This window comes from Paracoccus sp. 22332, from assembly GCF_052045125.1.
GTDB classification, from domain to species: Bacteria; Pseudomonadota; Alphaproteobacteria; order Rhodobacterales; family Rhodobacteraceae; genus Paracoccus; species Paracoccus haematequi_A.
In genome coordinates this window covers 55,825-167,561 of sequence record NZ_JBQEOI010000001.1, presented here as the reverse complement: position 1 = coordinate 167,561, position 111,737 = coordinate 55,825, and the positions used below count along the sequence as shown (strand labels likewise).

At 67.1% G+C, this 111,737-nt stretch carries 106 protein-coding genes (1 of these 106 running past the window's edge); 43 read left to right on the top strand and 63 right to left on the bottom strand.

Features of this window, described 5'->3' with window-relative positions; translation table 11 throughout:
- Positions 1-11 precede the first annotated feature (11 nt).
- From gfa to hrcA, 3 genes are all read right to left on the bottom strand, one after another.
- On the bottom strand, positions 12-596 hold the full coding sequence (gfa, locus tag ACTJI6_RS00780; RefSeq protein WP_440796979.1) for an S-(hydroxymethyl)glutathione synthase: 585 nt from the start codon (positions 594-596) through the stop codon (positions 12-14).
- A gap of 89 nt (positions 597-685) precedes the next feature.
- Positions 686-1,216, bottom strand: coding sequence for a nucleotide exchange factor GrpE (locus ACTJI6_RS00775; RefSeq protein ID WP_440796977.1), 531 nt, complete (start codon positions 1,214-1,216; stop codon positions 686-688).
- Between the two features lie 5 nt (positions 1,217-1,221).
- Complete coding sequence (gene hrcA / locus ACTJI6_RS00770) at positions 1,222-2,277, bottom strand: heat-inducible transcriptional repressor HrcA (protein ID WP_126153432.1); 1,056 nt, start codon at positions 2,275-2,277, stop codon at positions 1,222-1,224.
- 70 nt (positions 2,278-2,347) lie between these two features.
- Here hrcA and rph point away from each other — a divergent pair, with 70 nt between their 5' ends.
- From rph to ACTJI6_RS00740, 6 genes are read left to right on the top strand one after another with little or no spacing between them, the layout of a single operon-like run.
- A complete protein-coding gene (gene rph / locus ACTJI6_RS00765) occupies positions 2,348-3,061 on the top strand; it encodes a ribonuclease PH (protein ID WP_440796975.1) in 714 nt (237 codons plus the stop codon).
- Positions 3,058-3,666 (top strand): non-canonical purine NTP pyrophosphatase, encoded by a 609-nt coding sequence (locus ACTJI6_RS00760; RefSeq protein ID WP_440796973.1) that lies wholly within the window; start codon positions 3,058-3,060, stop codon positions 3,664-3,666. Before rph ends, ACTJI6_RS00760 begins: the two co-directional genes overlap by 4 nt.
- Positions 3,659-4,033: a RidA family protein gene (locus tag ACTJI6_RS00755; protein WP_440796971.1), complete on the top strand. Its 375-nt coding sequence runs from the start codon at positions 3,659-3,661 to the stop codon at positions 4,031-4,033. Before ACTJI6_RS00760 ends, ACTJI6_RS00755 begins: the two co-directional genes overlap by 8 nt.
- Entirely contained in the window at positions 4,030-5,214 is a 1,185-nt protein-coding gene (gene hemW, locus ACTJI6_RS00750; protein WP_440796969.1) for a radical SAM family heme chaperone HemW, read from the top strand. Before ACTJI6_RS00755 ends, hemW begins: the two co-directional genes overlap by 4 nt.
- 1 nt (position 5,215) lies before the next feature.
- Positions 5,216-5,569: a YbaN family protein gene (locus ACTJI6_RS00745; RefSeq protein WP_440796967.1), complete on the top strand. Its 354-nt coding sequence runs from the start codon at positions 5,216-5,218 to the stop codon at positions 5,567-5,569.
- A gap of 2 nt (positions 5,570-5,571) precedes the next feature.
- The gene (locus ACTJI6_RS00740; RefSeq protein WP_440796965.1) at positions 5,572-6,135 is read left to right on the top strand and encodes a DNA-3-methyladenine glycosylase; all 564 of its coding nucleotides are present in this window, start codon (positions 5,572-5,574) and stop codon (positions 6,133-6,135) included.
- On the opposite strand, the gene lhpI is transcribed toward ACTJI6_RS00740, so the two are convergent.
- The 9 genes from lhpI to ACTJI6_RS00695 all read right to left on the bottom strand — a co-directional run bounded on the left by lhpI (position 6,132) and on the right by ACTJI6_RS00695 (position 14,207).
- Positions 6,132-7,802 (bottom strand): cis-3-hydroxy-L-proline dehydratase, encoded by a 1,671-nt coding sequence (lhpI, locus tag ACTJI6_RS00735; RefSeq protein WP_440796963.1) that lies wholly within the window; start codon positions 7,800-7,802, stop codon positions 6,132-6,134. The two genes, ACTJI6_RS00740 and lhpI, sit on opposite strands and share 4 nt — an antisense overlap.
- Before the next feature lie 4 nt (positions 7,803-7,806).
- Entirely contained in the window at positions 7,807-8,847 is a 1,041-nt protein-coding gene (locus tag ACTJI6_RS00730) for a proline racemase family protein (RefSeq protein WP_440796961.1), read from the bottom strand.
- A 9-nt stretch (positions 8,848-8,856) separates the two neighbouring features.
- A complete protein-coding gene (locus tag ACTJI6_RS00725; protein ID WP_440796959.1) occupies positions 8,857-9,048 on the bottom strand; it encodes a tautomerase family protein in 192 nt (63 codons plus the stop codon).
- A gap of 9 nt (positions 9,049-9,057) precedes the next feature.
- The gene (locus ACTJI6_RS00720; RefSeq protein ID WP_440796957.1) at positions 9,058-10,062 is read right to left on the bottom strand and encodes a 4-hydroxyproline epimerase; all 1,005 of its coding nucleotides are present in this window, start codon (positions 10,060-10,062) and stop codon (positions 9,058-9,060) included.
- Positions 10,063-10,069: 7 nt separating this feature from the next.
- Complete coding sequence (locus ACTJI6_RS00715; RefSeq protein ID WP_440796955.1) at positions 10,070-11,287, bottom strand: NAD(P)/FAD-dependent oxidoreductase; 1,218 nt, start codon at positions 11,285-11,287, stop codon at positions 10,070-10,072.
- Position 11,288: 1 nt separating this feature from the next.
- Positions 11,289-12,011, bottom strand: coding sequence for an amino acid ABC transporter ATP-binding protein (locus ACTJI6_RS00710; protein ID WP_440796953.1), 723 nt, complete (start codon positions 12,009-12,011; stop codon positions 11,289-11,291).
- Positions 12,004-12,657, bottom strand: a complete 654-nt coding sequence (locus ACTJI6_RS00705; RefSeq protein ID WP_440796951.1) for an amino acid ABC transporter permease — start codon at positions 12,655-12,657, stop codon at positions 12,004-12,006. The genes ACTJI6_RS00710 and ACTJI6_RS00705 overlap by 8 nt, the downstream gene beginning before the upstream one ends.
- Positions 12,658-12,670: 13 nt before the next feature.
- Positions 12,671-13,336, bottom strand: coding sequence for an amino acid ABC transporter permease (locus ACTJI6_RS00700; RefSeq protein ID WP_126153445.1), 666 nt, complete (start codon positions 13,334-13,336; stop codon positions 12,671-12,673).
- 61 nt (positions 13,337-13,397) lie between these two features.
- Positions 13,398-14,207 (bottom strand): ABC transporter substrate-binding protein, encoded by an 810-nt coding sequence (locus tag ACTJI6_RS00695; RefSeq protein WP_440796949.1) that lies wholly within the window; start codon positions 14,205-14,207, stop codon positions 13,398-13,400.
- A 243-nt stretch (positions 14,208-14,450) separates the two neighbouring features.
- Between ACTJI6_RS00695 and ACTJI6_RS00690 the strand changes: the two genes are divergently transcribed.
- The gene (locus ACTJI6_RS00690) at positions 14,451-15,479 is read left to right on the top strand and encodes an Ldh family oxidoreductase (RefSeq protein ID WP_440796947.1); all 1,029 of its coding nucleotides are present in this window, start codon (positions 14,451-14,453) and stop codon (positions 15,477-15,479) included.
- 37 nt (positions 15,480-15,516) lie between these two features.
- On the opposite strand, the gene ACTJI6_RS00685 is transcribed toward ACTJI6_RS00690, so the two are convergent.
- Positions 15,517-16,479 (bottom strand): dihydrodipicolinate synthase family protein, encoded by a 963-nt coding sequence (locus ACTJI6_RS00685; RefSeq protein WP_440796945.1) that lies wholly within the window; start codon positions 16,477-16,479, stop codon positions 15,517-15,519.
- A gap of 96 nt (positions 16,480-16,575) precedes the next feature.
- Complete coding sequence (locus ACTJI6_RS00680; RefSeq protein ID WP_126153449.1) at positions 16,576-17,274, bottom strand: GntR family transcriptional regulator; 699 nt, start codon at positions 17,272-17,274, stop codon at positions 16,576-16,578.
- Between the two features lie 225 nt (positions 17,275-17,499).
- On the opposite strand from ACTJI6_RS00680, the gene ACTJI6_RS00675 reads away from it, so the two are divergent.
- A complete protein-coding gene (locus ACTJI6_RS00675; protein ID WP_440796943.1) occupies positions 17,500-17,700 on the top strand; it encodes a hypothetical protein in 201 nt (66 codons plus the stop codon).
- A gap of 78 nt (positions 17,701-17,778) precedes the next feature.
- Here ACTJI6_RS00675 and ACTJI6_RS00670 read toward each other — a convergent pair whose 3' ends face one another.
- The gene (locus tag ACTJI6_RS00670) at positions 17,779-17,937 is read right to left on the bottom strand and encodes a hypothetical protein (protein WP_440796941.1); all 159 of its coding nucleotides are present in this window, start codon (positions 17,935-17,937) and stop codon (positions 17,779-17,781) included.
- A gap of 9 nt (positions 17,938-17,946) precedes the next feature.
- Entirely contained in the window at positions 17,947-18,210 is a 264-nt protein-coding gene (locus ACTJI6_RS00665; RefSeq protein WP_440796939.1) for a hypothetical protein, read from the bottom strand.
- Between the two features lie 108 nt (positions 18,211-18,318).
- Here ACTJI6_RS00665 and ACTJI6_RS00660 point away from each other — a divergent pair, with 108 nt between their 5' ends.
- The 6 genes from ACTJI6_RS00660 (at position 18,319) to ACTJI6_RS00635 (ending at position 24,435) form a co-directional block, all read left to right on the top strand.
- A complete protein-coding gene (locus ACTJI6_RS00660; RefSeq protein WP_440796937.1) occupies positions 18,319-19,230 on the top strand; it encodes a phosphatase PAP2 family protein in 912 nt (303 codons plus the stop codon).
- A gap of 109 nt (positions 19,231-19,339) precedes the next feature.
- A complete protein-coding gene (locus ACTJI6_RS00655; protein ID WP_440796935.1) occupies positions 19,340-19,864 on the top strand; it encodes a 2Fe-2S iron-sulfur cluster-binding protein in 525 nt (174 codons plus the stop codon).
- Complete coding sequence (locus ACTJI6_RS00650; RefSeq protein WP_440796933.1) at positions 19,861-20,829, top strand: FAD binding domain-containing protein; 969 nt, start codon at positions 19,861-19,863, stop codon at positions 20,827-20,829. The genes ACTJI6_RS00655 and ACTJI6_RS00650 overlap by 4 nt, the downstream gene beginning before the upstream one ends.
- Complete coding sequence (locus ACTJI6_RS00645) at positions 20,826-22,997, top strand: xanthine dehydrogenase family protein molybdopterin-binding subunit (RefSeq protein ID WP_440796931.1); 2,172 nt, start codon at positions 20,826-20,828, stop codon at positions 22,995-22,997. Before ACTJI6_RS00650 ends, ACTJI6_RS00645 begins: the two co-directional genes overlap by 4 nt.
- 35 nt (positions 22,998-23,032) lie before the next feature.
- The gene (locus ACTJI6_RS00640; protein ID WP_440796929.1) at positions 23,033-23,920 is read left to right on the top strand and encodes an XdhC family protein; all 888 of its coding nucleotides are present in this window, start codon (positions 23,033-23,035) and stop codon (positions 23,918-23,920) included.
- The gene (locus ACTJI6_RS00635) at positions 23,917-24,435 is read left to right on the top strand and encodes a nucleotidyltransferase family protein (protein ID WP_440796927.1); all 519 of its coding nucleotides are present in this window, start codon (positions 23,917-23,919) and stop codon (positions 24,433-24,435) included. The genes ACTJI6_RS00640 and ACTJI6_RS00635 overlap by 4 nt, the downstream gene beginning before the upstream one ends.
- Positions 24,436-24,452: 17 nt before the next feature.
- On the opposite strand, the gene ACTJI6_RS00630 is transcribed toward ACTJI6_RS00635, so the two are convergent.
- From ACTJI6_RS00630 to ACTJI6_RS00600, 7 genes are all read right to left on the bottom strand, one after another.
- Positions 24,453-25,343, bottom strand: coding sequence for a ParB/RepB/Spo0J family partition protein (locus tag ACTJI6_RS00630; protein ID WP_440796925.1), 891 nt, complete (start codon positions 25,341-25,343; stop codon positions 24,453-24,455).
- A complete protein-coding gene (locus ACTJI6_RS00625; RefSeq protein WP_440796923.1) occupies positions 25,343-26,125 on the bottom strand; it encodes a ParA family protein in 783 nt (260 codons plus the stop codon). The genes ACTJI6_RS00630 and ACTJI6_RS00625 overlap by 1 nt, the downstream gene beginning before the upstream one ends.
- Positions 26,115-26,708, bottom strand: coding sequence for a 16S rRNA (guanine(527)-N(7))-methyltransferase RsmG (rsmG, locus tag ACTJI6_RS00620; RefSeq protein ID WP_440796921.1), 594 nt, complete (start codon positions 26,706-26,708; stop codon positions 26,115-26,117). The genes ACTJI6_RS00625 and rsmG overlap by 11 nt, the downstream gene beginning before the upstream one ends.
- Positions 26,705-28,564 (bottom strand): tRNA uridine-5-carboxymethylaminomethyl(34) synthesis enzyme MnmG, encoded by a 1,860-nt coding sequence (mnmG, locus tag ACTJI6_RS00615; RefSeq protein WP_440796919.1) that lies wholly within the window; start codon positions 28,562-28,564, stop codon positions 26,705-26,707. Before mnmG ends, rsmG begins: the two co-directional genes overlap by 4 nt.
- Positions 28,565-28,573: 9 nt before the next feature.
- On the bottom strand, positions 28,574-29,839 hold the full coding sequence (gene mnmE, locus ACTJI6_RS00610) for a tRNA uridine-5-carboxymethylaminomethyl(34) synthesis GTPase MnmE (RefSeq protein WP_440796917.1): 1,266 nt from the start codon (positions 29,837-29,839) through the stop codon (positions 28,574-28,576).
- A gap of 10 nt (positions 29,840-29,849) precedes the next feature.
- Entirely contained in the window at positions 29,850-31,121 is a 1,272-nt protein-coding gene (gene rho, locus ACTJI6_RS00605) for a transcription termination factor Rho (protein WP_126153462.1), read from the bottom strand.
- A 127-nt stretch (positions 31,122-31,248) separates the two neighbouring features.
- Positions 31,249-31,692 carry a CopD family protein gene (locus tag ACTJI6_RS00600; protein ID WP_440796914.1) on the bottom strand — a complete coding sequence of 148 codons (444 nt, stop codon included), beginning with the start codon at positions 31,690-31,692 and terminating at the stop codon, positions 31,249-31,251.
- Positions 31,693-32,156: 464 nt separating this feature from the next.
- On the opposite strand from ACTJI6_RS00600, the gene ACTJI6_RS00595 reads away from it, so the two are divergent.
- The 4 genes from ACTJI6_RS00595 to ACTJI6_RS00580 are packed head-to-tail and all read left to right on the top strand — an operon-like array spanning position 32,157 to position 35,225.
- A complete protein-coding gene (locus tag ACTJI6_RS00595; protein WP_440796912.1) occupies positions 32,157-33,008 on the top strand; it encodes a shikimate dehydrogenase in 852 nt (283 codons plus the stop codon).
- Positions 33,005-33,592 carry a dephospho-CoA kinase gene (coaE, locus tag ACTJI6_RS00590; protein ID WP_440796910.1) on the top strand — a complete coding sequence of 196 codons (588 nt, stop codon included), beginning with the start codon at positions 33,005-33,007 and terminating at the stop codon, positions 33,590-33,592. The genes ACTJI6_RS00595 and coaE overlap by 4 nt, the downstream gene beginning before the upstream one ends.
- A complete protein-coding gene (gene dnaQ, locus ACTJI6_RS00585; RefSeq protein ID WP_440796908.1) occupies positions 33,585-34,286 on the top strand; it encodes a DNA polymerase III subunit epsilon in 702 nt (233 codons plus the stop codon). Before coaE ends, dnaQ begins: the two co-directional genes overlap by 8 nt.
- Positions 34,287-34,343: 57 nt before the next feature.
- Positions 34,344-35,225 carry a YihY/virulence factor BrkB family protein gene (locus tag ACTJI6_RS00580; RefSeq protein WP_126153467.1) on the top strand — a complete coding sequence of 294 codons (882 nt, stop codon included), beginning with the start codon at positions 34,344-34,346 and terminating at the stop codon, positions 35,223-35,225.
- 30 nt (positions 35,226-35,255) lie between these two features.
- Here ACTJI6_RS00580 and ACTJI6_RS00575 read toward each other — a convergent pair whose 3' ends face one another.
- Positions 35,256-36,062 (bottom strand): response regulator, encoded by an 807-nt coding sequence (locus ACTJI6_RS00575; protein WP_126153468.1) that lies wholly within the window; start codon positions 36,060-36,062, stop codon positions 35,256-35,258.
- 97 nt (positions 36,063-36,159) lie between these two features.
- On the opposite strand from ACTJI6_RS00575, the gene ACTJI6_RS00570 reads away from it, so the two are divergent.
- From ACTJI6_RS00570 to ACTJI6_RS00540, 7 genes are read left to right on the top strand one after another with little or no spacing between them, the layout of a single operon-like run.
- Entirely contained in the window at positions 36,160-36,306 is a 147-nt protein-coding gene (locus tag ACTJI6_RS00570) for a NepR family anti-sigma factor (RefSeq protein ID WP_440796906.1), read from the top strand.
- Positions 36,307-36,350: 44 nt separating this feature from the next.
- Positions 36,351-36,917 (top strand): RNA polymerase sigma factor, encoded by a 567-nt coding sequence (locus ACTJI6_RS00565; protein WP_440796904.1) that lies wholly within the window; start codon positions 36,351-36,353, stop codon positions 36,915-36,917.
- Between the two features lie 9 nt (positions 36,918-36,926).
- On the top strand, positions 36,927-38,708 hold the full coding sequence (locus ACTJI6_RS00560) for a histidine kinase dimerization/phosphoacceptor domain -containing protein (RefSeq protein ID WP_440796902.1): 1,782 nt from the start codon (positions 36,927-36,929) through the stop codon (positions 38,706-38,708).
- 39 nt (positions 38,709-38,747) lie between these two features.
- Positions 38,748-39,428, top strand: a complete 681-nt coding sequence (locus ACTJI6_RS00555) for a paraquat-inducible protein A (RefSeq protein WP_440797322.1) — start codon at positions 38,748-38,750, stop codon at positions 39,426-39,428.
- Positions 39,425-40,093 (top strand): paraquat-inducible protein A, encoded by a 669-nt coding sequence (locus tag ACTJI6_RS00550; RefSeq protein ID WP_440796900.1) that lies wholly within the window; start codon positions 39,425-39,427, stop codon positions 40,091-40,093. The genes ACTJI6_RS00555 and ACTJI6_RS00550 overlap by 4 nt, the downstream gene beginning before the upstream one ends.
- A gap of 7 nt (positions 40,094-40,100) precedes the next feature.
- Positions 40,101-42,140 (top strand): PqiB family protein, encoded by a 2,040-nt coding sequence (locus ACTJI6_RS00545; protein ID WP_440796898.1) that lies wholly within the window; start codon positions 40,101-40,103, stop codon positions 42,138-42,140.
- 1 nt (position 42,141) lies between these two features.
- On the top strand, positions 42,142-42,774 hold the full coding sequence (locus ACTJI6_RS00540; protein ID WP_440796896.1) for a PqiC family protein: 633 nt from the start codon (positions 42,142-42,144) through the stop codon (positions 42,772-42,774).
- Positions 42,775-42,848: 74 nt separating this feature from the next.
- Here ACTJI6_RS00540 and ACTJI6_RS00535 read toward each other — a convergent pair whose 3' ends face one another.
- From ACTJI6_RS00535 to ACTJI6_RS00520, 4 genes are all read right to left on the bottom strand, one after another.
- The gene (locus tag ACTJI6_RS00535) at positions 42,849-43,313 is read right to left on the bottom strand and encodes a hypothetical protein (RefSeq protein ID WP_440796894.1); all 465 of its coding nucleotides are present in this window, start codon (positions 43,311-43,313) and stop codon (positions 42,849-42,851) included.
- Positions 43,314-43,464: 151 nt separating this feature from the next.
- The gene (locus tag ACTJI6_RS00530) at positions 43,465-45,219 is read right to left on the bottom strand and encodes a hypothetical protein (RefSeq protein ID WP_440796892.1); all 1,755 of its coding nucleotides are present in this window, start codon (positions 45,217-45,219) and stop codon (positions 43,465-43,467) included.
- The gene (locus ACTJI6_RS00525; protein ID WP_440796890.1) at positions 45,216-45,440 is read right to left on the bottom strand and encodes a hypothetical protein; all 225 of its coding nucleotides are present in this window, start codon (positions 45,438-45,440) and stop codon (positions 45,216-45,218) included. Before ACTJI6_RS00525 ends, ACTJI6_RS00530 begins: the two co-directional genes overlap by 4 nt.
- Complete coding sequence (locus ACTJI6_RS00520; RefSeq protein ID WP_440796888.1) at positions 45,431-46,498, bottom strand: phosphatase PAP2 family protein; 1,068 nt, start codon at positions 46,496-46,498, stop codon at positions 45,431-45,433. The genes ACTJI6_RS00525 and ACTJI6_RS00520 overlap by 10 nt, the downstream gene beginning before the upstream one ends.
- Before the next feature lie 97 nt (positions 46,499-46,595).
- Here ACTJI6_RS00520 and ACTJI6_RS00515 point away from each other — a divergent pair, with 97 nt between their 5' ends.
- Positions 46,596-48,137: an SARP family transcriptional regulator gene (locus ACTJI6_RS00515; RefSeq protein ID WP_440796886.1), complete on the top strand. Its 1,542-nt coding sequence runs from the start codon at positions 46,596-46,598 to the stop codon at positions 48,135-48,137.
- Here the strand turns inward: ACTJI6_RS00515 and ACTJI6_RS00510 are convergent.
- From ACTJI6_RS00510 to ACTJI6_RS00495, 4 genes are all read right to left on the bottom strand, one after another.
- Positions 48,134-49,204, bottom strand: a complete 1,071-nt coding sequence (locus ACTJI6_RS00510) for an endonuclease/exonuclease/phosphatase family protein (RefSeq protein WP_440796884.1) — start codon at positions 49,202-49,204, stop codon at positions 48,134-48,136. The two genes, ACTJI6_RS00515 and ACTJI6_RS00510, sit on opposite strands and share 4 nt — an antisense overlap.
- Before the next feature lie 46 nt (positions 49,205-49,250).
- Positions 49,251-50,030: an inositol monophosphatase family protein gene (locus ACTJI6_RS00505; protein ID WP_440796882.1), complete on the bottom strand. Its 780-nt coding sequence runs from the start codon at positions 50,028-50,030 to the stop codon at positions 49,251-49,253.
- Complete coding sequence (locus tag ACTJI6_RS00500) at positions 50,017-51,366, bottom strand: TldD/PmbA family protein (RefSeq protein ID WP_440796880.1); 1,350 nt, start codon at positions 51,364-51,366, stop codon at positions 50,017-50,019. The genes ACTJI6_RS00505 and ACTJI6_RS00500 overlap by 14 nt, the downstream gene beginning before the upstream one ends.
- 76 nt (positions 51,367-51,442) lie before the next feature.
- Positions 51,443-53,059, bottom strand: a complete 1,617-nt coding sequence (locus tag ACTJI6_RS00495) for a DUF2125 domain-containing protein (RefSeq protein ID WP_440796878.1) — start codon at positions 53,057-53,059, stop codon at positions 51,443-51,445.
- A 75-nt stretch (positions 53,060-53,134) separates the two neighbouring features.
- On the opposite strand from ACTJI6_RS00495, the gene ACTJI6_RS00490 reads away from it, so the two are divergent.
- On the top strand, positions 53,135-53,755 hold the full coding sequence (locus tag ACTJI6_RS00490) for an enoyl-CoA hydratase/isomerase family protein (protein WP_440796876.1): 621 nt from the start codon (positions 53,135-53,137) through the stop codon (positions 53,753-53,755).
- On the opposite strand, the gene ACTJI6_RS00485 is transcribed toward ACTJI6_RS00490, so the two are convergent.
- Positions 53,746-54,087 carry a DUF2853 family protein gene (locus tag ACTJI6_RS00485; protein WP_126153483.1) on the bottom strand — a complete coding sequence of 114 codons (342 nt, stop codon included), beginning with the start codon at positions 54,085-54,087 and terminating at the stop codon, positions 53,746-53,748. The two genes, ACTJI6_RS00490 and ACTJI6_RS00485, sit on opposite strands and share 10 nt — an antisense overlap.
- Before the next feature lie 250 nt (positions 54,088-54,337).
- Here ACTJI6_RS00485 and ACTJI6_RS00480 point away from each other — a divergent pair, with 250 nt between their 5' ends.
- The 3 genes from ACTJI6_RS00480 to ACTJI6_RS00470 are packed head-to-tail and all read left to right on the top strand — an operon-like array spanning position 54,338 to position 56,513.
- Positions 54,338-55,105, top strand: coding sequence for an amino acid ABC transporter substrate-binding protein (locus ACTJI6_RS00480; protein ID WP_440796874.1), 768 nt, complete (start codon positions 54,338-54,340; stop codon positions 55,103-55,105).
- Complete coding sequence (locus ACTJI6_RS00475; RefSeq protein ID WP_440796872.1) at positions 55,102-55,776, top strand: amino acid ABC transporter permease; 675 nt, start codon at positions 55,102-55,104, stop codon at positions 55,774-55,776. Before ACTJI6_RS00480 ends, ACTJI6_RS00475 begins: the two co-directional genes overlap by 4 nt.
- The gene (locus tag ACTJI6_RS00470) at positions 55,773-56,513 is read left to right on the top strand and encodes an amino acid ABC transporter ATP-binding protein (protein WP_440796870.1); all 741 of its coding nucleotides are present in this window, start codon (positions 55,773-55,775) and stop codon (positions 56,511-56,513) included. The genes ACTJI6_RS00475 and ACTJI6_RS00470 overlap by 4 nt, the downstream gene beginning before the upstream one ends.
- On the opposite strand, the gene ACTJI6_RS00465 is transcribed toward ACTJI6_RS00470, so the two are convergent.
- On the bottom strand, positions 56,510-56,941 hold the full coding sequence (locus tag ACTJI6_RS00465; RefSeq protein ID WP_440796868.1) for a hypothetical protein: 432 nt from the start codon (positions 56,939-56,941) through the stop codon (positions 56,510-56,512). The genes ACTJI6_RS00470 and ACTJI6_RS00465 overlap by 4 nt on opposite strands.
- Before the next feature lie 156 nt (positions 56,942-57,097).
- Between ACTJI6_RS00465 and ACTJI6_RS00460 the strand changes: the two genes are divergently transcribed.
- The 5 genes from ACTJI6_RS00460 (at position 57,098) to ACTJI6_RS00440 (ending at position 66,429) form a co-directional block, all read left to right on the top strand.
- Positions 57,098-58,024: a glucokinase gene (locus ACTJI6_RS00460; protein WP_126153488.1), complete on the top strand. Its 927-nt coding sequence runs from the start codon at positions 57,098-57,100 to the stop codon at positions 58,022-58,024.
- A 116-nt stretch (positions 58,025-58,140) separates the two neighbouring features.
- Complete coding sequence (locus ACTJI6_RS00455; protein ID WP_440796865.1) at positions 58,141-59,997, top strand: autotransporter assembly complex protein TamA; 1,857 nt, start codon at positions 58,141-58,143, stop codon at positions 59,995-59,997.
- Positions 59,997-64,499 (top strand): translocation/assembly module TamB domain-containing protein, encoded by a 4,503-nt coding sequence (locus tag ACTJI6_RS00450; RefSeq protein WP_440796864.1) that lies wholly within the window; start codon positions 59,997-59,999, stop codon positions 64,497-64,499. Before ACTJI6_RS00455 ends, ACTJI6_RS00450 begins: the two co-directional genes overlap by 1 nt.
- Before the next feature lie 125 nt (positions 64,500-64,624).
- Entirely contained in the window at positions 64,625-65,884 is a 1,260-nt protein-coding gene (locus tag ACTJI6_RS00445) for a CAP domain-containing protein (RefSeq protein ID WP_440796862.1), read from the top strand.
- 245 nt (positions 65,885-66,129) lie between these two features.
- Positions 66,130-66,429 (top strand): DUF2218 domain-containing protein, encoded by a 300-nt coding sequence (locus ACTJI6_RS00440; protein ID WP_440796860.1) that lies wholly within the window; start codon positions 66,130-66,132, stop codon positions 66,427-66,429.
- A gap of 38 nt (positions 66,430-66,467) precedes the next feature.
- Here the strand turns inward: ACTJI6_RS00440 and cysN are convergent, their stop codons facing one another.
- The 3 genes from cysN to ACTJI6_RS00425 form a co-directional block, all read right to left on the bottom strand.
- Positions 66,468-68,381 (bottom strand): sulfate adenylyltransferase subunit CysN, encoded by a 1,914-nt coding sequence (cysN, locus tag ACTJI6_RS00435; protein ID WP_440796858.1) that lies wholly within the window; start codon positions 68,379-68,381, stop codon positions 66,468-66,470.
- On the bottom strand, positions 68,381-69,310 hold the full coding sequence (gene cysD / locus ACTJI6_RS00430; RefSeq protein ID WP_440796856.1) for a sulfate adenylyltransferase subunit CysD: 930 nt from the start codon (positions 69,308-69,310) through the stop codon (positions 68,381-68,383). Before cysD ends, cysN begins: the two co-directional genes overlap by 1 nt.
- A 118-nt stretch (positions 69,311-69,428) precedes the next feature.
- On the bottom strand, positions 69,429-70,679 hold the full coding sequence (locus ACTJI6_RS00425) for an Hsp70 family protein (protein WP_440796854.1): 1,251 nt from the start codon (positions 70,677-70,679) through the stop codon (positions 69,429-69,431).
- Positions 70,680-70,828: 149 nt separating this feature from the next.
- Here ACTJI6_RS00425 and ACTJI6_RS00420 point away from each other — a divergent pair, with 149 nt between their 5' ends.
- Both ACTJI6_RS00420 and nhaA read left to right on the top strand, forming a co-directional pair.
- A complete protein-coding gene (locus ACTJI6_RS00420; protein ID WP_126153496.1) occupies positions 70,829-71,962 on the top strand; it encodes an AI-2E family transporter in 1,134 nt (377 codons plus the stop codon).
- Between the two features lie 113 nt (positions 71,963-72,075).
- On the top strand, positions 72,076-73,263 hold the full coding sequence (nhaA, locus tag ACTJI6_RS00415) for a Na+/H+ antiporter NhaA (protein WP_440796851.1): 1,188 nt from the start codon (positions 72,076-72,078) through the stop codon (positions 73,261-73,263).
- A gap of 95 nt (positions 73,264-73,358) precedes the next feature.
- Here nhaA and ACTJI6_RS00410 read toward each other — a convergent pair whose 3' ends face one another.
- From ACTJI6_RS00410 to ACTJI6_RS00390, 5 genes are all read right to left on the bottom strand, one after another.
- Positions 73,359-75,134, bottom strand: a complete 1,776-nt coding sequence (locus tag ACTJI6_RS00410; protein WP_440796849.1) for an SLC13 family permease — start codon at positions 75,132-75,134, stop codon at positions 73,359-73,361.
- Between the two features lie 120 nt (positions 75,135-75,254).
- Complete coding sequence (locus tag ACTJI6_RS00405) at positions 75,255-76,064, bottom strand: ABC transporter ATP-binding protein (RefSeq protein WP_126153499.1); 810 nt, start codon at positions 76,062-76,064, stop codon at positions 75,255-75,257.
- Entirely contained in the window at positions 76,061-77,089 is a 1,029-nt protein-coding gene (locus tag ACTJI6_RS00400; RefSeq protein ID WP_440796847.1) for a FecCD family ABC transporter permease, read from the bottom strand. Before ACTJI6_RS00400 ends, ACTJI6_RS00405 begins: the two co-directional genes overlap by 4 nt.
- Positions 77,086-78,126 (bottom strand): FecCD family ABC transporter permease, encoded by a 1,041-nt coding sequence (locus ACTJI6_RS00395; RefSeq protein WP_440796845.1) that lies wholly within the window; start codon positions 78,124-78,126, stop codon positions 77,086-77,088. The genes ACTJI6_RS00400 and ACTJI6_RS00395 overlap by 4 nt, the downstream gene beginning before the upstream one ends.
- Entirely contained in the window at positions 78,123-79,091 is a 969-nt protein-coding gene (locus tag ACTJI6_RS00390; RefSeq protein ID WP_440796843.1) for an iron-siderophore ABC transporter substrate-binding protein, read from the bottom strand. The genes ACTJI6_RS00395 and ACTJI6_RS00390 overlap by 4 nt, the downstream gene beginning before the upstream one ends.
- Before the next feature lie 307 nt (positions 79,092-79,398).
- Between ACTJI6_RS00390 and ACTJI6_RS00385 the strand changes: the two genes are divergently transcribed.
- Entirely contained in the window at positions 79,399-81,519 is a 2,121-nt protein-coding gene (locus ACTJI6_RS00385) for a TonB-dependent siderophore receptor (protein ID WP_440796841.1), read from the top strand.
- Positions 81,520-81,525: 6 nt separating this feature from the next.
- On the opposite strand, the gene ACTJI6_RS00380 is transcribed toward ACTJI6_RS00385, so the two are convergent.
- Entirely contained in the window at positions 81,526-82,419 is an 894-nt protein-coding gene (locus tag ACTJI6_RS00380; RefSeq protein WP_440796839.1) for a helix-turn-helix domain-containing protein, read from the bottom strand.
- Positions 82,420-82,497: 78 nt separating this feature from the next.
- Here ACTJI6_RS00380 and ACTJI6_RS00375 point away from each other — a divergent pair, with 78 nt between their 5' ends.
- Positions 82,498-83,469 (top strand): siderophore-interacting protein, encoded by a 972-nt coding sequence (locus ACTJI6_RS00375; protein ID WP_440796837.1) that lies wholly within the window; start codon positions 82,498-82,500, stop codon positions 83,467-83,469.
- Between the two features lie 33 nt (positions 83,470-83,502).
- Here ACTJI6_RS00375 and ACTJI6_RS00370 read toward each other — a convergent pair whose 3' ends face one another.
- The 9 genes from ACTJI6_RS00370 to ACTJI6_RS00330 form a co-directional block, all read right to left on the bottom strand.
- Complete coding sequence (locus ACTJI6_RS00370; RefSeq protein ID WP_440796835.1) at positions 83,503-83,994, bottom strand: hypothetical protein; 492 nt, start codon at positions 83,992-83,994, stop codon at positions 83,503-83,505.
- A gap of 150 nt (positions 83,995-84,144) precedes the next feature.
- Entirely contained in the window at positions 84,145-85,845 is a 1,701-nt protein-coding gene (locus ACTJI6_RS00365) for an ABC transporter ATP-binding protein (protein ID WP_440796833.1), read from the bottom strand.
- A 10-nt stretch (positions 85,846-85,855) separates the two neighbouring features.
- Positions 85,856-86,626 (bottom strand): ABC transporter ATP-binding protein, encoded by a 771-nt coding sequence (locus tag ACTJI6_RS00360; RefSeq protein ID WP_440796831.1) that lies wholly within the window; start codon positions 86,624-86,626, stop codon positions 85,856-85,858.
- A complete protein-coding gene (gene fhuB / locus ACTJI6_RS00355) occupies positions 86,623-88,587 on the bottom strand; it encodes a Fe(3+)-hydroxamate ABC transporter permease FhuB (protein ID WP_440796829.1) in 1,965 nt (654 codons plus the stop codon). The genes ACTJI6_RS00360 and fhuB overlap by 4 nt, the downstream gene beginning before the upstream one ends.
- Positions 88,584-89,492 (bottom strand): ABC transporter substrate-binding protein, encoded by a 909-nt coding sequence (locus ACTJI6_RS00350; RefSeq protein WP_440797320.1) that lies wholly within the window; start codon positions 89,490-89,492, stop codon positions 88,584-88,586. Before ACTJI6_RS00350 ends, fhuB begins: the two co-directional genes overlap by 4 nt.
- The gene (locus tag ACTJI6_RS00345; protein ID WP_440796827.1) at positions 89,489-91,579 is read right to left on the bottom strand and encodes a TonB-dependent siderophore receptor; all 2,091 of its coding nucleotides are present in this window, start codon (positions 91,577-91,579) and stop codon (positions 89,489-89,491) included. The genes ACTJI6_RS00350 and ACTJI6_RS00345 overlap by 4 nt, the downstream gene beginning before the upstream one ends.
- A gap of 121 nt (positions 91,580-91,700) precedes the next feature.
- Complete coding sequence (gene glcF, locus ACTJI6_RS00340) at positions 91,701-92,996, bottom strand: glycolate oxidase subunit GlcF (RefSeq protein WP_440796825.1); 1,296 nt, start codon at positions 92,994-92,996, stop codon at positions 91,701-91,703.
- Between the two features lies 1 nt (position 92,997).
- The gene (locus ACTJI6_RS00335) at positions 92,998-94,092 is read right to left on the bottom strand and encodes an FAD-binding protein (RefSeq protein ID WP_440796823.1); all 1,095 of its coding nucleotides are present in this window, start codon (positions 94,090-94,092) and stop codon (positions 92,998-93,000) included.
- A complete protein-coding gene (locus tag ACTJI6_RS00330; RefSeq protein WP_440797318.1) occupies positions 94,089-95,525 on the bottom strand; it encodes an FAD-linked oxidase C-terminal domain-containing protein in 1,437 nt (478 codons plus the stop codon). Before ACTJI6_RS00330 ends, ACTJI6_RS00335 begins: the two co-directional genes overlap by 4 nt.
- Positions 95,526-95,627: 102 nt before the next feature.
- Here ACTJI6_RS00330 and ACTJI6_RS00325 point away from each other — a divergent pair, with 102 nt between their 5' ends.
- The 3 genes from ACTJI6_RS00325 to ACTJI6_RS00315 all read left to right on the top strand — a co-directional run bounded on the left by ACTJI6_RS00325 (position 95,628) and on the right by ACTJI6_RS00315 (position 98,603).
- Positions 95,628-96,410, top strand: a complete 783-nt coding sequence (locus tag ACTJI6_RS00325; protein WP_440796821.1) for an FCD domain-containing protein — start codon at positions 95,628-95,630, stop codon at positions 96,408-96,410.
- Positions 96,407-97,666, top strand: coding sequence for a glycerate kinase type-2 family protein (locus tag ACTJI6_RS00320; RefSeq protein WP_440796819.1), 1,260 nt, complete (start codon positions 96,407-96,409; stop codon positions 97,664-97,666). The genes ACTJI6_RS00325 and ACTJI6_RS00320 overlap by 4 nt, the downstream gene beginning before the upstream one ends.
- A gap of 265 nt (positions 97,667-97,931) precedes the next feature.
- A complete protein-coding gene (locus tag ACTJI6_RS00315) occupies positions 97,932-98,603 on the top strand; it encodes a Crp/Fnr family transcriptional regulator (RefSeq protein ID WP_440796817.1) in 672 nt (223 codons plus the stop codon).
- Here ACTJI6_RS00315 and ACTJI6_RS00310 read toward each other — a convergent pair whose 3' ends face one another.
- The 7 genes from ACTJI6_RS00310 to ACTJI6_RS00280 are packed head-to-tail and all read right to left on the bottom strand — an operon-like array spanning position 98,604 to position 106,514.
- Complete coding sequence (locus tag ACTJI6_RS00310) at positions 98,604-99,779, bottom strand: phenylacetate--CoA ligase family protein (RefSeq protein WP_440796815.1); 1,176 nt, start codon at positions 99,777-99,779, stop codon at positions 98,604-98,606.
- 10 nt (positions 99,780-99,789) lie between these two features.
- Positions 99,790-100,578: an ABC transporter ATP-binding protein gene (locus ACTJI6_RS00305; RefSeq protein WP_126153517.1), complete on the bottom strand. Its 789-nt coding sequence runs from the start codon at positions 100,576-100,578 to the stop codon at positions 99,790-99,792.
- A 4-nt stretch (positions 100,579-100,582) separates the two neighbouring features.
- Positions 100,583-101,812 (bottom strand): ABC transporter substrate-binding protein, encoded by a 1,230-nt coding sequence (locus ACTJI6_RS00300; protein ID WP_440796813.1) that lies wholly within the window; start codon positions 101,810-101,812, stop codon positions 100,583-100,585.
- Between the two features lie 39 nt (positions 101,813-101,851).
- On the bottom strand, positions 101,852-102,925 hold the full coding sequence (locus ACTJI6_RS00295; RefSeq protein ID WP_440796811.1) for a branched-chain amino acid ABC transporter permease: 1,074 nt from the start codon (positions 102,923-102,925) through the stop codon (positions 101,852-101,854).
- A gap of 4 nt (positions 102,926-102,929) precedes the next feature.
- On the bottom strand, positions 102,930-103,808 hold the full coding sequence (locus ACTJI6_RS00290; RefSeq protein ID WP_126153520.1) for a branched-chain amino acid ABC transporter permease: 879 nt from the start codon (positions 103,806-103,808) through the stop codon (positions 102,930-102,932).
- The gene (locus ACTJI6_RS00285; protein WP_440796809.1) at positions 103,808-105,757 is read right to left on the bottom strand and encodes an AMP-dependent synthetase/ligase; all 1,950 of its coding nucleotides are present in this window, start codon (positions 105,755-105,757) and stop codon (positions 103,808-103,810) included. The genes ACTJI6_RS00290 and ACTJI6_RS00285 overlap by 1 nt, the downstream gene beginning before the upstream one ends.
- Complete coding sequence (locus ACTJI6_RS00280) at positions 105,747-106,514, bottom strand: ABC transporter ATP-binding protein (RefSeq protein WP_440796807.1); 768 nt, start codon at positions 106,512-106,514, stop codon at positions 105,747-105,749. The genes ACTJI6_RS00285 and ACTJI6_RS00280 overlap by 11 nt, the downstream gene beginning before the upstream one ends.
- Positions 106,515-106,679: 165 nt before the next feature.
- On the opposite strand from ACTJI6_RS00280, the gene ACTJI6_RS00275 reads away from it, so the two are divergent.
- Entirely contained in the window at positions 106,680-107,600 is a 921-nt protein-coding gene (locus tag ACTJI6_RS00275; RefSeq protein WP_126153523.1) for a LysR family transcriptional regulator, read from the top strand.
- Here ACTJI6_RS00275 and ACTJI6_RS00270 read toward each other — a convergent pair.
- From ACTJI6_RS00270 to ACTJI6_RS00255, 4 genes are all read right to left on the bottom strand, one after another.
- Positions 107,581-109,374 carry a peroxidase family protein gene (locus ACTJI6_RS00270; protein ID WP_440796805.1) on the bottom strand — a complete coding sequence of 598 codons (1,794 nt, stop codon included), beginning with the start codon at positions 109,372-109,374 and terminating at the stop codon, positions 107,581-107,583. The genes ACTJI6_RS00275 and ACTJI6_RS00270 overlap by 20 nt on opposite strands.
- A gap of 252 nt (positions 109,375-109,626) precedes the next feature.
- The gene (locus tag ACTJI6_RS00265; protein WP_440796803.1) at positions 109,627-110,409 is read right to left on the bottom strand and encodes an SDR family NAD(P)-dependent oxidoreductase; all 783 of its coding nucleotides are present in this window, start codon (positions 110,407-110,409) and stop codon (positions 109,627-109,629) included.
- Positions 110,406-111,215 (bottom strand): PCC domain-containing protein, encoded by an 810-nt coding sequence (locus ACTJI6_RS00260; RefSeq protein ID WP_440796801.1) that lies wholly within the window; start codon positions 111,213-111,215, stop codon positions 110,406-110,408. The genes ACTJI6_RS00265 and ACTJI6_RS00260 overlap by 4 nt, the downstream gene beginning before the upstream one ends.
- A 10-nt stretch (positions 111,216-111,225) precedes the next feature.
- A protein-coding gene (locus tag ACTJI6_RS00255) for an acyl-CoA synthetase (RefSeq protein WP_440796799.1) crosses the window boundary here: on the bottom strand, positions 111,226-111,737 show its end. 1,078 nt of this gene lie beyond the right edge of the window; only the last 512 of its 1,590 coding nucleotides appear in the window; its start codon lies off the right edge, out of view; the stop codon is at positions 111,226-111,228.

The following is a 111,737-nucleotide window of genomic DNA, read 5'->3' as shown; positions in this document are numbered from 1 at the left end:
CGCTTGGGCCGTCAAGCCGCCAGCTTGCCGGACCGCTTGGCGACATGGGTCGCGATGGCGTCCATCAAGGGCGGCGACAGCGCGTCATAGGGTTCCAGCCCCAGTTCGCGCAGCCGCGCCCGGATGCCGTCCATCCGCGACGGATCGACGCCGGATTCGATGACCGAGGATACGAAGGCCGCGAATTCCGGGGCCGACCAGCCATCCTCGGACGACAGTTCGGTATGGACGAAATCCAGGCCATAGAACGGATGGTCCTTGTTCTCGATCCGGCCGTACATGTGGACGCCGCAGTCCCGGCAGGCGTAACGCTGGATGGGCGCGTCCTTGTTGACGATCTGCAACTTGTCGCCGTTCTCCAGAACCTCGACCGCGTCGCGCGACACGACGGCGACCTGGCTGAAGATCGCCCCTTCGGGCTTCCAGCATTTCGTGCAGCCGCAGACATGATTATGCGCGGTCTGTGCGCCGACCCGGACCTTGACCGGGTTCGTCGCGCATTTGCAGGTCAGGATCCCGCCCGAAAAACTGGCATTGCCTTGCTTGATGCCGTTGTCCACGGCGGGGTGAATCTTCACCCCCTCAGTACTGGCCATGGTCCTTCCCTCCCGATGAACCGAACGTCTCGTCAACGTCGCGCCATCGGGAGCTTTCGGCAAGTCAGCGGAAGGTTGTAGCAAACCCCTCAGCTGGCAGGGGTCGAGGATACGCCGACCTTGGCCGGGCGCAGCAGCCGGTCATGCAGGCGGAAACCGTTGTCCATGACCTGGATGATCTCGCCCTGAACGGTGCCGGGGACGGCAGCCTCGAACATCGCCTCGTGTTCCAGCGGGTCGAACTTGTCGCCCGGCTTGGGGGTGATCACGGCGATGCCGTGCTTGGCGAAGACGTTCGACAGCTCGCGCAGGGTCAACTCCACCCCCTCGATCAGGGCGGCGGCGGCGGCGCGCTGTTCCTCGCCCGCAGCGTCCAGCGCGCGGGTCAGCGCGTCATGGACCGGCAGCAGATCGCGGGCCAGACGCGAGCCGCCATATTGCTCGGCGTCGCGGCGGTCCTTTTCGGCGCGCTTGCGCGAGTTTTCGGCATCCGCCAAAGCGCGCATGAACTTGTCGCGGTATTCGTCGCGCTCGGCGGTCAGGGCCGCGATCTCGTCCGCCGGCTCGGCCAGCGGATCCGCCAGGATGTCGTCACTGGGCTGTTCGTTCTGCTCGTTCATCACTCTCATCCTTTCCGGCCGGACAGGGCCCGCCCGACCAGCTGCGCGGTATAGTCGACGATCGGCACGATGCGGCCGTAATTCAGCCGCGTCGGTCCGATGACGCCCACCGCGCCTACAATCTTCCGGTCGGCATTCATATAGGGCGAAACCACCAGAGCGGAACCCGAAAGCGAAAAAAGCTTGTTTTCCGATCCGATGAAGATCCGCACCCCTTCGCCCTTCTCGGCCAGTTCCAGGAATTCCACGATGTCGCGCTTGCGTTCCAGGTCGTCGAACAGCACCCGGATCCGGTCCAGATCCGCGACCTCCTGGTCCAGAAGGTTGGCGCGGCCGCGCACGATCAGGCGCGGGTCGGACGATTCGGTGTCCCACAAGGCAAGCCCCGACTGCACCAGTTCGGCGGCCAGCACGTCCAGTTCCTGACGCCGCGCCGCGATCTCGCGGCCGATCTGGCCGCGCAGTTCGGACAGGGTCTTTCCCTCGGCCATGGCATTGAGGAAATTTCCCGCCTCGCGCATGGACGAGGGCGTCTGCCCCGCAGGCGGCGTGAACAGGCGGTTTTCCACATGCCCATCGGCGAAGACCAGCACCACAAGCGCGCGGTCGGGGCCAAGGCTGACGAATTCGATATGGCGGATCGGCGCCTCGTGCCGGGGCATCAGCACCAGGGACGCGCCGCGCGTGATCGAGGACAGCACCGTGCTGACCCGGTCCATCAGCACGCCGGTATCGGGATCGTCGTTGCCCAGCGTCTGGTCGATGGCGGCGCGGTCTGTGGCATTGACGGTGTCGACCTCCATCATGCCGTCCACGAACAGCCGCAGACCCTGTTGCGAGGGCATCCGCCCGGCCGAGACATGCGGGCTGTCCAGCAGCCCCATATATTCCAGATCCTGCATGACGTTCCTGACCGTCGCCGCGCTGAGCTTCTCGGTCAGGGCGCGCGTCAGGGTCCGCGATCCCACGGGTTCGCCGGTTTCCAGATAGGTCTCGACCACGCGGCGGAAGATCTCGCGCGATCGGTCGTTCAGATCCTGCAAAGGCGTCTTCTGGTCCATGTCCCTCGCGGGGTTGCGTGAAGGGCCGCCGGGGCGGTATGGGGCAGCGATCTTCGCGAAAGGAATGACCATGCGCCCGTCTGGCCGGAATCTAAGCCAAATGCGTCCGATTTCAATCCAAACCGGCGTGATGGCCCATGCCGAAGGGTCGTGCCTGATCCGCGTCGGCAACACCCATGTGCTGTGCACCGCCTCGTTGGAGGAAACGCCGCCGCGCTTCCTGAAAGGCACCGGCCTGGGCTGGGTGACGGCGGAATACGGGATGCTGCCGCGCGCCACCAACACCCGCAACCGGCGCGAGGCCGCGGCGGGCAAGCAGACCGGCCGCACCCAGGAAATCCAGCGCCTGATCGGCCGCAGCCTGCGCGCGGGCGTGGATCGCAGCGCGCTTGGCGAACGCCAGATCACCATCGACTGCGACGTGATCCAAGCCGACGGCGGCACCCGCTGCGCGGCGATCACCGGCGGCTGGGTGGCGCTGCGGCTGGCGGTGAACAAGCTGCTGAAGGCGGGTGCGATCTCCAGCGACCCGATCCTGGATCACGTCGCCGCCGTGTCCTGCGGCATCTATGCGGGCCAGCCCGTGCTGGATCTGGACTATGCCGAGGACAGCGAGGCGGGCACCGACGGCAATTTCGTCCTGACCGGCGCGGGCCGGCTGATCGAGGTGCAGATGTCTGCGGAAGGCGCGACGTTCAGCCGCGACCAGATGGGGCAGCTGCTGGATCTGGCCGAGGCGGGCATGACCGACCTGGTCGCCGCCCAGAAGGCCGCCCTGGCATGAGGGCCTTCACGGACAAGCGCCTGCTGGTCGCCACCCATAACGCGGGCAAGCTGGACGAGATGCGCGCCCTGCTGGCCCCTTACGGGGTCGAGGTCGTCGGCGCCGCCGAAGCCGGTCTGGCGGAACCCGCCGAAACCGAGACCACCTTCGTCGGCAATGCCCGCATCAAGGCCCGCGCGGCGGTTGAAGCCACAGGCCTGCCCGCGCTGTCCGACGACAGCGGCATCTGCGTCGATGCCCTGGACGGCGCTCCGGGCGTCCACACCGCCGACTGGGCGGAAACCGGCCAGGGCCGCGATTTCCGCATGGCCATGCAGCGCACCTGGGACGAGCTGGAATCGCGGAACGCCCCCATCCCGCGCCGCGCGCAATTCCGCTGCACGCTGGTGCTGATGTGGCCCGACGGCCATGATGAGGTGTTCGAGGGCGTCCTGCCCGGCCAGGTCGTCTGGCCCCCGCGCGGGGTTGAAGGGCACGGCTATGACCCCATCTTCATGCCGGACGGTTATGACGTGACCCTGGGCGAGATGCCGCCCGCGATGAAGAACAGCCTCAGCCACCGGGCGCGGGCGGTAGAGCAGATGATAAGGGGCAGCTTTGCATAGGATCTCGACCGGATCGCCCTTCGAGGCCGCGATGGGCTACAGCCGCGCGGTGGTCAAGGGCGACTGGTGCTTCGTGTCGGGCGTGACCGGATACGACTACGCCACGATGGCGATGCCCGACGATCCCGCCCAGCAGGCGCGCAACTGCTTTGCCACCATCTTTTCCGTGCTGGACGAAGCGGGCTTCGCCCCCACCGACATCGTGCGCGTGCAATACACCGTCACCGACGCCGCCCTGGTCGAGACGATCATCCCCGTCCTGGGCGAGGCCCTGGGCGAAATCCGCCCCGCCGCGACCATGATCGTCGCGGGCCTGATCCGCCCGGAGATGAAGATCGAGATCGAAGTGACGGCGTTTCGCGGATGATGCTGCCGGGGGCCGACAGCTTTGTGGCAGAGGACTGGCGGGCGGGGGGCTTCGGCCTGTATGTCCACTGGCCGTTCTGCCAGGCGAAATGCCCCTATTGCGACTTCAACAGCCATGTCGTGCCCGCCGTGGACCAGACCCGGTGGGCCGCCGCGCTGTCGTCGGAAATCGCCCGGCTTGGCGCGGAACTGCCGGGCCGCCACTTGGGCAGCATCTTCTTCGGCGGCGGCACGCCCTCGCTGATGCTGCCCGAAACAGTCGATGCCGTCCTGCGCGCCGCCCGCGCCGCCTGGGGGTTCGCCAACGACATCGAGATCACGCTGGAAGCCAACCCCACCAGCGTCGAACGCACCCGCTTCCAGGGCTTTGCCGATACGGGCGTGAACCGCCTGTCCATGGGCATCCAGGCGCTGAACGACGCCGACCTGCGCCGCTTGGGCCGGATGCATTCGGTCGCCGAGGCCCGCGCGGCCTTCGACGTGGCGCGGTCCTGCTTCGGCCGGGTCAGCTTCGACCTGATCTATGCCCGGCAGGGCCAGACCCGCGACGCCTGGCGTGCGGAACTGGGCCAGGCGCTGTCCATGGCGGTCGATCACCTGTCGCTGTATCAACTGACCATCGAGCCCGGCACCGCCTTCGGCGCGCGCGCTGCGGCGGGCAAGCTGCGCGACCTGCCCGACGACGACCTGGCCGCCGACCTGTATCTGGAAACCCAGGACATCTGCGAAGCGGCGGGGATGGCGGGATACGAGACCTCGAATCACGCCCGCCCCGGTTCGGAAAGCCGCCACAACCTGGTCTATTGGCGCCAGGGCGACTGGGCTGCGGTCGGGCCGGGCGCGCACGGGCGCATCACCCTGCCGCAGGGCCGCTTCGCGACCGAGGCGCATCGCGCCCCCGGCGCCTGGCTTCACGCCGTCGAGACCCAGGGAACGGGGGAATCCCTGCGAGAGTTGGTGCCGATGGATGAACAGGCCACGGAATACCTGCTGATGTCGCTGCGATTGTCCGAGGGCCTGGATCTGGCCCGCCATGCCCGGCTTGCGGGCGCACCGCTGGACCCCGCGACCATCGGCCGCCTGAGCGATCTGGGCATGGTTTCGACGCAGGGCGGCCGGTTGCGCGCCACCCGCGACGGGCGCCCCCTGCTGAACGCCATCCTGCGCGAACTGGCGACCTGAGATGCGGCGGCTGTGGTATGTCCTCGGCTTGATCGCCCTGGCCCTGGGCATCGTCGGCATCGCCCTGCCGGTCCTGCCCACGGTGCCCTTCCTGCTGCTGGCGGCGGCGGCCTTCGCGCGCAGCAGCCCGCGCCTGGAACGGCGGATCCTGGATCACCCGACCTATGGCCCGCCGGTCCGGGCCTGGCGCGAACGCGGCGCGATCAGCCGGCTGGCCAAGATCTGGGCGACGCTGGCGATGGTCGGCGGCGTCGGCTTCAGCCTGGTCGCCGGGATGCCGATCTGGGTGGTGACGATGCAGGCGATGATCTGCACCGCCATTGCCGCCTTCGTGATCACCCGCCCCGAGGCGTGATCATGACCGGCCCGCTTGCCGACCGGATCCTTGGCCTGGGTGCGGTCGATCTGGCCCGCCGCCTGATCGGCGCCACCCTTCTGGTGCGCGGCGCGGGCGGCACCATCATCGAAACCGAGGCTTACGGCCGCGACGACCCCGCATCCCACAGCTTTCGCGGCCCGACGCCGCGCAACGCCTCGATGTTCGGACCGGCGGGACATGCCTATGTCTATCGCTCCTACGGCATCCACCTGTGCCTGAACGTGGTCGCCCGTCCGGGCGAGGCCGTCCTGATCCGCGCCCTGGCCCCCGCCACGGGGATCGCGGCGATGACGGCGCGGCGGAACAGCCCCTTGCTGTGCAACGGGCCGGGGCGGCTGACCCAGGCGCTTGGCATCCGGGCCGAGGACGACGGCAGGGCCTTTGCGGGATCTGATTTCACCATCGCCCTGCCCCCGGACCCGGCCGATCTGCTGGTCGGTCCGCGCATCGGCATCAGCCGCGCGCAGGATCTGCCCTGGCGTTTCGGCCTGGCCGGAGTGCGCGGCCACAGCCGCCCCTTCCCGCCGCAGCCCCGGTCCTAGGCCAGCCAGTCCGGCAGGGCGTCGCTGGCGCGGCCCGTCAGGGCGGCCTGAATACAGCCATCCAGGCTGCCGAACCGGACTGCGCAGCCCGACAGGCCGGGGCCGTAATGGGCGTATTTGCCGGAATTGGTCATCAGCGTCCGGGTCTGGTCCGGGAAAACCGGGCGGGAGATCGAACACCAGCACAGGTCGGGAAGAACCTGGACGCCCGACTGTTCCAGGGCGGCCAGCGTGCCCTCGGCGCGCGCCTGGGCGATGGTGTCCCGCCCCGCCGTCAGGATCGTGGGCACCGCAACCCGCCGGCCCCCCAGCCCCAGGGCCAGGGCGCGGCATTCGCCCAGCGAGGCATGGGGACTGCCCAGGGCCACCAGGTCGATCCGGGACGGACCATCGTTCAGCAGCCGCCAGCCGTCGCGCATGTCGTCCAAGGTGATGCGGCAGTGGTCGGCATCCGGGGCGACATGACCCGACTCGGGCGTCACGCCATCGACATGCAGCATCGGCGCGGCCGAGGTGGTGCCGAAGGCCGCGCACAGCGCCTTCAGCGCCTCGGTGCCGGGCCGGGCGGCGGCCAGCCCGCGCAACAACGGGATGCGGTCGGGCGACAGCCGCCCGGCCAGCCACCCCAGCAAAGGCCAGAACGCGTCGTCCGCCCCGGCGGGCGGGGCCAGGTCGATGATCCGCCGCGCCCGGCGGTGCCGGTCCAGATAGACGCCGGCCAGCGGCGCACGGCCGGTCATGGCGATGCACAGGTCCAGGAAATCGGGATGCTTGGCGGTGCGCGCGCCCAGCACGCTGTTGGCAAAGATCACCGCGTTCGATTCCGCCCAGGCGACCGCCTCTCCCGCCGCAGGGGCGCTGTCCAGAAGATAAGGCGAGCAGGTGAAGGTCGGTCGGCAGCCCATCGCCACATAGGCATCGGCCAGCCGTTGCGCCGGGCGGCCGAAATCGGGCGGCACGCCCTGCGCCCGCCAGTTGGCATGATCGACCGAGATCGCGTTCATGGTGGTCGGCACCCGGACCCGCGCGCCCAGCGACGCCATCCGTTCGGCGAAGGTCAGGTTCGCCGGGCTGGCATAGATGCAGCCGTCGATATGGGCCTGGGTCACGTCCACCAGCCGTTCGGCCCCCTGCTGGGCGGCCATCGCGCAGACGATCCGCATGGCCAGCGCGGTCGCGGTGCCGTCGGCGCCCTCTAGCATCGCGCGGTCGTCGGGCGTCAGATCCAGCAGGGCCGTTGCGGGCGGTCGGACCGGGATCGCCAGATCCCCGGCGACGATGCCGTCCGCGCCGATCCGCGCCCAATCCCGGCCCGCCAGCGCCGCGAAATCGGCGGGCGCCAGGCGCAGCACCGGCAGGGAATGGCCGAACATTTCGGCCGCGATCAGGGCGCCGAGGGTCACGACATCCTCGGGCTGGGAAAACACCAGCGCCGCCGGGCCGCGCCCGGACAGGACCAGATCCAGCAGGACGCCCGATCCGGTGCAGGAACCGCGCGTCGAGGGCATCATCAGAACCGCCCCGGTGACGGCGCGGCCATGCAGCGGGTGATGCATGTCGATCACCGTCCCGGTGGCCGGATCAACCCCGCCCCAGAAGCTGAGCGGCTCGTCGCTGGCCAGGACCGGCCCTTCCGCGACGCCCGGCAGGATCGACAGACCGGCCATCGCGTTATTGCTTCAGCGTCGGCGTCACGCCCCAGGTGTCGGACAGCATGTATCCGGTCTGCCAGGGATCCTCGGGGTCCAGGTAATAGCTGTGCTGCCCGGTGATCCAGGCCCGGCCGGTGATCTGCGGGATGATCTTGGTCCGCCCGCCGTTTTCCCGCACCTCCAGGATCTGGCCGGTGAAGCGCGATCCGATTATGGATTCGTGGATCAGCACATCGCCCCGGCCCATCAGCCCGCGCGCCTGCAACACCGCCATCCGGGCCGAGGTGCCCGTGCCCGTGGGCGAGCGGTCCGACCGGCCGGGCGAGACGATGCAGGTATTGCGCGCGACATTGCCCGGCCCGTTGAACGGCATGGCGAATTGCACGATGGACACGCCGCGCACGTTCGGGAAGTCGGGATGGACCACGTCGAACTGTTCGCGCGCGGCCATGCGGATCTTTTCGCCCAGAACCGCCAGGTCGCGCGCCTCGTCCGGGACGATCTGGAAGCCCAGGGCCTGCGCATCGACGATGCCGAAGAACATCCCGCCATAGGCGATGTCCAGCGGAATGGTGCCGTGGCCCGGAACCTCCAGCGCGCCGTCCAGGACGGCGGCGAAGGCGGGGGCGTTGCGGAAGGTGACCGACCGGCACTTGCCGCCTTCGCATTCGGCCGTGACCTCGATCACGCCGCCGGGCATGTCCAGTTTGAAGCGGGTGACGGGTTCGATCATCGGCACCATGCCGGTTTCCAGCAGCACCGTCGCCACGCAGATCGTGTTCGACCCGGACATCGGGACGTATTCGGTCGGCTCCATGATGATCGCGCCGGCCGCGCAGCCGGGGGTGATGGCGGGAACGATCAGGTTGACATGGCGCGCCACGGACCCCCGCGGCTCGCAGATCAACAGGCGGCGGATATGGTCGTGGTCGCGTTCCATCGCGATCATCCGTTCCATCATCGTGGCGCCTGCGGGCGGCAGCACGCCGCCGACGATCACGTCGCCGATTTCACCTTCGGCATGGCAGCCGATCACGTTGATCGAGAGGCGGGATCGCATCGTGCTGTCCTAGTCCTTGGGCGCGGCATGGGAACGCCCTGCGACGAACCAGTCCTGCGGCGCGGTTTCCTGGAAGATGATCGTGGTCGCGGCGGGGCTGATCCCGGCGGTCTCGTGCAGCAGGCGGGTGATGCCTTCGGCGATCTGCTGCCTGGCCTCGGCGCTGCGGCCGGGAAACATTTCGATACGGATCAGAGGCATGGGGTTTCCTTACTTGACGACAAAGCCATGGGCGAAGGGATCGCGTTCGGCGTCGATGAAGATCGTGTTCAGCCCGGTCTGGCGCGCCCATCCGGCGATGGACGGGATGATGGCATCGCGGCCCGCCACGGTGGTCGCGGCCTCGACCCGGCCCTTGAAGATGGAACCGATGATCGATTCGTGGTGGAATTCGTCGCCCACCGCCAGCTTGCCCCTGGCCGCAAGCTGCGCCATCCGGGCCGAGGTGCCGGTGCCACAGGGGCTGCGGTCGATAGCCTTGTCGCCATAGAAGACCGCGTTGCGGGCATGGGCGCCGGGAACCGTGGGGGCGCCGGTCCACTGGATATGGCTCAGCCCGTTGATCGCCGGGTGTTCGGGATGGACGAATTCGTATTTCGCATTCAGCGCCGCGCGCAGCTTCGGCGACCAGCCGATCAACTCGCCCGCCGTATGGTCGGCCATGTCGCGGAAATTCCTCTGCGGCTCGACGATGGCATAGAAGTTGCCGCCATAGGCCACGTCCACGACGATCTCGCCCAGTCCCTCGACCTGCGCCGTCAGCCCCTCGGCGTAAAGGAAGCCGGGGACGTTGGTCAGGCGCACTTCCTCGACATAACGGCCCTCCTGCCGGTATTCGATGTCGACCTTGCCCGCCGGGGTCTCGATCGATAGGCGGCCGGGGGTGCGGGGCGTGATGAGGCCGTTCTCGATCCCCATGGTGATGGTGCCGATGGTGCCGTGGCCGCACATCGGCAGGCAGCCCGAGGTCTCGATATACAGCACCGCCACGTCGCAATCGGGGCGCGTCGGAGGATAGAGGATGGACCCCGACATCATGTCGTGGCCGCGCGGTTCGAACATCAGGGCGGTGCGGATCCAGTCGAAGTCGCGCAGGAAATGCGCGCGCTTTTCCAGCATGTCGGCGCCCTCCAGCCTGGGCGCGCCGCCCGCGACAAGGCGCACCGGGTTGCCGCAGGTATGGCCGTCGATGCAGGGGAAGATGTATTGGGTCATGGCTTTCTCAGAAACGAGCCGGGGAAAAGGGCGCGAGGTCGATGGCGGGCGTGGCCCCGGCCACGAGGTCGGCGACGATCCGGGCGGTGCCCGCCGATTGCGTCAGGCCCAGATGGCCGTGGCCGAAGGCGCAGGTGACGTTCGGATGGCCGGGCAGCGGGCCGAGGGCGGGCAGGCTGTCGGGCAAGGACGGCCGGAACCCCATCCATTGGGTGCCGCCCGTGGTGCGCAGGCCGGGCAGGAAGGCCGCCGCCTTGTCCAGCATCGCCTGCGACCGCTTGAAGTTCGGGGGCAGGTCCAGCCCGCCCAATTCCACCGCGCCGCCGACCCGGATGCCCGAGGACAGTTTCGAGACGACAAAGCCATGCCCGCCGAAGGTCACCTGCGTGCGCAGGTCGAAGGCGTCGCCCGGCAGGGTGGTGTTATAGCCGCGCTCGGTCTCAAGCGGGATCCGAACGCCCAGCGTCCGCGCCAGCCGGTGAGAATGCGCCCCCGCCGCCAGCACAACCCGGCCCGTCAGCGCGCCGTCGGCGGTGACGACGCCAGTGTCGGTCAGGCCCGTCGCCTCGGCGATGGTGATGGTGCCGCCACCGGCGCGGAAACGGTCGGCCAGGGCCAGAACGTAATCGCGGGGATCGGCGATGGAATACCAGCCGGGGGTAAAGGTGCCGTGCGTGAAGCGCGGCGACAGGCCCGGCTGGATCTGCGCCATCTCATCCGAGGTCATGTGTCGGAAGTCGATGCCGTGATCGGCGCGGGCCCGCCAGCCAGGCAGGGATGCGTTGAATTCGGCCTGGCTTTCATAGACCTGAAGGTTGCCTTCCTTGCGCAGCATGGGGGCGGTGCCGGTGGCCGCCAGGAAGGGCTCCAGTTCCGTTTTGGACAGGTCCATCAGCGCGGTCTGCGCGGCGGTCGAGGCGGCGACGTTCGCCACGGAACAGGCCCGCCAGAAACGCCACATCCAGGGCGCGATCCGCAGCGCATAGGCGGGCGGCACCGACAGCGGCCCCAGCGGATCCAGCAGCCATTTCGGCGCTTTCTTCATGATGCCGGGCGAGGCCAGCGGCAGGATGTCGGTGAAGGCAAAGGCCCCGGCATTGCCCGCCGATGCCCCCGCCGCCGGGCCTTCACGGTCCAGCACGGTCACGGACAGTCCCCGCGCCTGAAGCGCCAAGGCCGACGACAGGCCGACGACGCCCGCGCCGATGACGATCACCTCTGCCATGTCAGTGTGTCGCCGACAGAAACTTCTGCAACTCGGGGTCTTTGGGGTTCCCGAACAACTGTTCCGGCGGGGCGATTTCCGCCATCACGCCCTTGTGGAAAAAGGCCACGCGGTCGGATACCTCGCGCGCGAATTTCATCTCATGCGTGACGCAGATCATCGTCATGCCTTCGCCCGCCAGCATCCGCAGCGTGTCCAGAACCTCGCCCACCAATTGCGGATCAAGCGCCGAGGTCACCTCGTCGAACAGCATGTAGTCGGGCGACATGGCCAGGGCGCGGGCGATCGCCATGCGCTGCTGCTGGCCCCCCGACAGCCGGCCGGGATAGACCTTCAGCTTGTCGCCCAGGCCCACATGGTTCAACTGCTTGACTGCCTCGGCCTCGGCCTCGGCCTTGGATCGTTTCAGCACCTTGCGTTGCGCCAGCGTCACGTTTTCCAGCACCGTGAGATGCGGGAAGGCGTTGAACTGCTGGAAGACGATCCCGATCTTGCGCCGCAGCTTGTTCAGGTCGGTGCCCTTGGCGTGAACCTCGGTCCCGTCGACCAGGATGCGGCCGGAGTCGATGGGTTCAAGCCCGTTGATGCAGGTCAAGAGCGTGGACTTGCCCGAACCGGACCCGCCGATGATGGTCACCACCTCGCCCTTCTGGACGGTCAGGTCGATGCCCTTCAGGACTTCCAGCGATCCGAAGGATTTGCGGACGTTCTCGATCTCAATCATTGGACCACCGTTTTTCCAGATAGCCGCCGAACCGGGCCAGCGGGAACGAGATGACAAAGTAGAAGGCACCGCAGATCAGCAGCAGCAGCAGCGGTTCCTGCAAGCGGGTGATGAGGATCTGGGTGGATTTCAGCAGTTCGGTGACCTGCACGACATAGACCAGGGCCGAATCCTTCATCACGCCGAGCGCAAGCCCGATCCACGACGGCAGCGCGACGCGCGTGGCCAGCGGCAGCACGATCTCGCGCATGTCCTGCCCCCAGGTCATGCCCAGCGACCGTGCGGCGCGCCGCGTGGTCGCGGGCACCGCCTCGATGCCGCCGCGCACGATTTCCGAACAGAAGGCGGCGGTGTACATCGACAGCACGATGCAGGCGACGGCAAAGCCCGAGATGCGGATTTGCAGGATCGTGCCGATGAAGGCATTGGCCAGCACAAGCTGGATCAGCAGCGGGATCGAGCGGAAGATGTCCAGCACGAAGGTCAGAGGCGCGGCCCAGATGGCCCCCACCTGATAGCGGAAGACCCCGAAGAGGATGCCCAGGATCGTGCCCGCAAGCACCGAGATCAGGGTGACGATGATGGTTACGCCGGCGCCTTTGGCAAGAAAGACGAAATCGGCGGCGGTCAGTGCGGTATCGAACATGACGGCGCCCCCCTCAATACCGGAACAGGCGGGAAGCGACCAGCCGCGCCCCCAGCGTGATCACCTTGGTGATCAGATAAAAGATCACGGCGGCGACGGCGAACAGTTCGAACGTGCGGAAGGTCAGCGCGTTCAGATCCTGCGTCACTCCGTAAAGATCGCTGTTCATCCCCACGGTCACCCCAAGCGATGTCATCAGGATCGCCCAGACCATCTGGTTCGTCATCGGCAGGAAGGAAATGCGCAGCATCTGCGGCAGCACGATATAGCGGAACGCCCCCGCGGCGCCGAAGCCCAGCGACCGGCCTGCGCGGGTCTGGGTGTCAGGAATGGCCTTCAGGGCACCGCGGAAGTTTTCGGTCAGGTAGCCCGCGTTGTTGAAGGTGATCCCCAGCAGGATCGAGGCGAAGGGCGACAGGTGGATGCCGAAGCTGCCCAGCCCGAAATGCGCCATGTAGATCTGGAACAGCGCGGGCGTGTTGCGGGCGATCTCGACCCAGGTCTTGGCAATGGCGGACAGCGCCCGGTTGCCCGACAGCCGGAACATGGTCAGCACGACCGCCAGCAGGATTCCAATCGCCATCGACAGGATGGCGATCTGCATGGTGACGATCGCGCCATCAAGCATCTGGGGAAGCCGCGCAAGCGCCTGCTTCCATTGGAACGTGTAATTGAACATGGTACCCGCCCGTATCGGAACGCATCAGGGCGGTGCAATGACCGCACCGCCCTGTCTGGTTTCAGCGATAAACGCCGGGAATGGCCAGGTTGGCCGGTTCGCCCTCGCCGACCCATTTCTTGTACAGTTCGGCATAGCGGCCGGTGCGGACCTGCTGGTTCACGAACAGGTTCAGATAGTTGATCAGGCCGTATTCGTTGCGCATCGTGAACAGCGCGACATAATCGGGCACCATCGGCGCCTTGTCGACGACCCGGATGCCGGGGAAGTTGCCGGATTTCACGTTCGCATTGGCGACCTCGACCGTCGAGACGGTGGCGTCAAGCTGGCCCTGGCTCAGCGCCAGGAACACGTCGGCCTGGGTCTGATAGGGGCGGAAGCTGCCTTCGCCCCATTCGTTAACCTGCTTTTCCAGCCAGATCGCCTCATAGGTGCCCGCCGTCGCGCCGACGGTCTTGCCCTTCATGTCCTCCCACGTCGTCATCTCGACCTTGTCATTGGCGACCACGGCGTTCTCGAAGGCGTAATAGGGGATCGACATGCCGACGGTCTTGGCCCGTTCCAGCGTGTCCGAGGTCGAGGCGACGCCCACATCCACCCGGCCCGACATCAACGCGGGGATGCGTTCCGGGAAGGGGGTTTCGACGATTTCCGCCGTGACACCCAGGGCGGCGGCCAGGTCGTTGCAGTAATCCACGTCGAAGCCGATGGGGTTGTTGGATTCGTCGCGCATTCCCATCGGCGGGAAGTCCAGCACCACCGCGCAGCGCAGCGTCCCCGAAGCGATGATGTCGTCCAGCTTGTCCGCAAAGGCGGGGGCGGACATCGCGCAGGCGGCCATCAGGCCGGCGGCCAGTTTTGTCTTGATCATGGTCTTCTCCTGTCGGTTGATCTTTCGCCGGTCTTTTGACCGATTCCTTTCCGCCACTATTCTTGCATTTTGGTTCCAAGGCAAAATAAAAATACAAGTTGTATACGTTCGGGATTTTATGTCGCGGGGGGCCGTTCTGGCGCAGGATCCTGTCGCGAAGGGCGGGTCTGGCACCCCTGTTGTATCGCTGCATATTTCTTGTATACACAAGTTCAACCGCAGATCACCTGAAAAGGACGGCAGATGGCCCAAGCTTTGACATTCGATGACCTGCAACGGCGCGTGGAACAGGTCTTCGCGCGCGCAGGCCTTGCCCCTCATCAAGGCGCATCGCTGGCCCGCGTGATCGCAGCGGGCGAGCGGGACGGCTGCAAATCGCATGGCATCTATCGGATCGAGGGCGTGCTGCGGACCCTCAAGGCCGGAAAGGTCAGCGGCACCGCCCTGCCCCGCCTGCTGCCCACGGACGGCGCCATCGTCCGGGTCGATGCGGCGGGCGGGTTTTCCAATGCCGCCTTTGACCTGGGCCTGCCCCATCTTGCGGATCGCGCGCGCGATCTGGGTCTTGCCGCGCTTGTCATCAACGACTGCACGCATTTCGCGGCCCTTTGGCCCGAGGTCGAGGCCCTGACGGGGCAGGGCCTGGCCGGTCTGGTGATGTGCCCCAGCTATGCCACGGTGGCGCCCGCCGGGGGCAACCGGCCGTTGCTGGGCACCAACCCCCTGGCCTTTGGCTGGCCCCGGCCGGGGCGCGATCCCTATGTCTTCGACTTTGCAACCTCGGTCGCCGCGCGGGGCGAGATCGAACTGCACCGCCGCGCCGGAAAGTCCCTGCCCGAAGGCTGGGCCATCGACGCGGACGGTCAGCCCACCACCGATCCCGACGCGGCCCTGGGGGGTGCGATGCTGCCCTTCGGCGGGCACAAGGGGTCGGCCATCAGCACCATGATCGAATTGCTGGCGGGTGTGATGATCGGCGACCTGACCAGCCCCGAGGTGCTGGATTTCCTGGGAACCACGACGCTGGCGCCGTTCCACGGCGAGCTGATCCTGGCCCTGTCGCCCGAAAAATTCGCCGCCGGTCGGTCGGGCGATCCCTTCGCGCGCGCCGAGCAGCTGTTCGAGGCGATCCAGGGCCAGGGCGCGCGCCTGCCGTCGCAGCGCCGCTATGCCGCCCGCGCCAAGGCCATGGCCCAGGGCATCGCGCTGACCCCGGCCGAGACGGCGCAGTTGGACCGCTTCCTGGCGCTTGGCCTGGATGCGGTCGCCTGAACGAACAAGCCCCCCGGTTTCGGGGGGCTTGGCCGGATCAGGGCTTGCAGGTCTGGACGGCGCCGGGAAGCTTGCTCCATTCCCCGTACCAAGTCTTGAACTGGGCCAGCTGGCGTTCGGCCCAGCCCTTCTGGCTGGGCGTCAGCTCGTCCGTCTCGTTGAAATGCAGCGCGTATTCGGCGTCGCCTTGCAGCACCATCATGTGCTTGTAATACAGGACCAGATCCGTGCCCTCGTCCCAGGACGACAGGACCTCCAGCGCCTCGCCCATTTCCTGCGCGCGGGTCCGGGCGTCCAGATCGCCCTCTGCCGCGGCCTTGGCAAGCGCCACGAAATGCAGGATTTCGCGCGGGATCACGTTGCCGATGCCGGTGATGGTGCCGGTGGCGCCGCATTTGACATAGCCGTGATAGACGCCGGTATCGACGCCCGCCATCAGGATCACGTCGTCATCGGCACTGGTGATGTGTTCGGCGGCATAGGTCATCGCCTTGGCGCCGCCGAATTCCTTGAAACCCAGCAGGTTCGGATGTTCGGCCCGAAGGGCGAAGAACAGATCCGCCTTTGTCTCGAACCCGTAATAGGGGCTGTTATAGATCACCGCCGGAAGGTCGGGCGCCGCCGACAGGATCGCCTTGAAATGGTGGCGCTGCGCCACGGGCGACAGTCCGCGCGACAGCACCCGCGGGATCACCATCAGCCCCGCCGCGCCGACCTTCTGGGCGTGCGCCGCATGAGCCACGGCCGATTTCGAATTGACCGCGCCGGTCCCGACGATCACCGGGATGCCCGCGCCGACCAGCCGTTCCACCCCCTCCATCCGCTGCGCGTCGGTCAGCAGCGGCCAGTCGCCCATGGATCCGCAATAGACCACCGCCGACATGCCCGCCGCGATCAGTTCCTGCGCCTTGCGGACAAGCGCGTCGTAATCGGGGCTGCGATCGGCGGCGCAGGGGGTCATCAGGGCGGGAATGACGCCGGTGAAAATCTGGGTGTTCATCGCGAGGATCCTTGTGGAACGGCATGGAGTTGCGGATTCGATGCCCCACATTCTAGTCTCTGCATTTTGTTTGTCGACAAGAATCCGGCGGCTGATTTATAAAGCGACCGTCTGTCGTTCGTCGCGCGCCAGGAAATGCTGGATCTGGCGAATGATCTGGTCGGCATGGGTTTTGGCCAGCTGGTCGCACAGATCCACGTCGCGGACCTTGATGGCGTCGATGATAGCCTCGTGTTCGCCGACGATCTCGGGCGGAAGGCGGTCGTTGAAGGACTGGTAATACAGCCGCAGCAGGCGCCGGCCTTCGTCCAGGATGCGCAGGAACAGGCTGGTGTAATAGGGATTGCGGCCGGCCTCGGCGATGGCGGCGTGGAAATCCCGGTTCGACGCGATCATTCCCAGGGCGTCCTGAGCAGAGACGGCGGCGTCGAACCGCGCCTGGTGTTCGCGGATCGCCTCGAGGTCGGCGGGCTGGTGATAGGTCGCGGCCAGCCGCGTGGTGACGCGATACATCAGCGTCATGGCGTCGAAAAAGGTGTGCAGGTTCAGGAAGTCGATATTGGCGACCATGGTCGAGCGGTTGGGCAGCGTTTCCACCAGCCCTTCGCCCGACAGCCGCACCAGGGCCTCGCGGATCGGGGTGCGGGACATGCCGAAGCGTTCGGCAAGCTGCACCTCGTCGATGGGACTGCCGGGCAGAAGGACCAGATCCAGGATCTCGTCGCGAAGCTGGTCATAGACCAGCTTGACCCCGGATCCGCGCTTGCGTTCTGGAAAGCCGCCGGCTTCTGTCATCAATCCGGTCTCCGATGCGCGAGGGGAATTGTCGACAGTATAAATACACTCGGGACATTTCCAGATCAATCGCGATGGCGGCCGTTATCCCATTGTCTTCGCCATCCCCCTGTCGCGATCGATGTCGTCCTGAGTGGCGATCAGGGTATGTTCTCCAGCGTCGCAATCGGGAACGGACGCGCCCAGCTGGGGGTTGACCCCTGCACCCTTGGAAAGGAGCAGACCATGGCAGACAAATTCGATCCCAAGGCGGAAAACGAAAAATACGCCATCAAGCAGGCGGCGCAACAGGCCAAGATGGGCCATGCGGATTTGAACCCCAAGCAGATCCATCCGTCTCATGAACCGAATGCGGGCGGCCAGAACCGCGAGGCGGGCGACCGCAAGGCCCGGCATAACGACCGCGCCACGAACGGCGGCGAATAAGCCCCCTTGGCCTTGCGGGCCTTCACAGAGCCAGTCCGGGCAGGGTCGGTCGCCTGACCGCGCTGCCCGGATGTCGTTCTATCGGCCCTGATCCTTGTCCTGTTTTTCTTTCCGGTCCTCGCGCCGGTCCGAGGCCTTCAGATCCGGGCGCGGATCGAAATCGGGATCGGCATTGGTCGTGTCGACCTTCTTCTCGATGATCCGCTGTTGCTGGTCGTGGGTCTTATTGCCGACCATGACGGCCTCCTATGTGCTGGGGGGTTTGCGGCGGTCTTGCGCTTCCTGGGCATCGTCGCCTTGGCGGTTTGCCACATGATCGTGATGCTGTTCGGTTTCGACATGGCGGGAATCCAGGCCCCGCTGGTCCGAATGGCGGGATTTGTCGCGGTTCGACAGAACCTCGTTTTCCGACAGCTCGTCCGAGTCGGCCGGGGACATGCCGCCGCTGCCGTCCCCCTTGCCTTGGTCCTGCTGGCCCGCGCCGAATTTCTTGCTGCTTGCATTGGCCATCGCCGATCCTCCTGTTCGTCACTGATGGTCGCAGGGGAAAACCGGGACGCGCGGCGATTTGTTCCGCACCCGGCGGGAACCGCCCCCCAGGCGCGCCGTTACCAAGCCATGTCACAGCGCACCCATCCCGCCGCCCATCCCGCCCCCCAGACCGAAGGGTTGGAGCGGATGGATGTCGAGGCCGCCGCCCTGGCCGCCCGTCATCGCCACCACCCTCTGGTCAAGACCCTTGGCGCGGCCAGCGAACTGGCCGACCAGATCCCGCTGGGCACGGTCTGCGGCGCGATGATCGCGGGCGGGCTGGCCGCCGGGCGCCCCGATGTGGCCCGGACCGGGTTGCGGATGATGGTGGCGCATGTGCTGGCCAATGCCGTCAAGCGGCAGATCAAGAACCGCCTGCGCCGCATCCGCCCCGAAGAGGTCGTGAAGGACCGCGACTATACCTTCGAGCCGGGAGAGACCCAGGGCGGGCACGACACCTCGTTCCCGTCGGGCCATACGGCGGGCGCAGTGGCGGTGGCGGCCATCGTGGCCCGCGACATGCCGTCCCTGGCACTGCCCGCCTGGGCCGCCGCGGCGCTGATGTCGGGCGTGCAGATCCCGCGCGCCAGGCATTACCCGGCGGATGTCGCGGCCGGTGCGGCGCTTGGCCTGACGGCCGCGCGGCTGGTCGATCTGCTGTTGCCCCCAAACCCCCTATCGCAGGAGAATCCCATGTCGGACAGTGCCACCAAGACCGTCGTCGCCCTTTTCCAGACGCGCGAGGCCGCGGATTACGCCATCGAACATCTGGTCCAGCAGCACGGATTGAACCGCGCCGACATCTTTGCCGAGGCGCAGGGCGACGACAACACGGCAGGCACCCGCCCGTCCGGCGGCGATGCCGCCAAGGGCGATACCCCGTCCGATCCGGCCCTGCGCGGCGGCATCAGGCTGTCGGCCGATGTGGCAGCGGACAAGGCGGACCTGGTCCGAAACGCTTTCGAGGAAATGGGCGGCCAGGACATCGCCGCGCGTTAGGACGCTCTCTCTGCCTGCCGGAAAGCTGCGGACGCGTGGAACGTCCGGCCCGGCTGGCGGTTGAGACCCTGCCACCAGCCAGCAATCCATGCCAGCCTCCGGGGGATTCATGCAGATCACACTTCACCTGAACGGCGCGACCCATGACCTTGACGTGGACGCGCGCACCACGCTTCTGGATGCGCTGCGCCATCACCTGGGGCTGACCGGCACCAAGAAGGGCTGCGACCACGGCCAATGCGGCGCCTGCACGGTGCTGATCGACGGCCGCCGGGTCAATTCCTGCCTGACCCTGGCCTGCATGGCCGAAGACGCGCAGATCACCACCATCGAGGGCCTTGGCAACCCCGACCGCCTGTCCCCGCTGCAACAGCAGTTCCTGGACCATGACGGTTTCCAATGCGGCTATTGCACGCCGGGCCAGATCTGTTCGGCGACCGGAATGCTTGAGGAGATCGCGGCGGGTTGGCCCAGCCACGCCTCGGCCAGTCTGGAGGGGCCGTTCGCGCTGTCCCACGCGGAAATCGCCGAACGGATGAGCGGCAATCTGTGCCGCTGCGCCGCCTATACCCATATCGTCGCGGCCATCCGCCAGGCGGCCGGCGCGGACGACCGGCACGAGGACGCGGCATGAGGGAATTCACCTATCTTCGCGCAGCGTCCCTGGCCGACCTGCCCGCAAGCGCCACGATCATCGCGGGCGGCACCAACCTGCTGGATCTGATGAAACACGAGGTGATGGCCCCCGATGCCCTGGTCGACATCACCCGCCTGGATCTGAACCGGGTCGAATCCGATGGCGACGGTCTGCGCATCGGCGCGCTTGTCAGAAACAGCGACCTGGCCGCGCATCCGGTCATCCGGCGCGATTATCCGGTGCTGTCGCGAGCGCTGCTGGCAGGCGCCAGCGGACAGTTGCGCAACATGGCCACGACCGGCGGCAACCTGATGCAGCGCACCCGCTGCCCGTATTTCTATGACCGCCGCATGGCCTGCAACAAGCGCGACCCCGGCGCGGGCTGCGCGGCCATCGGCGGGGTGACGCGCAACCATGCGATCCTTGGCGCGTCGGACCACTGCATCGCCACCTATCCGGGCGACATGGCGGTGGCCCTGCGCGCCCTGGATGCGGTGGTGAATATCGACGGCCCCGCCCCCCGGCAGGTGCCGCTGGCCGATTTCCACCTGCTGCCCGGCGACACCCCCGAAATCGAGACCGTGCTGCGGCCGGGCGAGATCATCACCGGCGTCACCCTGCCCGCCCCGGTCGGCGGTCAGCACCGCTATCGCAAGGTGCGCGACCGCGCATCCTATGCCTTTGCCCTGGTCTCGGTCGCGGCGGTGGTCGGCCTGGAAGATGGCCGGATCTCTCAGGCTGCGCTGGCCTTCGGCGGGGTGGCCGCGAAGCCCTGGCGTGACCCGGAAGTCGAAGCGGTGCTGGCGGGCCAGGAACCCTCGGACGCGCTGTTCGCCGAAGCGGCAGAGATCCTGCTGCGCCCGGCGAAAGCCTGGGGCGAGAACCAGTTCAAGATCCCCCTGCTGCGGCGCAGCCTGATCGCCACCCTGCGCGACGCGACCGGAATGGAGGCCAAGCCATGACACGGCACCTGCGGGTCGATGGCCCGAACCATGACGACCGCCTGGACCATATGGCGCAAGGCGTGCTGGGCCAGCCCCTCAACCGGCTGGAGGGGCCGCTGAAGGTCACCGGCCGCGCGACCTATGCCGCCGAGGCGCGGCCCCGCAACATGGCCTATGGGGTACTGGTCCAGGCCGAGATTCCAGCGGGCAAGGTGCTGGAGATCGACGACGCGCCCGGCGCCCTGGCGGTGATCCAGGACAAGCGGATGATCCATTACGCCGCCCAAGGTCAGGCCGAAAAGGCGCCGCCCTCGGGGCCGGAACGGGTCGAATACATGGGCCAGGCCATCGCCCTGGTCGTGGCCGAGACCTTCGAAGCCGCGCGCCATGCCGCCCAGAACATCGCCATCCGCTATGCGCCGGAAACCGTGCCGGTCATCCCGGAATCGGTGACGCCCGAACTGCCGCCGAAGAAGCAGTCGGCCACGGGCGATCTGGATCAGGCGATGCGCGACGCCGCCGTGACGGTCGATCAGGTCTGGCATACACCGTCGCAGATGTCGGCGGCCATGGAACCCCATGCCGCCATCGCGGAATGGGACGGGGGGCATGTCACCGTCCGGGCCGGGCTGCAAATGCTGTCGTCGAACCGCAAGCAGATGGCGGACGCCTTGGGCATCCGCGAAAGCAAGGTGCGGCTGCTGGCACCCTATGTCGGCGGCGGTTTCGGATCCAAGCTGGGGATCAATGCCGAGGCGGTGGCGGCCGCCATCGCCGCACGAGAGCTGAACCGGCCGGTGATGGTGGCGATGACCCGTCAGCAGGTCTTCGACCTGGCGCATCGCCGGTCGGAAACCCGCCAGCGGGTCCGGCTGGCTTGCGATGCAAACGGGGTGCTGTCGGGCATCGGCCATGACGTCCTGGTGTCGAACCTGCCGGGCAGCGAATTCTCCGAACCCGTGACCCAGGCCACGCCCTTCACCTATCAGGCGGCGCATCGCCAGATCGTCCATGCCGTCGCCCGCATCCATCGCGGCTGCGCCGGATCCGTGCGCGCGCCGGGCGAGGCGGTCGGCGTCACCATCTTCGAATGCGCCATGGACGAACTGGCCGAGGCCGCCGGGATCGACCCGGTGGAACTGCGTCTGCGCAACATCCCCGATGCCGAGCCGGTGACGGATCGTCCCTTTTCCAGCCACAAGCTGGCCGAGGCGCTGCGCGATGGCGCCCAACGCTTCGGCTGGTCGGCCCGCAAGCCCGCCGGGCAGCGCATCGAGGGGGAATGGTTCATCGGCATGGGCATGGCGGCGGCGGTGCGCGTCAACATGCTGGTCGAATCCCGCGCGCGCGTCACCTTGCACCAGGACGGCCGAGCCATCGTCGAGACCGACATGACCGATATCGGCACAGGCACCTATACGATCCTGGGGCAGCTTGCCGCCGAAATGCTAGGCCTTCCCGCTGACCGGGTCGAGGTCCGGCTGGGCGACACCGACTTTCCGCCCGCCGCAGGTTCGGGCGGATCCTTCGGCGCGGCCTCCAGCGGCAATTCGGTCTATCTCGCCTGCGAGGAAATCCGCAGCCAGATCGCCAAGGCCATGCGCTGCGACGAAACCGACCTGACGCTGCACGACGGAATGGCCCGCGCCGGGAACGTGTCGCGGCCGCTGTCCGAACTGATCGACGGCCAGATCACCGCCGAAGGGCATTTGCAGCCCGGCAAGACGGAAAAGACCCACCGTCAGGCGACCTGGGGCAGCCATTGGGCCGAGGTTGCCGTGAACCGCTGGACCGGAGAGGTCCGCGTCCGCCGGATGATGGGCGTCTTTGCTTGCGGACGTGTGCTGAACGAAAAGACCGCCCGGTCGCAATGCCTGGGCGGCATGAGCTTCGGCATCGGCATCGCCCTGACCGAGGCGATGGAACACGACCCCCGCGACGGCCATGTTGTCAGCCGCGACCTTGCGGAATACCATATCCCCTGCCATGCCGATGTCCCGGAGCTTGAGGTGCATTTCCTGCCCGAACGCGATGCCTATGTCGGCCCGCTGCAAGCCAAGGGACTGGGCGAACTGGGCATTTGCGGCGCGGGCGCGGCGGTGCTGAACGCTATCCACAACGCCTGCGGGGTGCGCGTCCGGCAGCTTCCGGCGACGCCGGACAAGATCATCGCCGGATTGGACTGATGCAGGCCGGGGCCTTTCCTGCCCCGTCGGGGGACATGCCCGACGATCCGCTGGGGGCGGCCTTGGCCTGCGACAATCCGGTCCTGGCGATCATCACCGGCATCACCGGCCCGTCCTATCGCCCTTTGGGCGAGATGATGGCCTTTTGCGGGGACCGGCAGGTCGGAACGCTCAGTTCCGGCTGCATCGAAACGGATCTGGCGCGCCATGCCCGGATGGCCTTGGCGAATGGGCCTGTTCGCTTGCGCTATGGGGAAGGCTCGCCCTGGTTCGACCTGCGCCTGCCCTGCGGCGGCGGGCTGGACGTGACCCTGATTCCCCGCCCCTGCCCGGCCCTGCTGGCCGAGATCGCGGCGGCGCGGGCGGCGCGCCAGCATGTCGCGCTTTGCGTCACCCCGGACCTGCGCCTGATCCGCTGCGATCCGGGGCCGACCGGCGCGACGCCGGAAGGGTTCCGCATCGCGCTGCCGCCCCCGCCCCGCTTTCTGATCTTCGGCCAAGGCCCCGAGGCCGCCATCTTCGCGGATCTGGTGCGGGTGGCTGGCTATCCTCATCTGGTCCTCGCGCCCGACCGCGAAGCCTTGTCGCGGGCCGAGGCGCGGGGGTCGCCGATCCGTCTGCTGCCCTGGCCCGCCCTGCCAGCCGACCTGAACATCGACGACCGCAGCGCCGTGGTCCTGTTCTTCCACGACCACGACTGGGAACCGCCAATCCTGGCCCGCGCCCTGGAATCGCCCGCCTTCTATATCGGCGCTCAGGGGTCGCGTCGCGCGCGCGATACGCGCCTGGAAAGCCTGCGCCAACTGGGCGTGACAAGGGACCTGGACCGCCTGCACGGCCCGATCGGCCTGATCGAATCAGCCCGCGATCCGCGCGTCCTGGCCGTCTCGGTCCTGGCCGAAGTTCTGGAACGGGCGTCGTGACCACGATCGTCCTGCTGGCGGCCGGCGCATCCCGGCGGTTCGGGTCCACCTGCAAGCTGCAAACGCCTTATCGAGGCAAACCTCTGATCCGTCATGCAGCCCAGGCAGTCCTGGCAACTGGATTGCCCGCCCTGGCCGTGACTGCCGACCCCGCGGTGGAAAACCTGCTGCCCGAATTCCGAATCATCCGCAGCATCGGACCGCAATCGCAGTCCCTGCGCGCCGGACTGGGGGCGGTGGATGATGACCGCGCCTTGGTGGTGCTGGGCGATATGCCACATGTCGATGCGGCGTTGCTGCTGCGTCTCGCCGCCGCACCCGCCCCGGCAGCGGCAAGCGACGGCGACCGCATCACCCCGCCCGCAAGTCTGCCGCGATCCATGTTCGCGGACATCGCGCTGCTATCGGGTGACCAAGGCGCGGGGGCGGTGCTGCGGACACGACCGGACCTGCACCGCGTCCGCGTCGATACCTGGCTGCTTCGCGATGTCGATAGGCCAGATGATTTATATTAGATAACAATAGGTTGTGACTATCGTCCCAGGATCTGACACAGACGGTCGAGGTCTTCAAGGTTTCGATAGCCGATGCTGACGACCCCTGCCCCATTCGATGCATGGTTGATCGTCACGGACATCTTCAACTGGGCCGAAAGGTCGGCTTCCAAGGCGCGCGTGTCGGCATCCTTGTCCGCTTTCCGCGCTGTTTGGGACTTTTCACCATTGGTAGTGGTTTTTGCCTTCTGGCGCACAAGATCTTCCGTCTCGCGGACGGACAAACCATTGTCGATCACCCGACGAGCCAAGGCCAGGGGATTATCCGCCGTGATCAGGGCGCGCGCATGGCCAGCCGTAAGCTTTCCATCCTTCACATAATCCTGGATCTGGTCGGGCAAGGTCAGCAGACGCAGCAGGTTGGCGATGTGGCTGCGGCTTTTGTTCAACGCCTCGGCCAGTTTTTCCTGGGTATGGCCGAATTTGTCCATCAACTGCCGGAAGGATGCGGCTTCCTCGATGGCATTCAGATCCGCGCGCTGAATGTTCTCGATGATCGCGACTTCCAGAACCTCGGTATCCGACAGGTCGCGGATGATGACCGGCAGTTCGTGCAATTGCGCCATCTGCGCGGCGCGCCAGCGGCGTTCGCCAGCGACGATCTGGTACAGCCCATCATCTTTGGGATGGCTGCGCACGATCAGCGGCTGCAAGACACCCCGCTGCCGCAGCGAATCCGCCAGTTCCTGCAAGGCGGCAGGATCAAAATGGCGTCGGGGCTGGTCGGGATTGGCAGTGATCTGTTCGATGGGGACCATGGTGCGGTCCTTCACCGGCTTTGCATCCGCCGGTCCGTCCAGATCCAGATCGGCCATCAGCGCCGACAAGCCGCGCCCCAGACCGCGCTTGGCAAGTTTACTGTCGGACATCAGGCTTCCTCCTTGACCAGTTTCAGACGCGCGGCGAACTCGGCCGCGAATTGACGATAGGCTGCGCTGCCCTTGGATGCGGGATCGTAGAGCAGGACCGGCTGCGCAAAGGACGGCGCTTCCGAAACACGCACATTGCGGGGAATGACGGTCGCAAAGACCAGATCGCCCAAGGTGGCACGGGCATCCGCCTCGACCTGCTGGGACAGGTTGTTGCGGTAATCGGACATGGTCAGCAAAACGCCATTCACCCGCAGGTTCGGATTGCCGCTTTGCCGGACATGCTTGACAGTCGACAGCAGCTGGGACAGGCCTTCCAGCGCGTAGAATTCGGCTTGCAACGGCACCAGAACGGCATCGGCCGCCACCATCGCATTGACTGTCAGCAGCCCCAAGGCCGGAGGGCAGTCTATCAGGACGATGCTGTCGGCCTCTGCCTGGTCCAGTTTCCGCCGCAGCAAGCGCGTGCGGTCCTTGACCTGCGACAATTCCACATCGGCCGAGGACAGATCCGAGGTCGCGGGTACGATGGAGAGGTTGGCAATATCGGTTTCCACACTGCACTCGGCCAAGGAGTCCTGGCCCGCCAACAGGTCATAGACGGTCTTTTCCCGCTGCTCGACATTAATCCCCAAGCCGGTCGAGGCATTCCCCTGCGGATCCAGGTCGACCAAGATGACCCGATGCCCCTGCATGGCCAAGGCCGCGCCCAGATTGATAGCCGTGGTGGTCTTTCCTACCCCGCCCTTCTGATTTGCAATGGCGACGACGCTATGCGCCATGTTTGACCCCGCTAACTTCCAATATCGCCGCACCGTCCTGTGTGCGACTGGGATGGGCGACATAATCGAAGCTCCAGGTCCGGTTGGCCTCTTCGATTTCGGTCTTCCACTGCCGTCCTTTCATCAGAAAGGCTGTCCCAGACGGCGCAAGGTGCAGGTTCAGATATGCCATAAGCTGCGGAAGGGGAGCAAGGGCGCGGGCACTGACATAGGCGGCATTCAGCGGAGGAATAGCTTCGATCCTTTGCGCCAGAACCGTGACGCGGGGCAAGCCGGCCTGCCGAATGACGGTGCGCAAGAAGGCCGCCTTACGCTGATCGCTTTCGACCAGAGTAAACGCGACCTTCGTATCGGCTTTTGCAATGGCCATCACCATGCCGGGCAATCCGCCGCCGCTTCCCAGATCAACCCAGGATCCCTCTGTAGCTTGGGCAAGATCGGTAAGCTGCAGGGCATCGGCTATATGCCGGTTCTGCAAATCCGTCAGAGTCGAGGGAGCGACCAGGTTTATGCGCGGATTCCACTGTTGAAGCAAGGAACAATAGATTTCCAGCCGCTCTGTTGTTTCACGTGAAACACTCATGCGCGGCGTTTGCCGGTCATTCGTGTGACGGTAAGCAACAACGTCAGCGCAGCAGGTGTCATTCCCTCGATTTTGGCAGCCGCCGCCAAGGTTGCCGGCTGGGCGGCCATCAGCTTGTCGGTCAATTCCCCTGACAAACCGGATAACTGACCGTAATCGAAATCCAGAGGCAGAGAGATCGCTTCATCGTTTCGGAGCATTTCTGCATCTCGAGCCTGACGTTCAGTATACTGATGATAGAGCGCGTCATTCCTGATCTGCTGCAATGTCTCTGCTCTGATGCTGCTCAAGGCAGGATACAAATCCATCAACTGTGCGAGCGGGATATCAGTCTGCCCAAGCAGGCCGAAAATCGTCCGCGATTGACCGTCCTGCCGTACCGCAATGCCCGCCTTGTTCAAAGCACTGGGACTGTAGCTTGCGGCTTCCAATTCCTGCCGTGCCGCGACATACCGGCCCTGTCGTTCTTCGAAAGCCACACCTCTCTCGGCGCCGACGCAGCCCAGCCTCAGGCCCAAAGGAGTCAATCGTTGATCGGCATTGTCTGCCCGCAAGGTCAGGCGAAACTCTGCCCGAGAGGTGAACATGCGATACGGCTCGGTCACTCCGCGCGTTGTAAGATCGTCGATCATGACTCCGATATAGCTGTCGGTCCGGCTGAAAATGACCTGATCACGATCAAGCGCCGCCAGCGCTGCGTTCAGACCCGCGACCAAGCCTTGCGCCGCCGCCTCTTCGTACCCGGTGGTGCCGTTGATTTGGCCCGCAAGATAAAGCCCGCTGACGTTCCTCAGACCCAGCGTCTGCCTCAAGGCGCGCGGATCGACATAATCGTATTCGACGGCATATCCGGGTTGAAGGATAGCGGCGTTTTCCAGCCCTTTGATCGATCTAACGTATTCCAGTTGGACCTCGGCCGGAAGCGAAGTGGAGATTCCGTTGGCATAAACGGTGCAATCGTTCAAGCCTTCCGGCTCCAGAAAGATCTGGTGCGATTCCTTATCCGCGAAACGCACCACCTTGTCTTCGATCGATGGACAATAGCGCGGCCCGCGTCCCGAGATATGTCCGCCATACATTGCGGAACGGGACAAGTTACGGCGAATGATATCGTGAGTGGTGGAATTTGTATGCGTGATGCCGCAGCTCACCTGCGGCGCTTCAACGTGACGGCTCAGATACGAAAACAGCGTCGGTTTATCATCTCCGGGCTGAGCTTCCAGGATATCCCAGTTGATCGTCCGACCGTCCAGTCGCGGCGGCGTTCCCGTCTTCAACCGTCCCAAGGGAAGATCATAACGCAACAGCGAATCTGCAAGACGGTTGGATGCCTGATCCCCCAAACGTCCCGCTGCACGGCTAACGTCTCCGATATGGATAACGCCGTTTAGAAAGGTTCCGGTCGTCAAGACCACGGCAGCCGACGACACAACTGCCCCGTCAGCCAGTTCGACCCCTGTTACATCGTGGTCAGTTCCGATCAGCGACGCCACTTCCGAAAATAGAAGCGTCAAATTATCCTGCTTCGACAAGGTCCTGAAGGCCGCGTCCCGGTACAAGGCACGATCCATCTGTGCGCGAGGCCCTTGGACAGCCGGACCTTTCTTGCGGTTCAAAAGGCGGAACTGGATACCCGCCTGATCCGCAATTCGTCCCATCAGGCCGTCCAAAGCATCCACTTCCCGGACCAAGTGCCCCTTGCCCAACCCCCCAATAGCGGGATTGCAAGACAAGGTTCCGATGTCTTCCCACCTCATGGTCACAAGCGCGGTTCGAGCACCCAGACGCGCCGCGGCCGAGGCAGCTTCGATTCCCGCATGGCCGGCGCCCACCACGATCACGTCGTATTGTTTCACGTGAAACACCTATTTCCCGATACAAAACGAAGAGAAGATGACATCCAGATAATCTTCCGCGCCGATTCTGCCAAGCAAACGATCCAGTGAACTGGCCGCACGACGGATCGCCTCGGCCAGCAGTTCCGCTGGCAGGCCATCCACTTCGCTTGCAGATTCCCGCGCTTCGATCAAGGCGCCAAGCTGCCGTTGATGACTTACCAGGCCGGCATCCGCGGTTCGGACAGACAGGACGGTAAACAAATTCTCCAGCAAGCTGTCGATCCCTTCCCCCGTCACCGAGGACACGGATAAATCAGAGGATCTCTCACCCAGATCCACCTTGCTGACCACTTTCAGATCGCCGTGCTGCCACAGGGACTCGTCCACTTCCCCTGTCGGCGAAAGATGGATCCTCAGATCCGCTGCCGCTGCACGTCCGCGGGCACGATCTATCCCCAAGCTCTCGATCCTGTCCTGAGCATTCCGCAGTCCGGCCGTGTCCAGCAACGTCACAGCCAGTCCCCGCAAATCCAGACGCAGTTCGATGATATCGCGTGTGGTTCCCGCGATGTCCGAAACCAAAGCCACCTCTCGGCGCGCAATGCGGTTGATGAGGCTGGATTTTCCTGCGTTCGGCGGACCTATGACCGCGACTTCGAAACCACTGCGGATCCGTTCCGCCGCAACATATCCGTTGATCTGCTCGTCCAGTTCCTGCCGGAATTCCGCCAGCAGATCGAAAACTTCCTCTGGAACGGTTTCTGGAACATCCTCATCGGCGAAATCCACGCTGCTTTCCACCAGGGCACCTGCCCGGATCAGCAGGGAACGCCAACCATCCGCCTTTCGCGCCAATTCTCCATTGCTCAGTCGCAACGCCATGCGGCGTTGCGATTCGGTTTCAGCGGCCAGAAGATCGCCCAGACCTTCGACTTCGGACAGATCCATCTTGCCGTTCAGGAAAGCGCGGCGCGTGAATTCCCCGGCTTCGGCCAAACGCAGGCCCTGAGATGTCAGGATCTGGCCCAAGCGACGAACAATGACCGGCGCGCCGTGCAGATGAATCTCGGCCACGTCTTCGCCCGTGAAGCTGTGTCCTGCCTCGAACCAGATCACCAAGGCCCGATCCAGAACGTCGTCGCCGTCCCGAATATCGCGAAGATAGGCTTGGCGGGCCAAGGGAAGGACACCGGCCAGCCGTTCAGCTGCCAAGCGCGCACCATCACCGCTGATGCGAATAATGGAAACGCCACCCCGCCCAGGCGGGGTGGCTTCGGCAAAGATCAGATCCATAGCGGCCCCGTCAGGCGTTCATCGAATCGAAGAATTCCGAATTGGACTTGGTCTGCTTCAGCTTCGAGATCAGGAACTCGATGGCGTCGGTCGTGCCCATCGGGTTCAGGATCCGGCGCAGCAGATAGGTTTTTTGCAAGTCTTTGGAATCGACCAGTAATTCTTCCTTCCGCGTACCGGATTTCAGGATATCCATGGCCGGGAAGACACGCTTGTCGGCCACCTTGCGGTCCAGCACGATCTCGCTGTTGCCGGTGCCCTTGAATTCCTCGAAGATCACCTCGTCCATGCGCGAGCCCGTGTCGATCAGCGCAGTCGCGATGATGGTCAGCGATCCGCCTTCCTCGATATTACGCGCGGCACCGAAGAAACGTTTGGGCCGCTGCAAGGCATTCGCATCGACGCCGCCGGTCAGAACCTTGCCAGAGCTGGGGACAACCGTGTTGAATGCTCTACCAAGTCTTGTGATTGAATCTAGAAGAATCACAACATCTCGTTTATGCTCGACCAAGCGCTTGGCTTTCTCGATGACCATTTCGGACACCGCAACGTGACGGCTGGCCGGTTCGTCGAAGGTCGAGGACACGACCTCACCCTTGACCGAGCGCTGCATGTCGGTGACTTCCTCGGGGCGTTCGTCGATCAGCAGCACGATCAGATAGCATTCGGGATGGTTGCGTTCGATCGAATGGGCGATGTTCTGCAGCAGCACCGTCTTGCCGGTGCGCGGCGGCGCCACGATCAGAGACCGCTGGCCCTTGCCGATCGGCGCCACCAGGTCGATGATCCGGGCCGAGCGATCCTTCAGGGTCGGATCCTCGATCTCCATCTTCAGCCGCTCGTTCGGATACAGCGGCGTCAGGTTGTCGAAGGCCACCTTGTGACGGGCCTTTTCAGGATCTTCAAAATTGATCCGCTCGACCTTGGTCAGGGCGAAGTAACGCTCGTTCTCGCCAGGCGCGCGAATCACGCCTTCCACCGTATCGCCGGTGCGCAGGGAATGCTGGCGGATCATGTCGGGGCTGACATAGATGTCGTCGGGACCGGGCAGATAGTTCGCAGCGGTCGACCGCAGGAAGCCGAAACCGTCCTGAACCACCTCCAGCACGCCGTCGCCGCCGATGTCGAAGCCTTCCTCGGCATGCTCCTTGAGGATCGAGAACATCATCTCGCCCTTGCGCATGGTCGAAGCGTTCTCGATCTCCCATTCCTCGGCCAACGACAGCAGTTCGGCCGGGCTTTTGGCCTTGAGTTCGGACAGGTTCAGACGTTCTTCGGACATGATGGCACCGCAATCGCCCGCGGCAGCGCCGCACGGCTGGTCAGGATATGAATCGGGAATCCCCGTGCCGGACGGCCGGGCTTGCGCGTCACATAGACAGCGGAGGCACCAAAGTCAATCGCGGCGGTCAGAACTTGACGATCACCGACAGTACGATCCCCACCATCAGCAGCGTCGGAACCTCGTTCATCATGCGATAGCGCCGTCCGGGCTGGCCCCGCCCCGCCAACAGGACGCGCCGTTGCCCGGCACACCACATATGAAACCAGGTCATGCCCAGCACGCAGGCCGCCTTGGTCCAGGGCCAGACCATCGACCAGTCGACGATGCCCGGCGTCAGCACCAGCGCCAGACCGCTGATCCAGGTGGCGATCATCGCCGGGTTCATGATCAGTCGCAGCAGCTTCTGTTCCATGATGATGAAGCTGTCGGCGGGTTCGGGCGCCTGACCGCGTTCGGCGTGATAGACGAACAGACGGGGCAGATAGAACAGACCCGCCATCCAGGAAATCACCGCCATGACGTGAAACGCCTTGGCATAGGGATAGATCACCGAAAGCCCGTCCAGCATCGTCGTTCTTCTTCTTAAATAGAAAAGAAAGATAAAGGATGATGTTGATGTAGGCCCTGTGGACAGCGGGATAAAGCGGAAATCCCGCGATTCGTCCCCGGATCCTCGGGATGTGGATAATTCCGGGAAGATCACGGCAAAAATTAAAATTAAGACCTTTTTTCAGTGATGTACCATGTGGATAAATCTGTGGAGACTGCGGTCGCGGCGGCGTTCTCCACAGATCCGGGGCCGCGGGAGGGGAAGTTATGCACCTGGGGACGCGTGGCCCGCGTTCGCCGGATGTTCCCGCCCGGATTTCGTCCCGGTCCCAAGCGTGCCGTCCTGCCCCCATGATTCGACCCGATTCCCCCCGAATCTTATCCACAGGCAGGATGGCCACACTGCGCATCCCCTTGCGACAGGATGCTTTTTTTCGCGGGCATAGCGGCCTAGGCTGGACGGCAAGCCAAGGGATGCCTGCCATGACCGACGATCAGCCCAGCCGACCCGCCCATGTCCCGCTTGCCGGAGTGATCGGGATGCCCATTGTCCATTCCCGGTCGCCGCGCCTGCACGGCCATTGGCTGCGCCGTTACGGGATCGCGGGGCATTATATCCCCATGCCGGTGATGCCCGAACACCTGGCCGAGGTTCTGCGCGCCCTGCCCCGCCTGGGTTTCGTCGGCATCAACGTGACGATCCCGCACAAGGAAGCCGTGCTGACCCTGGCCGATGCCGTGACCGACCGGGCGGCGCTGATCGGGGCGGCGAACACGCTGATCTTCCGCCCCGGCGGCAAGATCCATGCCGACAATACCGACGGCTATGGCTTCATCGCCAACCTGCGCCAGAACGCGCCCGACTGGCAGCCCGATGCCGGGCCTGCTGCGGTCATCGGTGCGGGGGGCGCGGCTCGGGCGGTGGTCGCCTCGCTTCTGGACAGCGGCGTCAGGGAATTGCGCATCACCAACCGCACCCGGATCCGCTCTGAACAGATCAAGGCGGAATTCGGCGCGCGGCTGGTCGTCTATGACTGGGCGCAGGCGGGCAACATGCTGGAAGGCGCGGCCACCGTGGTCAACGCGACCTCACTGGGGATGGACGGGAAGCAGCCGCTGCGCGTACCGCTGGACGCGCTGTCGCCGGATGCCCTGGTCACCGATCTGGTCTATACGCCGCTGATGACGCCCTTCCTGCTGGACGCCCAGGCGCGCGGCTGCCGGGTGGTGGACGGGCTGGGGATGCTGCTGCACCAGGCGGCGCCGGGTTTCGAACGCTGGTTCGGCCGCCGCCCCGAGGTTGACGAGGAAACCCGCAGGATCGTGCTGGAATGACCTTCCGCTTGGGCCTGACCGGCAGCATCGGCATGGGCAAATCCGCCACGGCGCAGATCTTCCGCGACCTGGGCCATCCGGTCTGGGACGCCGACCAGGCGGTGCATCGCCTGTATGCGCCGGGCGGTGCGGCTGTCGGGCCGGTCGCGGCGGCCTTTCCGCCGGCGCTGCGGGACGGCGGCATCGACCGCGAGGCGCTGAAAGCCGTGATCGCGGACGACCCGGCGGCCCTCGACCGGCTGTCGGCCATCGTCCATCCCATCGCCGCAGCCGATCGCGAGGCGTATATCGCCCGTCACGCCGACGCGCCGCTGGTCGTTCTGGATATTCCGTTGCTTTACGAAAACGGCTATCAGGCTCTGATGGACGGCGTGGCGGTGGTCTCGACTGATGCCGACACGCAGCGGCGGCGGGTGCTGGCGCGGCCGGGCATGACGGACGATCTGCTGGCCCTGATCCTGTCGCGGCAGATGCCGGATGCGGACAAGCGGGCGCGGGCCGACTGGATCATCCCGACCGACAGCCCCCAGGCCGCGCGCCGTGCCGTCGACCATATCGTGAAGGAGATCGCCGCCCGTGCGTGAGATCGTGATGGACACCGAAACGACCGGCTTCGATGCGGACAAGGACGACCGCATCGTCGAAATCGGCGGGATCGAGCTTTTCAACCACCTGCCCACCGGCCGGACCTATCACGTCTATATCAACCCCGAACGCCCCATGCCCCCCGACGCCTTCGAGGTGCATGGCCTGGGCGACGACTTCCTGCGCGACAAGCCGAAATTCGCCGAGATCGCCCAGGGCTTCGTGGATTTCATCGGCGACGATTCCCGGCTGGTCATCCATAACGCCAGCTTCGACATGAAATTCCTGAATGCCGAACTGCGCCGCCTGGGCCGCCCCACCCTGCCCTGGTCACGCGCCCTGGATACCCTGGCTTTGGCGCGGGAAAAATTCCCCGGCTCGCCGGCGTCTCTGGACGCGCTGTGCCGCCGCTTCGGGGTCGACAACTCGAACCGGCAGCGCCACGGGGCGCTTCTGGACAGTGAGCTTCTGGCCGAGGTCTATCTGGAGCTGATCGGCGGCAGGCAGCCCGATCTGGTGCTGGACCAGCCTGCGCAGCGCGGCGCAGTCGCCGGGCCGCAGGGCGCCAGCGGTCCGCGCAATCCCCGCCCCACGCCGCTGCCTTCTCGCCTGACCCCGGCCGAGGCTGCGGCCCATGCCGAATTTGTCGCACGTCTGGGGGAAAGCGCGGTCTGGGCGCGCTATGGCGGTTGACAGATCCGCCTGCCGGTGACGCCATGACCTTGGGCTGACACAAGGACGACGGTGCCGATGCTGCGAGAAATCTGGTCCTTCTGGGCGGCCGTTTTCGAACGCATGGACAAGATCCATATGGGCCTGATCGCCGCGGGCGTCGCCTTTTATGCCATGTTCGCCGTCTTTCCGGGCCTTGCCGCGATCCTGGCGCTGTGGAGCCTGTGGTTCGATCCGAACGTGATCATGACCTATATGGACGTGGCCCACGAATTCCTGCCGGACGGCGCCGCGGAACTGATCGATGCACAGGTGCTGTCGCTGACCTCGACCGGGCGCACCTCGGTCGGCTGGACCTCCTTCGTGTCCTTCATGGTCGCGACCATCGCCGCCCGCGCCGGGGTCGAGGCGGTGGTGGGCGGGCTGAACGCCGCTTATGGGGTGCGCGGCCATTCGACGATCTTCGGCTTCGTGCTGGCCTATGCGCTGACCCTGGCCATCGTCGGCATTTCGCTGGCCGGGCTGGCGACCATCGTGATCGTGCCGATCCTTCTGAATTTCCAGGTGTTCGAGCAGGTGCGCGGCTGGCTGGTCGCGGGCCTGCCCTGGGGGGCGATGTTCCTGCTGGTGGTCCTGGGAATCGGCATCCTGTATCGCTATGGTCCCAACGTGAAGACGCCGCGCACCCCGGTCTTTACCTGGGGGGCGTTCTTCGCGGCGATCCTGTGGGCGGCGGCCTCGGTCGCGTTCTCGGCCTATCTCAGCAGCTTCAACAGCTATAACCGGATCTACGGATCCATCGGCACGGTGGTCGCGCTGCTGATGTGGTTCTATCTGGCAGGGTTTTCGGTGCTGCTGGGGGCGCTGATCAATGTCGAACTGGCCCGCCGCCGCCGCGTCCGGGCCGCGCGCGAGGCGCGGGCTTCGCTGCTGGCGGATGCGAAAAAGACGGCGGAATGACCCGCCGCCCCTTGCCTGGTCGTGGGCCGGTCAGGCCGCGTCCAGCCCTTCGGTCGATGAAAAGAACATCGCCTGGCTGACGGCGGAACGGACCTGTTCCTCGGTATAGGGTTTCGAGATCAGGAAGGCCGGTTCGGGCCGTTCGCCGGTCAGCAGCCGTTCCGGGAAGGCGGTGATGAAGATCACCGGGATATCGCCCAGATCGCGCAGCAATTCGTTCACCGCGTCGATGCCCGACGATCCGTCGGCCAGCTGGATGTCGGCCAGGATCAGGTCCGGGCGCGACTGGCCCGCCAGCTCGATGGCGGCGGTATGGGTCCGGGCCACGCCCGTCACCTCGTGGCCCATGGCCTGGACGATGCCCTTCAGGTCCATGGCGATGATCATCTCGTCCTCGATCACCATGACCTTGCCGCGCAAGCTCGCGCTCATCTCGGTCAGGGCGATCTGGACCAGTTCCTCGGCCTCGGCCTGGTCGATCTGCATGACCCGGCCGATCTGGTCATAGCGCAACTCCTCGATCGTGCGCAGCAGCAGCGCCTCGCGGGAATTGGCGGTCAGGCTCCGCAGGTGATCCTGCGCCCGCGCTTCGCGCGCCGTGCGATCGGCATCGTCGATGGGCTGGCCCGAGCTTTGCCAGATCGCATGGAAGGTGCGGAACAGGCCGATGCGGATATCCTCCTCGGCGTCCAGGACGGATCGGTCCGACAGGATGGCTTCCAGGGTGGCTGCGGCATAATTGTCACCGGCGCGCTGGCTGCCTGTCAGCGCACGCGCGTATCGCCGCAGATAGGGCAGCTCGCGCCCGATGGACTGGGCAAGGTCGGCAGACGACATGTTTCAGATCCTTCGAATTTCACATATTGTGCGGAACCTGTCCTAACCCCTACAGGTTGGTCAACGTGCGCACAAGATTACCGGGACTAACAAAAGAATGACACCGAAGCGAGATGACCGTCGCAAGGCGGCAGTCGAGAAGCAGATTGACGAAAACTTGCGTCGCGCCTTCGAACAGGACACGACCGAAGAAATTCCCGACCGTTTTCTTACCCTTCTCGAACAGCTGCGCGAGCAGAAGTGACCCATTTCCAAAAGCGACGATCCGCGACGGTGGACGGTGAAAGAATGAAGACTTCCGCGACCATTGATCCGCGCGATCAGCTGGTGGACCACCTTCCCGCCCTGCGGGCCTTTGCCCTGTCGCTGACGCGGGAAGGGGCTGGCGCCGACGATCTGGTGCAGGACACCATCGTCAAGGCCTGGACCAACATGGACAAGTTCCAGGCTGGCACCAACCTGCGGGCTTGGCTGTTCACGATCCTGCGCAACACCTTCTATTCCGCGCGCCGCAAGACCAAGCGCGAGGTCAGCGACAGCGATGGCATCCACGCCGCGCGCCAGGCCACGCGCCCCGACCATGACGGGCGTCTGGCGTTGAAGGATTTCCGCGCGGCGTTCCAGCAACTGCCCGACGAACAGCGCGAGGCCCTGATCCTAGTCGGCGCCTCGGGCTTTTCCTACGAGGAAGCGGCCGATATGACCGGCGTGGCCATCGGCACCGTCAAATCGCGGGCCAATCGCGGGCGGCGCAAATTGGCCGAACTGTTGCACATGGAAAACGGCGAGGATCTGGATATGACCGATCAGGCGACCCTGGCCGTGATGGCGTCCAGCCACACCATCGCCCGCTAGGGGGCGCCGGTGCTCCGGCGGATCAGCGATCGGCTGGATTTCACGCGCAAGCTGGGGTTCCGGCTGGGCGCCCTTCTGTCGGTGGCGATCCTGCCGCTGGGCCTGATCTCACTGATCCAGAACTTCAACCTGGTGCGCGAGGCCGAACGCGGGGTGGAACTGGCCCTGCTGGGGCGCACCTCCTCGGCCGCGGCGGGGGAACGGGCTTTGCTGCAAAGCGCCCTGGGTTCGGCCGACGCGCTTGGCCCGGCAGTGCTGGAATCGCTGGACCGGCCGCAGGTCTGCGCCGACCTGATGCGGAATTTCATCGAACGCAGCGCCACCTATGTCTTTGCGGGCTTCGTGCCGCTGGACGGGATCAGCACCTGCAATTCGTCGGGCGGCGACCAGCCGGTCGATTTCACCCAGTCCGAAGGATACAAGCGGTTCATGGAAGAACCGGGAACGCTGGTCACCTCGCTTCAGTCCGGGACCGTGACCAGGCGTCCTGTGGTGCTGGTGACGCAGCCGCTGTATCGCGACCGGCAGATGCTGGGCTATATCGGCCTGTCGCTGACCACGGAACTGCTGCGGTCGACCCACAACATCACCTTCGGGACCGAAGGCGCGCGGATCGTGACCTTCAACCACCGGGGCGAAATCCTGACCTCGGACAGCGATGCCGAGACATCGACCCAGGACATCCTGCCGCAGAACATGAACCTGGTCGATCTGCTGTCGCGCACGGAAACCACCTTCAAGGCGCGCGCGGGCAACGGACAGACGCGCACCTTCACGGTGGTCCCTGCCGTTCCGGGGCTGGTCTATGCTCTGGGAAGCTGGTCGCCCCGGACCGCCAGCGTCGGCCTGTTCCAGCTGTCGCGGCTGGGCGCGGTGACGATCCCCATGGCCCTTTGGTTGGTGTCGCTGGCGGTGGCCTATTTCGCGGTCTTCCGCATGGTGCTGCGCCACATCACCGTGCTGCGATCCCAGATGCGCCGCTTTGCCATCGGCAATCGGTCCGAGCCGCCCCCCGTGCTGTCCGACGCCCCGACCGAGATCTTCGACGTCAGCCAGACCTTCCACAACATGGCCCGGATCCTGATCCGCGACGAGGAAGCGATGGAGGAGGCGGTCGCCGAAAAGACCGTTCTTCTGAAAGAGGTTCACCACCGGGTGAAGAACAACCTGCAACTGATCGCCTCGATCATCAACATGCAAAGCCGGGTGATCGACGATCCCGATGCCAAACGCGTGCTGCGGTCGGTCCAGGACCGGGTGGCGGCCCTGGCGACGATCTATCGCAACCTCTATCAGGCCGAACACCTGGACGCGGTCGAGGCCGGGCGCCTGATCTGCGACATCGTGAACCAGATGGTCAGCGCATCGGTCGAGCCGGGCAGCGATCTGCGGGTCGAGACGCATATCGAGACCCTGGTCCTGCTGCCAGACCAGGCCGTGCCGCTGTCGCTGCTGGCGACCGAGGCTTTCACGAATGCGTTGAAATATGCGGGCACGGCCCCCGGCCAGGATGCGCCCTGGGTCAGGATCAGCCTGACCTCTCCGGCGCCGGGGCGCGGGGTGCTGGAGATCGCGAATTCCATCGACCGGACCGGCAAAACGGGCGGCACCGGCCTTGGCAGCCAGCTGATCGAGGCCTTCACGACCCAGCTTGAGGGCGAGGCCACGACGGGGATAGAGGGCGACAGCTTCGTGCTGCGGCTGGAATTCGCGGTCCAGGCGGGCAATGTCGCGGCGGATGGGCGCAATGTGGTGCTGACCTCGGCGGCGCGGGCGGGCGCGCGGCATTGACCGCTTGCGCAGGCAGGGCGGGGCACTATCTTGGCAGGCATGGACGCGCGGGACCGCATTGATCTGACGACCGGCCGGGGGCTGATGGCCTGTCCGCGCTGCGATGCCTTACATGTCGAGGAAGAACTGCAACCCGGCGAAACCGCGCGCTGCATCCGCTGCGGCGGGGTGCTGGCCAAGCCGCGCGGCGGGGCGTTCACGCAACTGATCGCGCTGTCCTTCACGTCGATGGTCCTGATGATGGGGGCGGTGTTCTTTCCGTTCCTGGAAATCTCGCGGATGGGCTTCGGCAATGCGACCTCGCTGTTCGGGGTGGGCATGGCCTTCGCCGACGGGGTGCTGCTGCCGCTGGTGCTGGCGGTGATGGTGATGATCGTCGGCCTGCCGGTGCTGCGGGCCTTCCTGCTGGTCTACACGCTGACGCCGCTGGCCCAGGGCCGCGCGCCCTACCGCCATGCGGCGCGGGCCTTCCGCTGGTCGGAACTGATGCGCCCCTGGTCCATGGCCGAGATCTTCGTGATCGGCACCGCCGTCGCCCTGATCAAGGTCGCGGGGCTGGCGACCGTGCATCTGGGACCGGCCTTCTGGGCGTTCTGCGCGCTGATCCTGGTCAACGTCGCCTCGCGCGGGTTCATGTGCCAGACGACCATCTGGGACGCCATCGAGGATGCCGGCCTGCCCACCGACGGCCGGGAAATGGTCGAGGGACGCAGCGCATGAGCGAGGACGGCCACGCCGCGCCGATCCTGACCGCGCATCGCGCCGGGCTGCTGGGCTGCCGGTCCTGCGGCCGCGTCTGGCCCCAGGACCGGCAAACCTGCGACCGCTGCGGCGCGGATCTGGTGCCGCCCGACCGCCGGGGCCTGCAAAAGGTCTGGGCCTGGTGGGCCGCCGGGCTGATCATGTACGTCCCCGCCAACCTGTTTCCGATGATGCGGACCCAGACCTTCGCCGGGCTGCAAGGCAGTTCCGAAGCGACGATCCTGCAAGGCGTGGTCGAACTGATGCATTACGGCAATTACGACATCGCCATCATCGTCTTCGTCGCCTCGGTCGTGGTGCCGGTGGCCAAGTTCCTGGCGATCGCCTGGCTGGCGATGGTTGCGGGACGGCCCGCGACGGTCGAACAGGCCCATACCCGGCTGAAAATCTATGAGGTGGTGGAATTCATCGGCCGCTGGTCGATGATCGACGTGTTCGTGGTGGCGATCCTGTCGGCCCTGGTGCAACTGGGCTTCGTCGCCTCCATCCATCCGGGCCCTGCCGCGGTGTCCTTTGCGCTGTCTGTTGCCTTCACCATGCTTTCCGCGCAAAGCTTTGATCCAAGACTGATCTGGCGCGGGCTTCCGCTGCGCAGCCGGACGGCCACCGAGGGGCAGGACTGACACCGCGATGACCGACACGCCGCCGCTGAAACCGGCAAGCCCTGTGCGCAAGACCGCTGCGCGCGCCGCCCAAGCCGGGATCAATGTCATCTGGCTGGTCCCGATCGTCGCCCTGATCGTGACGCTGGGCATTGCCTGGAACGCCTATGCCGATCGGGGCGAGGTGATCGAGGTCGAATTCGCCGACGCGACCGGCGTGACGCCCGGCGAAACCGCGTTGCGCTTCCGCGAGATCACCGTGGGCCAGGTCGAATCCGTCAGCTTCACCTCGGATCTGTCGCGCGTGGTGGTCAAGATCCGCGTGGACAAGGACGTCGCCCCCTATATCGACGCCGAGGCGTCGTTCTGGATCGTCCGCCCGCAGGTCACGGCCCAGGGCGTGACGCGCCTGGACACGGTGCTGACCGGATCCTTCATCGAAGGCTATTGGGACGCGAACGTGACCGCGCCCCAAAACCATTTCGTCGGGCTGGACCGTGCGCCGCTGATCCGGGTGGATACGCCCGGCACCCAGGTCACGCTGTCGATGGAAAACGCCGACGGCATCAGCGAGGGCGCGCCGGTCCTGTATCGCGGGGTCCAGGTCGGACGGATGGAAAACCTGCGCCTGGCCGACACCGAGGATCAGGTCATCGCCGACGCCTTCATCGAGGCGCCGCATGACAAGCGGCTGACCACCTCGACCGTGTTCTGGGACACCTCGGGATTCTCGCTGTCGCTGGGGGCGTCGGGTGTGTCCTTCAACGTGAACTCGCTGTCCTCGGTCCTGCAAGGCGGCGTGGCCTTCGACACCCTTGTCAGCGGCGGCCGCCCGGTCGAGCCGGGCCATGTCTATGTCCTGCAACCCGACGAGGAGACCGCCCGAAACGACATCCTGGCCAGCGAGAGCGGCGAACCGCTGCGCATCGCCATGCTGATCGACGATTCCCTGCAAGGGCTGGCCAAGGGCGCGGATGTGCAGTTCCAGGGCCTGCGGGTGGGCCAGGTCACCGATCTGGCGGTGACGCTGGACCAGCCCGGCGGCGACATCCGGCAGGCCGTGACCCTGGCGATCTCGCCCGCGCGGCTGGGCCTGGGTGCCGAGGCCACGCCTGAAGACGCGCTGGCCTTCCTGCAACAGGCGGTGGCCGACGGGCTGCGCGCGCGTGTCGCCAGCGCGGGGTTCCTGGGCACCTCGCTGAAGGTCGAACTGGTCGAAATCCCGGATGCCGAACCGGCCAGCATCGACCTGGACGCAGAACCGAACCCGATCATCCCCTCGGTCGCGGGCGACCTGGACGATTTCAGCGCCAGCGCCCAGGGATTCATGGCCCGCATCGGCAACCTGCCGTTCGAGGAGGTCTTGCGGTCGGCCACCGACATGATGAACAGCATCACCGCCATCGCCAGTTCCGACGACACCCGCGCCATTCCCGAAGCCCTGCGACAGACGCTGGACCAGACGCGCGGCGCCGCGACCGACATCGGCACCATGGCCCGCGATCTGCGCGACAACGGCACGGCCGAAAACATCGCCCGCTTGGTCGAGGAAGCCGCCGCCGCTGCCGAGGCGGTCAAGCTGGCCGCCGCCGATGCCCCCGCGATGGTCGAGCAGATCGACGCGGCTGCGGCCGCGGTCGAGGAATTCAACTTTTCGGAAATCAGCGCCCAGGCCGAAGGTATTCTGGCCGATCTGCGCGCCATGCTGGGCAGCGAGGATGCCGAGCAACTGCCGCGCAACCTGTCCGACACGCTGGAAGCCGCATCGGGCCTGCTGAACGACCTGCGCGACGGCGATGCGGCGGGCAGCCTGAACGACGCCCTGGACAGCGCCAGCACCGCCGCCGACCAGGTGGCGCAATCCGTGCAGCGCCTGCCGCAACTGATCCAGCGGCTGGAGGCGACGGCGGCGCGGGCGGACGGGGTGCTGGCGTCTTATGGCGACCGTTCGGCCTTCAACACCGAGGCGATCAACATGCTGCGCGAACTGCGCCGCGCGACGGCGGCCTTCGGCTCGCTGGCCCGGCTGATCGAACGCAACCCCCGCGCCTTCATTCTGGGACGATGACATGACCCACCGCCTGCCGCTTGTCCTTGCCTGCCTTGGCCTTCTGGGGCTGTCCGCCTGTTCCGACCCGGAAAAGACCGCGCGCTACCTGATCGACCCGCCGCTGACGGGGGGACAGGTGCCCAACCGCCTGGGCAGCGCCGAACTGAAGGACGTGTCGCTGCCCGAATACGCCTCGGCGCAAGAGGTCGCCTTCCAGACCCAGGACGGCGCCGTGCGGTCGAACCCCGACAACCTGTGGGCCGACAACCCGCAGCGCGCCTTTACCCTGTCGCTGGCGCGGGCCATTTCGGACGTCTCGGGCGCGACGGTGATCGGCGAACCCTGGCCGCTGGCCGAACCGCCCCAGCGGGTGCTGGAGGTTCGCGTCGAAAAGGCCCTGGCCCAGGCCAACGGCGTCTATCGCCTGTCGGGGCGCTATTTCGTGGCGGACGATGCCAGCGGCGGCGCGAACCACGCCCGCAGCTTCGACATTTCCGTGCCGATGGGAACATCCAGCCCTGCGGCCTCGGCTGCGGCTGCGTCATCGGCCATCACGCTGCTGGCCCAGCAGATCGCCACCCTGTCGGGTCCGGGCCGCACCATCGCCACCACCGCGCCCGCCGATCCCTTCGCCCTTGATCCCCTGTTCTGAGGGGCAGGAAAAAAAATTGGCGGATGGTCGAAAAACCATCCGCCAAACAACCCGCAAGGGACAGGGAACACCGTTTAAACAGAGGGACTTGGCGGGTTATCCCGATCCCGGTAATCGCCGGGGCAGGATCCAGGGTCGCAGCCCGGTTCGGCGCGACCCATGACGCGCACGATGACCGGCAGCACGAACTGGTCGAAACAGGCCCGGTCGGGCGCGAAGGCACCGGGACGCCCGACGCCTCCGCAATCTTCGCAATCCTCGATGCCGCCCCAGCAATTCGGGCAGGCACCCAGGGCGCAGGCCAGCATCTCGACATGATCGACAAGAAGCCGGTTCTCCTGCTCGAGCCGCCGGAATGCGGCCCAGGTGGGGCGGTCGGCCTCGGCGAGAGGAGCGCCGAATCCTGATCGTCCCGGCACCGCCGCCATCAGGCCGTCTGGCGTCTGGACCGGCGCATTCCGCGCACCCCCCGGTCCACCGCCCAGAAGCTGAAGCGCGGCGATCACGTTGTTGAAATTCGGAATTGTGTCACCCGGCATGTCGTTCTTTCCTCCTGCTGCTGCCAAGCGAGGCGTCACCCCGTGCGACCGATGATCGGTTACAATGGAATCACTTTGGGCCGAGGCCGTGAAACCGGCGTGAATCCCGGCGGCCCTGTTGCCCGGACGGCGTGAAATGCGCAGGGGCGGATCAGAATTCGGGGAAGCGCGCCGGAAAATCGACCACCGGGGTGGGCGCGTGCCGGGCCGATTGGCTTTCGGCCAGCCGGCGGATCGCGGCGCGGCTGTCCAGCACCTTGCCCTGGGACAATTGCAGGGCCATCCATCGCGCCAGTTGCGGCGCGGCCAGCGAGGTGCCCGACGACAGGGCAAAGCTGCCGCTGTCGCGCCCGCGCACGATCATGCAGGCATTGTTTTCCGCCTGATCGACGGGCGCCAGGCAATCGCCCGGCTGCGTGTCGTTCAGCAGCGCGGTCGGCACCGTCGCCCGTTCGTCCCGCCGATAGGCCGATCCGCCCCGCAGCGGCCAGTCGCCGGTGGCATAGGTGTTGACCGTATCGGTGCGGATCGCCAGGGGACCGCCGCCGTTCTGGGCATCCGTCAGGATCGGGAATCCCCTTGCGTCCCAGTTGCGATAGGCGGGATCGTGGAACCAGCTTTGCAGCGCGCCCCGGCGAAAGCCCCGGATCACCGCGTCGCGCTGCGCGGACAGGTCGTAAAGGCCGTCGGGCGTCCCCTCGGCGATCTGGATCCGCCATTCGCCGGGCGGGGCGAACGGCTCTCTCAGGCGTTCGGGGCAGGTGGGCAGGGCGATCACCACGATGCCGTCGCGCCACCGCCCGTCGCGCAGGCGGTGCGGCGTGTAATAGGCGCGGGCCAGCGGCCTGCCGTCCGGGTCCGACAGGACCGAATATTGCCAGGGCAGGGTCAGGGCCGTCGTGGCGGGCGCCCGGCCCGGCGCGGTCAGGGTGATCTGCAAGTCGCCGCGCGGGGCGTGATCCTGGGGCGGGCCCCAGATCTCGATCGCGTTGAAGGTCGTGTCGCCGGGCGGCAGGCGCCAGCCGATCTGCTGGCCGGGCCGCAGCCGGGCGCGCAGCCGGTCCTGCCGATGGTTGCCCGAGGGCAGGACGAAGCGCACCGGCCCCAGGTCGTCCGCCTGCCGGGCAGAGACCGCGTCCATGAACCGTTCGATCAGCGTGGATCCGTCGCGCGGTCCGGCGGTCAGGCCCAGACTGATATTGATCACCACCGGCAGCCGGACCGACCCGTGTGGAAGCCCGCCCTGCCGTTCGATGAACCGGCACAGGCGGCGGGTGCGGGTGATGATGAACAGGATCCCCGTCAGGATCGGCAGCGGCGCCAAGACGCCCGAGGAATCGGCCGTGATCCGCGGCGGCAGGCAGACCGCGATCAGCGGATGGTTCCTCGCCCGGCTGTCCGCGGGGTCGAAGCCCGCCGCCAGCGTCGCCACCGCCGCGCCATGGCCGGTTTCGAACGCGCCCGACGGAATCGCCGGGCGGGCCAGATCGACCGCCCCGGTCAGGCGATAGATCGCATCCTCGCCCGACAGATCGCCGGTGGCGGCGCGGGCCAGCAGTTCCGACAACTCGGCCCCGCGCCATTCGGCGCCCGACGGCAGGTCGCCGCCCCGATCCGACCGGAACCGCGCATCCTGCAACCAGACCGACGCCGTGCGCGACAGGTTCCCCGGCAGCGTGAATCGCTGGTGGACAAAGGGGATCGCGTCGTCGATCACCCCGATGATGCAGCCGGTGCCCGGATCGGGCAGCGCCTGGGGCGACAGGAATTCCCAGGCGGGATCGTCCGGATCCGCGTTTTCCCAGTCGCGGTCCAGCGGATTGGCCGACCCTTCCGACAGCAGGCCCGCCGGATCGTCCAGGAATTCCTGGAAGGCCGACAGGATGGCCATGGCCAAGGCCATCATTCGAAGCTCTGCCGGATCAGGGCCTGCACCGCCCGTTCCATCTGTCCGGGCAGATCCGCGCCCGCGTCGGGCCTGTGATCGTCGCGGCGCGGCGCCTCACCTCGTTCCGCGCGCAGGTCATGGACATAGTGCAGATAGGGCGACATGCCGGTTCGCAGGCTGTCATAGGCGGCGCGCGGTTCGGACCAGCGGGCGGCGGGTGGATCGGACTTCAGCTCCATCGGTTCTGCCATTCCTGCCGGGCGCGGTGGCACAGCGCCTGCCACAGGGGGGCCGGGCGGGCGGCGGTCTTGTCGTCGTTGAACCGGGTCGACGGGTCGTCGCCGTTCATCATCTGGTTCAGGATCTCGGCATGGAAATCGCGCGGTTCCACCTGGTTGCTGAACAGGCTGCCGTCGAATTCCGCCGAACCCACCGTGCCGCGCAACCCTCGCGCCATCACATAGCGCCCAAGCTGGATGCCCAGCACCGCGCCTGACGCGCTGTCGGCGGGGAAATGCACGCCAGCCACGGTCCGGTTGACCGCGATGCGGCAGGCGAGGCGATAGAGCTGGTCGTCGGGTTTCACCTGCGCATCCGGGTTGGCCAGCAGCGACAGCATGGTCGCCAGCGTGAAGATCTGCGTCGCATGGCCGCTGGGCAGCGCGGGATGGGCCGGTTCGGGGATCAGCGGCTGGATGCGGTCGCTGAACTGGTTCGGCCGGGGGCAGCCAAGCGCCAGCTTGATCCGCATCACCACGGGCGTGACCAGATCCAGCCCCACCTCCAGCATCTCGGCCAGGGCCGGGTTGCGCACGGGGTCGAGGGGCAGGATGCTGGACAGGAATGGGATGAGGTGGCGCTGCTGGGCCAGAATCTCGGTCAGGCGGTCCGCGCGCAGTTCGGCATAGGAGGCCACCAGCGGCGCGGCCTGGCTGAAATCCGCAAGGCCGGGCCGGACGATCCGGGCCAAGGGCACAGGATCCCCGGTCGTGCGCCGGGACAGCGCCATGGCGCGCGCGGTCTTGCCTGGCGGGGCATCGTCTTCGGACACGAAGACCAGATCCTCCAGCAACTCCGAAAGCATGACGGCATGGCGATATTCGCGCGCCAGGCGGGGCAGGCGCGCGGCCAGGTCCAGTTCACCCGCCTGGAAGGGGTCGGGCTTGACAGTTTCCGTGCCCGAGATGGCATCCCGCGACCGCATCAGGGCGGCGGCCAGCAGCGCTTCGTCTGATGTCTGCCCTGCGGCGTTCGCGGCTTGGCCGTGCTGACCATGCTGGCCGTGTTGCAGGGGCATGACGGAACCTCGTCGACTGGGAATCGAAAACGCTGTATCTTTGCCGTAAGGGAAAGCGTAACAACGACTCCGGATTTCGCCTATAGCTTTTGTTTGCATGCAGCCGCTTACCCTTCGCCTCATGGGCCCTGTCGAACTGACCGGGCCGGGACGCGTGCCGTTGACGCCGCGCGGGATGCGGGCGCGTGGCGCCCTGGCGGTGATGGGCAGCGCGACGGCGATGCGGGTGCTGCGGGCGCGGTTGCAGGATCTGCTGTTCAGCACACGCGAACCTGAAAACGCCAATGCCAGCCTGCGCCAGGTGCTGCGGGAAATCCGCATCAGCCTGGCGGACGCGCGCGAGGCCCTGATCAGCGGGCCGGGATGGGTTGGCCTTGACGGGCAGATGGTCCGGCTGGACATGACCGCCCGGCCCGGCCCGGACGGGCAGATGCCGGAATTCGCCGCCGACCTGGACATTCCCGACCCCGAATTCGAGGACTGGCTGCGCGACGCGCGGATGCACGCGGAACAGGCGGTGACCCCCCAGGCGCCCGAACCGTCGCTGCTGCCGGTCCTGCTGACGGCCGATCCTGTCGCGGGCGACAGCGAAACCGGGGTGATCGCCGCGATGATCCTGGGCGAGGCGGCGGGCCGGGTCTGCGACCTGGTGCCGATGGTCGCCATGCCCGACCGGGCGGATCCGGGGCAATCGGCCATCGTCCTGTCGGCCGTGGCGAACCGCCTGGGCCAAGCCGTTCATGTGCTGGTCAAGCTGTCCCACCGGCCCAGCAGCCGGTTGTTCTGGTCGCACAAGTTCGTGCTGGATGGGGGCGATCTGACCACCGCCATGGGCGACTGCACCGCCCAAATCTGCGTGGGCGTCATGCGCGTGCTGGAAGCCCTGCGTACCGTCGACGCGGCGCTGGGCGTGTCCTTCGCCGATGTGTTCAGCTTCAACCAGGCGCGGCTTGAACGCGCCGAACACGCCCTGGCGGGCATGGATGACGGGGTCAACGCCTCGCTGACCATGGCGCTGCGGGCCTGGGTGCGGACCACGCAGGTCTTCGAACGCTTGGTGCCCGACCCCGAGCGAAGCATCCAGGAGGCGCAGGAATTCGCCACCAAGGCGCGCGAGGCCGATCCCTACAGCGCGACCGCCCTGGCCGTGGGTTCCGTGGTCGAAGGGTACATGAACCACGGCCAGGTCAGTTTCTGGCTGGCCCAGCAGGCGGTCCAGGCGGATGCCCGCAACCCGCTGGCGCGCTATGCCTATTCGCAGGCCCTGACCGACCTGGGCCGCCACAAGGAGGCCCACCGCGAAGCGCGGGCCGGACTGGCCGAGGCGCTGTCGGTGCTGAACCCCGCGACCTGGCAGTTGCGGATGGGCATTTCCCTGACCCGGCTGGGCCGCTTTGCCGAGGCGGAACAGCGGTTCGACGCCGTCCAGCAGTTCGCGCCGGAAAACCGCCCCTCGCTTCGGTTCCTGGCGGCGCTGCGATACCACCGGCATGACGAACCGGGCGCGCTGGCGGCGCTTCAGGCGCTGCGTCGGAACGAGCCGGGCTTTTCGCTGGATCTGATGGGCAGCGACAGCTATCCGGTCGCGACCCTGCGTCAGGGCGGGCTGCTGGGGGTCACGCGGTCGGGGCTGATCTAGGCGTCCGGGCCTTCCTGGGCCAGGATCTTCTGCGCTTCGTCGATCATCGGGTTCCAGTCGAACCGCGCCACGATGATGCCGTGGTCGTTATAGCCAAGCCGCCTGCGTTGGGCCTCGGTCGCCGTCAGGTGGTCGTTCAGCACGCGCATTTCCCGAAACGACCATGTGCGGATCGACGAATGGTCATAGAAGGAATCCGACACCATGATGTGATCCAGCGATTCCATCTGGTTCTGGTGGATATAGGTGTAATAGACGTGCCGGAAGGACCGCAGCTGTTGCAGCTTTTCGACCGTGTAAAGCCCGGTATCCGACTTGCTGCCCGCCGTGCTTTTGGCAAAGAAGCGATAGCCCGGATTTCCCGTCAGCAATTCCGTCGAGACCGAGGTGGTGGCGTCGTTCAGATCGCCCAGCACCACCACAGGCTTGTCGTTGCGGCGCATCGTGTCGTTCAGGATGGCACGAAACGCCCCTGCCTCGACCATGCGGCGGACATGGGACACGACCGTCTGCGCGATAAATCGGTGCCGGCGCAACACCGGGTTGCCGTCATCGTCCCGCAGCGTGGTCGGTCCCTTGGATTTCAGATGGGCCACGAAGACGGTGATGTCGGGCGTCCCGTCGGCCTTGTTGACCAGCACCCGCAGCAGGGGCCGGGAAAACCTGCGGATCGTGACGCTGACCGATTCTTCGGCGTCGCGGGCTTCCTTCAGGTCGATGAAGCGGGCGTCATCGGGCAGATCCGCGATCCATTCGGGCGGGCCTTGCAGCATCCCCTTGCGCACCGCAAGCGCGACCTGGATCCCCGGCGGATCGGTGGTGCGCGCCACCAGGTCATAGCGGCCGCGCAGCGCCGGGCGGTCGAAAATCTCGGCCAGGGCCTCGGCGTTCCAGCATTCCTGGAAGCCGATGATGTCGGCGTCGAGGTCGTCCAGGACGCGTTCCGAAAAGCCGATCTTGGCGTCGTACTGGGCCTGGGTCCAGCCGTCGCCGTCATAGATCGGCTGGCCGGGCAGGTTCAGGTTCAGCAGGTTGAAATTGGCGATGCTGATGTCTTTGCGGGCCATCGGAATGCCTGTCGCGGCCAAAGGGATCGCCCGATCATATCACGGATCACGCCATCCCGGCCCGCAATTCCCCATGCAGCCTTGGTCCCGCGACGACCATTCCGTCCACCATCGCGCGCGGACTGTTGAAGCGCATCGGCTGGCCGTGCCGGTCGGTGGCGACGGCGCCCGCGCGTTCCGCGATCAGGCTGCCCGCCGCGATGTCCCATTCCCAGACATGGCGCACCGACAGGGCCGCATCGAAGCGGCCCTGGGCCACCAGGCACAGCCGCCAGGCCAACGAGGGGCGGAATTCGCGCCGGAACGGCGGTGTCCGGCCATCCTTCCAGTATTCGGGATCGGTCGCGGATTTATAGGTCAGCACGCGCGCGCCGCTGATCCCCGCGTCGCTGGGCCTGATCGGCGCGCCGTTCAGCAGCGCCGGGCCGTCCGCATGGGCGGTGAAGGTCAGGTCCATCGCGGGCAGATGCACCACCGCCGCGATGATCCGGTCGCCCTCGGTCACGGCCAGCGAGTGGGCGAAGCCTTCCTGCCCTGCGATGAAGGCGCGGGTGCCGTCGATGGGATCGATGATGAAGCAGCGCTGCGCGTCCAGCCGGGCGGCATCGGCCTCGCTCTCCTCGGACAGCCAGCCGTAGTCGGGGCGCTCGCCGGTCAGCAGGGTTTGCAGCGCGTCGTTGACGGCCAGGTCGGCCTCGGTCACGGGGCCTGCGTCGCCGGGCTTGTCCCAGGCCTTGGGCTGGGCGCGCCAGAAGGACAGCGCGATGGGACCGGCGATCTGCGCCGCGCGGACCAGCAGCGCCAGGTCGTCCTCAGGCTCCGGCAACGGTCATCCCCCTGACCAGCAGGCTGGGCACCTCGGCCGCGCGCCAGGGCAGGGCGTCGTTCGCGGCGGTCAGGGTCATCAGCATCTCGCGCAGGTTTCCGGCGATGGTGCATTCGTTGACCGGATAGGCGATGCGCCCGTCTTCCACCCAGAACCCGGCGGCGCCGCGCGAATAATCCCCGGTGGTGCCGTTGATCGAGGCGCCCAGCATGGAGGTCACGATCAGCCCCGTCCCCATCCGCGCGATCAGGTCGTCCTGCGTCGCCGCGCCCGGCGTCAGGATCACGTTGCTGTTGGTGGGCGACGGCGCCGAGGACATGCCCCGCGCGGCGGAAGCGGTGCTGTCCATCCCCAGCTTGCGGGCGGTCGCCAGATCCAGCGTCCAGCCTTGCAGGACGCCGTTCTCGACGATCTTGCGGGGCCGCGTCGCCAGCCCCTCGGCATCGAAGGGACGGGACGAAGGATAGCGCGGGCGCAGCGGATCCTCGGTCAGGTCGAAGCCTTCGGGCAGCACCGGCTGGCCCAGATCGCGGCGCAGCCAGCTTGCGCCGCGCGCGACGGCCGACCCGTTCACCGCCGACAGCAGATGGCCGATCAGCGACGCGGCGACCCGTCGGTCGTAGAGGATCGGAAAGGCCCCGGTCGGCGGCTTGCGGGATCCGGCGCGGGCCAGGGTGCGTTCGGCGGCCAGGCGGCCGATCTCTTCCGGGGCGGGCAGATCCTCGGCCCAGACGCGGGATTCGCCCGCATAGTCGCGTTCCATCCCCAGCCCCTCGCCGGTGATGGCGACGGTGGAAATGGCATGGGTGGTGCGCCCGTATCCGCCTGAAAACCCGTTCGAGGCCGCCAGCCACAGGAACCGGCGGCTGAACCCGGCATTGGCGGATTCGACCTGAGAGATGCCCGGCATGTCGCGGGCCGCCGCCTCGGCCCGCAGGGCGAGGTCTTGCAGGTGGTCGGGCGACGGGTCGGGTCGGTCGTCGGCGATCTGCAGGGCGCGGGCGTCGGTGTCGCGGGCAAGCTGGTCCGGGTCCGCCAGTCCCAGCATGTCGTCCACCGGCGCCTCGCGCGCCATGGCGACGGCGCGTTCGGCCATGTCCGTGATCGTGGCCGGGCTGTGGTCCGAGGCCGAGACGCTGGCCTGCCGCCCGCCGATCAGCACGCGCAGGCCGATTTCCACGCCCTCGGCCCGGTCGGCATGTTCCAGGGCGCCGCCGCGCATGTCGATGCTGATGGATTGCCCGCTGCTGGTCAGCGCGTCGGCGGCCTCGGCCCCTGCGCGCCGCGCCGCATCGACCAGCGATTCGGCCAGCACCTGCAAATCCACGGGTGACATCGCGTCCCTCCTTGATGGCGGCGAATGACAAGGCCGGGACCGTGGCCCCGGCCGATGATGGCCCATCGGGCCTGCGTTACTTGACCTGCTGGCCGTTGGCGAAGATCGACCCGCCTTCGCGGAACTCGATCTCGGAGGTCAACTGGTCGGGCTGGCCGTCCACCGGCTTGGCGAACATCGCCAGCATCATGCGCAGCCCCATCATCTGTTCCTGCGGAACCAGGCCCATCGTGACCAGCTTGTCCATCAGCCCGTTCACGCCTTCGAAGCTGCCGTTCAGCTTGCCCACGGGTTCATTCGGATTGTCGCCGAATTCCAGCGTTCCGGCGATGTCGGCCTTGGCGCCCACCGCGTCCAGGGCGACCTTGTTGACCGTCAGCGACTTGGGCGCGAAGGGTGCCTCGGGGGCGGCATCGGCGCCGGCATCCGCGGGGGGCTGGGCCAGGGCGGGGTCGAACAGATCCTGCGACAGCACGGCCTCGCCCGACAGGTCGACGGTCAGGCTGGCCGGGTCGCGCGGCAACTGGCTGGTCGGGTCGAACAGGTTCCAGATCGCGTCGGAAAAGGTCAGCCCGTCCAGGACATAGGCGAACTTGAAGGGCTGCGCGGCATCGCCCTTGGACACCGGCAGCAGCATCTCGGCCGAGATCTGGCGGACGGCATAGCTGATCGGGAAGGGCAGGGTGTTGACGGTCATTTCCGCCTTGGCATCGGCGGACGCCGCCTTGTAGCCCAGGCCCTGGTCCGACATCCGGACGGCGATGTCGCTGGCCCCGGACCCGAAGCTGCCCTTGGCGTTCTGGTCCTGGCCGCTGTCGTCCTTGCCCGCGACCTCGAAGCTGCCTTGCAGCGTCTCATAGGTCAGGGTCGCGTCGAATGTCAGGCCTGCGGCCAGGGCCTGCGCCAGCTGGCTGCCCAGGTCGAAGGACTGGCCGGGGGTCTTGGCGGTGCCCTTGCCGGTCAGGTTGGTGACCGCCACATGGAAGTCCATGCTGCCGCTGCCCGCGCCGCCGGCGCCCTCGCCAGGGACCAGGGCGTCGATCTGCATCTCTGCCTGGGCAGCCTTCATGTCGAAGGTGCTGTCGATGCCGCCGTCCGCCGCGACATTGCGCTGCGATCCGGTCAGATCGGTCACGGTGCCAGTGACCGGGATCGTCACATCCTTCCCCGGTTCGGTCGGCAGGGTGAAATCGAAGGCCATGGTCGGATAGGTGTATTCGTACAGCATATCCTCGGGCGTGCCGGACACGACCATCTCGTTGCCGGGCAGCTTGATCGTGCCGGTCATGGTCATCTCGACCGTTTCCGCCGGGGCGGGGGCATCGGTGCCCGCATCCGGTGCATCGGCCGGGGCATCGGCGGGCGTGTCGGGTTGCGGGGCCGGGACGGTGAAGCGGCTGTCCACGGCCATGTCGCCCTCGATCACCACGCGCACCCGCGCGTCGCCGGTCTCCTGGAAGGTCATCTGCGGGATGGTGGCCGAGGTTGTGCCCGCCTCGCCTGCCATGGTGAAGACGGCATCGGTGACGGTCAGCGTGCCGCCCGCATCCTCGACATCGCCGCTGACCTGATAGCCATAGTCGGCACTGTATTTTTGCAGGTTTTCCCAGACCTGGGCCGGGGTGACATCTGCCAGGGCGGAACCTGCGCCCAGGGTCAGCGCCAGGAGGGATGTTGCAAGAGGGCGGACCATGCCTGATACCTTTCGGAAGTCGTTGCTTGCGGGATTTGTCGCACAGTGACCCGGCAACGCCAAGGGAGCAATCGCGTGATCCGTTTCGTGAACCAGGACGGCCTGGCCGTCGTCACCATCGACCGGCCCGGCAAGGCCAATTCGCTGACCGAACAGATGCTGCGGGATCTGACGGCGGCCTTCGACCAGGTTGCGGATGCGGGCTGCCGGGCCGTGGTGCTGACCGGGGCGGGCAAGGTGTTTTCCGCCGGGGCGGATCTGGACGAGGCCAAGGCGGGGCTTGCCACCTCGTCCGAATGGGAACGCCTGTCGGGCCGCATCGCCGCCCTGCCCTGCCTGACGGTCGCGGCGCTGAACGGCACGCTGGCGGGCGGCGCCTTCGGCATGGCGCTGGCCTGCGACCTGCGCATCGCCGTTCCCGATGCGCGGTTCTTCTATCCGGTGATGCGGCTGGGCTTTCTGCCGCAGCCGTCGGATCCGCCGCGCCTTGCAGCCCTGATCGGGCCTGCGCGGGCCAGGATGATCCTGATGGCGGGCGCCCGGATCGACGCGGCCGAGGCCCTGTCCTGGGGCCTGATCGACCGCATCGCCGCGCCGGACGACCTGATGGACCAGGCCCGCGCGCTGACGGCCGACGCCCTGGCCGCCGCGCCGGATCACGTCGCGGCGATCAAGGCGCTGACAGTTCAGGCATAGGCGGCTTCGCGCCCGAACTGGCGGCACAGGATGTAATACAGGACCGCGCGATACTTGTTGCGGTTCGACCGGCCGTATCGATCGATGGCCGCGTCCAGTCCCCGCGCCAGATCCGGCCCCTCGGCCAGGCCCAGCTTGCCGATCAGGAAGTTCTTGCGGATCCGGTCCAGTTCGGCGGGATCGCTGGCCGCGACGGTTTCGGCATCGTCGTTGTAGATCGATGGGCCGCAGCCGATCGTGACCTTGGTCAGCAGATCCATGTCCGGCTCTTCGCCCAGCTTGTCGCGGATGTCGGCGGCGTATTTCGCGATCAGGTCGTCACGCTTGCTCATCGTCCCTCACTCCTGCCGTTGGTGGCAGGCCGAGGATGCGACGGAAATTGACATTTATCAATTCCGTCCGCCTGGCGCGCCTGGGATCGCCGGATGCGGGCGGAACATTGTTCCCGCTGCGCCGTTTCCCGGCAACCGTTTTCCCCGCTCGCCCCCCAGGGCGGCGGCGCCGGTCCTTTTCGCGGCCCCGACGCTTGTGCAGCCTGCCTGGCCTGCGCATCTGAAAGTGATGAAGATAAAGGAGTTTTCCATGCGCAGCCTGATCCTTTCCGCCGCCCTGGGGCTGGCCACCGCCCTGCCCGCCGCCGCCGATACGATCCGCGTCGGCATGTCGGGCGGCTATTTCCCGTTCACCTTCACCCGCGCCGACGAATTGCAGGGCTTCGAGGTGGATCTGATGAACGCCGTGGGCGAGATCACGGGGGACGACATCGAATTCGTCACCATGTCCTTTTCCGGCTTGATCGGCGCGCTGGAATCGGGCCGCATCGACACGGTGGCGAACCAGATCACCATCACCCCGGAACGCGAGGCGAAGTTCGCCTTTACCCAGCCCTATGTCTATGACGGCGCGCAGGTCGTGGTGAAGGCGGGCAACGAAGACACCATCACCGGCCCCGAAAGCCTGAAGGGCAAGTCGGTCGCGGTGAACCTGGGCTCCAATTTCGAGGAATTGCTGCGCGCCCTGCCCTATGCCGACGATATCGACATCCGAACCTATGAAAGCAACATCGAACAGGACACCGCGCTTGGCCGGGTCGACGCCTTCGTGATGGACCGGGTGTCCTCGGCCCAGGTCATCAAGCAAAGCCCCCTGCCCCTGGCGCTGGCGGGCCAGCCCTTCGATGAGATTCGCAACGCCCTGCCCTTCCGCAAGGACGAGGCCGGGATCGCCCTGCGCGACAAGGTCGACGCGGCGATCACCCAGCTGAAGGAGAACGGCAGGCTGGCCGAGATCTCGGAAAAATGGCTGGATGCCGATGTGACCAAGCCCCTGGCCGACGCCGCCGCTGAATGAGGCCGCTCGACACCGCCTATATGTGGGATCTGGTCCCGGTCATCCTGGGCTATGTCCCGCTGACCCTGGGCATGGCGCTGATCGCGATGGCGGCGGCGCTGGCCCTGGCGGCGCTGCTGGCGATTGTCCGCGTGCTGCGCGTGCCGGTCGCCGACAGCATCGTGGCGGTGTTCATCAGCTTCTTTCGCGGCACGCCGCTGCTGGTGCAGCTGTTCCTGTTCTATTACGGGCTGCCGCAGCTGGTCCCGGCGCTGACGACCATCGACGGGATCACGGCGGCGGTGATCGGCCTGACGCTGCATTTCTCGGCCTATATGGCCGAAAGCATCCGCGGCGCGATCCTGGGCGTGGATCGCAGCCAGTGGGAAGCCGCCCAGTCCATCGGCATGACCCAGGGCCAGCTTCTGCGGCGGATCGTGCTGCCGCAGGCGTCCCGCGTGGCAGCGCCAACGCTGATGAACTATTTCATCGACCTGATCAAAAGCACCTCGCTGGCCTTCACCCTGGGCGTGACCGAGATGATGGGCGCGGCCCAGAAAGAGGCGGCGGGCAGTTTCCTGTATCTGGAAGCCTTCCTGGTCGTCGCCGTGATCTATTGGATCATGGTCGAGATCCTGTCGGTCGGGCAACGCTGGATGGAACGCCATCTGGGAAAGGCGGTGGCACGATGAAATGCGAAATCGACATTGCCGGGCTGGTCAAGCGGTTCGGCACGAATACAGTGCTGGACGGCATCGACCTGTGCCTGAAGCCCGGTGAACGCGTGGCGGTCATCGGCCCGTCGGGGACCGGAAAATCGACGCTGCTGCGCTGCCTTAACTGGCTGGACAGGCCCGATGCGGGGCGGATCGCCATCGGCGACCTGTCCGTGGACGCGGCGCGCGCCAGCCGCGCCGATGTGCTGGCGCTGCGGCGGCGAACGGGCTTTGTCTTCCAGAACTATGCGCTGTTCGCCAACAAGACCGCCCGGCAGAACATCATGGAAGGGCTGACCACCGTGCGCGGCTGGCCCAAGGCCAAGGCCGCCGCGCGGGCGGATGAGATCCTGGCCCAGATCGGGCTGGCCGATCGCGGCGACAGCTATCCCTCGGCCATGTCCGGGGGCCAGCAGCAGCGGGTGGGCATCGGCCGGGCGATGGCGCTGGACGCCGATCTGCTGCTGTTCGACGAACCGACAAGCGCACTGGACCCCGAATGGGTGGGTGAGGTGCTGGACCTGATCCGCAGCATCGCCGACGGCCGCCAGACCATGCTGATCGTCACGCACGAGATGCAGTTCGCGCGCGAGATCGCCGACCGGATCGTCTTCATGGATGGCGGTCGGATTGTCGAACAAGGCCCGCCCGCCCAGATTTTCGGCGATCCGCAGGACGACCGGACTCGGGCCTTCCTGCGGCGTGTGGGTTAGCGCAGGCCCGCCGTCTGGTAGTACACGTCCACATCGCGCGCCTGGTCATAGCCGATGCCCGAGGCGATAATGCAGCTTGTATCGTCGCGGCGCGGGGCGACCAAGGTCCAGGTGCCCATCTGTTCCGACGCCCACAGCTCGGTCGCGGCATGGCCGTCGCCGGGGACCGGGGCTTCGTTGAAGTCGTGGCGCAGGGTCGCGCGGATTTCGGCATTTTCGGCGCAATAGGGCTGGTCGCCCACCGCCATGTCCGAAGTCGGCAGATCCTGGGCCTGTTCCAGCAGCGTGGCGGTATCCACCCCTGCCATGGCAGGCCAGGCCTGCACCGGCTGGTCGGGACGGGTGGCGGACAGGGCGGGCATGGCCATCAAGGCCGCGACGCTGCCGGCCAGCCCAAGACGGGCGATGCGGAGTGCGATGCGGGTCATGATCAGGGCCTTTCATCCAATGTTTGCTGGGGGAAAAACACCCCGGTCCCCCCAGGGGTTCCGACATTTGCCGTGACGCGGCGTTGCGCCGCCCATCGAAACCGGGCAATCCTGTCGGGGAACAGGCGGCTGAGGCGACAGGAAGGACGGTCCCCAATGGCGATACTTCTGGGCGATGTGGGGGGCACGAATGCCCGGCTGGCCATCGCGCGGGGCGGCAGCATCGACCGGGATACGGTGACCCGCTTTCGCGGCGACGATTACGCCACCTTCGACGACGTGGTGCGCCAGTTCCTGCAAGAACAGGACCAGCCGCGCATCAGCGCCGTCTGCGTGGCGGTGGCAGGCCCGGTCAGTGGCGGCCGGGCGCGGCTGACCAATCGCGACTGGGATTTCGACCAGGATCGGCTGGCGCGGCTGACCGATGCCGATCAGGTCCGGCTGATCAACGACCTGACCGCATTGGGCTATGCCACGCCCTCGCTGGGCGGCGACGGGCTGGCGGTGCTGCGCCATGCGCCCGCCGACCGGGCGCGCAACGGACAGGCCTTGGTGGTCAACCTGGGCACCGGCTTCAACGTCTGCGCCGTGCGCAGCCTGCCCGGCGGCGCGATCACCGCGATGGAGGCCGAGGAAGGCCATACCCACCTGCCCGCCAACATCTATCTGCGGCTGCTGGATGCCGTCGGACCCGAGGCGGTCAAGGGCTTCATCTCGACCGAGGAAGCCTTCGCGGGTCGCGGGCTGTCGCGCCTGCACGCGGCGCTGACCGGCACCCCGCCGGTGCGCAGCGAACAGATCGACGCGGCCTCGGACGCGGGGGATGCGGCGGCCAATGCCACCTATGACCTGTTCGCCGACCTGGTGGGCCTGCTGTGCCGGGAACTGGCGCTGCGCTTCATGCCGCTGGAAGGGCTGTTCCTGGCGGGCAGCGTCGGCCGCAGCATCGCCGACCGGATGGATCTGTTCAACGCGTCCTTCCTGGCCCAGCCCTATATGCGCCATATTCCTGAAAACACGCCGATCTTCCTGATCCGCGACGACATGGCCGCGCTGCAAGGCTGCCTGGCCGCGCTGGCCTGAGGCGCAACAGGCGGCGGAAACCCGTCCCCTGCCCCCGCTTTCGCGGATGAATCGCTTGGATTCGCCGGGGCGTCCTGCTCTTATGGGCGCAAAGCAAGAACGCACAAGGCAGGACGATGCGGGCATATCTGCGGGCGGCATTGGTGGCATCCACGGTGATGGGCCTGGGGGGGATGGCCTGGGCGCAATCCGCGTCCTCGCCGTTTTCGGGCCTGTTCGGGGGCCGCAGCGACGAAGGTCCGGTCGACCTGCAATTCCGCGTCCAGGGGGCGGACGACCTGGACCAGCCGTTGCGCAACGCCTCGCTGATCGCGGGCGCGCTGTCCGAGGATCGCACCACCGGCCAGGACGTGCTGGCCGCCGCGCGGGGCGATTACGCGCGGATCCTGGGCAACCTGTATGACCGGGGCTATTATTCGGCGATCATCAACATCACCCTGGACGGGGTCGAGGCGGCCGAGATCGCCCCCCTGGATGCGCCGGGCATCGTCCGGCAGGTCGTCGTCAGCGTCCAGACCGGCCCCCGCTTCCGCTTTTCCCGCGCCGCCATCGCCCCGGTGGCGCCCCGGACCGACCTGCCCGACGACTATCGCCAGGGCGGGATCGCGGGCACCGGCACGATCCGTGGCGCCGCCCGCGCCGGGGTGGACGGCTGGCGCGATGTCGGCCACGCCAAGGCCGAGGTGTCGGGGCAGAACATCACCGCCGATCACATCGCCAATGTGGTGGACAGCCGCATCGGCCTGTCGCCCGGCCCCTCGGTCCGGTTCGGGCGGCTGAACATGCGCGGCTATGACCGCATGAACCCGCGCCGGCTGCACAAGATCGCCGGCCTGCCCGAGGGCGAACGCTTCGACCCCGACGATGTCGAGGATGTCAGGAAGCGCCTGCGCCGGTCGGGCGTCTTTTCCGCGATCACTCTGGAAGAGGCCGAGACGCTGAACCCCGACGGCAGCATGGACATCAACCTGACCGTGGTCGAACAGAAACCCCGCCGGATCGGCGCGGGGTTCGAAATCTCGACCACCGACGGGGCGATGCTGTCGGCCTATTGGATGCACCGCAACCTGCTGGGCGGCGGCGAACGCCTGCGCATCGACGCCAAGGTCAAGGACATCGGATCCGACACCAGCGGCAAGGACGAGGAAGTGACCCTGCGCATCGACCGTCCCGCCACGGTCACGCCGGACACCACCGCCTATGTCCTGACCAGTCTGGCCCGGATGCGAGAAGAGGATTACGACGAGGATACCGGCATCATCGGGCTGGGCTTCAACCACATCTTCAGCGACCGCTTCACCTTCGACACGGCGATCCAGTACCAGTTCTCGCGCGTCTATGACGACCTGGGCGAAACCGACTTCAAGGTTCTGGCCTTTCCGACCAGCGTGATGTGGGACGCGCGCGACAACGAAAACAATGCCAAGCGCGGCTATTACCTGCAAGGCGACGCCACCCCCTTCAAGGGCTTCGACGGCACCGACACCGGCATCCGCATCCTGGGCGAGGGCCGCGCCTTCCGGTCCCTGGGCGAGGGCGACCGCTTCACCCTGGCGGGCCGCGCCCGCATCGGCAGCGTCCTGGGCAGCGAGATCCAGAATACCCCGCGCAACTATCTGTTCTTCTCGGGCGGCGGCGGCAGCGTGCGCGGCCAGCCCTATCAGTCGCTGGGCGTCGAGGAAATCCAGGGTCCGAACGGCCCGATCAAGACCGGCGGCATGAGCGTGGCGACGCTTTCCGCCGAGCTCCGCTGGCAGGTCCGCGACAGGATCGGCGTGGTGGCCTTTGCCGATTACGGCGAGGTCTGGGCGGAAGACGGCTGGAACGGCACCAGCGAAGGGCACTCGGGGGCGGGGATCGGCGTTCGGTACAACACGCCCATCGGGCCGCTGCGTTTCGACGTTGCCGGACCGACCGGAGGAGACACCGGCGAGGGCGTGCAACTGTATCTGGGACTGGGGCAGGCGTTTTGATGAAGACCGGGGTGATGCGCAAGCTGTGGCTGATCGTCTTCGCGATCCTGTTCCCGCTGTCGGTGATGGCCCAGACCGCCGCCGAAATCTCGCAGCAGGAAAGCGACGACCGGGGTTTTCTGACCCGGCTGCTGGAACGCAACCTGTCGGGCGCGGGCCGCGAGGTGGTGATCGACGGGTTCCAGGGCGCCCTCTCGTCGCGCGCCACCTTTCGCCGGATCAGCATCGCCGATGCGGACGGCGTCTGGCTGACGCTGAACGACGGGGCGATCCAGTGGAACCGCTCGGCCCTGCTGCGCGGCCGGATCGAGATCGCCGAGATGTCGGCCCGCGAAATCCTGTTGCCGCGCCGGCCCCTGGGCGAGGAACGCGCCCCAACGGCAGAAGCGCGCGAATTCAGCGGCTTCGCCTTGCCGGAATTGCCCGTGGCCCTGAACATCGCCCAGATCCGGGCCGACAGGGTGGAACTGGGCGAACCCGTGATCGGCGTGGCCGCCGCCATCTCGATGGCCGGCGGGATGAGCCTGGCGGGCGGCGAAGGCCAGGCCAAGCTGGCCATCCAGCGGCTGGACGGGCCGCGCGGCACCTTCAACCTGGACACCGGCTTTTCCAACGTGACGCAGGTTCTGCGCGTGAACCTGACCCTGGACGAGGCCGCCGACGGGTTGCTGGTCAACCTGATCGACCTTTACGACAAGCCCTCGGTCGTGGCCGAGATCAACGGCGAAGGCCAGATCAAGGATTTCGGCGTCGACATCAAGCTGGCGACCGACGGATTGCCGCGCGTGACGGGCCGGGTCTCGGCGGCGGGCGGTCCCGATGCGTCGGGCAATCCGGGCACGAATTTCGCGCTGCAACTGGGCGGCGACGTGGCCTCGTTGCTGGCGCCGAAGAACCGGACCTTCTTCGGCAACCAGGTCCAGCTTCGCGCCGAGGGCTGGCGCGGCGACGACGGGCGGTTGCAGATCCCCACCCTGAACCTTGTCACCGAGGCCCTGTCGCTGGACGGGTCGCTGGCGGTCAATGCCCAAGGGGCGCCGCAGAACGCGAAGCTGCTGATCGCGCTTGGATCCGACGCGGGCGCGGCGCAGGTGCCGGTCCCCCTGCCCTTCGCGGGCGAGGAATCGACCGTGGAATCCGGGCGGCTTGAACTGCAATACGACGCGGTCCAGGGCCAGGGCTGGACGTTGGAGGGCCGCGTCGGCGCCCTGGATCTGGGCGAGGTGCTGTTGGGCGACCTGCGGCTGGATGGGTCCGGCGCGGTGGTGCTGGACGGCGGCAGCCTGCAATCGGTGAACGGCGGCATCCGGTTCGGATCGCGGCAGATGGTCTTTGCCGATGCGGGTCTGGCCCAGGCCGTCGGGCCCGAGATCACCGGCAGCACCGATTTCGATTTCACCCCCGGCAACGCGGTGAGGATGACGGCGCTGAATGTCAGCGGCTCCGATTACGGATTGCAGGGCATGCTGCAACTGTCGGGCCTGTCCACCGGCTTCGTGCTGTCCGGCAACATCCAGGCGCGTCATGACGATCTAAGCCGCATATCGACCCTTGCGGGGCGCGACCTGTCCGGGCAGACCGATGCCGGCGTCCTGGGCTATTACAACTTTCTGGGGCGTGACTTCGCCATCACCTCGACCGTGGCGGGGACCGATATCACCGTCGATCAGCCGCAGCTCGACCGCCTTCTGGCAGGCCGGTCCACCATCGACCTGCGCGCAAGGCGCGACCGGACCGGGATCAAGCTGACCGATCTTTCCATCAACGCCCAGCGGCTGACCGCCCAGGCCCAAGGCTATGTGAACAGCCTGTCCAGCGACGTGACGGCGACGATTTCCATGCCGTCGTTGCAGGACGCGGATCCGAATTTCTCGGGCGCGTTGCAGGCCGATGCCAAGCTGTCTGGCGCGTCGGGCGCGCGCCAGCTGACCGTCAGCGGCGAGGCCGAGGATCTGCGGATCGGCGTCGAGGCCTTGGACAACGCCCTGCAAGGCCGGACCACGCTGACCGTCCTGGCCGCCGAAAAGCCGCAAGGCTACGAGGTCGAGGTGTTCCGCATCGCCAATCCGCAACTGCGCGCCGAAGGACGCGGCAGCTTTGCCCAGGGCGCCCTGGACGCGACGCTGGATATGGCGGTGCCCGACCTGGCGGCGATCCGCAACGGCTGGACCGGCGGCTTCGACGCCATGGCCCGGCTGACCGAACGCGACGGCACCCGGTTCGTCGACATGACGGGATCGGGCCAGAACCTGTCCTTCGGCGTCCAGAACGCGGACGCCGCGCTGACCGGCACCACCCGCCTGCGCGTCCAGGCCGAGGAAAAGGACGGCACCGTCACCCTGCGCGACGTGGAACTGATCAACGACCAGATGAACGCGACCGCGCGCGGCGTCTATGGCCCCGGCGTCACGGACATCGCCGCCGATGTCGCGGTCCGGTCGCTGGCGCCCTTCGGCCCCGGCTGGCGCGGCGCCCTGGATTTGACCGGCAGCTTCCGCGAGGCGGGCGACGGCATCCGGCGGCTGGAGGTGTCGGGCACCGGGCGCGACCTGGCCTTCGGCCAGGCGCAGGTCGATGGCGCCCTTGCGGGCGAGACGCGGCTGGCGGTGACGGGGACCGAACGGAACGGCGTCCTTGCCATTGAACAGGCGCGCATCGACAACCCGCGCCTGAACGCGACGGCCAGCGGCACCGTGGGCGGCGACCAGACCGATGTGCGGGCGCAGGTGAATGCCGAGGATCTGCGGTTCCTGGGCAATGGCATCAGCGGCGCGCTGAATGCCGATGCCCAGGTGGTCCAGCAGGGCGATACCCGCCGCATCACCGCCACCGGAACCGGAACCGGCCTGTCCCTGGGCCAGCCCCGCGTCGATCCGCTGCTGCGCGGCCAGACCCGTTTCGACATCGCGGCGACGCAGGCGCCCGCCGGGATCTCGATCCAGCGGCTTGACGTGCAGAACCCGCAACTGCGGATCCAGGGCAATGGCGATACTGCAAGCGGCATGACCGTCGCCGCGCGGCTGGCCGATCTGGGCCTGGTGCAGCCCGAATTCCCCGGCCCCGCGCAGATCGACGGCACGGTGCGAGAGGAGGGCGCGAATTTCGCCCTGAACCTGACCGCCACCGCGCCGGGCAGCACGCGATTGCAGGCGGCGGGCAGCGTGGCGCGCGATTTTTCCACGATGAACCTGTCGGTCACCGGCAGCAGCGAGGCCTCGATCGCCAATACCTTCATCCGTACCCGCAGCATCGAAGGCCCGCTGTCGCTGAACCTGACCGTCAACGGCCCGCCATCGCTGCAATCGGTCAGCGGGCGCGTCCAGCTGACGAACGGCCAGATCACCGATCCCGCCGTCGGCATCCGGCTGGAGGGGGTGAACGCCACCGCCGACCTGGCGGCCGGGCGCATCGCGCTGGACGCAGGGGCCAATGTCTCGGCCGGGGGGCGGGTGCAGGTCAGCGGACCGATCGACCTGGGCGCGGGGACGCTGGATCTGGCGATCCTGCTGGACCGGGTGATCGCGCGCGACCCGAACCTGTACCAGACCGAGATCAGCGGCAATCTGCGCATGTCGGGCCGCAATGCCGACGGGCCGCTGCTGTCCGGCACCGTCGATCTGGGCGAGACGGAAATCCGCATCCCCTCTACCGGGCTGGGCGGTACGAAGGCGATCCCGGACATCCACCATGTGGGCGATACCCGGCCCGTCCGGTCCACCCGTGCCAAGGCCGGGCTGGAACCCTATCCCAGCGATGCGTCCCGAGAGGCAGGGCTGGCCGGGCCGCCCTCGACCCCGCCCTCGGCGCCGCCGCGGCTGGATCTGGTCATCAACGCGCCGAACCAGGTCTTCGTGCGCGGCCGGGGCGTGGACGCGGAACTGGGCGGGTCGCTGCGGGTGCAGGGCACCACGCGCAACGCCATCCCCATCGGCTTCCTGGAACTGATCCGGGGCCGCGTGGACCTGTTGGGCCGGCGCTTCACCCTGTCCGAAGGGCTGGTCGAACTGCAAGGCAGCCTGATCCCGGTGATCCGGCTGGTGGCCGAAACCGAACGCGACGGCATCACCACCCGCATCATCATCGACGGAGAGGTGCGCGACCCCGACATCACCTTCGAATCCTCGCCCGAACTGCCCGAGGAAGAGGTCTTGTCGCAACTGCTGTTCGGCCGGGGCCTGGACAATATCAGCCCGCTTCAGGCCGCCCAGCTTGCCAATGCCATCGCCACCCTGGCCGGGCGCGGGGGCGAGGGGATCATCGGCAACCTGCGCAACCAGGTGGGCCTGGACGATCTGGACCTGGCCACGGACGACGACGGCAATGTCCAGGTCCGCGCGGGCAAATACCTGTCCGACAACCTCTATACCGATGTCGCGGTGGGGGCTGACGGCAAAAGCAGCCTGAACCTGAACCTGGACGTGACCAATTCCCTGACGGCGCGGGGATCGGTGGGCACCGAAGGCGATAGCACCCTGGGGATCTATTTCGAACGGGATTACTGAGGGCGCATGACAAGGCCGATCCGCGGCGCCGGATCGGCGATATTCCGCATTTGATCTATTACGGGCGATCCTTCCCGGCGCGCGCGGGTTAGGTTCGGCAGACGATTTTGCCAAAAGGCGCGCCCATGTCCTATGCCAATGCGAACGAACGCTATTTCGCCAGCCTGATCAACCAGTCCCGGCAAGCGGCGGGGCTGGGGACGCTGAAGCTGGAAAAGCGGCTGAACGATTCCGCCGACGCCCACAGCCGCTGGATGCTGGAAAACGACGTGTTTTCCCATACCGGACGGGGCGGGTCGTCGCCCCGGCAGCGGATGGAAGCTGCGGAGTTCGACCTGGCGGGTCGCTGGATGACGGCGGAAAACCTCGCCTATGTCAGTATCCGGGGTGAATCCGACCTGCGCGATGAAATCCGCCAATTGCACCAGAACCTTCTGAACAGTCCGGGGCATTACGCCAATATCATGGGCAGCACGTCCTTTCTGGGCATCGGGCTTCAGGTCGGGACCATGACGGTCGGCGGCCGGGATTATCGGGTGCTGATGGCCACGCAGAACTTCGCGGATACCGACGGGCTGGTCCGCCTGGACCTGGGCACCTTCCAGCGGGTTGCGCTGCCCTCGGTCAAGGTGGCGATGCAGGCGCGGGCCGACTGGCTGGACAGCTTCAACGGCAAGGTCTTCAAGGCCGCCGCCGACGGCACGGCATCGAACGATGATTTCCGCCTGGGCGCGCGGCACGACAGCGTGTCGGCGGGGGCAGGGCATGACTGGGTGGCGGGCGGCGGCGGCAACGACCGGCTGTCGGGCGGCACGGGCAACGATCGGCTGATCGGGGATACCGGGGCCGATACCCTGAAGGGCAGCGCGGGCAACGACACGCTGCAAGGCGGCGCAGGCAATGACGCGCTGCTGGGCGAGGATGGCAACGACATGCTGCGCGGCGATGCGGGCCAGGACCGGATCTGGGGCGGGGCAGGGGCCGATCTGCTGATCGGCGGCGACGGGCTGGACACGCTGTCGGGGGACGGCGGCAACGACTGGCTGGCCGGGGACGGGCAGAACGACCGCTTGCTGGGCGGCGACGGCAACGACACCCTGCATGGCGGCGCCGGCAACGACCTGCTGAACGGCGGGGCAGGGGCCGACACCTTCCTGTTCGCGAGGGGCGGCGGAACCGATACCATCCAGGCCTATGAGCATGGGATCGACCGGCTGCTGATTCCCCGCACGCTGCTGGATGCGGATCCGGCGGCCTTCATGCGCGATCACATGACCCGGACCTCGGCCGGGGTGATGATCGACTTGGGCGGCGGCGACCGCATCATCGTCGCGGGCACAACCCTGACGGCAGCGCAGGTGGCGGATGACATCTTTGGGTATTAGCGGCTGATCACGTCCTGACCGGCCGAGGAAAATGCCCGCCAAAAATTGGCGGGCATACTCGATAAGCCATTGCAAAAACGCAATTTCACTACGGGCTTTCAACATCTGGGACGGGATGGGGTTCCTGGATGCGCCAAAGAAATTAACCTTTTGGTAAGACTTTCCCGTTCACTTTCTTGCGCATTGACAAACCGGCCTGCGGGACGCCTGTTCGGCACGGTGGCAACGAAAACGGGACAGGGCTGATGGCCGACGATCTTTCCAGCACGGGCCGCTTTGCGACCGGACAGGCGCATCGCTACATGGTCCAATTGTGCAAACATTTCGCCCACAAGATCCCGGCCGAGGTCGAAGGCGACATCGGCAGCATCCGCTTTGACCTGGGCACCGCCCGGCTGGCAGCCAGCCCGGCGGAACTGACCTGCGCGGTCTCGGGCGCAGACGCCGCTGCGGTCGCGACGCTTCAGGACATCATCGACCGCCATCTGGCGCGCTTCGCCTTTCGCGAAGGGTTCGCGAACATGGACTGGTCGCCCGCGGCGTGACGGGCGACCGTCCCTGATCGGGCGGCGAAAGCGCGGCCTCAGCCCTGGGACAGGATCGCGGCGATCACCCGGTCGGCGGCGTCTTCGGCCGACAGGGTGGCGGTGTTGACCACCAGTTCCGGGCTTTCGGGCGCTTCATAGGGGCTGTCGATGCCGGTGAAATTCTTCAACTGGCCGGACCGCGCCTTCTTGTACAGACCCTTCACATCGCGCGCCTCGGCCACCTCAAGCGGGGTGTCGACATAGACCTCGATGAACTCGCCGGATGCCATCATCTCGCGCACCATCCGCCGTTCCGACCGGAACGGAGAGATGAAGGCCGTCAGTACGATCAGCCCGGCATCCGACATCAGCTTGGCGACCTCGCCCACGCGGCGGACGTTTTCCACCCGGTCGGCGTCGGTGAAGCCCAGGTCGCGGTTCAGCCCGTGGCGCACGTTGTCGCCGTCCAGCAGGAAGGTGTGCTTGCCCATCGCGTGCAGCTTGCGTTCGACGATATTGGCGATGGTGGACTTGCCCGACCCCGACAGGCCGGTGAACCAGACCACCCGCGCCCGCTGGTTCTTCAGCGCGGCATGGGCATCGCGGTCCACATCGGTCGATTGCCAGTGGATGTTCTGCGACCGGCGCAGCGCGAAATGCAGCATCCCGGCGGCGATGGTGGCGTTGGTCATCCGGTCGATCAGGATGAAGCCGCCCAGATCGGGGTTGTCGGCATAGGCCTCGAACGGGACGGGCCGGTCGGTCGAGATATTGACGACGCCGATGGCGTTCAGGCCCAGCGTCTTGCTGGCCAAATGTTCCAGCGTGTTGACGTTCACCTCGTATTTCGGCTCGGTCACCGTCGCCGTGACGGTCTGGGTGCCGATCTTGAGCAGATAGGGACGGCCCGGCAGCATTTCCTGTTCCGCCATCCAGACCAGCGTCGCCTCGAACTGGTCGGCGACTTCGCAGGGCGCGTCGGCCTGCACGATCACGTCGCCGCGCGAGCAGTCGATCTCGTCCGCGAAGGTCAGGGTCACGGACTGGCCCGCCACGGCCTGGGGCAGGTCGCCGTCGAAGCTGGGGATCGTCTTGACCGTGGTCGTCTTGCCCGATGGCAGCACCCGGATCGCATCGCCCGGCCGCACGGTCCCCGCGCTGATCTGGCCCGCGAAACCCCGGAAATCCAGATGCGGGCGGTTCACCCATTGTACCGCCATGCGGAACGGCCGTTCCCCCATCCGGGCGTCGCTGATCGGCGCGTCCTCAAGGTGGCCCAGCAGCGTCGGTCCCTGATACCAGGGCATTTCGGGGCTTTTGGTGACGATGTTGTCGCCCTTCAGCCCGGAAATCGGGATCGGCAGGAAACTGTCCATGCCGATCTGTTTGGCGAAATGGGAATAATCCGCGACGATTTCATAGAAGCGTTCGGCCGAGTAATCGACCAGATCCATCTTGTTGACGGCCAGCACGATGTTCCTGATGCCCAGCAGATTCACCAGATAGCTGTGCCGCCGCGTCTGGGTCAGCACGCCCTGGCGCGCGTCGATCAGGATCACCGCCAGATCGGCGGTGGACGCGCCGGTCACCATGTTGCGGGTGTATTGTTCGTGCCCCGGCGTGTCGGCCACGATGAACTTGCGCTTGTCGGTGGCGAAGAAGCGATAGGCCACGTCGATGGTGATGCCCTGTTCGCGTTCTGCCGCCAGCCCGTCCACCAGAAGGGCGAAGTCGATCTCGCCGCCCTGGGTGCCCGAGACCTTGCTGTCGGCCTCAAGGCTGGCCAGCTGATCCTCGAAGATCATCTTGCTGTCGTAAAGCAGCCGCCCGATCAGCGTCGATTTGCCGTCATCGACAGATCCGCAGGTGATGAAGCGCAGCATGGTCTTGTGCTGGTGTTTCAGCAGATAGGCGTCGATGTCCTGGGCGATCAGGTCGTCGGTGACGTAAACGGGATCCTGGGCGTTCATCAGAAATACCCCTCTTGCTTCTTCTTCTCCATCGAGGCGGCCTGATCCTTGTCGATGGCGCGGCCCTGGCGTTCGGACGTGGTGGTCAACAGCATTTCCTGGATCACCTGGGGCAGGGTCTTGGCATCCGATTCCACGGCCCCGGTCAGCGGATAGCAGCCCAGCGTGCGGAACCGGACCGACCGCATCTGCGGCACCTCTCCGGGGCGCAGGGGGAAGCGGTCGTCATCGACCATGATCAGCAGCCCGTCGCGTTCCACAACCGGGCGCGGCTCGCTGAAATACAGCGGCACGATGTCGATGTTTTCCAGGTGGATGTATTGCCAGATGTCCAGTTCGGTCCAGTTCGACAGCGGGAAGACGCGGATCGATTCGTCGCGGGCCTTGCGGGTGTTGTAGAGCTTCCACAACTCGGGCCGCTGGTTCTTGGGATCCCAGCGGTGGTTCGCGGAGCGGAAGGAAAAGATCCGTTCCTTGGCGCGGGACTTTTCCTCGTCGCGCCGCGCGCCGCCGAAGGCCACATCGAAATTGTATTTCGTCAGCGCCTGCTTCAGCCCTTCGGTCTTCCACAGGTCGGTATGAAGGCTGCCATGGTCGAAGGGGTTGATGCCTTGGGCCATGGCATCGGGATTGTGGTGGACGATCAGGTCCATGCCCGCCGCCTGGGCGGCCCGGTCGCGCAGATCGTACATGGCGCGGAATTTCCAGGTCGTGTCCACATGCAGCAGCGGAAAGGGCGGGGGCGCGGGATGAAAGGCCTTTTTCGCCAGATGCAGCATGCAGGCGGAATCCTTGCCGACCGAATACAGCATCACCGGGTTTTCGGCATTCGCCACCACCTCGCGCATGATGTGGATGCTTTCGGCTTCCAGCCGCTGCAAATGCGTCAGCGTCGCCGGGGGAAGCGGGGTCGGAACCTGGCTGTTCATGGCATCAACTCTTGATCTGGCCGGGGCGGAATCGTCCGGTTCGCGGGACGCTATTCTTCAGCAGAGGTGAAGATGCAAGTTTCGGCCAGCAGAAAAACCAGTGTTTCCTGCCTGTTCGTCAAACGCCGGAATACTGTTCCAAGCCGGTCGCCAAAGCCAGACCATCGGCCACGGCGGTAAAGGCCTCGGATCGGTGCAGCCGGGCATCGGGCAGGATTCGCGCCGCCAGATTCGTGACCAGGGCCATCAGACTGGACCCGCCGACCAGCACCACGTCGCCGATCCCACCCGCAGCGACGCCCGCGCGCGACAGGGTCTCGGCGATCGCCCCGTGCAGATTCGCGTCGAATCCGTGCAGCGCATCCGCCAGCGACCGGGCGTCGATCGGCGCGGCCAGGCGCGGCTGGATGAAGCCCATGCCGATCCGGGCCTCGTCGCCCCCATTGGCGGCGATCTTGCCGCGTTCGACGGCGAAGGCCAGGTCGTGGCCCAGCTCGTCCGTCAGCACCGTCACCAGCCGCTCCATCCGTGCCGGATCCACGGCCAGCCGGGCCATCTGCTGGGCCAGCCTGCGGTTTTCCGGCGTATAGACAAAGGGGATATGTGCCCAGGACGCCAAGTCGGCATAGATCGCGTTGGGCACCGGCAACAGGCCCGGTCCCATCTCTCGGCGCAGGTGCGAACCGTGTCCCAGCAACGGCATCGCATGGCTCAGCGATACGGCGGTGTCGAAATCTGTCCCGCCCAGGCGGATGCCGTGGCTGGCCAGGATCCGCACCCGCCCGTCCTCTGCGCGATAGACCGAAAAGTCCGAGGTGCCGCCGCCGATATCCACGATCAGCCCGGTCCGGCCCGCCGCGCCCATGCCGTGGCATGCCAGGGCGGCGGCCTCGGGTTCGGGCAGGAAGGCGACGTGATCGAAGCCTGCCGCATGATAGCAGGCGCGCAGATCCGCCTGGGCCTGGGCGTCTCGGGCGGGATCGGCGTGGAAATGCACCGGACGGCCCGACAGGGCGCGGGTCTGCGGCTGGCCGGTCGCGGATTCGGCCCGCCGGCGCAGTTCGGCCAGGAAGGCTGTGATCACATCCGCAAGCGTGCGGCGCTTGCCGGCGATCAGCCGCGATTCGTGCAGCAGCGGCGTTCCCAGCACGCTTTTCAGCGCGCGCATATAGCGCCCCTCTTGCCCGCCGGTCAGGGCCTGGGCCGCCGCATCGCCGATCTGCATCGCGCCGCCGCGCGCGGGAAAGAAGACGGCGGTCGGCAGGGTGTCCGATCCCGCCTGGACCGGGACGCGCCGCACCGCCCCGCGATCCAGCACTGCCACGGCGGTGTTCGAGGTTCCGAAGTCGATGGCAAGGCTGGGCGTCATGGCTGGACCTTTCCTGCTGAAAGTCCCGGCGGGTGTCCCAAGATGGGCGATGCGGCAAGCGCCGCGGCCGAAAGACGGGTTGACGCCGCGATCAACAATGCAACAGTCAGGGAAACAAGGCGAAGCACCCGGAAGGCAGGCGCTAAGGCATGATCGACCCACAGCAGGCAACGCCCCGGCCCGACGCCCCGGCCGTCGAGGATCCGGCGACGATGCCCTTTCCGCTGATCAGCGACATATCCGCAGCCCGCTGGCTGCTGGTCTTCATCATCGCCGCCGCGATCTATTTCTTCCACGGCTTCCTGGTGCCGGTGCTGGCGGCGACGATCATCGCCTTCGCCAGCTGGCCGCTGTCGCGCAGCGTGCAGCGCGCCCTGGGGATCGACCGCACCGCCACGGCGGCGCTGTTCGTGCTGGTGATCGTGCTGTTTCTGGTCGTGCCGGTCACGATGGCGCTGCTTTATGCGTTCCGCGAATTGCAGCAGTGGATCTATTGGGTGTTCGAGGTGAACGCCAACGGCGCCGCCACGCCGCTGTGGATGGTCGACCTGCCGCAGATCGGCGACTGGATCGACGAACAGTGGATGCGCCATATCGGCAGGCCCGGCGCCATCGCGGATCTGGTGCAGCTGACCAGCGGCAACACCATCGCGTCGATCTATCGCAGCGTGCTGGCGGCGGGGAACGTGGCCTTCCATCTGGCGCTGAACCTGCTGTTCATGCTGATCGCGCTGTTCGTGTTCTATCGCGACGGCGACAAGATCGCCGGCCAGATCGACATCATCGGCGCCCGCATCCTGCCCCGCCGCTGGGAACGGCTGTCGCGGGTGGTGCCGCTGACCATCAGCGCCACCGTCACCGGCATGACCCTGATCGCCATGGGCGAGGGGGTGATCCTGGGCATCGCCTACTGGATCGCGGGCGTGCCCTCGCCGGTGACGCTGGGGGTGATCACCGGCATCATGGCGCTGATCCCCGGCGGTGCGCCGCTGTGCTTTACGCTGGTGTCGATCTATCTGGTGGCCAGCGGATCGCCCCTGGCGGGGGTGCTGCTGTTCCTGTGGGGGGCGATCGAGCTGTTCATCGTCGACAAGACCATCCGCCCCGTGCTGGTCGGCGGGCCGGTCAAGATGCCGTTCCTGCCCACGTTCTTCGGCCTGGTGGGGGGCGTCAAGACCATGGGCATCGTCGGTCTGTTCGTCGGGCCGGTGCTGATGGCGCTGCTGGTGGCGATCTGGCGCGAATGGCTGCGGGAAATCCGAACCCATCCGCAAACCCCTTGAACGCCGGGCCTTGCTGAATATGATCCGCGCATGGCGTGTGCTGCGTGCGCCCAGGGACGACCCCTGAATACGGAGACTGGTTGAACCGTTTCTGACAAAAGGGGGGCTGTTTCATGGCAGGCCGAATTCAAAACACCATCCGCAAGTTCCTGGAGAGCGGCACGTCCGGGGGGCTTTTGCTGATCGCGGCGGCGGTGCTGGCGCTGATCGTCGCCAACTCGCCCCTGGCCGAGGCGTATTTCAACGTCCTGCACGCCTATGTCGGGCCGCTGTCGGTCGCCCATTGGATCAACGACGCGCTGATGGCGCTGTTCTTCCTGATGGTCGGCCTGGAAATCAAGCGAGAGATGGTGGACGGCCACCTGTCGTCCTGGCCGCGCCGGATCCTGCCGGGTGTGGCGGCGGCGGCGGGGATGGCGGTCCCGGCGTTGATCTATCTGTTCTTCACCGCGGGCACCGGGGCGACGCATGGCTGGGCCATTCCGTCCGCCACCGACATCGCCTTCGCGCTGGGGGTGATCTCGCTTCTGGGGTCGCGGGTGCCGACCTCGCTCAAGGTGTTTCTGGCAGCGCTGGCGATCCTGGACGACCTGGGCGCGGTGGTGGTGATCGGGCTGTTCTACACCACGGGCCTGTCGCCGGTCGACCTCGGGCTGGCCGCGCTGGTGCTGGCGGCCCTGATCGGGATGAACCGCGCGGGCGTGATGCGGCTGTGGCCCTATCTGGTTCTGGGCGCGGTCCTGTGGTTCTTCGTCTGGCGGTCGGGGATCCACGCCACCATCGCGGGTGTCCTGCTGGCGTTGACCATCCCCCTGAAGCGCACCCCCGCCACGCCCGAGGCGCGTCCGTCGGAAAGCCCGCTGCACCGGCTGGAACATGCGCTGATGGCGCCGGTGGCCTTCCTGATCATCCCCGTCTTCGGCTTCGCCAATGCCGGGGTCAGCTTCGCGGGCCTGGGATCCGAGGCGCTGCTGGCCCCCGTGACGATGGGGGTCGCGGCGGGCCTGGCCCTGGGCAAGGTGGTTGGCATCTTCGGCGCGGTGGCGATCCTGGTGCGGCTGGACTGGGCCGACCTGCCCCCCGGCGCAAGCTGGATGCAGATGCTGGGAACATCGCTTCTGTGCGGGATCGGCTTCACCATGAGCCTGTTCATCTCGCTTCTGGCGTTCAGCCAGCCGCTGTTGCAGGACGAGGCCAAGATCGGCATCCTGATGGGATCGCTGGTGTCGGGTATCGCTGGCTATACCATCCTGCGCTTCGCCAAACGCGAGGCGCCGCGCCGGATGCAGTCCGCAGGCTAGGGCAGGGCGGCCGTTTCAGGCCCGACGGTCGGAACAGGGCGAAGGCGACGGCCTTCGCCAAGAAGACAGGGCGCCGACAGGATTCCCGGCCTATCCTAGACCGGCCAGACCATCAGGATCAGCGGCACCCCGGTCAGCACCACCAGCACCGACAGGGGCAGCCCCAGCCGGGGATAGTCGCTGAAGCGGTATCCGCCCGGCCCCATCACCAGGGTGTTGCACTGATGCCCGATGGGGGTCAGGAAATCGCAGCCCGCACCCACGGCGACGGCCATCAGGAAGGCTTCGGGCGCATAGCCCAGCGTGCCCGCGAAGGTCACCGCGATAGGGGCCATCACCAGCACGGTGGCCGCGTTGTTCAGGAACGGCGTTACCGCCATCGCCGCGACCATGATCAGCGCCAGGGCGCCCCAGACCGGCAGCCCGGTCGCCACGCCCGACAGCCAGGCGCCGATCAGGTCGGTGCCGCCGGTCGCCTGCAACGCCTCGCTGACGGGGATCAGCGCGCCCAGCATGACCAGCAGCGGCCATTCCACGGCCTCGTAGGCCAGTTCCGGGCTGATCGCGCCGGTCACGATCATCAGCACCGCCGCCCCGAAGAAGGCGATGGCGACCGGCAGGATCCCGGCGGCGGTCAGGCCCATCGCGGCGGCCAGGATCAGGATCGGCATCAGCTCCTTGCGCACGCTGCCGATGCGCAGGTTGCGTTCCGCCAGAGGCAGCAGGCCCAGCGACCGGATGCGGTCGGGCAGGATTTCCACCGGGCCTTGCAGCAGCAGCACGTCGCCCGCCTGAAGCCGCGTCCTGGACAACCGTTCGGTCATGCGATGGCCCGAGCGCGACACGGCCAGCAGGCTGATGCCCTGTTCGTCGAACAGCCGGATGCTGCCCGCGCTTTTGCCGATCAGGGCCGAGGTAACGGTCGTCACCGCCTCGATCACGCCGATCCGGCTGGCGGGCAGGTCCAGCTTCGAGGCGGCATCATGACCGGCCAGTTCCAGCCCGCCCTTGGCGACGGCGCGTTCCAGCCCGTCCGGCTCGCCCCGCAGCAGCAGGATGTCGCCTTCCTGGATCACCGTGTCGAACAGCACGACCTTGCGCCGCTCGCCGCCCCGGATCAGGCCGGTCACGGTGATCTCTCCGTCGGCCATGCCGATCAGCGCGCCGATGGTGCGCCCGGCGGCGGCGGATCCGTCGGGCACGGTCGCCTCGGTGTTGTAGTCGCTGATCTTCACCGCTTCGCCCAGGGACGCGGTGGCGCGGCGGTCCGTCGGCAGCAGCCGCCAGGCGAACATCAGGAACAGCACGCCCACTGCCGACAGGCCCAGGCCCACAGGTGCGAAATCGAACATGCGGAAGGGCTGGCCGGTCATGTCCTGGCGCACCTCCGACACGATGATGTTGGGGGACGTGCCGACCAGGGTGATCAACCCGCCCAGCAGCGATCCGAAGGACATCGGCATCAGATAGAGCGAGGGCGACTGCCCGGATTTCTTCGCCATCTTCAGCGCGGCGGGCATCATCATCGCAAGCGCACCGATGTTCTTGACCAGCGACGACAGCAGCGTCACGGTGCCGACCAGCACCAGAAGCTGCACCCCCATGGTGGTCAGCCGGCGCACCAGCCACCGCAGCGCGGCGTCGATGATGCCCGACCGCGACACGGCGGCGCTGACGACCAGGGCGCTGCCGACGATGATGACGATATCGTTGCCGAAGCCGGTGAAGGCTTCGTCCGGCGACACGGTGCCCGCCAGCAGGGATGCCAGCAAGGCCAGCATCGCCACCACGTCATAGCGGATCCTGCCCCAGATGAACAACGCCATCATCACGCCGACGATGGCGAAGGCAAGCATCTGCTGTACGGTCATGAAATCGCCCCCTGTTCCCCGTCCAGGCGAAGGGGATCACCGCAAAACCGGCGGGCAGGAGATTTGGTTGCCGGTCCGGGATGGGAAAGAGCGAAGATTTTTCTCTGTCCCGGCGCTGCGTCAGCCTTGGTCCGCCGCCATCCGGTGCCGCCCGATGGGCAGCATCATCGGCCGCCCCGAGGTCGGGTCGGGGATGATCCGGCTGTCCAGGCCGAAGACGGCGCGGACGGTATCGCGGGTCAGCACCTCTGGCGGGGTGCCCTGGGCATAGAGGCGGCCGTCGGCCATCGCGACCAGGCGGTCGGCATATCGCGCGGCCAGGTTCAGGTCGTGCAGGACCATCACCACGGTGGTGCCGCGCCGGTGGTTCAGGTCGGTCAGCAGGTCCAGGACCTCGACCTGGTGGCTGATGTCCAGGAAGGTCGTGGGTTCGTCCAGCAGCAGAAGGTCCGTTTCCTGCGCCAGCGCCATCGCGATCCAGACCCGCTGGCGCTGACCGCCCGACAGCTCGTCCACCGCGCGTTCGGCCAGATCCAGGGTCTTGGTGGCCTCCAGCGCGGCGGCGACGGCCTGGTCGTCGCGGGGCGACCAGCGGGACAGGATGCCGTGATGGGGATGGCGGCCCCGGCCCACCAGGTCGGCGACGGTGATCCCCTCGGGCGCGATGGGCGATTGCGGCAGCAGACCCATGACCTGCGCGACACGGCGGGGGGCCATGCGGTGGATGGCCTTGCCGTCCAGCAGCACCTGGCCCGCGCGCGGCGACAGCAGCCGCGACATGGTGCGCAGCAGCGTCGATTTCCCGCAGGCATTCGCGCCGACGATGGCGGTGATCCGGCCCGGCACCACGTCCAGATCCAGATCCCGCAGGATCAGCCGGTCGCCATAGCCCGCGGCAAGGTGCCGGACGGAAAGGGAATGGTCAGTCACAAGGATCCTCCGGCACGGTTCACGCGCACGATCAGCCAGATCAGATAGGGCGCGCCCAGGGCGCCGGTGACGACCCCCACCGGAAAGCGCGCGGGCAGCAGGAACTGGCCCACGTAATCGCCCCCCAGCACCAGCAAGGCTCCCACCAGGGCCGATGGGACCAGCACCGATCCGTTCGGCCCCAGGATCCGCGCGGCGATGGGGCCGGACAGGAAGGCCACGAAGGCCACCGGGCCGGTGACGGCGGTGGCGACGGCGATCAGGCCCACGGCCGACACGATCACCAGCATCCGCGTCAGCGCGACATTCGTGCCAAGCGCGGCGGCGGTATCGTCCCCCAGCCGCAGCGATTCCAGGTCGCGGGTGCGGCTGACCAGCAAGCCGCCGAACAGGGCCAGAGACATCAGGATCGGCAGCGCCTGGGACAGTTGCGCGCCGTTCACGCTGCCGGTCAGCCACCGCATCGCCTCTTGCAGATCCCAGGATGGCGCGCGCGTCAGGACATAGGCGATGAAGCTGTCCAGCATGGCCGAGACGCCGATGCCGACCAGGATCAGCCGCGTTCCCGCCACCCCTCCCTGCCAGGACAGGGCATAGATCAGCAGGGCGACGCCCAGCCCGGCGGCGACTGCGAAGGCCGACACCACCGGCCCGTCCAGCCCCAGGATGACGATGGCAAAGACCGCCGCCGCGCTGGCGCCCCGGCTGATGCCGATGATGTCCGGGCTGGCCAGCGGATTGCGCAGCATGATCTGGAAGGCCGCGCCGCCCAGGCCGAAGGACAGCCCGGCCAGGATCCCCATGACCGCGCGCGGCAGCCGCAGCTGGCCCACGGTGAAGGATGCGCCGGGCACGTCCTGGCCCGCCAGCACCCGCAGCACGGTGCCGGGCGGCACGAAGGACTGGCCCAGCATCAGCGTCAGGGCGAATCCCGCCAGCAGCAGGGTCAGCGCGCCCGCGACGACGGTGGCGCGCCGCCGGGTGCGGCGCCGGCGTCCGGCGGCGACCAGGTCCAGGGCGGTCATAACGCGCGGACCCTGGCGCGGCGCACGATCCAGATGAAGAAGGGCGCGCCGATGAAGGCGGTGACGATGCCCACGTCCAGCTCGGACGGCCGGGCGATCAGGCGGCCCGCGATGTCCGAGGCGATCAGCAGGCAGGCCCCCGCCAGGGCGGAAAAAGGCAGCAGCCAGCGGTGGTCGACGCCCACCAGGACGCGGCACAGATGCGGCACGATCAGGCCCACGAAGCCGATCGGCCCACAGACCGCCGTCACGGCCCCGCACATCAGGATCGCGCCCAGGGCGGCCATGGCGCGGGCAAGGGCCACACGCTCGCCCAGGCCTGCCGCCATGTCGTCGCCCAGGGCCAGCGAGTTCAGCTTGCGCGCGCTGGCCAGGCCGATCGCGAAACCCGCCGCCAGGAACGGCAGGACCGGAGTCAGGCGCGCGAATGTCGCCCCGCCGACGCCGCCCACCTGCCAGGATTGCAGGCCACCCGCAACATCGCCGCGCGACAGCATGATCGCCAGCACCAGCGACAGGAACGCGACCGAGGTGGCGACCCCCGCAAGCGCCAGCTTCAGGGGCGTCGGCCCCCCTCGGCCCAGCGATCCGATGGCATAGACGAAGACCGCCGTCGCCGCCGCGCCGCCGATCGCCACCCAGATATAGGCCTGCGCGGAGGCGATCCCGAAGAAGGCCACCGCCACCGCGACCGCCAGGGACGCGCCCAGGTTCACCCCCAGGATCCCCGGATCGGCCAGGGGGTTGCGCGTCACGCCCTGCATGATTGCCCCCGACAGGCCGAGCGCCGCCCCGGCCAGCGCGGCCAGCAGCGTGCGCGGGATCCGCGCCGCCGCCGCCGCCTGGCCGATGCTGTCCACCCGCCCCCGCAGCGCGGCGGCGATGTCGTCCCAGCCGACCTCTCGGGTGCCGATGGCCACCGACAGCGCGCATAGACCCGCAAGCAGCGCCAGCATCACCGCCAGCCAGCCCGCGCGGATGCGGTTCGACCGGGGCGCGAGGCGCGCGCGCGGCAGCGAGTTGGCGGCCGCCGTCATTCGGACTTCTGCGCGGCCTCGGCCAGCAGGGCGGCGTAATCCTCCAGCACATAAGGAAGCCCCAGCGGCGTCGGGTTGGCGGCATTGCCCAGCGGGTCGTTCCTCAGGACGACGATGGCGTCGTTGGCGACGGCGGGCATGTGCCTGAACAGCGGATCCAGCCGCATCGCCGCCAGCAGGATCGGCCCGCCATAGGTCACGACGATATCCACATCGTCGAAGGCGTCGATCCGTTCGGCGCTGATCGACCCGAAGAACTGCCCCGGCTGCGTCGCCTGAATCACGCTGCGAGGCATCGACAGGCCCAGATCCTGGAAGAACTTCACCCGCGTGTCGTTGGCGCTGTAGAAGTTGATGACGGACAGGTTGGTCGTGTCCAGATGCGTCACGAACATCGCCGTCTTGCCCTGCAGCTGAGGGTGGCGGGCGATGGCCTGGGCGATCTGCCCCTCCATCCGGGCGATCAGGGCGTCGCCCTCGGCGGCCATGCCCATGCCCGCGCTGTTCATGCGGATCATCTGCCGCCATTCGGTCGTCCAGGCGCCGTCGGGATAGGCCACGACCGGCGCGATCCGGGACAGCGTGTCGTAATCGGCCTGGGTCAGCCCGGAATAGGCGGCCAGGATCACGTCGGGCTGCGTCGCCGCCACCCTTTCGAAGTCGATGCCGTCGCCCTCGTCGAACAGCACCGGCGTCTGGGCGCCCAGTTCGGCCAGTTTCTCCTCGACCCATGGCAGCACACCGTCGCCGTCGTCATCGCCGTAATTCGCCGCAGCCATCCCCACCGGCACCACGCCCAGAGCCAGGGGAACCTCGTGGTTGCCGGAATTGACCGTCGCCACGCGCTGCGGCTTTTCCGCGATGACGGTGCTGCCGAAGGCATGGGGGATGGTGATCGGATAGTCCTGGGCCGCAGCAAGGGCGGGCAGCAGCAGGGCGGCAAGGCCGATGGCAAGACGGATCATGGGCGCGATCTCCTGTGACAGGCCAAGGCTTTTCCGCGTCGCGGCGGTCCCGTCAACCCCGGCCAAGGGCCTGTTCGCACGGGCATTAACACTTTTCCATGGATTCCGACAAAAACAGTGGGATTCTTCAAGACAGGCGCGCGCAGCCGCTCCTATAAGCCCCGCCAGCATGATCGGCGCGCCGTCCCGCCCTTTCCCTCGGGTGCCGGCGGCCCAAGGTCATTCCAGGGCCAGCCAGCCTGCGGACCCTCTCTGATCCGACGGCAGCCAGCAGCGACAACACAACATCCATGCGGGACTTCGAACCATGGCACATGACATCTCATGCGGCGCCCGCCGCACCCTGACGGCCCTGCTTCTGGGCTGCACCGCGCTGATCGCGTCCCCGGCTCTTGCCCAGGACGCGGGCACCGGGACCGAGGCGTCCCCCTATCGCCTGTCGCCGATCCTGATCAATGCGGACGGACAGTTCGACGACGACGCGAATTCCATCGTGGCCCGCGAACTGTGGGTGGGCGGCAAGGTCGCGACCAGCGTTCTGGATACCCCGGCATCGGTGTCGGTCATCACCGAAAAGGAAGTCCGCGACCGCAGGGCCACAACGCTGGAGGAGGTGCTGAGCTATTCCTCGGGCATCCATACCGATTACTACGGCACGGACGACCGCAACGAATATTTCCTGGTCCGGGGGTTCGAGGCGACGACCTATCGCGACGGCCTGACCCTGGGATCCATGCGCAGCGCCCGCGAGGAGCCCTATGCGTTCGAACGGACCGAGGTGATCCGGGGCGGAAACTCGACCCTGTTCGGCACCTCGGATCCGGGCGGCACGATCAACTTCGTCACCAAGCAGCCGCGATTCGAGCGGTTCGGCGAGGTCTATGGCTCGGTCGGATCGCCGCGCAACGCCGAATACGGCTTCGATGCGGGCGACGTGCTGAACGCCGAAGGGACGCTGGCCTATCGGCTGACCGCCAAGGTCCAGGACGGCGAACGGGATTACGATCATTCCCGGAACGACAGTCGCTTCCTGATGGGCGGGCTGTCCTGGCAGCCCGGCACCGCCACGACGCTGAGCGTGGTCGCCGATTACCTGAAGCGCGAAAACACCCCCAACAGCGGCGGCTATCCGCTGGACCGCGAATACGACCGCAGCGATTTCTTCGGAGAGCCGGATTTCAACTATCAGAATGTCGAGCGCGCCAGCATCACCGGATTGCTGGAACATGACTTCGACAACGGCCTGAACCTGCGCGCGAACCTGCGCTACAGCGACCTGAAAAGCGATTTCGGCTATGTGTATCTGTCGGACAGCCCGGCGCGGGTCGGCACGGTCGTGGATCGCTGGTATTTCGGGGGCGACAACACCGCCGAGGAACTGATCGGCAACGTCATCCTGCAATACGACCGCAGCTTCGACCGTTTCGACAGCAGCACCGTCGCCGGACTGGAATTCCGCGACGCCTCGACCAGCAGCGCGCCGTTCTATGGGCTTTACACCCCCATCGACATTGCGAACCCGGTCTATTCCGGCGCGCCCGGCACCCTGGCCGCGCCCTATGAATTGCGCGACAACGACTACAAGACCAAATCGCTGTTCGTGCAGCAGAACCTGTCCTTCGACGACCGCTTCATCGCGACCGTCGGCCTGCGCCATGACTGGCTGGACATCCAGGAAACGCTGAACGACGTGCAGACCAGCGACGATTTCTCGGAAACCTCGATCCGGGGGGCGCTGACCTACAAGGTCAACAGCGAGCTCTCGACCTATGTCAGCTATGTCGAATCTGTCGCGCCTCCGGGTGTGGGCGTCGAACCGGAACGGGGCGAGCAATACGAACTGGGCGTGAAATATCAGCCGCTGGGGACCAACGCGCTGATCTCGGCCTCGGTCTATGACCTGACCAAGAACAACGTCACCGTGGCGGTGGTCCAGCCGGACGGCAACATCACCCGCGAACTGGTTGGCGAACAGCGGGTGCGCGGCTTCGATCTGGAAGGCAAGGCCGAACTGGGCGGCAATGTCGACGTGATCGCGTCCTATTCGTATATGAAGTCCGACGTCGTGCGGTCCGGGCCGATCCGGGGCGTGGACGTGGAAGGAAACGAATTCGGCAACGTCCCCAACCACATGGCGTCGTTGTGGCTGAACTATACCCTGCCTGGCAATCAAACCCGCGGCGACATGCGCTTCGGCCTGGGCGCGCGCTATGTAGGGTCGTATTTCTTCGCGATCTCGAACGATACTGGCAAGGCCGAATCGTCGGTCACGCTGGACGCCGCCTTCAACTATCAGGTGCAGGAAAACACCAACCTGGCGGTGAACATCAGCAACCTGCTGGACGATCAGCATGTCGTCGGCAGCGGCACGGCGGATTACTATAACCCCGGCCGGGCCGTCGCCGTGACCCTGCGCCACACCTGGTAACGGGCGCTATTCCGCGATCCGCATCCGCCGCCACGCGGCGGGTGTTTCCCCCGCGACCTGCCGGAAGGCGCGCGTCAGATGCGCCTGGTCGGAAAAGCCCAGATGCGCGGCCACATCGGCCACGGTCAGGGCGCGGTCGGTCAGCAGGCGCTGCGCCTGGGCGATCCGCTGGGCCAGTTGCCATTGCAGGGGCGTCTGGCCCGTCGTCTGCTTGAAGACCGCTGCGAACCAGCTTTCCGACAGCCCGACCGCCGCCGCCATCTCGGCCACGGTCATGCGCCGGTCCTGGCGCGCGTGCAGCCGGGCCGTCAGCCTGCGCATCTGCGCAGGCGTCAGCCCGCCCGAGGCGCTGTCCTGGCCCTGTGGCGGGATGTCCAGAAGCCCGGTCGCGATGCTGCCCACCAGGTTTTCGGCAAAGACCGGATGGCGCGCGGGCTGCGACACCTCGTCCACCAGCAGACCGGCCAGGACGGACAGCGCCGGGGCGTCCTGGATCTCGACCGGGCGGCGCAGGACCGACAGCGCGTCCGACGCGCCAAGCGAAGGCGACAGGAACCGCAGCAGCCGGTCGCGGTGGATATGCAGGTCCAGATGCGCGAAATGATGCGCGCCGGTGAAGCTGGACCAGATCGGCATCCCCGCCGGGACATACAGCGCCCGCATCATCGGCCGGGCATGGGCGGCCATGCCCGCGTCGCGGTTCGAGATCAGGATGTGGTCCGACACGTCGTTCAGAAAGAACACGATGCGCGGATCGGGCGACAGGTAATAACCCGTGGCGCCTGCCTGCGCCTCGGCCTGCCAATAGACGCTGGCCACGCCGTCCAGGCCGCGCCAGCGGACCGGCGCCACGGCCCGGATGCCATCGGTCCGGCAGGTCATCCTGTGCAGGTAGCTCATCGCGGGTTCAGCGGTTTCGATATTGTTGACTGAATTTGTTCAGTATAAGAAAAGCGCATAAATGGAAAGGCCCGCGTCATGTCGCATCTGCGCACACACCGGAATTCCGGCACCATCCCCATGGCATCCGGGGCGGCTGCGGCGGCCCTGAAGGCCCGCGCCGCCGCGTGGGAGGTGCCGCTGGTGGAAACCCCTGACGGGCTGAGCCTGTTCGTCTGGGGCTGCGAATTGCGCCTGGTGCCGGGCGGCGACGAGGTCCGCGTCGAATTGACGGCGCCGGAAGCGCGCCTGATCGGCAGCCTTCAGGACAGCGCCACCGAACTGTTCACCGAGGCCGGGCTGGATGTCAGGTGGGACCGCGTCGATGCGGGCGCGCTTGCGCCGGGCCTGTCGCTGATGCGCGTGGAATCGGTGACGCAGCGGTCGCCAGGATTCATCCGCGTGCGATTGAGCGGGCCGGATGCCGGGCGCTTCGGCATCGGCAGCCTGCATTTCCGTCTGCTTCTGCCCCCTGCCGGTCGCGAAGCGGTCTGGCCCAGGGTCGGGGCCTCGGGGCGGACGGAATGGCCCACGGGGGCGGATGCGCTGCACCGTCCGGTCTATACGGTCGCTGGCCATGGCCACGAGTGGCTGGATTTCGACATCTTCCGCCACGCGGGCAGCCCGACCTGCGACTGGGCGCTGTCCGGTCCGCAGGGATCGACCGTGGGCATCATCGGTCCCGGCGGAGGCTGGTGCCCGGACGCCGCCCGGCTGCACCTGTTCGGCGACGAAACCGCGCTGCCCGCGATCGCGCGGATGCTGGAACTGGCACCGGGCGAGGTCACGGCCCATATCCGCGCGGCCTATCCCGATCTGGGGCCGCTGGCCGCCGATCCGCGCGTCACGCGCTGCGACGACCTGCTGGCTGCCCTGGCCAGGACCGATCTGGGGAAAGGCAGCCATGTCTGGTTCGCGGCCGAGGCAGGGCAGGCCCGCGAGGCCCGCCAGCACCTGATCGCGCGCGGCATCGACCGCAAGGATTTCCTGTCGGCCGCCTATTGGGGCTGACGCGGGGACGGCCTGACCGCCCCCGCGACCGGATCAGGCGCCGATCCGCCGCCGCGCCGCCAGTCCGGTGATGCCGACCGCAGCCGCCAACAGCGGCAGAGAGGCAGGCAGGGGCACCGGGGCCGGTTCGTCGTCGATGCGGACCAGGCTCATGGTGGCATCGCCCCCCAACGTCGCGATGCCCGCCGCAAAGTCCGTCCCTGCCTCGAAAAAGCCCAGGTCGAAAGACAGTCCGTTGATTGCGGTGAAGGTCACGCCATCATCCAGCAGTTCCAGCAGCTCTTCCAGGCCGGTCACCTCGGCCAGGACATAGCCTGCAAATCCCAGATAGTCGGGCAAGCCCTCGATGCTGCCCGTGCCGGAAAAGTCCAGCGTATAGCGGCCCGCCTGCTGGATCTCATAGATGATGCCGTCGAAATGTCCCAACGGGACATCCACGCTGGCGACCGTCGCGGCGTCGGCGACCGATACCAGCGTGAACGTCGTTGCAAAGGCCAAGGCCACGGCCTGCAAGGCTGATCTCATGTAAATCTCCTACGGTATGCACCTGCAGCGATGCCCAGCAGCATGATGCCACCGGCCATCGCGGCGGGATTCCGCCTAACTATGCCTTAATCGGCGAATAATTAAAGATTTTTCGTGGCCTGAAATGCAATTGCACGAAATGGTTGTCTTTCAGGCGGCCAGCCCCGCATAGATCCCGCCCCGCGCGATCAGATCGGCATGGCTGCCGATCTCGGCCACGCGGCCGCGGTCCATCACCACGATTCGGTCGGCATTGCGGATGGTGCCCAGCCGGTGCGCGATGACCAGTGTCGTGCGCCCCGCCGCCAGCGCATCCAGCGCCTGCTGGATCTCGCGTTCGGTCTGGCTGTCCAGCGCGCTTGTCGCCTCGTCCAGGATCAGGATCGGCGGGTTCTTCAGGAAGGCGCGGGCGATGGCCACGCGCTGTTTCTGACCGCCCGACAGCATCACGCCGCGTTCGCCGACCATCGTGTCCAGCCCGTCGGGCAGGTTGTCGATCATCTGCGTCAACTGCGCCTGGGAGGCGGCCTGGCGGATGTCATCGTCGCTGGCGCCCAGGCGGCCATAGGCGATGTTTTCCCGCAGCGTTCCGCCGAACAGGAACACGTCCTGGCTGACCAGCCCGATCTGGCGGCGCAGGCTGTTCAGCCGCATTCGCGCCAAGTCCAGCCCGTCCACGGTGATCCGGCCCCGCGTGGGTTCGTAAAATCGCGGCAGCAGCGCCAAGAGCGTGGTCTTGCCCGCCCCGGACGGGCCGACGAAGGCCACCGTTTCACCCGCGCGAATGGTCAGGTCGATGCCGTCCAGGATGGTCCGGCCTTCGTCATAGGCGAAGCTGACGTTTTCGAAGCGGATGTCGCCGCGCAGGGCCGGGGCCTCGACGGCATCGGGGGCGTCGGCGATCTCGGGGTCCGTGGCCAGCAGTTCCTGATAGCGGCGGAAACCGGCGATGCCGCGCGGATAGGTCTCGATCACGGCGGCGATCTTTTCCAGCGGGCGATAGAAGACGCCGACCAGCAGCAGGAAGCCGACGAAGCCGCCGGTGGTCAGCTCGCCCGACAGCACGAAGCCCGCGCCGACCACCATCACGATCACCTGGACCAGCCGCAGGCCCATGTATTGCAGCGCACTTGACGCCGCCATCACGCGATAGGCATCCAGCTTGGCCTGGCGGTAGCGGGCGTTGTCGGCGGCGAACAGATGGGTCTCGTGCGCCTCGTTGCCGAAGGCCTGCACGACGCGGACGCCGCCCAGGGCTTCCTCCAGCCGGACGTTGAAATCGCCGACGCGGGAATAGATGGCGCGCCAGGTCTGCGTCATGCGCCCGCCATAGACGATCACCAGCGCCAGCATCGCCGGCACGATCAGCGCCACGATCACCGCAAGCTGCGGGTTGACCCAGAACATCAGCGCGAAGGCCCCCACAAAGGTCATGATGGCGATGAAGGCGTCCTCGGGGCCGTGATGGGCGACCTCGCCGATTTCCTCCAGGTCGCGGGTGACGCGGGCGACCAGCTTGCCGGTCCGCGCGCGGTCGTACCACCGCCAGGACAGCCGGGTCAGATGGTCGAAGGCGCGGGCGCGCATCTCCGTCTCGATGTTGATGCCCAGCTTGTGGCCCCAATAGATCACCACCGTCAGCAGCCCGGCATTGATCGCGTAAAGCGCCAGCAGCCCCGCGGCGGCGGCGACCGTCAGCGTCCAGTTGCCCTGCGGCAGCAGGTGGTCGATGAAGGCGGTGACGGCCAGCGGAAAGGCCAGTTCCAGCAGGCCCGACAGCACCGCGCAGCCGAAATCCAGCCAGAACAGTCCCATGAAGGGGCGGTAATAGGAAAAGAACTGGCGCAGCATCGGGTTTCCCTCAGGCGGGGATGGCCACCGGGCCGCCATCCGCGCGTGTCAGCACCTGCATCGGCAGGCCATAGATCCGTTCCAGCGCATCGGACCGCATCAGGTCGGCGGGGCCGCCCTGCAAGACCAGGCGCCCGCCCTTCAGCGCGACCACGTGGTCGCAGAATCGGGCGGCCATGTTGACCTCGTGGAGCACGATCACGGCGCTGCGGCCGCTCTCATGGCACATGCGGCGGACAAGCGCCAGAACCTCGACCTGATGGGCGATGTCCAATGCGCTGATCGGCTCGTCCAGAAGCAGGGTCGCGGCCTGTTGCGCGACCATCATCGCCAGCCAGGCCCGCTGGCGTTCGCCCCCCGACAGGGTATCGACCAGCCGGTCGGAAAAATCCGTGACGCCGCATTCGGCCATCGCGCGGGCGACGGCCTGGTGGTCGCCGGGACCGAAGCGGCCAAGCGCGCCGTGCCAGGGGTATCGGCCAAGCGCCACCAGTTCGCGCACGCTCATCCCCTCGGCCGCCGGGGGATGCTGGGGCAGGAAGGCAAGACGGCGGGCGTAATCGCGGGCGCGCCAGTCGGGCAGGGCGCGGCCCTCGAAGGCGACGGCGCCGCCGCTGGGGGCGATCTGGCGGGCCAGCACCTTCAGCAGCGTGGACTTGCCCGACCCGTTATGGCCGATCAGCGCGATCATCCGGCCGGGGGGCAGGTCCAGCGTCAGGCCGTGCAGAAGGCGGCGGCCGGGCACGTCGACGGTCAGGCCGGCGATGGAAAAGAGGCTCATCGGTGCGGTCTCATCATCAGCCAGATCAGCCAGGGCGCGCCGATCAGCGACGCGAACAGGCCCAGCGGCAGTTCATAGGGAAAGCCCGCCATGCGCGCCCCGAAATCGGCCGCCAGCATCAGCCCCGCGCCGATCAGCGCCGCGCCGGTGACGTGATCGCCCGGTCGGGCAAGGCCCAGGCGGCGGGCCATGTGGGGGGCCATCAGGCCGACGAAGGACAGCGGCCCGACCAGGACCGTGGCGGCCCCCGTCGCCATCCCGGCCAAGGCGATCAGCAGCAGCCGCGCGCGGCGCAGCGGCAGGCCCAGCCCGCCCGCGATGCCGGTGCCCAGCGGCAGCACCGCCAGCCAGCGCCGCGCGGCCAGCGCCCCGGCCCACAGCACCCCCGCCACCGCCGCCAGGGCCAGCGCGCCGGGCATGGTCACGGCCGACGACGACCCCGACAGCCAGGACAGGATCTGAAAGGACCGGGTGTCGCCCACCGACATCGCCGCCGCCAGCACGGCGGATGCCAGCGCCGACACCGCGATCCCCGCCAGCAGCACCCGTTCGGCGGGCATGTCGCGGCGGCTGACGAAAGCGGCGATCAGCGCCAGCGCCACCGCGCCCCCGGCCATCGTCCCCGCCGTCAGCGCCGCCGCCGTGGGCGCGGCCAGCAGATAGACCACGCCCGCATAGCCCATCGCCGCGCCGCCCGACACGCCCAGCACCTCGGGCGAGGCGAGGGGGTTCGCGGTCAGCCGTTGCAGGATCGCGCCCGCGATCGCCAGGGCCGCCCCGGCGGAGGCCGCCGCGATCAGGCGCGGCAGGCGCATCGGCAGGAAGGCCGCGAAGCTGTCGGCGTCCAGGATCGCCCAGCCGCCGGGCACCCGGCCGATCCAGACCAGCACCAGGGCGGCGATCACCAGGGCAACAGCCAGCCCGGCCAGCAGCGGCAGGGGGCTGTCGCGGCGCGGCGCGGGGCCTTCGGCGCGTTCCGTTCCCGGCGGGGTCGATCCGCGCAGACGCGGCAGCAGCCAGATCAGCAGCGGCCCGCCGATCAGCCCGGTCAGCGCGCCGGTCGGAAAGGTCTCGCCCACACGGCCCGCCACCAGCAGCACCAGCCCGTCGCAGACCGACAGGATCAGCGCGCCGATCACCGGCGACAGGACCAGCAGGCGCGGGATCGACACCGCCCCAAGGCTCCGCGCCAGGGCGGGCGCGGCCAGACCCACGAAGGCGATCAGCCCCAGTTCGGCGGACACGGCACCGGCCAGGACCACCGCCACGCCCACCGCCAGCAGCCGCACCAGGGTCACGTTCAGGCCCAGGCCGGACGCCCCCTCGACCCCCAGCGACAGCACGCGCAGGGGGCGCGCCAGAGCGGCGGTTGCGATGGCCCCGAAGACCAGCACCGCCGCCAGCGCCCGCACCCCCGACCAGTCCTGCTGGACCAGAGACCCGCCGTTCCAGATCACCAGAGACAGCAGGTACTGCCCCTGCGCCAGCGTCATCGCGGTCGCCACGGCGCTGGCGGTCATCCCGACCAGCATCCCGGCGATCACCATCGTCACCGGCGCGAATCCCCGCCGCGCGCCGATGGCCAGCACCAGCCCGGCGGCCAGCCCCGCGCCCGCCAGCGCCACAGGCCAGCGGCCCTGATCCAGCAGGTCCGGCGCCAGCATGGTCGCCATCACCAGCGCAAGCTGCGCGCCGGCGGAAATCCCCAGCGTGGTCGGATCGGCGACCGGGTTCCTCAGCACGACTTGCAGGATCGCGCCCGACAGGCCCAGCACGGCGCCCGCCAACAGCGCGATCACCCCGCGCGGCATCAGCCCGAAGCCCAGCAGGATCTGCGGAATGTCCATCCGCGCCGGATCCAGAGGCCAGGAAGGCCAGTCCGCGAAGGGCAGCAGGTGCAGCGCCGCCGCCAGCCACAGGGCGGCGGCCAGCCCGGCGACGGGGATCAGCCGCGCGGTCATGCGATGGCCCCCGGCCCGGCCTCGAAGGCCTGGGCCAGCAGGGTGGCGAAGCGCAGCGCGGCGGGGACCGCGCCGAAGGCGTTGGTGTCGGCCAGCAGATAGGTCCGCCCCTGCGCGACCGGGGGCAGGGCGCGCCACAGGACGCTGCGCGACAGGGCGCGTCCGGCGGCGGCGGGCAGGGCGCCGATATTGACCAGCCGGGCCTCGGGCATCCGGGCCAGCCGCTCGATGGGGATGGGCGCCATGAAGCTGAAGGCCGTGCCGTCCGTCCAGGCGTTCCGCAGGCCCAGCCGCTCCAACGTGCTGCCGAACAGGCTGTCGAAACCGAAAACCCGCATGTGCCGGCCGTCGCCGATATTGATCAGCGCCACGGGCCGGTCGCGGAACGGCGCCAGCCGCCCGGCCAGCCCGTCCAGCGCGGCATCGGTCGCGGCCAAGGCCCGCGCGCCCGCCGCCGGATCGCCGATGGCATCGGCCAGCGCCGTCAGCGCGGCAAGCGCCTTGGGCAAGGGCGGCTCGCCCGGCGTGAAGAAGGGCAGCGACAGGACCGGGGCGATGGATCGCAGCCGGTCCTCGTAGCGGGTGTAAAAGGGCGAGGACAGGATCAGGTCCGGTCGGGTCAGTTGCAGCAGTTCGAAATTCGGGGCACCGCGCAGGCCCAGGTCGGTGACATCCGGCGGGATCGCGGGTTCGATCACGTCTGCGCGGAACCGCACCAGTTCGGCGGCGGCGACGGGCATGTGACCGATGGCCGCTGCGGTTTCCAGCATCGCCCAGTCGATGGCAGCCAGCCGGGGTGCAAATGATGCGGGCGGGGCGGCCCGCAAAGGCAGGCCCGCCGCCAGGAAGGCCCCGGCGGCGGTCAGGATCGCACGGCGCGAGGGCAGGGCGCCCCCGCTGGTCACCACTTGTAGGCGACCTCTGCCGTGACGGTGCGGCCTTCGCCGTAGGCACAATAGGAGAAGCCGCAGGTTCCCAGGTAGACCTCGTCTGTGAGGTTCGAGATGTTCAGCTTGGCCTCGTAATTGTCTCGGCTGTAGCTGGCGCCCAGATCGACCAGCGTCACGTCATCAAGCTTGGCGGGCAGGCCGGCAGCCGCAGGCTGGTTCGATTGGCTGTAATAGCGCGATCCGATGTAGCGGATGCCGCCACCGATCCGGAAGCCGTTCCCGAAGTCACGATCCAGCCAGAGGCTGGCAAGATGACGGGGGGCGTTGGGCATTTCCTTCCCATCGTTTACGGCGTCGCGCGGATCGCTCTGCTCGGTGCTGTTATAGGCATAGCTTGCGCGTACGTCCCAGCCATCCGCGATCTCGGCGGTTGCCTCCAGTTCCAGGCCGCGCGACTTTACCTTACCAACCTGATACCATCTGTTGTCGGCCGCATCGCGATAGGTCACGTTCTGGTTTTCCAGGTCATAGATCGCGGCGGTGATGATGCCGTTGAAGTTTTGCGGTTGATACTTGACGCCGGCTTCCCACTGCTTGCCTTCGGTAGGTTTCAGCGGGGTGCCGTCGTTCTGGGTGCTGGTGACCGGATCGAAGGAGGTCGAGTAGCTGGCATAGGGCATCATGCCATTGTCGAACAGATAAGAGACCCCCGCGCGGCCCGTGACTTCGTTATCCTTGTAAACGGTGTCGTCGCTGTAGGCGCCGGTCTGCTCGACCCAGTCATAGCGCAGGCCAAGGGTGCCGCGCCAGTTGCCATAGATCAGCTCGTCCTGGGCATAGAGACCGGCCTGACGGTAAAGCGTGGGGCCTTCCGAGACATACCAGGGTGTGCGGACGGGATCGGCATAATAGTCCGGATTGTTCAGATCCAGCGGATCGGCATTCAGCCATTCACTGCGCTGATCGGCCTCGTAGCGGCGAATGTCGGCACCGAACAGCAACTGGTGAGTCACCGAACCGGTGACCACCTCGCCCGACAGGCGGGTATCGACGCTGATCGTCTCGCTGTTTTCGCGCTGGCGGCTGGAACCGCGACCCATGATGGTGTCGGTGTCGCTGTCGTCGGGGTAGGTGCCGCGATAATCCCAATCGAACTTTTCGTAACGCAATCCCTGGCTGAGGGTCCAGCCATTCTCCATCTCGTGGCTGACCTCGACGCCGATGCTGTACATCGTCCGGTCGCTGTCGTCCCAGTCCTTCTGACCGGTGTAAAGATCGCGAAGATACTTGCCGTCCCCGGTCAGGGCCACCGTGGGCGCAACGCCTGCGGGCGAAATCGGCGCGTCCTTGGTATAATTCGCCAGGAAGTCGATTGTCGTCGCCTCATCCGGGGTCCAGCGCACCGCAGCCGCAAGATAGCCGCCCTTGTTCGTCAGATCCTCGATCTGGGTGCTTTCGTCGCGACCGATCCCGGTGAGTCGGAAGGAAAGGGTATCGTCTGCCGACCGGTTCACGTCGAAAAAGATTTTCGAGCTTTCATTGCTGTCATAGCCAAGCCCCACTTCTCCGAAATTGCCGGACTGGGCGCGCTTCTGCACCATGTTGATGATGCCCATTGGCGAGCCTGCGCCATAGAGCGACGACGACGGGCCGCGCAGAACCTCGATCTGCTGAAGGCCATAGATTTCCTGGCTGACGGCGCCGAAAAAGCGCCCTTGGCGCAGACCGTTGACATATTGCGACGCTCGGGCGCTGAAGCCACGGATGATCGGCTCGTCGAAACGGGGGTCATGGCCGTAAGGCTCGGCCAGAAAACCGGCGGTATAGCCCAGGGCCTCGCCAAGATTCTCGGCACCCTGATCCCGGATCTGCTGATTGGTGACGACCGAAACCGATTGTTGCAACTCGGCAAGCGGTGTTGCGCTTTTCGTGGTCTGCGCGCCGTTGGCGACGTAGCCCGACACGTCATCGACCGTCAGGGTGATGTCGCCCAGGACGAAGACCGAGTCGTCGGCGGCCGTGGTGGACGCATCTTGCGCCAGGGCCGGATGAGCCAACGCAAGGGCGCTGACGCTGGCGAGGATCAGGGAACGCGGGGTCATGAGGGGCCTGCCGGGAAGAGGGGTTACGTTTTTCCCCACCGTTTGCGCCATCAGCGACAGCCCGTCAAATCAAACCCGACAGAAACTCTGCGTTATTAACCTTTGCTGTGACATTTTCACGTCACGCGATCTCGCGCAGTGTCCGGGGTTTCGGCCCGCCGGTGGCCCAGTCCAGCAATTCGGCGGTATGGACGACTGGCACGGCGGTGCCCGACCCGATCTGCATCATGCAGCCGATATTGCCCGCGCTGATGACCTGCGGCTGCGTCGCCTCCAGCGTGGCAACCTTGCGGGATTTCAGATCCGCGCTGATCGCGGGCTGCATCAGGTTGTAGGTGCCGGCCGAGCCGCAGCAGATGTGGCTGTCCCTGGGTTCCAGCACGGTGAAACCCGCATCGGCCAGCAGTTCCTTGGGCGTGGCCTTGATCTGCTGGCCGTGTTGCAGCGAACAGGCGGCATGATAGCCGACGCGCAGCGGCGGGGCATGGGTGGCGTCCGACAGGCCCAGGTCGGCCATGACTTCGGTGATGTCCTTCGCAAGACCCGCCACGCGCGTGGCATCCGTCTCCAGCGGGTCGCCCGCGAACATGTGGCCGTAATCCTTGACCGTGGTGCCGCAGCCCGAGGTGTTGATGACCAGGGCGTCCAACCCCGCGCCGTCGATTTCCGCCGCCAGCGCGCGGATGTTGGCTGCGGCGAAGGCGTGGCTGTCGCCGGTGCGGCCCATGTGATGGGTCAGGGCGCCGCAGCAGCCCATGCCGCGCGGGATCACCACCTCGCAGCCGTGGCGGCGCAGCAGGCGGATGGTGGCGTCGTTGATGTCGGTGTTCAGCGCCCGCTGCGCGCAGCCCGTCAGCAGCGCCACCCGCTTGCGGCGCGGGCCTTGCGCGGCGAAAACCTGCGGGCGGTCGTTGAGGCTGGGGGGCGGGATGTCGCGCGGGGCCATGTCCAGCATGGCGCGCAACCGGGCGTCGGGCATCAGGCGGCGGAACGGGCGGCCCAGCTTCGCCCCCCGCAGCGCCAGCCGGAAGCGGCCCGGATAGGGCAGGATCTTCGCCAGCAGCCAGCGCAGCAGGCGGTCGGACAGGGGGCGGCGATAGTTCGCCTCGATATATTCGCGGGCGTGATCGACCAGGTGCATGTAGTGGACACCCGAGGGGCAGGTGGTCATGCAGGACAGGCAGGACAGGCAGCGGTCGATATGCTGGACCGTTTTCGCATCCGGCCGCCGGGCGTTTTCCAGCATGTCCTTGATCAGATAGATGCGCCCGCGCGGGCTGTCCAATTCATCGCCCAGAACCTTGTAGGTGGGGCAGGTCGCGGTGCAGAAGCCGCAATGGACGCAGGTGCGCAGGATCTCGTTGCTGCGCGCGGTCAGGGGATCGGCAAGCTGCCGGGCGGTGAAATTCGTCTGCATGTCAGGCTTCCATCAGGCCGGGATTGAGGATGCCCGCCGGGTCGAAGGCCCGCCGCAGCCCGTCCTGCAACCGCGCCACGGCGCCGCTCTGGGGAGGAAAGGCCGGGCCGGTGGCCGTGTCGCGGCGGATCAGCGTGGCATGGGGGGCCAAGGCTCGCGGATTTCCGGGACCGCGATACCAGATCAGCCCGCCGCCCCAGTCCAGCGAAGAATCCCCTCCTATCGTCCGCAGGCCCGCGCAGATCTCCGGCGCATCGGTCGGCTTGCACAGGATCCGCCACAAAGGCCCGCCGCCCGCGAAATGCGCCACGTCGCGGATCGCGTCCCAGGGGGCGTCGTCCAGCACGTCGGGGCGGTGTTCGGCCAGCAGGGCCAGCAGCCGGTCGCGGCGATAGGCAAGCTGACGCTCCAACCCCTCGATCCGCAGATAGGCCGTGCCGCCGACATGGACCGCCCCCGAGACCTCGAAGGGGGTGGACAGCGCCGCCGTGAAGATGCGCAGGGCCGTGGCCTGGGTCACGCCGGAAAAAGCCAGCGTGGCGCGGGCGGGAAGCAGCGGCAGGGTCTTCAGGACGACCTCGGTCAGCACCGCCAGGGTGCCGTGCGACCCGGCCAGCAGCTTGGACAGATCCAGCCCGGTGACGTTCTTCATCACCCGCCCGCCGTTTTTCAGCAGGCGGCCCCGGCCATCCACGAAGCGCACCCCCAGCAGGTGGTCGCGGCAGGCCCCCGCCAGCACCCGGCGCGGGCCGCTGGCATTGGCGGCGACCATGCCGCCCAGAGTCGGGGTGCTGTTGCCGCCCAGGATGCCGCGCAGATCCGGCGGCTCGAAGGCCAGCGCCTGGCCCTCGGCCTCCAGCATCGTCCTGATTTCAGGCAGGGGGGTGCCGGGACGGGCGATCAGCGTCATCTCGCCCGGCGAATAGGCCACGACGCCGGACAGGCGCGACAGCGACAGCGCCTCGCCGGGGGCGCGGTTTTCCACCCGCGTGCCGCCCCCGACGATGCGCAGGGGCGCGCGGCGAGCGTGGCAGTCGGCGATGATTTCCGCGACCTCGGCCTCGGACGCGGGAGCAAGATCCAGGGCCACGGTCATCGGGCGGCCCGATGCGCGGCGCTGGCGTCCAGCGGAAAGACCTTGGCGGGGTTCAGCATCCAGCCGGGGTCGAACACGTCCTTGACCTGCATCTGGATCGCCAGATCCTCGGGCGCATACTGGTCGCCCATCAGGTCGCGCTTTTCCACGCCCACGCCATGTTCGCCGGTCAGGCAGCCGCCGACCTGAACGCACAGGCGCAGGATGTCGGCGCCGAAGGCCTCGGCGCGGGCCAGATCGCCGGGCTTGTTGGCGTCGAACAGGATCAGCGGATGCATGTTGCCGTCGCCCGCGTGGAAGACATTCGCGACCTCCAGCCCGTGCTGGCGCGACAGCTCGCCGATCCGGCGCAGCGTATAGGGCAGCTGCCCCACCGGCACCGTGCCGTCCAGGCAGATGTAATCGCCCAGGCGCCCCATCGCGCCGAAGGCCGACTTGCGGCCCTTCCAGATCGCCAAGGCCTCGTCGGCATTGCGGCTTTCGCGGAATTCGACCGGGTTCAGCGCGTCGGCGATGGCGCGGATCCGCGTGATCTGGTCGTCGATTTCCGCCGGCGCCCCCTCGACCTCGACGATCAGGACCGCGGGGCAGTCGGGATAGCCCGCCTTGGCGAAGGCTTCCACGGCGCGCAGGCAGGGTTCGTCCATGTATTCGATGGCGACCGGCAGCACGCCCGAGCGGATGATGTTGGCCACGCATTCGCCCGCGACCTCGGGCGAATCGAAGCCGATCAGCACCGGGCGCGCCCCTTCGGGACGAGGCAGGATGCGCAGGGTCGCCTCGGTCACGACGCCAAGCTGGCCTTCCGATCCGCAGAGGATGCCCAGCAGGTCCAACCCCGCCGCGCCCGGTTCCGGCCCGCCCAGTTCGACGATTTCGCCGGTGGTCAGCACCACGGTCGCGCCCAGCAGGTTGTTGGTGGTGACGCCGTATTTCAGGCAATGCGCGCCGCCCGAGTTCATCGCGATATTGCCCGCGATGGTGCAGGCCAGTTGCGAGGACGGGTCGGGCGCATAGAAGAAGCCCAGCGGTTCCAGTTCGGCGCTGACCGACAGGTTGGTGACGCCGGTCTGGACGCGGATGAAACGGTTGGCGGTGTCGATTTCCAGCACCTCGCGCAGGCGCATGGTGCCCAGGATCACGCAATCGGCGGTCGGCAGCGCGCCGCCTGCCAGCGAGGTTCCCGCCCCGCGCGGCACCACCGGCACGCCCAGGTCGGCGCAGACGCGCATCACCGCCGCCACCTCTGCTGTCGATCGGGGCAGGGTCACGGCCAGCGGCGGGCAGCGATAGGCGGTCAGCGCATCGCATTCATAGGCGCGGGTTTCCTGGGGGTCGTCGATCACCGCGTCGGCGGGCAGGACCGCGCGCAGGGCGGCGGCGATCTGCGGCCCGCGCGCAAGGATGCGCGGATCGGGCGCCGGCATGGCGATGGTCATGGCTGTGCCTTTCTCGTTCCCCGCATCGTTGGTAAAATGATTTGACCAAGCCTGTCAATTGCGATGACATGGCGGCGACGACAAGGGATCCGCGCCATGACCGATCTGTCCATCCGCCCCGAACGCGCCGCCGAGGCCGTTGCCCGCCATATCGAGACGCTGATCCTGGAAGGGTCGCTGGCGCCCGACGACGGCCTGCTGCCGGAACGGGATCTTGCGACGCGGCTGAACGTCTCGCGCCCGACGCTGCGCGACGGGCTGAAGCTGTTGCAGGATCGCGGTCTTCTGGTGGGCGAAAAGGGCCGGGGGCTGCGTGTCGCGGCCCTGGGCCGGGGGGCGATCACCGATCCGCTGCTGACGCTGCTGGCCGACCACCCCGAGGTCGAGGACGATTACCTGGATTTCCGCGATGTGGTGGAAAGCCATGCCGCCGGTCTGGCCGCCGCGCGCGCCACCAGCCTGGACCGCGACCGCATCGCCGCCGCCCTGGACGCCATCGACACCGCCCATGCCGCCGCCGACCCGGTAGCCGAGGCTGATGCCGACGCCGCCCTGCACCAGGCGATCTACGAGGCCAGCCACAACCTGGTCCTGTTGCAGATCATGCGGGCGTTGTCGGGCAGCCTGCGCAGCAACGTGGCGCGGAACCGGGGGCGGATGTTCACCCTGCCGCAGATCCGCGACAGGCTGCGCGACCAGCACCGCGCCATCGGCGCCGCGATCCTGGCGCGCGATCCGGACACCGCCCGCGCCGCCGCCCATGCGCATCTGGCCTATGTCCGCCAAGCCGCCCGCGACCTGGCCAATGCGCAGGCGCAGCTGGAAACCGCCCGCCGCCGCCAGTCGGCCGGGGGCCTGGGCCAGCGAGGGCAGGCATGACCGATCCCCGCACCGATCCCGCCGCCTTCCTGCGCCGCCTGTTCGACCGCGCGGTGGAGGTTGCCGATCCCATGCGGTCGCTGGCCGCGCATCTGCCGCCGCGCCCTGCGGGCCGGGTCGTGGTGATCGGCGCGGGCAAGGCCAGCGCCCGCATGGCCGAGACGGTCGAGTCCGCCTGGGGCCCGTGCGAGGGGCTGGTCATCACCCGCTATGGCTATGCCCGCCCCTGCCAGGGGATTCAGATCGTCGAGGCCGCCCATCCGGTGCCCGACGCGGCGGGGGCGGAGGCGACGCTGCGGATGCTGTCGCTGCTGGAATGGCTGGACCGGGGGGATTTCGTGCTGGCGCTGATCTCGGGCGGGGCCTCGGCCTTGCTGTGCGCGCCGGTCCAGGGGGTGACGCTGGCTGAAAAGCAGGCGGTGAATGCGGCGCTGCTGGCCTCGGGCGCGCCGATCGGGCAGATGAACTTGGTGCGCAAGCATCTGTCGCGCGTCAAGGGCGGGCAACTGGCGGCGGCGGCCTTTCCGGCGCGGATGCTGGCGCTGATGATTTCCGACGTGCCGGGCGACGATCCGGCCTTCATCGGATCGGGTCCGACGGTGGGCGACCTCTCCACCCCCACGGACGCGCGGGCGGTGCTGGACCGCTGGGGGATCGCGGTCCCGGCCAGTATAAGCCGCGCCTTGCAGGGGGCCAGCGGCGTCGTCCCCCCTGGCGATCCGCGCCTGTCGCGGGTGGAAAACCGGGTCATCGCCGCCCCCGCGCAATCGTTGCAGGCCGCCGCCGATCTGGCCCGCGCGGCGGGCTGCGCGGTCGAGATCCTGGGCGATGCGCTGGAAGGCGAGGCGCGGGACATCGCCGCCGATCATGCGCGCCTAGCCCTGGACCGGCAGGCCGCGCGCAGGCCCGGCGATCCGCCCCTGGTGATTCTGTCGGGGGGCGAACTGACCGTGACGCGGCGCGGCGATGGGGTCGGTGGGCCGAACGCCGAATACTGTCTGGCCCTGGCGATGGCCTTGGACGGGGCGCCCGGCATTCACGCGCTTGCCTGCGACACCGACGGCGTGGACGGCGCGGCCGAGGTCGCGGGCGCCGTGATCGGCCCCGGCACCCTGTCGCGCGTCCCGCCGGGACAGGCCCGGCAAGCCTTGGACGACAACGACGCCCATCGCTTTTTCGCCGGGCTGGGGGCCGGGATCGTCACCGGCCCGACCCTGACGAATGTCAACGACTTCAGGGCGACCCTGATCGCCTGACCGCCATCCCCGCTTTTTTTCGTTAAACTTAGATTTGTTAACGGGAATGTCGGCTGGTTGACACTTCGGCATCGGCAAAAGGTCTATCAGTCAAAGAGCGCAGTCGTGGTGCGCTGCATATTCTGGGTTGAGTGCGAGTTAGGCTATCCCGTCGCATCGCAAGATGCGGTACCCTTTTTGGGTCGGGATAGCCATTTTCCTGTTTCATTGGTATCATGTTTGGGTCGCCGGGTGGCCTGCCCGACCGCTTATGGACCCGTTCGCGATGCTTGACCCGCACGATTACGCCCATCTGTTGCAGGCTCCGATCCTGACAGGGCTGACGCGCGAACAGAAAAGCGCGCTGCTGTCGGCCTGCACCGTGCGCGCACTGAAACCCGCGACCCCTTTTCTGCGCCAGGGCGAGCCGACTCAGGGCAGCTATTTCATCGCCTCGGGCCGGGTCGAGGTCTGCTATGTCGACAGTTCCGGCAACCAGGTGATCGTCCATATCGCCACCACCGGAGAGATGGTGGGCGAGGTCGAGGCTCTGTCGGGCAGGCCCTGCGCCGCCAGCTGCCAGACCCTGACCGATACGACCGTGCTGTTCTGCCCGACCAAGGCGCTGTACGCCCATGTCCCGCCGAAGATCCTGATCCCGAACCTGTGCACGCTGCTGCACGACCGCCTGATGCGCGAGAACCGCAACCGCATGGCGGATCATTACTACAGCGCCGAGCAGCGGATCCGGCTGTATCTGCGCCAGTTGACCAGCGATTCCGACGATTCCGTGCGGATCAGCCAGTCGCAACTGGGCGTCGTCATCGGCTGTTCGCGCCAGACGGTGAACCGGATGCTGGGCGAATTGCGCGACGCGGGCGTGATCGAGCTGGGCCGCAACTCGGTCCGGGTGCTGGACCCGGCCCGGCTGGCCGACGGCGCGCCCGCGACGGAATGATCAGCGCAGGTCGGCGATGACCCGGCCGTCATTGGGCAGGCTGCCCGGCGCCACCACCTGGACCGTGCCTTTCAGCCGGGTGATTTCCGCCAGCTTGGCTGCCAGCCTGTCGGCGGCGTCGTTGTCGTCATGCTCGGCCAGCAGGTGCATCCGGTCCTGTTCGCCCGCCCGGCTGATCTCCAGCCGCAGCCGGTGGCAGCCGGGGACGGCGCGGCCCAGGGCGGCGATCTGTTCGGGGCGCACGAACATGCCCTTGACCTTGGCGGCCTGGTCGGCGCGGCCCATCCAGCCCTTGATGCGGCGCGCGCCGGTCGCGCCCGTTATGATCGCCGACATGTCGCCGGTGGCGAAGCGCAGCAGCGGATAATCGGCGTCCAGCCGGGTCACGACGATCTCGCCCACCTCGCCGTCGGGAACGGGGTCTCCGGTGCCGGGGCGGACGATTTCCACGATCACGCCGCCGTTCAGCACCATGCCCGGCCCGCCGTCCTCGTAGGCGACGATGCCCAGGTCGGCGGTGCCATAGCATTGCCGTACCGCCACGCCGCGCCCGGCCAGTTCCGCCCGCAGGCTGTCGGGCAGGGCCGCGCCCGTGACCATGCCGATTTCAAGGCAAGTGCGGTCCACGCCCGCCTCGTCGGCCTTGTCGAGGATGATCTTCAGGAAATCCGGCACGCCGACATAGACTCGCGGGCGGTATTGGCGGATCGCCACAAGCTGGTCGGCGGTGTTGCCGGGACCGGCGGGGATGACCGGGCAGCCCAGGGCCTCGGCGCCCCCTTCAAAGATGAAGGCGGCAGGGGTCAGGTGATAGGAGAAGGTGTTCAGGATCACGTCGCCGGGCCGGACGCCCGCCGCCGTCAGGGCGGCGGCCGATCCCCACCAGTCGGCCCCGCGCCCCTCGGGGTCGAAGATCGGGCCGGGCGACACGAACATCCGCCGCAGCCCGGCGACCGGCCCGCCGGTCAGCCCGCCGAAGGGGGCATCCGCCGCCTGCCTCTGGATCAGGTCCGACTTGCGCAGCACCGGCAGCGCAGCCAGGTCGGCCAGGCTGGCCAGCGGCGCGGCGGGCAGGTCCGCCCAGGGGGCCTGGGTTTCGCGCATCCGCGCCAGTTGCGCATTCAGGCGGGCAAGCTGTTCAGCCGCGCGCGGGCCGCGGTCGGTTTCGCCAGTCATGGGGCTTTCCTCAGGCCAGCCAGCGCTTGCGCCGGCGATAGTGTTTGACGTTGCGGTAATCGGTATGCTCCGCCCCGCCCAGATAGAAGTCCTGCACGTCGGGGTTCGATTTCAGCACATCCGCCGCGCCCGACATGACGACCTGGCCCTGTTCGATCAGATAGGCGCGGCTGACGATGTCCAGCGTGGCGGCCGCGTTCTGTTCGACCAGCAGGACCGACAGCCCCTCGCGGGCGTTGATTTCCTGGATGATGCCGAAGATTTCCTGCACCAGCAGCGGCGACAGGCCCAGCGAGGGTTCGTCCAGCATGATCAGCTTGGGTTCCGTCATCAGCGCCCGGCCGATGGCCAGCATCTGCTGTTCGCCGCCCGACAGGTACCCGGCCTTGGACTTGATGCGTTCCTTCAGGCGCGGGAAATAGGCATAGACCTGATCGCGAAGCTCGTTGAACCGCGCGATGGACCGGCCGCGATAGGCGGCGACCAGGTTTTCGTCAGGCGTCAGGTGGCCGAAGATGCGGCGGCCTTCCAGCACATGCACCAGCCCCCCCGCCACCCGTTCCGGCGCGCCCAGGCTCAGGATGGACCTGTCGCCGAAGCGGATTTCGCCGCGTGTGACCAACCCGCGCTCGGGGCCAAGCAGCCCCGAGACGGATTTCAGCGTGGTGGACTTGCCCGCGCCGTTCGACCCCAGAAGGGCGACCATCTCGCCCTCGCCCACCTCCAGCGAGACGCCCTTGATGGCAAGAAACACCTTGTCATAGATGACCTCGACGTTTTCCAGGATCAGCGCGGGCATGGCGTCAGTGCCCCGCCTTGTAGTCGGCGGCCGATTTCTCGATCACCTGGCGGATCAGGTCGGGATAGGCCGCATGCCATTCGCTGACCGGCACCCATTTCTCGCCGTCCCATTCGGAGACCCGGCCTGCGCCGCCGCCCTGGTGGTCCTCGGCGGTATAGGTGACGGGCGGCATCAGGCCTTCGGCGTCATAGCCCGCGATCTTTTCGAACCCGGCCTTCAGCGTCTCGCCGGTCAGCGGCTGGCCGGTTTCCAGGCCCAGGCGCGCGGCCTCGACCGCGACGGCCATGGTCGCCACGCCGAGGTTGTAATAGCTGTTGCCGACATTCGCGGCCTCGCCCGAGCCCTTGCCCGCGTCGATGACCTTTTCCTGGATCCGCTGGATGATCGGATGGTCGGTGCCTGCCGCCGTGGCCTCGAACCGCTTCACGCCCTTCATCTGCGGACCCACATTGGCGGCGTCGGTTTCGGCCAGCCAGATCACCGAATGGATCTGTTCGGGCGCGATGCCGTTCTGGATGGCGGTGCGCACCGACACGGCCTGACCGCCGCCCGCGCCCCAGATCAGGACGTAATCGGGGCGGTAGCGCCGCACCTCGGACCAGGCGGCGGACTGTTCGTTGCCGGGGCTGGCATAGGGGAAGGCCTGGAATTCGAAACCTTCCTGTTCGGACAGGGCCTCCAGGATCGGGCCGGGTTCGCGGCCGAAGGGGCTGTCGATATGGACGATGGCGATCTTCTTGCCTTCAAGCCCGCCGGTGTTCTTCATATGCTCGATCAGGGCGGCGGCCTGCGCCCAATAGGTCGCCATCATCGGGAAGACATAGGGAAAGACCGTCCCGTCCGAGGCGTCGCCGCGCCCGTGGGCGGGGGTGATGACCACGTTCTTGTCGGCCTGCGCCTGGTCCAGGATCGCGGCGGAAACCGGCGTGGACAGGAAGTCGAACAGGATCGCGCCTTCCTCCTTGGCGCGGTTATAGGCCTCGATCCCGCGCTGCGGCTGGTTGCCGGTATCGCGGACGATGGCGGTCACCGTGTTGCCCTCGCCCAAGGTGCCTTCGGCATTCGCCAGCGCCAGGTAATCCTGCTGGCCCTGGTTATATTGGCCGGTCACGAAGGTATAGACCGCCGTGAAGTCCTGAAGCAGGCCGAACTTGACATCCTCGGCCGCCACGGGGGCGGACAGCCCCGCCACGAGGGCGGTCGTCAGCGCCAGTTTGCGCAGAAAGGTCATGTGTTTTCCTCCCATGTTGTGCGTTCCCCCTCCCAAGGGTCAGCTTCTGGCGTGGCGGAACGGCCAGACCAGGAAATACTTGCGGATATTGTCGTATATTTTCGCCAGGCCCAGCGGCTCCAGCAGCAGGAAGCCGATGATCATGGCGCCATAGATCATCAGCGGCAGGTGCGACAGGAAGTTCTGGCTGACCGGCACCCAGCCCGACGCGGCCAGGGCCGAGATGATGTTGGTCAGGAAGATCGGCGCCAGCAGCACGAAGCCCGCGCCCAGCCAGGATCCGATCACCGACCCCAAGCCGCCCACCAGCACCATGGCGACAAGCTGGATGGACACGTTGAAGCCGAACTGTTCCGGCGTCACCGCGCGATAGAAGCAGAAGGCCAGGATCGCGCCCGTCAACCCGCCCATGAAGGACGACGTGAAGAAGGCCATCAGCTTGGTCTTGAACGGATCGACCCCGATCACGGCGGCGGCGAAGTCCTTGTCGCGGATCGCCACCAGGGCGCGGCCGAAGGAGGTGCGCTTGACGTTCATGAAGAACACCGTCAGCAGCACCGCCCAGCCAAGCGCCAGCCAGTAACGCGAGGCGAGGCTGTCGATGGGCATGAACAGGAAGCTGACCGCAGGCGTGCGCAGCGTCGCGTGCGCGCCGCCGGAAATGGCGGGAATGTTCACCACCACCCAATCGACCAGATACTGCATCGCCAGGGTGGCCATCACCAGATACAGGCCCTTGACCCGCAGCGCCGCGCCGCCGAAGACCGCGCCGATCACGGCGGCGATCAGGCCCGACAGCAGCAGCGCCAGTTCGAACGGCACCCCCGCCCGGACCAGGTGGATCGAGGCATAGGCCCCGATCGCCATCACCGCGGCGAACCCGAAATGCAGCTGCCCCGCCAGCCCCATCAGCAGCGTCAGCGACAGCGCCGCCGCCGACCAGATCACCCAAGGCAGCACATAGCTGCCCAGATACAGCGGCGAGACATAGAGCGGCGCCAGCAGCGCCAGCACCAGCAGGGCGATCACCAGCCAGCGGTCGGTGGGGATCTTCCACAGCTTGCGGTCGGCCTGATAGCTGGTGTGATAGGTGCCAGAGAGGCGATAGAACATGGCGTCAGATCCTCTCGATGTCTTCTCGGCCGAAGATGCCGAAGGGGCGGACCATGATGGTCAGCAGGATGATCAGCGAGGTGACGACATCGCGCGTCGAACCGCCCGCGATGCTGTCCAGATATCCGGGGATCACGGTGCCCAGCACGCCGACCAGGATGCCGCCGACGACCACGCCGGGCACCGAATCGACGCCGCCCAGGATCACCACGGCGACGGCGGGGAACAGCAGCGTGGACAGCGTCCAGTCCACCCCCTGCGACGATCCCCACAGCGCCCCGGCGACCACGGCGGCGATGCCCGCCAGGCCCCAGGAAATGCCGATGGCGCGTTCCACGGAAATGCCCACCGCCCAGCTTGACACATGGTCGTCGCTGACCGCGCGCAGCTTGGTGCCCAGCCTTGTGCGGAAGAACAGCAGCGAGGCGCCGACCAGCAGCAGCGCGATGATGCCGCCGTAAAGCGAGGTGCGGTTGATGAACACGTCGCCGACGATGATCGGCGCGAAGCCGATGCCCAGGTCGATGGGCTTGGGCGCCGATCCCAGCACGCCCGGCACCAGGCCGCGCAGCAGGATTTCGAGGCCCAGGGTCAGCATCACCACCATGATGACCGGCTGGCCGACCATCCGGCGCAGCAGCAGCCGTTCGACCACAAGCCCGAAGCCGAACATGATCGCGGCGGCGATGGGGATGGCGATCCAGACCGACAGGCCCCAGGACATCACCAGCCAGACCGCGTAGCCTGCGGTCATCACCAGGGCGCCCTGCGCCAGGTTCGGCACGCCCGCCGATTTGTAGATCAGCACGAAGCCCAAGGCGACCAGCGAATACATCAGCCCGGTCAGCGCGCCGGAAATCAGCAGTTCCAGGAAATACGCCATCACGCGGCCCCTTTCACGTCGGACAGCCGCAGCACCCGGTCAAGCGAGCCGGTCTGGCCGTTTTCATAGGTGATCTGCGCCTTGAAGTCGATTTCGGCCGCGCCCGCGTTCATCGCCTCGATGATCGGGCCATAGCGGTCGTCGATCACGTTGCGCTTCAGCTTGCGGGTGCGCGTGACCTCTCCGTCGTCGGGGTCGAATTCCTTGTGCAGATTGACGAAGCGCGCGATGGACAGGCCGTGCGGCAGATGTGCGTTCACATCGGCGATCTGGCCCGCGATCAGGTCATAGATCCGCTGCTGCTGCGACAGTTCGGCATAGGACGTATAGGGCACGCCATGTTCCTGCGCCCATTGCCCGACCGCCTGGAAGTCGATGCAGACGATGGCCGTCAGCATGTCGCGTCCCTGGCCGATGACGGCGGCGTCCTTGATATAGGGGCTGAATTTCAGCCGGTTCTCGATATAGGTCGGGATGAAGCGGGTGCCGTCGCGCTTTTCCACCACCTCGGAGACGCGGCCCAGGACCACAAGCTGCCCGTCCGGTTCGATCTGGCCCGCGTCGCCCGTGTGCAGCCAGCCGTCGCGCAGGGCCTCGGCGCTGGCCTTGGGATTCTGGAAATAGCCGTCGAAGATATTGTCGCCGCGCAGCAGGATCTCGCCATGTTCGTCGATCTTCATGTCCACACCGGGGAAGGGGCGGCCCACCGTGGTCAGCGAGATATCCTCGGGCTTCTGGGCCACGGCCAAGGCGCAGTTTTCGGTCTGGCCATAGAACTGCCGCAGGTTCAGGCCGATGGCGCGGAACCACAGGAACACGTCCTCGCCGATGGCCTCGCCCGCCGTATAGGCGCGTTTCACGCGGCCCAGGCCAAGTTGGTCGCGGATCGGACCATAGATCAGCCATTCGCCCAGCCAATGCGTCAGCCCGCCGCCGCCGGGCTTGCCGTCCAGCCTGGCGCGTTCCACCGCCATGGCGCGGGGCATGAACCAGTCATAGAGCCGGCGTTTCAGCCCGGTGGTTTCGGCGATCCCCACCTGCACGCGGGTCAGCATGGCCGACCAGGCGCGGGGGGATGCGAAATACAGCGTCGGCGCCATTTCCCGCAGGTCGTGCAGAGCGGTCTCGTTCGCTTCGGGGATGTTGACGGTGAACCGCAGTTCCATCGCCGCGCCGACCGAAAAGATGAAGTCGCCCACCCAGGCCATCGGCAGATAGGCCATGTGGACCTCGCCCTGCTGGAAATATCCGGCGGCGGCGGCGTTGCGGACCCCCGACAGGACATGGCCGTGCTTCAGCGGAATGCCCTTTGGAGCGCCGGTGGTGCCGGACGAATGCATCAGCACCACGGTGTCGTGGATGGTCGGCCGCGCGATCAGCGCCTGGGCCAGGCCGGGATCGGCCTTCAGCCGCGCCGCACCTTCGGCCCGGATGGCGTCGAAGCCCGCCACGCCCGGCGGTTCCCGGCCCGCAAGGCCGCGCGGGTCGTCATAGATCACCAGATCAAGATGCGTCCAGCGGCCCTTGGCCTCCAGCATCTTGTCGACCTGTTCCTGGTCCTCGGCCACGGCGACGCGGATATCCTCGCGCTCCATCTGCGCGGCCAGTTCCTCGGTGGGCGCGTCGGCATAGGCCGGGGACGGGATCGCCCGCAGGCAGGCCGCGCCCAGCATCGCGAAATACAGGTTCGGGCGGTTGTCGCCGATCACCATCACCACGTCGCCCGGCTTCACGCCGCGCGCTTCCAGACCGGCGGCGAATTCGGTGACGGCGCGCAGATAATCGGCCCAGGTGTATTCCTGCCAGATGCCGTGGTCGCGTTCGCGCATGGCGACCTGGTTCGGCACCTCGGCCGCATTCTGCGCCAGCCGCGCCAGGATCGTGTCCTCGGTGCGCCAGTTCGGATGCAGCGCCTGGGCCTGGGCCATGTCCACCGGATCATGCTGCATGGCGGGGCTTTCCGATATAGGCCTCGACCACGCGGGGATCGGCGATGGCTTCGCGCGCCGGGCCTTGCGCGATTTCCTGGCCGTTGTTCAGCACCAGCACCCGGTCGCAAAGCGCGGTGACCACATCCATGTGATGTTCGATGATCAGCACCGTCAGCCCCAACGCTTCCTGCGCGTCCAGGATGAAGCGGACCATGTATTCCTTTTCCTCTTGGTTCATGCCCGCCATCGGCTCGTCCAGGACCAGCAGCTTGGGTTCGGCGCAGAGCGCGCGGGCCAGTTCGACGCGCTTTTGCAGGCCCAGGGGAATCACGTCGACATGCTCGTCCCGCGCGGGGGCCAGTTGCAGCAGGTCGATCACCTCCTCGACATGACGGCGGTGTTCGACTTCCTCCTTCTGCGCCCACCAGGGATAGAAGAAGGACGCCAGCGGGTTCGGCTTCATGAAGATGTGCCGGCCCATCAGGATGTTGTCCAGCACGCTCATCCCGTGGAACAGCGCGACGTTCTGGAAAGTGCGGGCCACGCCCATCCCGGCGATGCGGAACGGCTTCAGCCCGTTGATCCGGGTGCCGTCCAGGGTGATGCGGCCTTCCTGCGGCGGATAGAAGCCGGTGATGGCGTTGACCAGCGTGGTCTTGCCCGATCCGTTCGGCCCGACCAGGCCGAAGATCTCGCCCCGCTGCACCGCGACCGAGACGTTCTTCAGCGCGACCACGCCGCCGAACCGGCGGACGACATTGTCGCAGACAAGCATGTGATCGCCCTTCATGCGGGCAAGCGTCCGTTCAGTCCGCGCATGGCTGTCCTCCCAAACAGTCTGCTGGCCGGTCCTCTGCCGACCCGGATGGGAAAAGGCTAGCATCGGATTCGTTTTTCGGTAAACCGAAAAGAATGGCAAAGTTTTTTCGGGATTCCTGAAATGCACCCCAATCTGGTCGATCACCTGCGGGCCTTCTGCGCCATCGCCGACGGCGGCAGCCTGACGGCGGCGGCCAGGGACTTGCGGCGTCCGATCTCGTCCGTCAGCTATTCGCTGGCCCAGCTGGAAAGCCAATGCGGCTTTCCGCTGCTGGGGCGGGGCACCAACCGGGCCGAGTTGACCGAACGCGGCCGCGTGCTGCTGGCCGAGGCGCGCAGCGTCGTCGAACGCGCCCGCAGCTTCACCACCCATGCCGAATCGCTGGAGAAGGGAGAGGAAACGCGCCTGCGGGTGCTGGTCGACGTGCTGTTTCCGCGCGCGGATCTGAACGACGCGCTGCGGGCCTTTTCGGCGGATCACCCGCATGCGCGGTTCCAGTTCTTCAATTCGTCGCTGGCGACGCTGTGGGACGACCTGCGCGGCGGCGGCATCGACTTCGCCCTGACGCTCGCCGCCGCGATCCCCTCCGACATCGCCGCCCGCCACCTGGGGACCGAGACGCTGGGTCCGGTCTGCGCCGCCCATCACCGGCTGGCCGCGCTGCCGCAGCCGCTGGCGATGCGCGCCTTCGACCGGGAACGGCAGATCTATTACGTCGGATCGCCGCAGATCGACATGGAGCGCGTGGGGCGGCTGTTTTCCACCGATGTCTGGACCGTCAACGATGTGGAATCGATCAAGTCGATGGTCGCGGCAGGGCTGGGCTGGTGCTTTTCCGCCAGCCGCACCTTCGAGCCGGAAATCGCGCGCGGCGAGGTGGTGCGCCTGACCTGCGAGGACATGCAGTTCCACCCGGTCCGCACCGTGGTGGTGGCCTGGCCCGCGCATCGCCGCCCCGGCCCGCTGGGCAGGCAGATGGTGCAGGCCCTCGCCGACCAGTTCGGCCAGGGCGCCGCCGATGTCAGGCCAGAAGCCCGGTAAAGCGCAGCATCGCCTTGAGGCTGTCGATCGGCTGGGACGGCCGGAACAGGCTGGGCGACCAGCGATGCCCGTCGATCCGCGCGTTCCAGTATGAGCCGGCGTCGTTCACGACCAGCCCTGCCAGCGTGTTGGCGACCAGATGGCTGCCAAGCGCGCCCAGGTGGTTGCCGCCGACCAGCTCGGCCTCGCGCAGGACATAGAACCACAGGGGGGTGGCCGCATCCAGGCCGGGGCCGGTCAGGAAATCCCGCCCGTCCGCTACCTGCTGCGGGGTCAGGGCCGGGATCGGACGATACAGGCCGGTGGCGTTGATGGCCTGGATCAGCCCCTGGGCGGACGGGATGTTCAGCCGGTATCCGCGCCGCAGGTTGCGCATCGCCAGGCGCTTCATCACCGCCGGGGTGGCGGGCTGGTTGATCATGTCGTCCAGCGGCGGGGCCAGATGCGTGTCGATTCTGCGGGCCGAGCGCAGGGGCGTTTCGGCATGGACGAAGCGGTCCCATTCGATCACCCAGTTGCCGGGCAGGGCGGACTTGGGATCGGCCGTCAGGGGCGAGGGCATACCGCCGCTGCCGGTGAATTCGAACAGCTGCGTGAAGCTGGCGAAGGGCAGGATCTGCGCCGATCCGGCCGCCGCCGTGCCGAAGAAGCGGTTATGGTCGTAACCGCCGCGCACCATCGAATGCCCGAAGCGGAAGCCCGCGACCGAAAATTCCAGCGGCATCGGCATCCGGGCGGGATCGGCGGGCGGATTGGCGGCCAGGAATTCCGCGTAAAGCGGCGCGCCGGTGGCCAGAACCTCGTCCACCACATCGCCTGCGCAGATCGCCGGCAGGAAAGCGTTCAGGACCAGCCACTGGTAATGGAAACGGGTCAGGCGGCGGGCTTCCTCGAAGTCGTTGCCCAGATCGACCAGCCGGTTGTGCAGGCGCAGGAAGGCCACATGCAACTGCGCCACCAGCAGGTTTTCGTCGTTGCGCCCGTCGCCGATGATCGCCCGCGTGCGGATCGGGCCGCCGGCATCGACGAAGTTGGCGCGCAGATCCGCGGGCAGTGCGTCCAGTTCCGCTTGCGTCACAAGGCCCCGGTCCATCAGGAAGCCCAGTCGCAGCAGGTCGGCGGCGGGATCGGCGGGCAGGGGCGGGCGGCCATCGCCGGAATCGGCGGTCGCGCCCAGGCGCATCTTGTCGGCGAATGCGGGGTGGCGCATCAACCCCGCCAGCTTCGTGGCAAAAGCCCCCTGGCCGGGGGAATCGCCATACAGGCTGTCCAACGCCAGCGTCCCGTCGCGCAGGTTGTCCAGGCCGCTTTCGACCTGCATCCGGTCCATGGGGGCGATGTCGCCGGCGATTTCGGACAGGCCCGCGACCTCGCGGTCGGTATTGGCGGTGATGTCGTGGTCGATGAACTGGCCGAAATAGGTCAGGATCGGCGCGACCGACCCATCGGCCGGCCCCGCCGCTTCAATCGCCATGCTTTCGGCAAGCTGGTCCAGAGCCGCCAGCGTTGCCGGGCCTTCGGGCAGGCCGGGCGCGTCGCGGAACAGATAGCGAAAGGCCCCCGGCGCGGCGGACAGGGTCCGCAGGCCGCCTGCCTCGGGTCCGGGGACCGCCCCGTCCACCACGGCGGACAGGGGCTTCACATCCAGGTGTTCCATTTGGGCGGCGGGGTTTTCCAGGACCGCCGCGCCACCCGTGGGGACGGCGGCAGGGGCGGGCTGCGGAACGGCGGTGTCCTGGACGATCCGCGTTCCGTGGCTGAGCGAGAACAGCATCTTGAACTCCGGGCAATCGTGATCACAGCGGCGCGAAGGGGTCGCGCCGGACAACAGGGCCGCAATGATGCGGTTTGGCGGGACTATTCCGGCGCGATCCTGTTTCAGCCCGGAATGAAAATCCCATTCAAATAAATAACATTAATTCGGAATTGAATCCACAAATAAAGAAACGGAATATACTGAAGCATTGTTCAATATATTCCGTCTCTCTCAATAAGGAATTTCAGTCGGTTCGCGGGCGCGGGACGGTCAGACCGCGCGCTGCGTCCCGTCCTCGCGCCGCAGGGCGGGCAGGCCGACCCCGGTCGCGTCGAATCCGCCGTCTACGGCCAGGGTCTGGCCGCTGACGAAGCTGGCCTTGTCGGAACACAGGAAGACGATGGCCTCGGCGATCTCGCGCGCCTCGCCGTATCGATTGAGCGGGATGGCGTCGTAATAGGCGCTGATGATTTCCGGCGCGTGGACCGCCATCGCCAGCTTGGTGCGGACCGGGCCGGGGGCCACGCAGTTGACGCGGATACCCTGTTCGCCCAGCTCGGCCGCGAATTGCTTGGTCAGGTGGATCACGGCCGCCTTCGACGTGCCATAGGCCACCCGCAGCGTCGACGCCCGCAGCCCGGAAATCGAGGCGATGTTGACGATGGCGCCTTTGGTCTTGGCCAGTTCCGGGATGGCGGCCTGGGTGCACAGGAACACGCCGTCCAGGTTGGTGGCCATCACCTCGCGCCACTGGTCGAAATTCGTCTGGTTGGCGCGGGAAAACAGCGCCACGCCCGCGTTGTTCACCAGGGCGTCGACGCGGCCGAAACGGCTGACCACGCTGCGGATCACGCCGTCCACGCTTTGCGGGTCGGAAATGTCGGCCTCGATCGGCAGGACGTTTGCGATGTGATCACAGGCGCGGTGGAGTTCCTCGGCATCGCGGTCCACCACGGCGACGCGCCAGCCCTGCTCCAGGAAAATTTCGGTCGCGGCCAGGCCGATGCCCCGCGCGCCCCCGGTCACGATGGCAACCTTTGCGTCCTGCGTCATATGTTCGTCCTTTCGATCAGCAGTTCCAGCGTCACGCCGATCGGGTTTTCCCCGCATGTCAGCGCGCCGCGCATGATGGTGCCCGCGATGTCCACGACCTCGATCGGGACATGGGCACGGCCCTGGATCAGGGTCGCCCCGTCCAGCCGCAATTCGGTGGCGTGGCAGTCCATGCGGCTGCCATCCGCGAAACGGATATGGTCGATGCTGCCCACGCCGTGCAGGCGGGCATCGGTGATGCCGTGCCGGGCAGCCAGCGTTTCGATGGCTGTGATCACATCCTCGCCGGGCAGGATCCGGGCCAATAGGCCAGGACCATTGCCGCCGCCCTGCGGGGTGAACAGGGTGAAGGCGGTTTCGGCGTCGGGCAAGGCCTCGAACCAGGCATCCGGGGCGCCGATCCCCGATGCCGGGGCATCCGCCGCCAGGATGCTGTCGAAGGGCAGCAGATGGCCCATCGTGCCTGCCCAGGTGCCGTGGCAATGCAGGAAGGGCGCGCCATCCTTCCAGCCGACCGTGGCGGTCGCGTGGGCGATGGTCACCGGCCCCTCCGGCGCATGGGTATCGGAATACCAGGCCGCATGGATGCCGTCGGTCGAGGGCGCGGGCAGGACGAAGCGCAGCGGGTCGCATACCGCGCCGTCCAGCCAGACCACGCCGCCCTTGCAGCCCGCCTGCGCGAACAGATCGCCCACCGCGTCCATCACCGTCTGTCCCGCGCGCAGCACCCCCGACAGGGGCCGCAGATCCGCGCGCACGGCAACCGCGCGATCCGCCGCGCGCGGGCCGGGATGGATCATCCTCATGCCGGGGCCCTCATGCCGGGGTCTTGTCCAGCAGCCCGCGCGCCTCGATTTCTTCGCGGATCATCTTCTTGGTGATCTTGCCATAGGCCGATTTCGGCAGGCTGTCCCAGAACAGGAACCGCTTGGGCATCTTGTAGCGCGACAGCTTGCCGTCGAGGAACGCCGCCAGTTCCGCCTCGGTCACCGGGGCGTTCGCCACGCAGACCGCCCAGCCGATCTCGCCCCACAGCGGATCGGGAAGGCCCAGAACCGCGACCTCGCGGATGGCGGGGTGGGTGAGGATCTTCTCCTCGATCTCTCGCGGATAGACGTTGGAGCCGCCCGAGATGAACATGTCTGACTGCCGCCCGGTGATATAGACGAAGCCCTGGTCGTCCATGTGTCCCAGATCGCCGGTGCGGAACCAGCCGCCGCGGAATGATTTCGCGTTGGCCTCGGGGTTCTGGTAATAGCCCGCGAAGACGGCGGGGCCGATGCAGCAGATTTCCCCGGTCTCGCCCGGCGCGACCTCGCGGCCCTGTT

What these genes read in the sequence shown, in the direction of transcription:
- ACTJI6_RS00290 (WP_126153520.1), bottom strand. Translation starts at nt 103,808, where the DNA reads ATGGCGTATTTCCTGGAACTGCTGATTTCCGGCGCGCTGACCGGGCTG.
- ACTJI6_RS00320 (WP_440796819.1), top strand. Translation starts at nt 96,407, where the DNA reads ATGACCGATCCCCGCACCGATCCCGCCGCCTTCCTGCGCCGCCTGTTC.
- ACTJI6_RS00530 (WP_440796892.1), bottom strand. Translation starts at nt 45,219, where the DNA reads ATGATGGCCTTGGCCATGGCCATCCTGTCGGCCTTCCAGGAATTCCTG.
- ACTJI6_RS00485 (WP_126153483.1), bottom strand. Translation starts at nt 54,087, where the DNA reads ATGAGCAAGCGTGACGACCTGATCGCGAAATACGCCGCCGACATCCGC.
- ACTJI6_RS00760 (WP_440796973.1), top strand. Translation starts at nt 3,058, where the DNA reads ATGAGGGCCTTCACGGACAAGCGCCTGCTGGTCGCCACCCATAACGCG.
- ACTJI6_RS00665 (WP_440796939.1), bottom strand. Translation starts at nt 18,210, where the DNA reads ATGGCCAATGCAAGCAGCAAGAAATTCGGCGCGGGCCAGCAGGACCAA.
- ACTJI6_RS00345 (WP_440796827.1), bottom strand. Translation starts at nt 91,579, where the DNA reads ATGACCCCGCGTTCCCTGATCCTCGCCAGCGTCAGCGCCCTTGCGTTG.
- ACTJI6_RS00705 (WP_440796951.1), bottom strand. Translation starts at nt 12,657, where the DNA reads ATGTTCGATACCGCACTGACCGCCGCCGATTTCGTCTTTCTTGCCAAA.
- ACTJI6_RS00710 (WP_440796953.1), bottom strand. Translation starts at nt 12,011, where the DNA reads ATGATTGAGATCGAGAACGTCCGCAAATCCTTCGGATCGCTGGAAGTC.
- ACTJI6_RS00420 (WP_126153496.1), top strand. Translation starts at nt 70,829, where the DNA reads ATGATCGACCCACAGCAGGCAACGCCCCGGCCCGACGCCCCGGCCGTC.
- gfa (WP_440796979.1), bottom strand. Translation starts at nt 596, where the DNA reads ATGGCCAGTACTGAGGGGGTGAAGATTCACCCCGCCGTGGACAACGGC.
- ACTJI6_RS00630 (WP_440796925.1), bottom strand. Translation starts at nt 25,343, where the DNA reads ATGTCCGACAGTAAACTTGCCAAGCGCGGTCTGGGGCGCGGCTTGTCG.
- rho (WP_126153462.1), bottom strand. Translation starts at nt 31,121, where the DNA reads ATGTCCGAAGAACGTCTGAACCTGTCCGAACTCAAGGCCAAAAGCCCG.
- ACTJI6_RS00565 (WP_440796904.1), top strand. Translation starts at nt 36,351, where the DNA reads ATGAAGACTTCCGCGACCATTGATCCGCGCGATCAGCTGGTGGACCAC.
- ACTJI6_RS00695 (WP_440796949.1), bottom strand. Translation starts at nt 14,207, where the DNA reads ATGATCAAGACAAAACTGGCCGCCGGCCTGATGGCCGCCTGCGCGATG.
- ACTJI6_RS00450 (WP_440796864.1), top strand. Translation starts at nt 59,997, where the DNA reads ATGAAGACCGGGGTGATGCGCAAGCTGTGGCTGATCGTCTTCGCGATC.
- ACTJI6_RS00335 (WP_440796823.1), bottom strand. Translation starts at nt 94,092, where the DNA reads ATGACCGTGGCCCTGGATCTTGCTCCCGCGTCCGAGGCCGAGGTCGCG.
- ACTJI6_RS00775 (WP_440796977.1), bottom strand. Translation starts at nt 1,216, where the DNA reads ATGAACGAGCAGAACGAACAGCCCAGTGACGACATCCTGGCGGATCCG.
- ACTJI6_RS00680 (WP_126153449.1), bottom strand. Translation starts at nt 17,274, where the DNA reads ATGACAGAAGCCGGCGGCTTTCCAGAACGCAAGCGCGGATCCGGGGTC.
- ACTJI6_RS00725 (WP_440796959.1), bottom strand. Translation starts at nt 9,048, where the DNA reads ATGCCTCTGATCCGTATCGAAATGTTTCCCGGCCGCAGCGCCGAGGCC.
- hrcA (WP_126153432.1), bottom strand. Translation starts at nt 2,277, where the DNA reads ATGGACCAGAAGACGCCTTTGCAGGATCTGAACGACCGATCGCGCGAG.
- ACTJI6_RS00470 (WP_440796870.1), top strand. Translation starts at nt 55,773, where the DNA reads ATGAAATGCGAAATCGACATTGCCGGGCTGGTCAAGCGGTTCGGCACG.
- ACTJI6_RS00740 (WP_440796965.1), top strand. Translation starts at nt 5,572, where the DNA reads ATGACCGGCCCGCTTGCCGACCGGATCCTTGGCCTGGGTGCGGTCGAT.
- ACTJI6_RS00655 (WP_440796935.1), top strand. Translation starts at nt 19,340, where the DNA reads ATGCAGATCACACTTCACCTGAACGGCGCGACCCATGACCTTGACGTG.
- ACTJI6_RS00370 (WP_440796835.1), bottom strand. Translation starts at nt 83,994, where the DNA reads ATGAGATCAGCCTTGCAGGCCGTGGCCTTGGCCTTTGCAACGACGTTC.
- ACTJI6_RS00315 (WP_440796817.1), top strand. Translation starts at nt 97,932, where the DNA reads ATGCTTGACCCGCACGATTACGCCCATCTGTTGCAGGCTCCGATCCTG.
- ACTJI6_RS00365 (WP_440796833.1), bottom strand. Translation starts at nt 85,845, where the DNA reads ATGCTGCGCCAGTTCTTTTCCTATTACCGCCCCTTCATGGGACTGTTC.
- ACTJI6_RS00305 (WP_126153517.1), bottom strand. Translation starts at nt 100,578, where the DNA reads ATGCCCGCGCTGATCCTGGAAAACGTCGAGGTCATCTATGACAAGGTG.
- ACTJI6_RS00525 (WP_440796890.1), bottom strand. Translation starts at nt 45,440, where the DNA reads ATGGAGCTGAAGTCCGATCCACCCGCCGCCCGCTGGTCCGAACCGCGC.
- ACTJI6_RS00660 (WP_440796937.1), top strand. Translation starts at nt 18,319, where the DNA reads ATGTCACAGCGCACCCATCCCGCCGCCCATCCCGCCCCCCAGACCGAA.
- ACTJI6_RS00480 (WP_440796874.1), top strand. Translation starts at nt 54,338, where the DNA reads ATGCGCAGCCTGATCCTTTCCGCCGCCCTGGGGCTGGCCACCGCCCTG.
- ACTJI6_RS00310 (WP_440796815.1), bottom strand. Translation starts at nt 99,779, where the DNA reads ATGACTGGCGAAACCGACCGCGGCCCGCGCGCGGCTGAACAGCTTGCC.
- fhuB (WP_440796829.1), bottom strand. Translation starts at nt 88,587, where the DNA reads ATGACCGCGCGGCTGATCCCCGTCGCCGGGCTGGCCGCCGCCCTGTGG.
- ACTJI6_RS00475 (WP_440796872.1), top strand. Translation starts at nt 55,102, where the DNA reads ATGAGGCCGCTCGACACCGCCTATATGTGGGATCTGGTCCCGGTCATC.
- ACTJI6_RS00385 (WP_440796841.1), top strand. Translation starts at nt 79,399, where the DNA reads ATGGCACATGACATCTCATGCGGCGCCCGCCGCACCCTGACGGCCCTG.
- ACTJI6_RS00580 (WP_126153467.1), top strand. Translation starts at nt 34,344, where the DNA reads ATGCTGCGAGAAATCTGGTCCTTCTGGGCGGCCGTTTTCGAACGCATG.
- ACTJI6_RS00595 (WP_440796912.1), top strand. Translation starts at nt 32,157, where the DNA reads ATGACCGACGATCAGCCCAGCCGACCCGCCCATGTCCCGCTTGCCGGA.
- ACTJI6_RS00325 (WP_440796821.1), top strand. Translation starts at nt 95,628, where the DNA reads ATGACCGATCTGTCCATCCGCCCCGAACGCGCCGCCGAGGCCGTTGCC.
- ACTJI6_RS00575 (WP_126153468.1), bottom strand. Translation starts at nt 36,062, where the DNA reads ATGTCGTCTGCCGACCTTGCCCAGTCCATCGGGCGCGAGCTGCCCTAT.
- ACTJI6_RS00465 (WP_440796868.1), bottom strand. Translation starts at nt 56,941, where the DNA reads ATGACCCGCATCGCACTCCGCATCGCCCGTCTTGGGCTGGCCGGCAGC.
- ACTJI6_RS00260 (WP_440796801.1), bottom strand. Translation starts at nt 111,215, where the DNA reads ATGAGGATGATCCATCCCGGCCCGCGCGCGGCGGATCGCGCGGTTGCC.
- ACTJI6_RS00720 (WP_440796957.1), bottom strand. Translation starts at nt 10,062, where the DNA reads ATGACCCAATACATCTTCCCCTGCATCGACGGCCATACCTGCGGCAAC.
- ACTJI6_RS00285 (WP_440796809.1), bottom strand. Translation starts at nt 105,757, where the DNA reads ATGCAGCATGATCCGGTGGACATGGCCCAGGCCCAGGCGCTGCATCCG.
- ACTJI6_RS00395 (WP_440796845.1), bottom strand. Translation starts at nt 78,126, where the DNA reads ATGACGGCGGCCGCCAACTCGCTGCCGCGCGCGCGCCTCGCGCCCCGG.
- ACTJI6_RS00745 (WP_440796967.1), top strand. Translation starts at nt 5,216, where the DNA reads ATGCGGCGGCTGTGGTATGTCCTCGGCTTGATCGCCCTGGCCCTGGGC.
- rph (WP_440796975.1), top strand. Translation starts at nt 2,348, where the DNA reads ATGCGCCCGTCTGGCCGGAATCTAAGCCAAATGCGTCCGATTTCAATC.
- ACTJI6_RS00600 (WP_440796914.1), bottom strand. Translation starts at nt 31,692, where the DNA reads ATGCTGGACGGGCTTTCGGTGATCTATCCCTATGCCAAGGCGTTTCAC.
- ACTJI6_RS00670 (WP_440796941.1), bottom strand. Translation starts at nt 17,937, where the DNA reads ATGGTCGGCAATAAGACCCACGACCAGCAACAGCGGATCATCGAGAAG.
- ACTJI6_RS00555 (WP_440797322.1), top strand. Translation starts at nt 38,748, where the DNA reads ATGGACGCGCGGGACCGCATTGATCTGACGACCGGCCGGGGGCTGATG.
- ACTJI6_RS00375 (WP_440796837.1), top strand. Translation starts at nt 82,498, where the DNA reads ATGTCGCATCTGCGCACACACCGGAATTCCGGCACCATCCCCATGGCA.
- ACTJI6_RS00715 (WP_440796955.1), bottom strand. Translation starts at nt 11,287, where the DNA reads ATGGCAGAGGTGATCGTCATCGGCGCGGGCGTCGTCGGCCTGTCGTCG.
- ACTJI6_RS00295 (WP_440796811.1), bottom strand. Translation starts at nt 102,925, where the DNA reads ATGTTCTATCGCCTCTCTGGCACCTATCACACCAGCTATCAGGCCGAC.
- ACTJI6_RS00270 (WP_440796805.1), bottom strand. Translation starts at nt 109,374, where the DNA reads ATGCTGTTCTCGCTCAGCCACGGAACGCGGATCGTCCAGGACACCGCC.
- ACTJI6_RS00275 (WP_126153523.1), top strand. Translation starts at nt 106,680, where the DNA reads ATGCACCCCAATCTGGTCGATCACCTGCGGGCCTTCTGCGCCATCGCC.
- ACTJI6_RS00515 (WP_440796886.1), top strand. Translation starts at nt 46,596, where the DNA reads ATGCAGCCGCTTACCCTTCGCCTCATGGGCCCTGTCGAACTGACCGGG.
- ACTJI6_RS00265 (WP_440796803.1), bottom strand. Translation starts at nt 110,409, where the DNA reads ATGACGCAGGACGCAAAGGTTGCCATCGTGACCGGGGGCGCGCGGGGC.
- cysD (WP_440796856.1), bottom strand. Translation starts at nt 69,310, where the DNA reads ATGAACAGCCAGGTTCCGACCCCGCTTCCCCCGGCGACGCTGACGCAT.
- ACTJI6_RS00300 (WP_440796813.1), bottom strand. Translation starts at nt 101,812, where the DNA reads ATGACCTTTCTGCGCAAACTGGCGCTGACGACCGCCCTCGTGGCGGGG.
- ACTJI6_RS00640 (WP_440796929.1), top strand. Translation starts at nt 23,033, where the DNA reads ATGCCCGACGATCCGCTGGGGGCGGCCTTGGCCTGCGACAATCCGGTC.
- coaE (WP_440796910.1), top strand. Translation starts at nt 33,005, where the DNA reads ATGACCTTCCGCTTGGGCCTGACCGGCAGCATCGGCATGGGCAAATCC.
- ACTJI6_RS00455 (WP_440796865.1), top strand. Translation starts at nt 58,141, where the DNA reads ATGCGGGCATATCTGCGGGCGGCATTGGTGGCATCCACGGTGATGGGC.
- cysN (WP_440796858.1), bottom strand. Translation starts at nt 68,381, where the DNA reads ATGAACGCCCAGGATCCCGTTTACGTCACCGACGACCTGATCGCCCAG.
- ACTJI6_RS00460 (WP_126153488.1), top strand. Translation starts at nt 57,098, where the DNA reads ATGGCGATACTTCTGGGCGATGTGGGGGGCACGAATGCCCGGCTGGCC.
- ACTJI6_RS00650 (WP_440796933.1), top strand. Translation starts at nt 19,861, where the DNA reads ATGAGGGAATTCACCTATCTTCGCGCAGCGTCCCTGGCCGACCTGCCC.
- ACTJI6_RS00445 (WP_440796862.1), top strand. Translation starts at nt 64,625, where the DNA reads ATGTCCTATGCCAATGCGAACGAACGCTATTTCGCCAGCCTGATCAAC.
- glcF (WP_440796825.1), bottom strand. Translation starts at nt 92,996, where the DNA reads ATGCAGACGAATTTCACCGCCCGGCAGCTTGCCGATCCCCTGACCGCG.
- ACTJI6_RS00550 (WP_440796900.1), top strand. Translation starts at nt 39,425, where the DNA reads ATGAGCGAGGACGGCCACGCCGCGCCGATCCTGACCGCGCATCGCGCC.
- ACTJI6_RS00690 (WP_440796947.1), top strand. Translation starts at nt 14,451, where the DNA reads ATGGCCCAAGCTTTGACATTCGATGACCTGCAACGGCGCGTGGAACAG.
- ACTJI6_RS00570 (WP_440796906.1), top strand. Translation starts at nt 36,160, where the DNA reads ATGACACCGAAGCGAGATGACCGTCGCAAGGCGGCAGTCGAGAAGCAG.
- ACTJI6_RS00425 (WP_440796854.1), bottom strand. Translation starts at nt 70,679, where the DNA reads ATGACGCCCAGCCTTGCCATCGACTTCGGAACCTCGAACACCGCCGTG.
- ACTJI6_RS00360 (WP_440796831.1), bottom strand. Translation starts at nt 86,626, where the DNA reads ATGAGCCTCTTTTCCATCGCCGGCCTGACCGTCGACGTGCCCGGCCGC.
- ACTJI6_RS00730 (WP_440796961.1), bottom strand. Translation starts at nt 8,847, where the DNA reads ATGCGATCCCGCCTCTCGATCAACGTGATCGGCTGCCATGCCGAAGGT.
- ACTJI6_RS00535 (WP_440796894.1), bottom strand. Translation starts at nt 43,313, where the DNA reads ATGCCGGGTGACACAATTCCGAATTTCAACAACGTGATCGCCGCGCTT.
- ACTJI6_RS00520 (WP_440796888.1), bottom strand. Translation starts at nt 46,498, where the DNA reads ATGCCCCTGCAACACGGCCAGCATGGTCAGCACGGCCAAGCCGCGAAC.
- ACTJI6_RS00510 (WP_440796884.1), bottom strand. Translation starts at nt 49,204, where the DNA reads ATGGCCCGCAAAGACATCAGCATCGCCAATTTCAACCTGCTGAACCTG.
- ACTJI6_RS00685 (WP_440796945.1), bottom strand. Translation starts at nt 16,479, where the DNA reads ATGAACACCCAGATTTTCACCGGCGTCATTCCCGCCCTGATGACCCCC.
- lhpI (WP_440796963.1), bottom strand. Translation starts at nt 7,802, where the DNA reads ATGGCCGGTCTGTCGATCCTGCCGGGCGTCGCGGAAGGGCCGGTCCTG.
- nhaA (WP_440796851.1), top strand. Translation starts at nt 72,076, where the DNA reads ATGGCAGGCCGAATTCAAAACACCATCCGCAAGTTCCTGGAGAGCGGC.
- ACTJI6_RS00500 (WP_440796880.1), bottom strand. Translation starts at nt 51,366, where the DNA reads ATGTCACCCGTGGATTTGCAGGTGCTGGCCGAATCGCTGGTCGATGCG.
- mnmE (WP_440796917.1), bottom strand. Translation starts at nt 29,839, where the DNA reads ATGGATCTGATCTTTGCCGAAGCCACCCCGCCTGGGCGGGGTGGCGTT.
- hemW (WP_440796969.1), top strand. Translation starts at nt 4,030, where the DNA reads ATGATGCTGCCGGGGGCCGACAGCTTTGTGGCAGAGGACTGGCGGGCG.
- ACTJI6_RS00410 (WP_440796849.1), bottom strand. Translation starts at nt 75,134, where the DNA reads ATGACCGTACAGCAGATGCTTGCCTTCGCCATCGTCGGCGTGATGATG.
- ACTJI6_RS00380 (WP_440796839.1), bottom strand. Translation starts at nt 82,419, where the DNA reads ATGAGCTACCTGCACAGGATGACCTGCCGGACCGATGGCATCCGGGCC.
- ACTJI6_RS00280 (WP_440796807.1), bottom strand. Translation starts at nt 106,514, where the DNA reads ATGCTTGTCTGCGACAATGTCGTCCGCCGGTTCGGCGGCGTGGTCGCG.
- ACTJI6_RS00440 (WP_440796860.1), top strand. Translation starts at nt 66,130, where the DNA reads ATGGCCGACGATCTTTCCAGCACGGGCCGCTTTGCGACCGGACAGGCG.
- ACTJI6_RS00700 (WP_126153445.1), bottom strand. Translation starts at nt 13,336, where the DNA reads ATGTTCAATTACACGTTCCAATGGAAGCAGGCGCTTGCGCGGCTTCCC.
- ACTJI6_RS00495 (WP_440796878.1), bottom strand. Translation starts at nt 53,059, where the DNA reads ATGGTCCGCCCTCTTGCAACATCCCTCCTGGCGCTGACCCTGGGCGCA.
- rsmG (WP_440796921.1), bottom strand. Translation starts at nt 26,708, where the DNA reads ATGAGTGTTTCACGTGAAACAACAGAGCGGCTGGAAATCTATTGTTCC.
- ACTJI6_RS00645 (WP_440796931.1), top strand. Translation starts at nt 20,826, where the DNA reads ATGACACGGCACCTGCGGGTCGATGGCCCGAACCATGACGACCGCCTG.
- ACTJI6_RS00545 (WP_440796898.1), top strand. Translation starts at nt 40,101, where the DNA reads ATGACCGACACGCCGCCGCTGAAACCGGCAAGCCCTGTGCGCAAGACC.
- ACTJI6_RS00675 (WP_440796943.1), top strand. Translation starts at nt 17,500, where the DNA reads ATGGCAGACAAATTCGATCCCAAGGCGGAAAACGAAAAATACGCCATC.
- ACTJI6_RS00540 (WP_440796896.1), top strand. Translation starts at nt 42,142, where the DNA reads ATGACCCACCGCCTGCCGCTTGTCCTTGCCTGCCTTGGCCTTCTGGGG.
- ACTJI6_RS00400 (WP_440796847.1), bottom strand. Translation starts at nt 77,089, where the DNA reads ATGACCGCCCTGGACCTGGTCGCCGCCGGACGCCGGCGCCGCACCCGG.
- ACTJI6_RS00390 (WP_440796843.1), bottom strand. Translation starts at nt 79,091, where the DNA reads ATGATCCGTCTTGCCATCGGCCTTGCCGCCCTGCTGCTGCCCGCCCTT.
- ACTJI6_RS00625 (WP_440796923.1), bottom strand. Translation starts at nt 26,125, where the DNA reads ATGGCGCATAGCGTCGTCGCCATTGCAAATCAGAAGGGCGGGGTAGGA.